Origin of the sequence: Mesorhizobium sp. B3-1-6 (assembly GCF_006439555.1) — a bacterium.
In the GTDB taxonomy this organism is placed as follows: Bacteria; Pseudomonadota; Alphaproteobacteria; order Rhizobiales; family Rhizobiaceae; genus Mesorhizobium.
This window is the reverse complement of sequence record NZ_VFTM01000018.1, coordinates 1-110,778: the sequence shown is the minus strand read 5'-3', so window position 1 is coordinate 110,778 and position 110,778 is coordinate 1. Positions and strand designations below refer to the sequence as shown.

Here is a 110,778-nt window from a genome sequence, read left to right as displayed (position 1 = left end):
CGGCTGAGACTTGGCGTCGACCGGCAATACATCCGCGAAAAGATACCGATCGAACCATGTCGGAAATGCGCGGGCTAGATCGCGCTTTCCAGAAAGCTCGAGCCCCAGCCGTTTCGCTTCGATGAAGCTGACGTCCCCCCGCCACCACGCAACTAGAACTGGTAGCTTTGCGCGCACGAGCAATGGCTCGGGGAACCCGGGGTTCACCAGACAAAAAGATATTTCGGATGCTTTGAGCAGCAGAAAGCGGGGCTTCATGCCGTCGATCTCGAACCGAACGACGATCGGTCGAGCGGGGAGCGCATCGCTCCGCACGCGCCGCTGAATATCGACGAACAGCGGCTCCGCGTCGAGATTTTCCTTCTCGGACTGACGCGGCAGGAAGCGCTGACCCCATGTGCCCAAGGCCATGACGACGGAGCTGATCTCCTTCCCGGACGCCGTGAGCTCATATTCCGGCCCCGAGTTTCCATCGTGGCGCTCGACTGCGCCGATAGCGATCAGTTCCTGGAGCCTCTCCGACAACATGGTTTTGGAGATGCGAGGAATGCCTCGGCGAATGTCGTTGAAGCGTCGGCTCCCGCAGAGCAGTTCCCGCACCACAAGCAGCGTCCAGCGTCCACCCAAGACTTCATGGGCGCGCGCGATCGAGCAAAACTGTCCATAACCGGCCATCGCGGCAGACTACCAGGTATGGCCGAGTTGCACAGGTCCGGAATCCGGACCCCCGCGCCCGCGATGTGGCTAACGAAAGCAGAGTTTGAGCGGGCGTTGGCTCCTCGCGCCTGTTGGATTGTGTCGCAACGAGTATTAAGTCTCGTCGGTGACGACGATGATCGTCGGCGCGCCGCCGGAACTGATCGACGCGGCGTGCTCCAAGGCTTCCTTGCCGTCCTTGGACGCTGCACAGCTTTTCAGTGCGTCGATCGTCGGAAAGCTTACATCGGACATCAAATGGTAGGGCGGTGGCGCAAACGCCGGCCCGACCACGCGCTTGGTGGCGACACCTGTCGCGCCGATGAGTCTCGGGCCGGCGTAGGAAAGATGCTCGTCATGATAGGCGCGGTCAAACGCCACGGCGTCTTTGGGGATAGGATAGAGAATGAGGAGATGAGCCGACACGGTGCGTTCCTCCATAACCATGAGTGAAGTTGCGAGAGCAGTATGGATTGACCGGCGTTGTCTGTGGGGTATGGAATTCTGACCTTGCTCGTTGAACGCCGCCCGGGTGTGGCGTCGCCACGCGAGACCGAGCCGCTCGGTCGTCTCGGAAGCCGCTATCGCGACGAACAGGTGTGATCGCGGCAAACGATGCGGCGACGACGCCTGTCGCCCGCATCCACCGTCGTTCCGCTCCGTCGCTTCGTGCGGGAGAACAGGATGCTACGACGCGTCTTCCGCGTTGCTGCGGCCAGCGTGGGAATGCCTATCGCTTCGGCTTCCTCAGTCTCAGCGTGGCGGCGGTCAATGGTTCGGTTGCACCCTCACTGTCGATCAGGCGTACACGCAGAGGCTTTCCTTGACGATCAATGATTTCGACCGGCGCGTCTCTGCCGGTGACATGTTCTTCGCCCCACTGCTTCAGCGCCAGAAACCTCGGCGAAGCGGTCCGGATTACGCACCCAACGCGCCAGCATTTCGGAGCGATAACGTCCTCGAACGGCCTACATGGGTATCGAGGACATTTTTCGGTGCACGGCTCTCGCTGCTTGCCGCGCGTCATTTCAGGAGAGCAGATCAATGGATATCAATATCCCCGAAACACTGGACGCCTGGAACGCAGCCGGCGCCGATTATCTCCCCGGTCTCCTTGGGATGCGCTTTCGTAAAGTAGAGGCTGATGAAGTTGTCGCGACGCTTGAGGTAAGCCGCGCCCTCGACGCTTGGCATGGTTATCTGCACGCCGGCACCGTGACGTCACTCGCTGACACCTGCTGTGGTTACGGGACTTTGCGCGGCCTTCCGGCCGGCGCCAGTGGTTTCACCACCATGGAGCTCAAGAGCAACCTAATCGGAACGGCACGCGAGGGCATCGTGGTCTGTACGGCGCGTCCGATACATAAAGGACGTACCACGCAAGTGTGGGACGCCGAAGTGCGCCGCGAGGCCGATGGCGTCGCAATCGCTTACTTTCGCAACACGCAATTGGTCCTGTGGCCGAAAGCGTGGTTGGCAGTTGTCGGCTACCGAGCGATTGTATGGCTTACCAAATCCAGCGTTATCCTGCCGAATTGATCGACGTGGTACGTCTGACTGCTGGCGAACGTGTCGTTATCCGGCCTGTCTTGCCGCAGGATCGGGAACTCCTGAACGCGTTCTTCCATAGTCTCTCCGCTGACGCGCGGTGCAGTCGGTTCATGCATCCTGTCAGTGAACTGTCTTCCGAACTGTTGCGGCAATTCACGCAGGTGGACTATGCCAATCATGTCGCGCTCGTTGCCGAAGTCTTCGTCGATGGCCGCGAAGTCGTGATTGGAGAGGCGCGCTATGCGCGGGCGGCCGACGCCTCGTCAGCAGAATTTGCGGTATCGGTGGGCGACTCCTGGCAGGGTAACGGCCTCGCAAAACTGCTCTTGGGCAGACTTGAACGCTTCGCGTCAGAGGCCGGCGTTCGTCAGATAACGGCTCAGACATTTGCTAGTAATAAGAAAATGCTGGCGGTGGCAGCAAAAGCTGGCTTCAAGATTTCTGCGAGTCTCGGCGCGCCGGGCGTAATGCGGCTTGTAAAGAGACTGGCTCCGCTGCAGCAGAGACCGAAATGACGCCCGATACCCCTTTTGCGAATGGTCGGCCCGGAGTCTCCAGGTCGCCCGCTTGGGGCCTGCTGCTTGTGGTCGCGACCGCCGTTGGTTGGGGCCTCGGCTGGCCCATGATGAAGATCGCCATGCACGATTGGCCGCCGCTGTTCGCCCGCCAGCAGGCTATCGGCTTGTTCGCGTTGGCTGGCGTTTCGGGCGCGTGTGTAGCTCCCTTCGTCGGGCGCATTGCAGACGCGGGACATCGTCAGCTGCGCATTGCCCGGGCTGCGCAGCTCGTTGCGCTCACCACAGCCGTCATTCCTTCGTCATATCGTTTTTTGGTCAGCGCATTTGGGCTGTGGGATTGTTGGCTTGCGCGGGCATCGTTCTGGACGCAGCCGTGACCGCAAATATGATCCTCACGCAGCGCGCCATCTTTTCACTCGGGGACGACATTCGGACGAGAGTGAATGCCCTCTACATGGCATTTATCTTTCTTGCCGGCGCCTGCGGCTCCGCCCTCGGTGGTTGGGGTATCGTCACGGGCGGATGGCCGCTCGCGGTCGCTTTCGGGGTTGCTTTGACCGGCGGTAGCCTGCTCTTCGCCTTGCTATCAGGGGTTCCACGCTCAAACCCTAAGGGTACATCGAAGGGATCGTCCTTGCGCAGTGAGGCGGTTCGATCGGCTGCTGACCCATGACGAGCAGTAAGACAACATATCCGCCAATCGGTCTGACACTACGCGCGTGGTTAGGTCGTGTGCGCAAGCGCCTGTTTGCGTTGGATGCTGGCGTAATGATCTTCCCCTTCTTCGGCTTTCGCGACTGGATTTTCGCGATCAATATCGCCGTGGCGGCTCTATCGGCGCTGTTCCTGGCGTTATGGATCGATCTGCCGCGCCCTTATTGGGCCGTCGCTACTGTCTTCATCACGACCCAATCTCTTGCGGGCGCAACCCGCTCGAAGGCCGCCTACCGTGTTTACGGCACCGTGTTGGGCGCGGTGGCCACCGTCATCATGGTTCCCAACCTCATCGATGCGCCGGAACTCCTCAGCGCCGCGATAGCGCTTTGGGTCGCCTTCTGCCTGTATTTTTCCCTCCTCGATCGCACGCCGAAGAGCTACGTCTTGATGCTCGGCGGCTACACGGCGGCGTTTGTCGGCTTTCCGTCGGTTGCCGATCCCGGCTCGATCTTCGACACTGCCGTGGCGCGGGCGGAGGAAATCACTCTCGGCATTCTCTGCGCGAGCCTTGTCTCGTCGGTCGTGCTGCCGCAGTCGGTTGCTCCATTGATCAGGAGTCGCCTCGACCAGTGGTTCCGGGACGCCCGCCAATGGAGTGCGGCGGTCTTCAACAGGAATCGCACCGATAACGGGCAGGCACAGCGCCTCCGTCTGGCTTGCGATGCCATCGCGTTCGATGCGCTGGTGACGCCGTTGCGATACGATATGTCGGGAGCCGAGCGCTCGGCCGAGGCGATGGCCACGCTTCGTCAGCACATGCTGATGTTCCTGCCCATCGTCGCAGCAATAGCCGACCGGATCGCTGCTCTTGAATCGGCGCAGGCGCTCTCGATAGACGTCAGGCGCCGGCTCGCCGATATGGCCGCATGGATTGCGTCGGGCACGACCGAGCCGATCACCGCCCATAACTTGCGTCTCGCCATCGCCGATCTTGACCCGGTGCTTGGACGCAAGCCGCGGTGGTCAGATCTTGTGATGGCAAGCCTGGTCGCCCGCCTGGAAGATTTCATCGACCTGCGTCAGGACGCCCGCGCGCTCCAGCGGCACATTGTCGACGGAACGCCGGTGCGGGAGACGCTGGCGTTCCGCTACACGGCGGATGCACGGACGGTCCGCCACCGCGATCGCGGGCTGGCGCTACTGTCCGCTGTCGCGGCCTTCCTCGCCATCGCCCTCTCAGCCTCGATCTGGATCGCCACCGCATGGCCCGATGGGGCATTCGCACCTACAGAGGCGGCCGTGGCCTGCTCTTTTTTTGCAGTCCAGGATGATCCGGCTCCGCAAATCATCGGCCTGATGAAGGCGGCGATCGTTGGCACGGTCGGTGCCGCGTTATATCTGTTCGTCGTTCTCCCTCTTGCGACGAATGCCGAGATGGTGGCCCTCGCACTTGCCCCCGGCATGATCGCCTGCGGCCTGTTGATGACACAACCACGCACCGCACTGTTCAGCTTGGGCACAGGCGCCATTGGCTTTACGCTGCTCGCGCTTCAAGACCGCTATAGCGGAGATTTCGCGACTTTCACAAATGGTGCCATCGCCGGCATTGTGGGATTGTGGACCGCGGCAATGGTGACCCGCCTCGTCCGATCCGTCGGAGGCGCGTGGAGCGCGCGGCGCTTGCGCCGCATCAACCGCCGAGACTTGACGCAAGCGGCCCTAAAGCAGGGCACTGCGGACGGTCTCGAACTTGCTGCCCTCATGCTTGATCGCATTGGTCTGATTGCACCCCGGCTTGCATCACTTCCGTCCGAGGACGCCGAATGGACCCGGGAACTGCTCACCGAGGTGCGGATCGGGATCGCTGTCGTCGAGTTGCGCCGCGTCCGGACGAACCTGCCACCGAAGGAAGCCGCCGCGCTCGACCGGGTCTTGTCGGCGGTCGCTGCGCATTTTCAGACCGACACAATCCATGTGCCCGCCAAGGTACTCGCACTTATCGACGCTGCCTTGAATGCTGTCGTCGCCCTTGAAGCCGGCTCCCTGAGGCGGACGGGGCTCCTCGGGCTCACCGATCTGCGCCGTGGCCTGTTTCCAAATGCAGCGCCCTACCGGCCAGCCCTCGAAACGGAACTAGCGGCATGAGCAACCAGTTGAACCTCTATGGCGTCTTCGTGCCGGCGTTATTCACCTGGACACTGATAGCGCTTGCCGTCAGCGTTCCGTTGCGCCGGATTATCGCGTGGAGCGGCTTTTATCGATTCGTTTGGCACCGGCCGCTGTTCGACGTTGCGCTCTATGTCGTCCTGGTCGGCGCCATCGTCCTTCTCGCAAAGCAGTTTCCATTATGAAGCGGCTGCTGACTCATTCTCTCCGATTCGCCGTCACCATCATGATGGTGACGCTCGCCATCGTGGTCGGCGTGTCCCTATGGGATTACTATTTGAATGCGCCTTGGACGCGCGACGGGCGGGTCCGTGCGGACGTCGTCGCGATAGCGCCCGATGTCTCCGGGCTCGTGACCGGGGTGTTTATCAAAGACAACCAGAACGTTCGCCGCGGCGATGTTCTCTTCCGCATCGATCCCGAACGTTTCACCCTGGCGCTGCGCCAGGCCGAAGCTGTCGTGGCAGGCAAGGAGGCAGTGGCCGAGCAGACGGGCGCGGACTACCGGCGCTACAGTGAGCTCAGCGATACGGCGGTGGTTTCGGAGCAAATGCTCGAAATGGCGAAAGCAAGCGCGGAGGAAGCAAAAGCGGCCTACGACCAGGCGCTTTCGGATCGAGACGTGGCAAAGCTCAACCTTGCCCGATCGGAGGTGCGCGCTTCGGTTAACGGGCGCGTCACGAACGTGGATCTGCGGCCCGGCGCTTACGCAACCGTGGGCCGAGGCGTAATGGCGCTGATCGACGAGGACACGATACGTGTCGAGGGCTATTTCGAGGAAACCAAGCTGCCGCGCATTCACGTCGGTGACAAAGCCACTATACGTCTGGCGGGCGAAAGCTCCGTGCTGTCGGGCCACGTCGAGAGCATCGCCGGAGGAATCGAGGATCGTGAGAGGACCTCCGGTTCAAACCTTCTCGCAGATGTAAATCCGACGTTCTCGTGGGTCCGTCTTGCGCAACGCGTCCCCGTGCGCGTCGCCCTCGATGGATCAAGTCGTTCGGTGGACCTGGTCTCCGGCCGAACGGCGACAGTCGAGATTGAGTCATCGCAGCAGTCCCCGCGCAAGTGGTTCTGGTAGCAAATGCCGCCGCGCGCGGGGTGCACGACAAGGAGCAGAGAGGATGGACGGACAGGTTATCGACAACCCGGCTCAAAGCCGTTTTGAAATGGCACTCGGCGACGAAATCGCCGTCGCGTACTACAAGATAGAAGACGGGCGCGTTGCCCTCCTTCACACCGAAGTCCCTCAACACCTGTCTGGCCAGGGATTTGGGTCCAAAGTGGCGCAAGGCGTTTTCGAAGCGGTCCGGGGCAGCGGACGGCGAGCGATCGCCAAATGCCCGTTCATGTCATAACGCCGCTGGACGGAATGCCGCTAGGCTTTGTCAGCGGACCAGAGGATCTGCTGATAGGCCCCGACGGCAAGGTGAAGGCCTTCCTCGAGCGGCCGATCGAGGGCGATTGGCCCTACCTGTGGATCGACGCCACTTACCTGAAGGTCCGCCGCGGTGGCCGGATTGTCTCGGTCGCCGTCATCGTCGCAGTTGGCGTCAACGCGGACGGCCGACGCGAGGTCCTGGGCATGGAGATTGGCACGTCGGAGGCCGAGCCGATCTGGACGGAGCTCCTGCGCAAGCTGACACGTCGCGGCCTGCGCGGCGTCAAGCTCGTCGTCTCCGATGCCCACGAAGGCATCAAGGCGGCCGTCACCAAAGTGCTGTGCGCGACATGGCAGAGGTGCCGAGTCCACTTCATGAGGAACGTGCTGGCCCATGCTGGCAAGAGCGGCCGCGCAGGGTCGTCTCAGCCTTCATCGCCACCGCTTTCGCCCAGGAGACGCCCGAGGCCGCGTCCCTACAATGGCGCGCCGTCGCCGACCAGATCCGGCCGAAGGTGCCGAAGCTGGCAACAATCATGGACGACGCTGAGCCCGACGTGCTGGCCTACATGACCTTCCCGAAGGAACATCGCGCCAAGCTCCACTCGACGAATCCGATCGAGCGTCTCAACGGCGAGATCAAGCGGCGCACCGAGGTCGTCGGAATCTTCCCGAACGACGATGCGGTCGTGCGCCTCGTCGGCGCAATCCTGCTCGAACAGAACGATGAATGGGCAGTGCAGCGGGCCAGATACATGACCCTGGAAACGATTAGCCAGATGCGCGATGATCCCCTGGTCAGCCTGCCAGCCGTGGCGCGCTGATCAGCCCGGCCCATACCGGACAGCACGGCGACCAATGCCGCCAGCTACACCGCGCCGCGGGACACGATCGGCCGAAAGTTGGCTATTGGAATGGTAGCGGGAGACCGTTCTTTCTTTCCGCTTTCAACGCTTCCTCCAATTCGCTTTGAGCTGTTCGCTGCGGCGTGAATTTGCGTCTACGACGGAAACGGCACAGTGGCCTGCGGGAATGACTTTGCGATTTCCTCGAAGGTAATTACGGTTCCAAACTTCGTCAGGTGCGGTGCGTACTCCCTTAGCTTCGAGGCAGTGCAAAGCAGGACGGTCGCGGCGTCGCTGTGGGGCACAACAGCCTTCGGCGCGGTTGTTGACCAACACTTAGCCCTAGGTGCGTAGTTGGCGGCCTGATCCCGCTTGCTTGGAAACTTGTCGGCGGGGTGCTTGACCTCGAAATGTAGGCCAAAGCGAGAGCCGGGCGCTTCAAAGATTGCGAGGATGTCAGTCTCTTGCCCGCTGCATCCCTGACATCGACACTTCTCTGTGAAATGCGAACGCCACCAAGTAGCGGACCCGGCACTTCGCTGCGCCTGCATCTCTTTGTGCATCAGTCGCGAGTTGTCTGCCAAGGAAGCGAATTTAGTTTGCTTTAGTACCCACGGGCGAAACGCGCCATCGGTGACCAGCGCATTGGCTAATGGCTCCGCGTAGGTGAATTCAATTGAACCGTAAAGCATCGCCCCTGTCCTTAAGCCCTTGGCTAAGGCGCTCCCATTCACCGTAATCGGGGGAGGCGTATAACCCGCTCAATCGGTTCTCCACACTCCTACTCCACGCTTGCCTTCATCCTCCCAAAGAGCAGTAGTGAATGCCTTTTTGAAGGCGTTTGCCTGCCATGCTGGCTGCCCCGGATACCTTCTTGCGCAAAGCATTGAGGCTCTCCTGGGTGCTCTCCTGTTCCACATCAGGGACAAAGAACATGTCGTTCACTTCAAGGTCGTCGAATGGGTACTTGGCCCTTGATGTTTCCGGGATCGGTACGTTCTTTTGGATTTTAAACATCCCATTCTCTTTTCGACCACCAAATTAGAGATGTCTAACAGACAAGATCGTCATCAAGCAAATCATCTATCAGCCCGTCTGCACCCAATCGGAGCGAGCAGTGGACATCGAGACAGCGCGGGGATGTAGCGAGACACGGGTCATCCCAGAGTAGAGACCTAATCGACAGGTGTTCGCTCGACATGCCTAAACCGGCAAATAGCTTATGCATGTCGGACGGTTGGCTGTCTCAAGCACCTCGAAAAATCGCATGTCTTTGAGCAGATCACGCAAGAGCATTGTCGGAAAAAGACAAGCTTCAGCGGCAAGTGTGTCCTGGCCTGCTGCCGGTTTTTCGGACACGAGGTTAGCTAACATAGCTTGTTCCTCGAACTCCACGGGGCTCAGATAGCCCAGTGTCGAGTGCCGCCGCCGAGGATTGTAGAAGCGCTCGATGTAGTCGAACACATCTGCCCTGGCTGCATCTCTCGTCCTGTAGACCTTGCGGGCTGTGCGTTCGGTTTTCAACGACGAGAAGAAGCTCTCCATCGCAGCATTGTCGCAGACGTTGCCCGACCGGCTCATTGAACAAGTGATGCCGTGGTCGGTCATCAGGCGCTGGAACTGCTCGCTCGTGTATTGGCTTCCCTGGTCGGAATGGTGCAGCAGGCTGTCGGGCTTGCCCCGGCGCCAGATAGCCATGATGAGGGCATCGGTGACGAGCTGGGCTGTCATCTCGGCCTTCATCGCCCAGCCGACGACACGCCTGGAGAACAGGTCGACCACGGCGGCAACGTAGAGCCAACCTTCTGCGGTCCAGATGTAGGTGAAGTCGGCGATCCATTTCTGGTTCGGTGCCGATGCCTCGAAGGCGCGGTCGAGGAGGTTGTCCGACACTGTCGCTCGCTCGCCCGTGTCCTTAGGCAGCCCACGACGCCGCGGCCGGGCACGCAGCCCGTTTTCCCGCATCAGCCGCTCGATACGATGCAGGCCGCAGGAAAGCCCCTCGGCCAGCACGTCGTGCCACACGCGGCGAGACCCATAGGTGCGGTCGCTGCTCTTGAAGCTGCGGTCAATCCTGGAAACGAGGATCTCGTCATTGCGGGAGCGAGCGCTGGGGCTGCGGTTGAGCCAGGCGTGGAAGCCGGAGCGGGACACATCCAGCGCACTGCACAGCCATGCCACCGGCCAGATGTTCCGGTGCCTCGCGATGAAAGCGACCTCATGTCACTTCCCTCGCGAAGTAGGCTGCGGCCTTTTTTAGGATGTCGCGCTCCGCCTTCAGCTTCGCCACTTCCCTGCGCAGCCGGTCAATCTCCTGCTGCTCCGGCTTCATTTGTCCATGACCGGGAAACGCATGCTGCGGATCGGTCGATAGCTCGCGCACCCATTTGCGCAGCACATTCTCGTGGACATCGAGGTCGCGGGCGGCCTGGGCCACCGCAACGCCCCGATCCTTGATCAATCTCACCGCCTCAAGCTTGAACTCGCGGCTGAACTTCCGTCTCTGCATTCCCACTCTCCAGTTCCGTCAAACACCTTATCTCGGTGTCCACGAAACCGGCAGCAGGCCAGAGCTATTCCATCCAACCGGGGAACAGGCGCACACGATCCGATATCGGCGCCTAGTTCAGATCCGGTGGGAGAAGCGGGTAATCTGGCGGGATGAGTAGCGGCCGATGGCCAACTTGCCCCAAGGCGACTACTCAAAAGACAAGGTGCTTGCGCTTCGATCCGCGTTTTTTCGCATAGCGTGTCAGAGCCTCCCCATTCATTGGAATATCTAGGATCGCTTGAAACGTTGCGAGCTGCTCCGGGAAGTTCTGCGCAAGGTATCTAACCGCCCGCGCGTTCTCCATCAGCCGGTCGAGATAGGACCTTGCTGCCATTAGCTCTAGCCCCCAGACGCCGCGAAAGCTGGCGCAGTACAGGAATTCTTCATTCAGCGGGCCAAACTCAGCTTCCATGGCAGCCAGCTGATCGGCAGTGACGCCGGCAAACTTCTTTCTCGGCCTGGACGGATCCGCCAACTGCGACACCGGAGTAAGTGTGCTGAGAAGCTGCGCATAGTGGAAGTTAGCCCGCCTTAGAGCGATCATCAGCTTTGCCGCTTTGAGCTGCCTCTCCGGCACCATCTTGCGCAACGATGCGAAGACCTGGGGCGGCACATACCAATCCTGCAGGAGATCGAGGACTTCGGGAGAAATTCCGTTGATCAATGGCTTTGGTTCAAGAGATGGACACGGGCTTTGCGCGGGTTGCTGGGCGCTGACCCGCTCCGCCAGCGCCTTTGGCACGAATGCGAGGCCTTCGGCCGATAGAAGGCGACGGAACTGTTCCTGCTTCAACGGATCTCGCAACGCTCCAGCTATCGTTTCCAGCCGATGCTGAGGGGTCTTCGCCTCAGCTGTCATCTTGAGCGTTCTTTCGCATTCAGCTTTATAGGTCCTGCACAGCCAGGGGCCGGTGAACAAGCGGCTGGGCTCGTACATCTTCTCCAACAGCGCGGCGTGTCTTGTGCGGCTATTTTGCAAAATGTGGTCGGCGGCTTCCAAGCTTAACGCTATGCGGCGCACCGTCATGTAGCACTCCCTACGAATGCTCGCTCAGCCAGCGCAACAAGCGGACCTAGCGATCGGAAAAGAAACGCATCCAGCTTCATCCCATTGTTAACATGGAAATTTCCTCTGATCTCGGCAATTTCATGCGTTGGGGCGATCAGGTAGTCACGAATGGCCAGATCGCCCGGCTGCATTCGGATGAGAACGAAGATATCCGCCGTGGTCTCGCGCGCGGCCCTTGAAGACCAGCGGGGATAGGCGGAGTGCGAAACGCGGCAACGCGCGATCGCGATCACTACGGTGAACTCGTCATTAATCCGGATGAGCTCCGTTCCAGGGTCACAGGAGACGTGCCCGCCCACGTCTTTGATCGCAGCCAACAGGTCTTCCATTACCCGATTGCGGGTACCTTCGAGGCGCTTGTTGAGGTCGACGAAGTGACACTTCCTTGGCGGCAGGCAACCGATCAGCCTGTATGCATTAAGCAGACCTCCGAAACGCGATCTATAACGCCAGCTTGAAGGGCATTCGGGCGCTGCGTTAATGATCGCATCAGATAGTTTTCCATGGCGTTTGTAGAGATCTCTTAGGGCTGCCAGCATCTCAACATCGCTCATATGAAGGTACAGCGATTTCAGTATTTTCTGCGCCTTGTCGAACAATCTGCGGTTAACGATCGGCGCAAAAGCGTCCTCGGCCCTCACCCATTGGTCCGGGGGATTGTACACCATCTTGCTTTTGAGTTTGGTGCAGCGGCGATTCCAAACGTTATTGCCAATATATTTCTCGTTGGTGAGGACACGTCGCACGCTTTCGCGCTTCCATCGCCGGCCGAAGTCGTTCACCTTCCCTCGGTCATTTAAGTATCTTGCAATTTCAAGTTCAGTTTTGTGTGACCCGACAAAAAGGCGAAAGATCAATCGAACAATAGCTATTTCCTCCGGCGGCCCCGGCACAATAATGACTCGGTCTGTTTGAAGGCTTTTGCTTTCATTGCGAGCTAGGATGACCTTCGGCCGTCCAAACTGGTCAATCATCAGGCGCCTTAGTCCGAGCCCCTGCAGGCCACCAACGTGGAACCCCATCCCGGCCACCCTCATCTGGCCCATAAAGACCCTATGTGACAACATCCGGCTGTACTCTGCTGCCATGCTGCGCTTAATGGCCTTGAGCACGTCCGACCCGACGGTGCCGTCATTCCCAAATTGCTCGGCGCAAAACTCAATCCGAACGCCGGCCATCTGGCATCGATATTCGTAAGAGGCGCTTTCATCGATGTTTTGGAACCGACCCCAGCGGCTCACGTCATAGACTACGACCGTCTCGAAATCGGCGAGCCCGTGTTCAACGTCAAATAGCAGCTTCTTGAGGCCGGGCCGGCTTTCCATATGCAATCCACTTCGGCCGGGATCTTCATATGTGGCAACGATATCGTACCCCATGACCTCGGCATAACTGCGGATTGCATCCCTCTGGTTATCGAGGGAATAAGTCTGGTGGTCGGTGGACATTCGCAGGTATTGCGCGGCGCGAACCATTCGCCGCCCTTGGGGCAGGTTGCCGGCCTCTGCAAACTTGTCCATCGCCTTGCACCGTCGTGCCGGCACGTTAAATTAGCGGTCGACGGCCCTAAGGCAAGGAGACTGGAATGCATCAATACGTCGGGCTGATCCACAAAGAGCTGACCAGCGACCACGGAGTGTCGTTTCCCGACTTTCCGGGCGTCGTCACGGCTGGTGCAAGTCTCGAAGAGGCGCGCGAGTTAGCCGAACAAGCTTTGGCCTTCCACGTTGAAGGTCTGATCGACGACGGCGAGGCTGTTCCTGATCCCACTTCCCTCGCGAAGATCATGGCAGACGCCGACCATCGGCAACTTACAACCATCATGGTTCCGTTGAAGACCCGCTGAAAGGCTACTGCCGGGAGAGCCGCCTTTCCCGTTTGGCAACCATAGCGTTCAACTGCCGGAAAACCGTGATTCACTTCGTGAGCCGGCGCGCCGCCGTTCCGCCGCAATGCGATCGCACTTGGCGCTTCCGCCCCCGTTTTCCAATCCCTGGGGCTTCAGAGGAGTTCTAGTGATGATCATCAAGAAGGCCATTCTGGCGGTGCTGATGACCGCGGCACTTGCCGGCTGCGAGACGCAGACCGAGGGCCAGCAGCGGGCCACCACGGGCGCATTGCTGGGCGGCGCGGGCGGCGCGCTGGTCGGCCAGGCGATCGGTGGCAACACCAAGAGCACTGTCATCGGTGCTGCAAGCGGCGCGCTGCTCGGCGCCGTCGTTGGCAGTGCCACGACACCACAGGAGCCGCGCGGCGGCCAGCTCTGCCGCTACCAGGACCGCTACGGTCGCATCTACACCGCGCCCTGTGACGACCGCTACTACAACGGCAATTATTGATCGAAGTCTGATCGGCGGGAGGCCGGCGCAGTCAGCGCCGGCTCCTTCGCGCTGTCATTCTTTTGTACGGTTTGCGGGATAAGGAGATTTAGCGGCGGGCAGGAGGAGGTCGAGAATGACAAGCCTTGCCGGTGCCCTGAAAAATCGCGGCAAACACGCGGTGAAGCGGCTGCTTCGCTATGACAACCGCAACTGGCTGCGCATCCGCCAGATTGAAGCCTTCACGGTTTTCCTCGAAGCGGCGAACCGCAAGTCGCGCGACGTGATCGAGATTTCGCCGGGCTGGAACCGCTACTGGCGGGCGCTGTGCCCGGACTACCGCTCGGTCGATTTTCCGGAGTTCGACATCTGCCGGGATCGCACCGATGAGCAGTATTCCATCGTCATCGCCGACCAGGTGCTGGAGCATGTACAGCGCCCGCAGGCGGCCGCCGCTAACATCCACGCCATGACCAAGCCCGGGGGCTGGGCGATGGTGGCGACGCCTTTCCTGTTCCGTGTGCATGCCCGCCCGCACGACTACAACCGCTGGACGCCCGCTGGCTTGAGGCAATTGATGGTCGAAGGCGGTTTTCACGAACACGACGTGCAGGCCTTCGGCTGGGGCAACAAGGCCTGCGCCCGTGCCCATATCGGCGGCCCAATCCGCGCCTATGGCATGTGGCGGGACCTGAGCAATGACGAGGAATACCCGCTAATGGTGTGGGCGTTCGCGAAAAGAGCCTCCTAGCGCTCGTTCTTTATCCGTCGAGCCGTGAACAAACCCGTCCGGGGTGATGCGCCGGCATAGCCTCACGCGGCGCTCAAGCTTAGGAGCCCGTGCTGGGCGTCGACACAGGCCGGTTTGTATCCAGGAATTGAGCTAACGCGGCTTCCGAGCAGCCTTCTTCACTGGCCTTGCTGCCGCTTTCCGGCCTAGCCCAATTGACTTCGCCAACTCCGACCGCTGCGCCGCGTAGCTGGGAGCTACCATCGGGTAATCTCGCGCCAAGCCCCATTTCTCGCGGTACTCATCAGGCGTCAGCCCATAATGCACATTGAGATGACGCTTCAGCGACTTGAACTTCTTCCCGTCCTCAAGGCAGACGATGTAGTCGGGGAATACCGATCGCTTCGGGTTGACCGCGGGTTCTTGGGCCGGCTTTTCCGGTTCGGCCGGGTGTCTAATCTTCGATAGTGATGAATTCACGCTCTCGATCAGACTCGGTAACGATGCGACCGTGACTGCATTCTTACTCACATATGCAGATACAATGTCAGCGGTAAGCTCGATCAAATGGTTTGGGCTGTCGTTAATCTCGTCTGACATCAAATAGCTCCTGATGGATATAACTGGAACTCTTTACTGGCTTTGCCCAGAAAGACCAGTGGGAGCGCGGCTCGCGAGCACGATCATGCCCACGCTTGAATGATGCGGTAAACTTGCACCCTAGAGCAGCCGATCGCCTTCGCAATTCCAGCCGGGCCGAGTCCATCAGCGTGCAGCGCCATAACACGGTCTCGATCCAGGCGCGGCTTCCCGCCCTTATAGATGCCATGCACGTTTTGCTTGTTCAATACCGTCTGGTTGGCGTTCCCTAATGAACCGCCGCTCCATCTGAGCTACCATTCCCATTACGTCAGCACGATGTGGCCCATCTCGCCCCGGGTCGAAATATGCGGGTCGAGCACGGTCACGAAAGCTCCCTTCTGCTCGCATTCGTAGATGAGGTTGAGCACGTCACGGGTATCGCGGCCGAGCCGGTCAAGGCGGGTCACCACCTAATTCATCGCCGAGCCGAAGGAACTCCAAAACCGTTGCCAGTTCGGTGCGTCCGCGGCTGGCGCCCGATACCTTCTCCGAACGAATGACATCACACCCCTCGGATTTCAGCTTTGCGAGCTGGGTTTCAAGATCCTGATCAGTCGTGCTGACGTAGCCACTTGCAGAACTTCTGGTAGGCCGAGACGTTCTCCTTTCGAAGTCAGGAACGAGCGGCCAATCTTGGAAGACTTGCGATCGCGGTCGGCCGAGCTGAACTTCCGCGGCTGCTAGGCAAGGGTACCGTTGCGCGGGCACCTGCTGGTAGCTGCTGCAGATACTGACGATCTTTTCGTATTCTTTCCACAAAGCGGCGGGTAGAACTTCTCGTTCTGCAAAAGCTCGCCCGCGCCAGCGCGCGGGGAGGAATCCGATATTCCAGAGATACCCCGTTGCCATTCAGTGGGGTCGGGTTCCATCATTCATTGAGTCCAATCAGCGAACGCATCAGCGTTGCTCTTGCCGAAGCCAGATGCGCTTCGCAGGCTCGCTCAATTCGCTCGGAGTCGCGGCTTTCAAGTGCCTCGATATAGGCGAGGTGCTCAAGGATCGCCGCTTGGTTGCGCTGCTTTTCGTCCCGCTTGTTCCACTGATAGTGGTAGTGGAAGATGAAGGTAATGATGTCATAGAAGTCGTCGATGAAGCGATTGGGCGAAGCTTCGTTTATGAGCCGATGAAATCGATTGTCTAGACCGGAGAAGTCGTGAAAGCGGCTTTCAATCCGCTTCAGCAGTTCGGTATGCGCGCTCTTGAGCGCGGCGAGTTTTCCCCACAGAAGAGAGTTGTCAGGCTGCCTCGAAAACAAATGCGCCGACCGTAATTCGAACATCACCCGGATCTCGAACAGCTCGAGGGCGAAGTCTTCGGTGAAGCCCTTGAATAGCCAGCCGGTGTTCGGCCTTTTTTCGAGCAATCCAAATCGGCTGAAGCGGATTAGGAACTCGCGAATTCCGTTGGTCGCAACACCGAACTGCCGCGCCAGTTCGAGCTCGTTGATGCTGGTTCCGGGTCGCGTGTCGCCGCGCAGCATCCATTCCATGAATTGTTGTTCGACATGCTTGGCGCGTGGCGTTGTTTCAGCGTCCGGATAGTAGTCGTTGTCGTTGACCGCACGGCCCGTCGCCCTGAGGCCATCACGCTCAGTAATGAGATCGCGGTGAACAAGTTCTCGTAGAACCTTTCTGACGGTCGTGCGGCTGACGCACATTCGCCGTCTGAGCTCGTTTTCTGAAGGAAGTTCACCGATCAGTTGTCCATCGCGCAGCATACCGGCGGCACGGTTGAACGCCTTCTTGTAGACGGTATCGGTTCGCATCGGACCTCCCCCAAACAATACCTTGTTCTTTCTAGCATGAACTTTATCCATAAAAAACAACTTGACCAACCAGGCCGGTTGTTTTTTATCGATAAGGAGAGGAACCAAATACGATCTGTGACGACGCGGCTGCACCATGCCTCGGCGGGGAGGGGATCTTTTGCCTGAAACAGGAAACACCACTGTCGGCGAGGCCGTATTGACAGCGCCCAAGAAGCAAGAAGCCGTTCCCGGCCTTGCGCTTGGCCTGATGCTGCTGAGCGCTGGTCCGGTCGTCATCTTGGTGTTGCTGATAATCGTCCTCAGCTTCCTGTCCCCGTATTTCCTGACAGGGCGCAATCTCAGCAACATCCTCGCCCAGACCGCCGTCATCTCGGTGGTTGCGATGGGACAGCATCTGGTCATCCTGACCCGCGGCATTGATCTTTCCGTTGGCTCGAACCTGGCACTAGCCTCCGTCGTGGGTGCGTTGAGCTTCCATGCCGGCGCCCCTGCTTTCGTGGTGATCGCGGTGATGATCGCCTCGGGTGCTGCGATCGGCGCCATCAACGGGCTCTTCTTCGTCTTCGGCCGGCTACCGCATCCATTCATCATCACGCTAGCCACGTTAAGCATCGCCAAGGGGTTGGCGCTCCAACTGGCCGATGGCCGCGCCATCCCTGGGATGCCGGATTCGATAGATGCGCTTGGACGCGAGGCGGTCTGGGGTCTGCCTGGGTCGGTCTTTGTCGTTGCAGGCGTTGCCGCGGTTCTTTTCGTCATGGCCAAGACGATGGTCTGGGGGCGCTGGATTTATGCCGTAGGCGGCCGGCCGGACGCCGCCGTGCGCATGGGCATTCCGGTGTCCTGGGTCCTGGTTTCGGTCTATGTGATCTCAGGGCTATGCGCCGGCATCGGCGCGGTCATCCTTGCCGGCCGCACCGACGCCGGTTCCCCTTTGTTCGGCAATCTGCTTGAATTGGATACGATTGCGGCGGTGATCATCGGCGGCGCCAGCTTTCTCGGGGGCCGTGGCCATCTCGGCCATGCCCTAATCGGCGCCATCATGATCGGCGTTATCCGCAACGCGCTCAACCTGCTCAACGTCAACGTCTTCTTCCAGCTCATCGTCATCGGCGTGGTCATCGTCATAGCGGTCGAGTCCGACGTGCTGCGCAACTACCTCGAAGGGCGTGTGCGTGTCATGCAGGCCGGGGGGCAGTCGTGAGCGCCGTTGCAGCCAACGCAGATCGCGTTGTCACCGCCGACCATCCCGTGCTGGCGGTTCGCGGGGCCACCAAACGTTTCGGATCAGTTCTGGCGCTGGACGATGTCAGCATCGAGGTGCGGCGCGGCGAGATCGTTGGCCTGCTCGGCGACAATGGCGCGGGCAAATCGACGCTGACCAAATGCATCAGCGGCGTACACCAACTCGATGCCGGCGCGATTCTCCTGGACGGTGCGCCGACGCAGGTACGCTCCCCTGCGGATGCACGCTTCGCCGGCATCGAGACCGTTTACCAGGATCTGGCTCTCTTCGACAATCTGACACCCGGACAGAACTTCTTCGCCGGCCGCGAACTGGCAGGCCCGCAATGGCTTCCGCGCGGCCTGCGATTTCTTCAGCAGCGCAGGATGGACGCCGAGACCCGCGTTCTGCTGACAAACCTAAAGGTGACGCTGCCGCGGCTGGACGCCGTCGTCGCTATGATGTCGGGCGGACAAAGGCAGGCAATCGCCGTCGCGCGCTCGACCGTGTTCGCCCGAAAAATCGTAATACTCGATGAACCGACCGCAGCACTTGGCCTGCGTGAATCGCGGCAAGTGCTCAATCTGGTTGCAGCGCTCCGCGACCAGGGCAATGCCGTGATCCTGATCACTCACAACATGGAGCATGTCGTCGAGCTCGCCGATCGCGCCGTGGTGCTTCGCCAGGGCCGCAAGGTCGGCGAACTGGTACCGACCAAGGACAACAAACAGGAACTGGTATCCATGATCGTTGGGGCCTGATCCGCTCGAGATTTTGGGGACCGTTGCGGTCCGCAAATGCCTGAAGCGTTTCCCGCCGGGAGGCGTCTCAATTCAAGGGAGGAATGGAATGCCAATCAACTCAAAACTGTTCGCTGGGCTGGCGATCGCCGTTGCGGTTGCGGTGCCGGCTTCGGCGGCCGACAAGATCAAGGTCGGCCTGATTACGAAATTTCCCGTGCCTTTCTACTCGACGATGGAGGATGCCGCCAAGAAATACGCGGCCGCTCATCCGGAGATCGAACTGGTCACCGGCCAGGGTCAGGCCGCGACCGACATCGAGGGCCAGATTGCGCTGATCGAGTCCATGATCACGCAAGGCGTCAAGGGCCTGGCTGTCACTCCGGTCGATCCGACGGTTGCGCCGGCGCTCGACAAGGCGGTCGCTGCCGGCATCAAGGTGGTTCTCGTCGACAACAGCATTCCCAACTGGAAAGGTCAAACAGCACTGGTCTCGACCAACAACCTCAACGGCGGCAAGATCGCCGGGGAGTACCTCAAGACCGTGCTGAAGAGTGGCGACAAGATCGGTATCCTGCAGGGCGTTCCCGGGGTGCCGGCACTGGACGACCGCGTCACCGGCATGATGCAGGGGTTGGGCGACGTCAAGGTCGACGTTGTCGGCAAGGGTGCAACCAACTGCACGCTCGAACTTGGCACGTCGGTGACCGAAGACATCCTCACCGCCAATCCCGATCTCAAGGCGATCTACTCGGCCTGTGGCCCGCCAATCCCAGGCGCCGTCAAGTCGATCAGCAATGCGGGCATGGCCAATCATAAGATCATACTGGTCGGCTTCGACGCCTGCTGCGGCGAGATCGAAGCGATCAAGTCGGGTGCGGAAGACGCCAGCGTTGCACAATTTCCGGCAAAGATGGGCGAGCTTGGCATCGATACTGTGGTCAAGGCGATCCGTGGAGAGGCGGTCGACGCCGATGTGGACACTGGCGCTGGCCTCGTAACGCCGCAGAACGTCAAGGACTTCGAATAGGCTCCCACACCTTGGCCCGGCGGTCTTCTCAACCGCCGGGTTCTTTTTGGAACACTCCAAGGAAGGTGATCCGCATGAAAGCGCTCGTTTGCCGACGACCCGGCGAACTGATCTTGGAAGATCGCTCCCCACCCAGTCCGCCGGAGGCAGGATGGGCGCTGGTCAGCATCAGCCATGTCGGAATATGTGGCACCGATTATCACATCTTCGAAGGCAAGCATCCCTATCTGGCCTATCCCCGTGTCATGGGGCATGAACTTGCAGGCACGGTGACTGCGATCGGGGAAGGCGCCCCTATCCGCATCGGCGAACGCGTCGTCGTAAATCCCTATTTTGCTTGCGGCAGATGCATAGCCTGCCGTGATAACAAGCCGAATTGCTGCGTATCGATTGAGGTGTTGGGCGTTCATCGCGACGGCGGTATGTGTGAAGAGTTGCTCGTGCCTGCCGACAATCTCTATCCGATCGGAGGATTGTCGCTCGACCATGCGGCAGCGATCGAATTCCTGGCCATCGGTGCCCACGCGGTGCGGCGCTCCCAACTTGCTGCCGGGAAACGTGCTCTGGTCATCGGCGCAGGCCCTATCGGACTCGGCACGGCGCTATTTGCACGTATTGCCGGCCAGATAGTGACGATCATGGACGTCCGCCGGGAAAGGCTCGATTTCGCCGAAGGTCAACTCGGTTTCCCTGTTATCGATGGACTTTCGTTGTCACCCGCCGACCTGGTGCGGGAGCGAACCGATGGCGAGTGTTTTGACCTCGTTTTTGATGCGACCGGCAACAGGGCGTCGATAGAGGCTGCTTTTGCTTATGTGGCGCATGGCGGCGCCTTGGTCATGGTCAGCGTCATCAAGGACGAGATCAGCTTTTCCGACCCCGAGTTCCACAAACGCGAGATGATGTTGATCGGCAGCCGCAACGCGCTTCGTGTCGACTTTGACCACGTCATGGCGGCAATGCACGATGACACCGTTCCTGTGGCCAAGCTTATAACGGACCGCACGACCCTGCGCGATAGCGTCCGCGATATCCCGCATTGGGTCAACCAAAAGTCGGGACTTATCAAGGCCGTGATAGCCGTTTAGCTGTTCACAGACGCTGCCTCCATCACAGATCCTCAAACCATTTGGCCTCGCGTGTCGAAGAAGTCACAGCCTCAAGAAAAACCCGCGCACGCCGTTGTGCGAGGCGAGCCAAGACGGGGCGCCTCTCAAGAGGCAGCCCCTGATTTATTTTCATGGGTGATGGTCAGAGCCGGCCTTGCGCGACTAGCTCGCGGGTGCGCTTCAGCGTCGACAGAAGGGCAGCCTTGTAGCCCTGATCGCTGTCGAACTGCGCCTGTTCGGCCTGCTCCTCCGGGCCATCAGGCTCTTTGCCGCGCAGGCCGAGATAGCAGTAGAAGCGCAGATGGAGCGTGCCGTCGGCTTCCTCGAACAGTTCGTTGATGATCGCGCCCTCGCGCGGCCCGGTGGCTTGGAAGAATGTGACTTTGCTCTCCGGTTCCAGCGTGATGATCTCGCGCAGATCCGCACCCGCGATGGTCGCCTCGCGCACGAAATGCGTCGCGCTTTCTTCCACGACGTCGCAGCGCATGCAGAGGCCGGGCGGCAGGAATTCGCGGGCGTCGCGAGCCTTGAGTTCCAGGCCGGCCCATGCTTGCGCACGGCTCAGCCTGGTCGCGCCTTCGGGATTCACCGGGACAGTGGCGGTTGAATAGATCATGGTCGTATCCTCTTCGTCGGGGTTGATGTCGGGTGGCAGGCTGCCCTTGGCGTCAGGCCGAGGCAGCGATTTCCGCAGCGAAGTCGCGATAGGTGCGCAGCGGACGGCCGAGCAACTTGGTCAGGCGGTCGACATCGCCGGCATCCGGCACCATGCCCTCGCTGATGAAGCGCTCGCCCATCAGGCGCATGTCGAGCGCCAGCCAGCCCGGCATGGACTCCCGCAGGTTCTGTTCGAAGCCTGCAAGGTCTTCGCCGGGGTAGGCGATCGGGCGACCCAGCACATCCGACCAGATCGCCGCGACGTCCGGGCCGGTCAGCGTGTCGGGACCGACGACGTTGATCCGTGTGAGCGGGAGGGCAATTTCGGCCTGCTCGCGGCGAAGCAGCTCGATCGCCGCGACCCCGGCTATGTCGCGCGCGTCGACCATTGCCAAGCCTTTGCTGCCGATCGGCATCGGATAGACGCCGTGGCCGAGGATCACGTCCTTGATCATGAACTCGTTGTTCATGAAGTAGGCGGGGCGAAGGATGGTGGCGTTGAGGCCCATCTGCTCGATCATGCGCTCGACCGCGAGCTTGCCGGCAAAGTGCGGCACGTTCACGTAAAGCTCGCCGTGCATCACCGACAGGTAGACGATCCGTTCGATGCCTGCCTCGCGGGCCAGGTTGAGCGCAACCAGCGCCTGGGTGAATTCATCCGCCACCACGGCGTTGAGCAGGAACAGGGTGGAAATGCCCGAGAAGGCGCTGCGCAGGGAATCGACGTCGAGCAGGTCGCCCTGCACGACGGCGACGTCCGCAGGGAAGCTCGCCTTCGAGGGATCACGGACAAGAGCACGGACGTCGGCGCCACGCTTGACGAGTTGGTCGACGACATGGCTGCCGACATTGCCGGTCGCGCCGGTAACGAGAATGGTCATGGGGTTCACTCCGGGTTGGGTCAAAAGACACCCTGTAAATGAGTGATCCACATTCGAACCGATAGACGCTATATCTGGACATGGCGTCTCAATGGTGGAACAGATGGATCTTCTCGCCCTCGCTGATTTCAACCTGGTTGCGCGGCACGGAGGGTTCGGCAAGGCGGCGCGCGCCGCGGGGCGCCCGAAAGCGACCCTGTCCCGCCGGGTCGCGGAACTGGAGGCCGCCCTCGAGTTGCGTCTGTTCGAGCGCGGGGCGCGCGCGCTGAAGCTCACCGAGGAAGGACGCGCGCTCTTCGAGCGGACGGGAGCGCTGCTGACCGAACTCGACGAAACCGCGACGGCGATAGCTTCGGGCGGACACACGCCACGCGGCAGGCTGCGGATCAGCGCGCCGCTGCTCTTCTCCCAAACCGCCATGGGGAGGCTGGCCTCCGGGTTCGCGCTGAAATATCCTGAAGTCCGGCTCGAGGTCACGACGGAAGACCGGTCCGTCGATATGATCGAGGAGGGATATGACCTGGTGATCCGGGTAAATCCCGAGCCCGATGAAAGCCTTGTCGGACGGATTTTCCTGCGCGATCGGCTGGTCGTGGTCGCGAGCCCGGGCCTCGCCAGACCGCCCGACGATCTCGCCGTTCCGGCCATCGTGCGGGGGGCCGGCGACCGTATTGCAGCCTGGGACGTCGTGGCGCCAGCCGGACGGTCACGCATCGCGATCGAGCCCGTCCTTCGCCTTTCGTCGCTCCTCATGATCCGCGATGCCGTGCGGACGGGAGTCGGCGCAGGACGTCTCCCGATCTCGCTTGTAAGTCACGATCTGGCAGCCGGAACGTTGATGCATTGGGGCGATGTCGACGGCCCAGACATCGCATTATGGACGCTCTATCCGTCCCGGCGCTTGCTGAGCGCCCGCGTGTCTGCGTTCCTCGGCCATTTGAAGGAAGCCTTTCCCAGGGGGACACCTGATGAATTGGCGGCCTACATCGGCGGATGAGACAGGATGATCGAAACGCCGTCTGGCGCTTCCGCCGGCGACCCTGTGTGGTTGGGAGCGGCAGCTTGTTGGTGGCCGGCCTAAAAGCAGACTGGCCGTTCCCGTCCAAAGGCGACATTAGAACATCTGCTCAGCAAAGACCGCTTCCGGCGCATTTGCGACGTACGTTGGACCACAAGGTAGCAGGCTCGGCCCTGAAATCATTGAAGATTTTTCGGACAGGGCGCTACCAAAGGCCAATGTTTTTACTGTGATTTCAATAGCTTATAAGTAGGTTGGTAGCGGGAGAGCGCTACCGCCTTTCCCCACATTCGGAAACCCTGCGATATTTCCTTCAGTGTCGGGCATGATGGACCCGGTCCACTGCGGAAAGAAGCCGGTCGTAGAACCTGCGATCGTCTTTGTCGCCCGCACGCAGCAACGGCGCATCGCGTCTCAGCGCACGACAGGCCAGCTTTCGTGAAGTCCACCGATCGCCTTGACCTCGAGGAATGCCTCGAAACCGAACTCCCCGCATTCGCGACCGTTGCCCGACTGCTTGAAGCCTCCGAACGGCGCGGACACATCCCAGGCTGGATGATTAATCATCACTTGCCCGGCGCGAAGTTTTGAGGACACCTGTTTGGCGATCCCGAGATCCTTCGACTGCAGGTATGCGGCGAGCCCATAGGGCGTGTTGTTGGCGATCCCGATCGCCTCGTCGACGCCGTCATAGGGGATGAGGCTGACGACCGGGCCGAACGTCTCCTCCCGGGCCACCGCCATGTCGGGCGTAACATGGCCGAACACCGTCGGCTTGACGAAGTATCCGCGGTTCAGCGACGACGGCCTGCCGGACCCGCCCGTCACCAGGGTTGCGCCTTCCCGGACTGCGGAATCGATCAGCGAATTGACGCGCTCGAACTGCCGTTCGTTCATCACGGGTCCGAGGGTAGTGGCCTCGTCGGTCACGTCGCCGACAATTACGGACTCTGCGGTTCGCTTCGCAATCCCGATCGCCTCATCGTGGAGGTGGCGGGGAACAAGCATACGGGTTGGCGCGGTGCAGGACTGGCCTGCGTTGCGGTAAGCGCCAAGGACGCCCTTGGTCACGGCCTGCTCCAGATCGACATCCGGCATCAGGATGTTGGCGGAGTTTCCGCCCAGTTCCTGGTGGACGCGCTTGACCGTATCGGCGGCATTCTTCGCCACCTGAACACCGGCGCGAGTGGACCCGGTGAACGAGACCATATCGACATCCGGATGGCTCGACATCGCTTCGCCGACGGTCGGGCCATCGCCATTGATCAGGTTGAAGACGCCCGGCGGCACGCCGGCGTCGTGCAGGACTTCGGCGAACAGCATCGGGCTGATCGGCGCATACTCGCTCGGCTTCAGCACCATCGTGCAGCCGGTCGCCAGCGCCGGCATGACCTCCGTCACGATCTGCAGGACCGGGAAATTCCATGGCGTGATCAGCGCGCAGACACCGACCGGCTCAAATGCCAGGAGCGTCCGGCCGGCCAGCCGGTCGAATTCGTAGTGTTCAAGGATGCGAATGGTGTCGGCGATATGTGCCCTCGAACCGGCGACCTGGGCCTGCCTGGCGAATGTGATCGGCACGCCCATCTCGAGCGTCGTCAGTTGCGCGAATTCCTCGGCGCGGTCATCGAACAGTTCGAGGATGCGCCGAAGCATTGCCAGCCGCTCCTCGCGGGACGAATGACCGTAGCTGCCGAAAGCTTTTCGCGCAGCTAAGACCGCCGCATTCACGTCCTCCGCGTTGCCCATCGCAATGCTTCCGGCCGGTTCTTCTGTCGCCGGGTTGATGACGGCCCTGCGCGGCCTGTCTCCCGGCGGAACGAAGCGGCCGTCGATGTAGAAGTGATCGAGGTGTTTCAAGATGTATGCGCCTCTTTGATCTGCTGTGGGGCCGGCCCAACGATGCTGGCCGGCGCACCGGCATGGCGTGGGACCAGTGCCTTGAAGACGTCCTGCATTTTTATCAACCCAGCCGGCACGCCGTCCCTGGCGACGACGAAGGTCCGGGTGAGATCGCCCTCGGAACGAGCCATCACCGTTTCGAGATTGTCGTCGACATCGACCTGTCCCGACGTGCCGGATTGGACGATGATCCCCGGCACCATGACGGACTCGGCCCTCAGCACACGCGCACGGTTGATGTCGTTGACGAACTTCTCGATATAGGCATCGGCCGGATTGAGGATGATGCTCTGCGGCTCGCCTTGCTGGACGACCACGCCGTCCTTCAGGATCACCAGATAGTCGGCGATCCGAAGCGCCTCATCGAGGTCGTGGGTAATGAAAACGATGGTCTTGGACAATTCGGCCTGAAGCTCGAGCAACAGGCTCTGCATGTCCGTGCGCATCAGCGGATCGAGCGCGGAGAACGCCTCGTCCATGAGCATGACGTCGGAGTTGGACGCCAGCGCCCTGGCAATGCCCACGCGCTGTTGCATGCCGCCGGAAAGCTGATGAGGGTAGCGGTTTTCAAAACCCTTAAGGCCGAGCCGCTGCAGCCATTTCATCGCGTTCTGGCGGGCGTCCGCTTCGGCGTCGCCCCTGACGCGTTGCGCCATCTCGACATTCTGCAGAACGCGCATATGCGGCATCAGGGCGAAGTTCTGGAACACCATCGACATGCGGAACCGGCGCAGCTCGCGCAGCGCAGCGCCGGTGAGGCCCGCTACATTGACGCCGTCGAGAAGGATCTCGCCCGCCGTAGGCTTGATGAGGCCGTTGAGATGGCGGATCAGCGTCGATTTTCCCGAGCCCGAAAGGCCCATGATCACGGTGATGTCGCCGCGGCGTATATCGATATTTATGTCCTTGAGCCCGATGACGTGGTTGTGCTTCTCAAGCAGCTCCGTCTTGCCCATGCCGCCCTGCACCTTGGCCACCATGGAACGCGCAGCTGGACCGAATATCTTGTAGAGGTTGCGGATGGAAATCTTGGGTTGCTCGGTCACCGGCCTTCCTCCCGCGGCTGGAGCGTTCCGTTGACGCGCGCCATCGAGGCTTTGCTCACCCTGTCGAACATGATGGCCAAAAGCACGATGCCGAATCCGGCGACGAGACCGGTGCCGAGTTCGAGATTGTTGATGCCGCGCAGGACCAGCACGCCCAGACCCGGAGCCGACACCAGAGAGGCGATCACCACCATCGAAAGCGCCATCATGATCGTCTGATTGACGCCCGCCATGATGCTGGGAAGCGCCAGCGGCATCTCCACCTTGAACAGCTTCTGCCAGCGGTCCATGCCGAAGGCGTCCGCCGCCTCGCCGACATTGCCGTCGACCATCCGGATGCCGAGATTGGTAAGCCGGATCACCGGAACGATGGCGTAGAGGATGATGGCGATCCCGTAGAGCTTCGACTCCGTGACCGAGAACAGGAAGATCAAGGGAATGAGATATACGAAGGAGGGAAGCGTCTGCAGCATATCGAGGACCGGAAGCGAGAGCTTCTCGAGCCGGTTGCTCTTGGCCATCAATATGCCGATGGGTATGCCGATCAGGATGCAGATGAAGGTGCAGGTAAAGACGATCGCCATCGTCTGCAGCGCATAGTGGAGATGGTCGATGAAACCGAACAGCAGCAAGGTCGCCGCGACCAGGGCAAGAATGGACCACGACCGGGACGCGAAATAGACAAGCAAAAGCAGCGCGATCACCAGCGCCCACCACGGCACGACGTCGACCACCTTGAGCGAGAAATCCAGGAGCCATGACAGCGGCTGCGTCAGCGGATCGAGCACGGTCTTCAACGCGACGCGGATATGCAGGAAGCTGTCCTCGATGCCCGTGGTCAGGTCGCGCGTGCGCGGCACGGCGCGACAGGCGTCATGCAGCGCATCGAGCGAAGGGAACGGGGTGTCGGCCGAAGCCTGCCCGCCCTCATTGGCTTCCTTAGCCTTCTTGAGCAGTTCGGCCATGCTCATCGGGCCGGTGGAGTTCGATGCGTCGCACCACCCCCTGAGCCCGAGCTGATTGAATAATCCGTCGTAAAAAGCCATGGGCGCGTGCCTTCCGTCCGATGCCGAAGCGAGGCGGCGCGATGCCACCTCGAAATCCCGGGAATAGGAAAAACGACAACAGGTCGCAGGCAAGATCGGTCCTGCCTGCGACCCGGAAGGTTTCAATTCACGATGGCGGTGACTTTCGCCTTGGCGTCGTCCGACAGCCAGCTCGGCCAGATATCCTTGTACTTTGTCAGGAAGTGCACGGCGGTTTCGTCGGCGGTCGCCTTGTTGTCTTCCTGCCATGCAAGAAGCTCGTTCATGGTGTCGTTGCTGAAGCTCACCTTGCTCATCAGAGCGACCAGTTCCGGGTTCTTGTCGTAGAACGGCTTTGACATCGTGGTCAGCACCGTTGCCTTCGGCCAGCCGGTCTTGCCCGGGGTCGCGCAATCGGCGGTGGCGTTGCACTTGGCCTTGTCCTTGTCGACCGGGCCCATGTCGACCTGAACCATCTTATACTTGCCGAGTACGCTGGTTGGAGCCCAGTAGTAGCCGAACCAGGGCTCCTTGGCCGCATAGGCGGCGGCGATCGATGTCGCGAGCGTTTCAAGCGAGCCGTGGTTGAAAACCTCGACCCCATGCTTTTCGAGTTCGAAAGCCTTGATCAGATTGTCGTTCGAGACGCGGCAGCCCGTGCCGGGCGGACAGTTGTTGAACCGGCCGCCGACGAGCTTCGGATTCGCCAGGATGCCGTCGAGCGTCTTCAGTTCGGGATGGGCCTGCGCGAGATAGTCGGGAATCCACCAGGCGTCGACGCCGCCATCGGAGAGAACGTCGCCCACCTTGACGATCTTGCCCTCCTTCTCGAGCTTGTAATAGACGTCCGCGACACCGGGCCAGACTTCGGTCAGGATGTCGGGCTGACCGGTTTCGGCGAGCGAGGTGAGCGCCGGAACCGTCGAGGTCGGCACCTTCTTCACCGTGCAGCCATAGCCCTGCTCCATCAGGAAGCTCGAAACGGCGGTCACCACGGCGGCCGAGGCCCAGTTCATTTCGGTGATGGTCACCGTGCCGCACGCGGCGTTGGCGGAGGATGCGCTTGCCAGAAAGCCCGCGCCGATCATGCCGACTGCTGCAAGAAGAGATTTCATGTCATTCCCCTTTGGCGAAGTTATGCCCGACCCATCGCGGCGAGCTTCACTGCCGCTGCCTTTCGGCGGCGCGCGATCAGGTCATTTTTTGGCTTGTTAGGCAGGACGCAGATTACGGCCCAGCGGGCCGTTGGCAAGTTGCATAATTCCTACGCTATGGGTAAGCTAGGCTTTATGCAAAAACTCCGCAGCAAGCTGCCGCCGCCCAATCTTCTTATAACATTCGAAGCCGCCGGGCGTCAGCTTAGCTTTACCAAAGCAGCCTCGGAATTGAACGTTTCGCGCGTCGCGGTCAGCCAGCAGGTCCATGCCCTGGAACGATTTCTCGGCGTGCCGCTTTTCCAGCGCATGCAGCGCTCGGTCCGGCTGACGAGGGCAGGAGAAAGATACCACATCGCCATCTCTGAGGTGCTTGAACGGGCGCTGCGCGCGACAGTGGAAATCAGCAAACGCGCCGACACCAACATCGTCAATGTCGGGACCACCCCGGGTTTCATGACCTATTGGCTGTCGCCGAGGCTCGGCGAGTTCAGGACAATGCATCCCGACATCGAGCTGAGATTCATCGTTTCAGACGGCAATCTCGGATTCGAGGACAATATCGACGTCGCGATCCGCTATGGCTCGCCGCCTTTCGACGACGCCGAAACGACATTCCTGGTTCGCCAAGAGCTAAGTCCGACTTGCGCGAATACCTTCCTTCCAGCGGGCAAGATGATCGAGCCATCCGAGCTCCTTACTTACCCACTCATTCATCTGGAAGGCCCCTATGACGAACATACCCGGTGGACGACCTGGCTTCGTCTCCACGGGCTTGACCTTGCGCGGGCGAAGGCCGGGATCACCGTGAATTCCTACACGAACCTGGTTCAGGCTGCGCTCGACGGCCAGGGATTTGCCTTGATCGGTCCGCCGCTCGTTCAAAGATTCCTCTCGAACGGGACGCTTATCCAGCCCGTCAACGCCAGACCTGTGGTCCGGCATGCTTTCCATCTCTCGCTTCCACGATTGTCGATTCCGTCGACGGCCGTTCAGGCCTTCGCCGATTGGGTCAAAGGGTCCTTCCCGGCGACGAGGCCAAGCACTGAAGGCGAGGTCCCGGCGTAAGCGTCACCGGGAGGATGCAGAGTTCGTCCGCTGGCTTGAGGCTGGGTCGCGTTAGGTCAACCGCCAGCCCGCTTGAACGTGACACCCGGTTGCGCGATTGTCCGGCTACGGAGGAATGCAGGACAATGAAGCGGGAGGACAGGGCGCTCCCTTTCGTGCCGACAGAGATCCATGTCGGCACGGTCGAGGACGATAAGGGAACGCTCGGCATTCTCTCGATTCAGACCACCGAAGGCTTGCTGGAGATTGCGCTGGACGAGCACGCCGCCGACGCCATCCTGAACGCCGTCGGTGCTATCAAAGCGAAGCTGAACCCGACATAAAAGAATGCCCGGGCGGCATCCCGGGCTAGCTGGAGGTCTTGGGAGTTGCGCCGATCACTGCCCCAATCGGCACCCGGCTAACTTGCTTCACCATCGTGACGAGCAGATGAAGGCCATATTTGCTTGTCACCGCGCATCAACGGAACAGGCTGAAACGCTTAGTTTGTCTGCATCTCTTGGGCTTGATTATGCGACCGCGAAACGACGGCCGCCCAGCCTCTCCGCAGCAAGCCGACCGGGCCTGTCTGCGTCCAGTGCTCATGGGCATGCCCGCGCTCCGATTTGCCGATTCCTTGAGAGATCCGGTCGACGATCATGGCGATCAGCACGATGCCGAGGCCGCCGGTGGCCGCCAGAGCCACGTCGAGCCGCCCGATACCGCGCAGCACCATCTGGCCAAGGCCGGTGACCGAGATCATCGAGGCGATCACGCTCATCGATAACGACAGCATGATCGTCTGGTTGATCCCCGTCATGATGGTCGCTCGCGCCAGCGGCAGCTGGATATTCACCAGGCTCTGCCAGCGCGAGGCGCCGAACGCGTTCGATGCCTCGACGAGATCGTCGCGAACCTGCCTTATGCCAAGATTGGTCAGGCGGATCAGCGGCGACACCGCATAGATGATCGTCACCACGACGCCGGCGACATTGCCGATGCCGAACAGCATGACTATGGGCACGAGATAGACGAAGGACGGGATCGTCTGCAGGAAATCGAGCACCGGCCGGACAATGTCCTCCAGAAGATCGTTCTGCGCGATCAGGATGCCGACGGGAATGCCGATGACGCAGCAGACCAGGACCGAGGTGATGATGATCGCAAGCGTCGTCATCGCCTCCGGCCAGGCGCCGATCAATCCGATCAGCACGAAGGCGACGGCGACGAAGATCGCGACCCGGAGACGTGCCACCTGCCAGGCGAACAGGAAGACGAGCGCGATGAAGATCATTGGCGGGCAGGAGCGCAGCCCGTATTCGACGCCGGACAGGACGGCGTCGATCGGGGCTTTCATCGCCTGGAACACGAAGCGGTAGTTCGTGACCAGCCAACGGACAAAATCGGCCACCCAGTCGCCGACCGGCAGGACGGGATTAGCGAACGGGTTCCAGGCCAGGATGTCGTGCATCTGAGCGTCCTTCGGTCGGAGAATGGGGTTCGGGCGTTGGCGCCGGCTCGGCTGCAGTGATGGCGCCGATCAGGGCGTAGCTGTCGATGATGCCGACGATGGCGCCGTTCCGCTCGACGCCGATCGGTTCGCGCACTGCGGCAAGCTTCGCCGCGATCGTGCGCAGGTCGGCATCGTGGAGAACGGTGTGGCTGGGCCGGCGCATCGCGTTGTCCGGCCGCAGCATCACGTCCTCGGCCTTGACGAAGCGGCTGCGCGACATCGGCCGGACGAATTCGGCGACATAGTCGTCGGCGGGGTGCAGGATGATTTCCTCGCGTGTGCCGACCTGTACGATGTGGCCGTCGCGCATGATCGCGATGCGGTCGCCAAGCCGTACCGCTTCGTCGAGATCGTGGGTGACGAAGACTGTCGTCTTGTTCAAGCGGGCGGACAAGTCCAGGAAGTGGTTCTGCAGCTCGCGGCGGATGATCGGGTCGAGCGCGCTGAAGGGCTCGTCCATCAACAGGATCTCCGGATCCGCGGCCAGCGCCCTGGCGAGCCCGACGCGCTGCTGCATGCCGCCGGAGAGCTCGTCGGGGTAGTGCCCCTCCCAGCCGTCGAGCTTCATCATCGCGAGCGCTTCCGACGCGCGGCGGTGCCGTTCGGCTTTCGCCACGCCTCGGATCTCGAGGCCGTAGGCGACGTTGTCCTCGAGCGTGCGGTGCGGCCACAGCGCCATGTGCTGGAACACCATGCCGATGGTCTGCGAGCGCAGGCGGCTGAGCGCGCGGCGGTCCATCGCCCCGACATCGGCGCCGGCGACGCGGATGGTGCCGGCCGTCGGCTCGATGAGGCGGTTGATGTGCCGCAGCAACGTCGACTTGCCGCTGCCGGACAGCCCCATGATGCAAAAGATCTCGCCGCGAGGGATCTGCAGCGATGCGTCGGCGACGCCGACAACGTGGTTCAGCGTTTTGCGCGCATGCGCCTTGTCGAGAGAGCCGCCGCGAATGGCGCCCAGCGCCCCGGCCGGGTCGCGGCCAAAGACCTTCCAGACGTTTCTGCATTCGATATGCCAGTCCATCCTAACCTCTTTTAGGGCGGCGCATGGCCGCGTTGTTCCGGGCGGCGAGACGCGGGCATCACAGGTCGAAGACGACGCGGAAGCCGATATGCCCGGCGGTCGTGTCCGGCGTCACGATGCTGCGCGCGGCGATGCGGTACCGATAGCAGTAGGATTCGTGACAAAGATACGAGCCGCCCTTGGCAATCTTCGCCGGATATCGGCCGGCGACCGCCGCGTCGGCGCACCACTCCCAGACATTGCCCGCCAGGTTGAATAGGCCAAACCCGTTCGGCGCAAACGCGTCGGCGGCGCACGTGCCTTGCCAACCGTCCACCCCGGTGTTCAGCTGCGGAAAAACCCCCTGCCAGATGTTGCAGGGGAGGAAGTTCTCGTCGTCCGGCTCGCGATCGCCCCACGGGAAGCGCGGGTCGGCAAGGCCGCCGCGGGCGGCGTGTTCCCACTCCGCCTCGGCCGGCAGGCGTCCCCCGGCCCAGGCGGCGAAGGCCGCGGCGTCCGCCCAGCCGACATGGACGACGGGATGATTGCCCAAGTCCGACGCGTCGCTTCTCGAACCCAGCGGTCTGTTCCATGCAGCCCCCGCCACGTGTTTCCACCACGGCGCCGCTGACACGGAAGGCAGATCTAAGCCGGCGTTCGGCAGGAAAGCGGCAAAGACGAATGACGAGCCGCGCCGCTCCGCTTCCGTCACGTGGCCGGTCTCGGCGACGAATTGCGCGAACCAATCGTTCGTCACGGCGAAGGGGTCGATCGCATAGCTGGTCAGGGTTGCGGGACGCCGCGGGCTCTCTCCATCCTTGCGGATGATGGGACGGTCGGTGCCGGCCCATGTCTCGGCCGCCGCGATCGGCACCGTGCGGCCGGGACGGCGACGTTCTGTGGCGCGTGCCGGCGTTGCGGCGGCCGTGTGACGGTCAGCCGAAAGCGGGGAGAGGCCGGTGCAGCAGCTCATCGCACGGGATGCGGCATCATTTCACCGCCGCGGCTTCTTTGACCCAGGCGTCGAACTGATCCTTGTGCGCGTCCACCCACTCATGCGAGGGCGGGCTTGACCTTGTAGCCGAGCATCTCGAGCCCGATCGCGATCACATCGTGAGGGAAGATGTTGCCCTGGATGCCTGCCGGGCGGATCGGCTGCACAGGCTTGCCTTCGCCAGGCATCTGCGCATGGGCCGAACCGCTGGCCAGCAAGAAAGGCAGAGCCGCGGCACAAAAAAATTTCCTCATCAAGCGCATCGTCTGCTCCGTCCATTCGAAGGTGGGACTTGCAAAGTAGGCTAACTTCCGCGGACTCCCGTGTGAAGAACGCAAAAACTTCCAGTTATGTTAAGCTCAGCTTAACTTCAGCGCTGCCGCACAGGCGGCGGCGGACCCTTGGCTCCGTCCCCCGCCGACAGGAAGGACAGCGCCCACTCGTTATAGCCGCCGCTGCGATACCACCTGACCTGCTCGCCGGGCGCCTCGTCGTGGTTCCAGCGCGTCGCCTGTCCATTCTGCATCGCTTGACGGATCAGCCGCCGTCGCCGCTGGCTGAGCAGGATGCGCTCTGTCAGCTCGCTCTCGTTCCACTTGGCACGGACCTCGGACTCGAACTCCGCGACGAGACCGGCATATTGCGGCTGCAAGGCAAGGTTTTCGCGCTCGTCAGGGTCGGCCTCGACATCGAAGAGCAGCGCCGGGTCGGTCGAGGAGGAGATGAACTTGTACGCCCCGCGCCGGATCATGAAGATCGGCGCGGCGATAGCCTCGGCCAGATACTCGCAATAGACAGTCCTGGAGGGCGGCTCTTGCTTGGCGAGCAGCGCGGTCAGGTCCATGCCTTCCAGTTCCTCGACCGCGCCATCCCAGTCTCGGCCGGTCGCCAGCCCCATGAAGGTCGGTAGCAGATCGACCAGCGAAACCAGTTCCTCGATACGTGATGGCGCTATCCACGGCGCCTGGATGATCAGTGGAATTCTTGCCGACGGCTCGTAGAAGCTTTTCTTGAACCACATGCCGCGTTCGCCGAGCATCTCGCCATGGTCCGACGTGAAGACGATGGCGGTGTTCTTGTCGAGACCGGTGGCCCGGAGCGCCGCGATCACCTTGCCGATGAGCTGGTCGACATAGCTGATCGAGCCGTAATACGCGCGGATCGCCCGGCGGACCTCGGCCTCGTCGAACTCGTAGTCGAGGATGCCGAAATCGCGCATCAGGCGCAGCGAGTGCGGATCGGCCTCCGTTTCGCCGAGCCTCGGCACCCTGGGCAGCGGGATGTCGGCGTCCTCATAGAGATCCCAGAATTCCTTTTTGCACAGGAAAGGCTCGTGCGGGTGGGTGTAGGAGACCTGCAGGAAAAACGGACGCGCGTCGTTGGACCTGGCGATGTCGTAGAGGTGCTGGACAGCTTTGAAGGTTACTTCCTCGTCATAGTCGATCTGGACGTTGCGCTCGCAAATCCCGGAAGTCAGCAGGGTCCGCGGATCGTTGACGTCGGGGTTGTCCTCGCGGCCCCAGTTCGGCACCCAGGCGTAGTCGGCCGGATAGATGTCGGCGGTCAGCCGGTTTTCGAAGCCGTGGAACTGGTCCGGCCCGATGAAGTGCATTTTTCCTGACAGCGCGGTCTGGTAGCCCGCCGTGCGCAAATAGTGCGCGTAAGTCGGGATGGTCGCGGGCATCTCGGCGGCGTTGTCGTAAGTGCCGGTCGTCGAGCAGAGCTGGCCCGTCGCCATCGAGAAACGCGAAGGCGCACAGAGTGGGAAATTGCAGTAGGCCCGCTCGAACACGACGCCGTCAGCGGCAAGCGCCTCGATGTTGTCCGCCCTGCAGATCGCGTTGCCGTAGGTGCGAAGATAGGCTGCCGCGAGTTGGTCGACTTGCAGGAATAGGATGTTGGGCCTTTGCGACATGCACTGCTCTTTCCGCCTTGGGCGTTGGATCGGCCTTCGCCTGCCATTGTTCTCTGACCTCAGGCTATGGACTGCCCGGAAGGGCTGCAAGTGGCCCATTGCCGACGCTTGCGTTAACCTGCACGATACAGGAATGAACCCCAACGACGCCTATCTCCTGCGCAATCTGGTGACGTTCGAGCTCGCCGCCCGCGTTGGCGGTTTCTCACGCGCGGCGGACGAACTACGGCTCAGCCGCGTCGCGGTAAGCCGGCAGATGGCCGAGCTCGAAGCCCGTCTCGGCCAGACGCTTTTTCACCGCAACCATCGCACCGTCAGCTTGACGGCGGCCGGCCGCGCGCTGTTGGACGAGGTGGCGCCGGCGCTCGGCAGCATCGGCAACGCGCTGAGCCAGACGCGGCGCCTGAAAACCCGGTCGCGGCTGTCGATCACGACGACAGCCGCGTTTGCGACTTATTGGCTTATGCCTCGGATGGTGGGTTTCAACACGCTGCATCCGGACGTCGAGATCAATCTCGTCGTATCGGACAGCTATCTCGATCTCGTCGCCGAGGAGATCGACGTCGCCATCCGCTACACGCCGACGACGCCGGCCGTCGGCGACGCCAGGATGCTGATGCGCGAGACGATCTTTCCTGTCTACAGCCCGCGCTATCCGCGACGGACCGAGATGCGCTCCATCCTCGACCTGACGAAGGAGCGGCTGCTTTTCCTCAAGGGATCCTACCGGCGCGAGGCGAGCTGGCCCTTCTGGTTCCAGCGCCTCGGTATGCCCCTGCAGGAGGAGAACGGCATCGCCTTCAACACCTATCTCAACATGTTCCAGGCGGCGCTCGAGGGACAGGGCGTGGCGCTGGCCGGGCGGCCGCTGGTCGACCGCTTTCTCGCCGACGGCACGTTGCTGCGGATCGAGGGAATCGCTCCCTATGAGCGCGACTGCTACTTCCTGATCAATTGCTCGCCGGAGAAGCCGTTCGCGAACGCCTGGTGCGCCTGGGTCGAGCGCGAGTTCCTGTCCCGTTGAAAACGTCGGAAGCATCGGGAGTACGAACATCGATTTCCACGGTTTCAACATCGGCCGCTCGCCACTTGACGTAAGTTCCACTTAACAACAACGGCAGTTTTTTCGACGTTTACAACGCCCTGTCAAAGTCGGACGTTCCCTCTCAACAAGAGCATGTCCGGTCGGGACTTGCGGTCGCCAGATCGCTGCCGCCACGCGTGCCAAAGGAGGGTTTCCCTTATGAGCAAGAAGCAGATGAAACTTGGTCTCTCCATGCGCTACATGGGCTACCACGTCGGCTCGTGGCGGCATCCGGACGTGCCCGCCGACGGCAGTTCTTTGTTCCAGTCGTTCCTTGATGTCGTGCAGACGGCAGAGCGGGCCAAATTCGACATGGTGTTCCTGGCCGACGGCATCGGCGTGCGGCTGGACGACAAGCCGAAAGGATCGATGGCGCGCTCCCGCCACAATGTCGAACTCGAGCCGCTGACGCTGCTGTCGGCGCTGGCTCCGATGACCCGCAACATCGGCCTGGTGGCCACGGCGTCGACGACCTACAACGAGCCCTACCACATCGCCCGCAAATACGGTTCGCTCGACCAGATCAGCGGCGGCCGCGCCGCCTGGAACGTGGTGACCTCCTGGTCGGATCAGGAAGCCTGGAATTTCTCGATGAGCAAGCAGCTCGAATACGATACGCGCTACGAGCGCGCCCACGAGTTCGTCGAGGTGGTCACCGGTCTCTGGGACAGTTGGGACGAAGACGCGTTCCTTCTCGACAAGGAATCCGGCGTCTTCTACGACGAAGAAAAAATGCATGTCCTCAACCATGTCGGCAAGCATTTCTCCGTGCGAGGGCCGTTGACCGTCCGACGCTCGCCGCAGGGCAGGCCGATCCTGGTACAGGCCGGCGTATCGGAGGCCGGCCAGCAGATCGCGGCTGAATATTGCGACATGGTTTTCATGGCCAAGAACGATCTCAAATCGGCCCAGGACTATTATGCTTCGCTCAAGGACAGGCTGGAACGTTTCGGCCGCAAGAAGACCGATCTGCTGATGATGCTCGGCCTGACACCCATCGTCGGACGCAGCCGCGAGGAGGCGCAGGAGAAATACGAGGAGCTCGAGTCACTGATCGATCCAATCGTCGGCCTTTCGATGCTCTACCGCTCCTTCGGCGACCTTTCGCATCTGCCGTTGGACGGCCCGGTGCCGAAGCCGGACTTCGACAAGGTCGGTCTCAAGAGCAGCGCCCAAATGTACTACGACCTCGCACAGAAGCAGGGCCTGACGATCCGCCAGCTCTACAAGAAAATTGGCATGGCGCAGGAGCACAAGACCGTCGTGGGGACCGCCGTCGACGTCGTCGACGAAATGGAATCCTGGTTCGAACAGGGCGCCGCCGACGGGTTCAACATCACGCCTTCTTTGCTGCCGCACGGCATCGACGACTTCGTCGATCTTGTCCTGCCCGAGTTGCGCAAACGTGGCCGTTTTCGCGATGACTATGAGGGCCGCACCCTGCGCGAGAATCTTGGCCTGCCGCTTCCCGCCAGCCGCTACGAGACGGCGAAGGCTGCCTCGGATAAGCGTCTCGCCAGCTAGGCCCGGTTGAACGAGGATTGGACATGCAAACCAGCGCCGGCCAGGACAGGCTCTCTGTTGACGATACCGCCCGCTCGCCGATCGAAGCAGGCGATCCGGCGACCGACAGCCGCCTCTTCCGCAGATGCCTTGGTTTGTACGGAACGGGCATCGCGATCATCACCACGGAGACAAAGGGCCAGCGGGCCGCCGTCACCGTCAACTCCTTCGCCTCGGTGTCGCTCGACCCTCCGCTAGTGCTTTGGTCGATAAGCCATGGCTCACGCAGCTATCCGCTGTTCAAGAATGGCGGACGCTTCGCCGTGAATATCCTCGCCTCGACACAGATGAATGTGTCCCGGCATTTCTCGAGCAAGATCGAGGACAAGTTCGCGGAAACGGCATGGTCGGCCGGCGAGCACGGTTCGCCTTTGCTCGACGGCTGCCTGGCGCATTTCGAGTGCGAAACCTATTCGCAGGTCGAAGGCGGCGACCACACCATCCTGGTCGGTCTCGTGCGCCGCGCCAGCCGCTTCGAAGGCGAGCCGCTGCTTTTCGCCCAAGGGCAATACTGCGTCGCCTATTCCCATCCGGAGGTTTCGCCTTCGCCCGAGGTCGGTGGCCTGAAGCCGGAGACTTCGTCCGAGGGAACAATCATTCCCCAGATATTCGAAGCGCACCATCTCCTGTCGTCCACCTTCGACGAACACCGCCATGCCGAAGGTCTCGATATCTCGGTGGCCAGGGTGATCGCCTGCGTCTACGACATGCCAGGCCTGAAGACGGACCAGGTGGCGCGGGCCACATATCTCGGCCAGCGCGACACCGAAGACGCCTTGGCCACGCTGGTCGAGCGCGGCATGCTCGTCAACGCCGTGGACGGCCAGTTGATCCTCACCGAAGCCGGGCGGCAGCGGCGTGAGGCGATCCGCAAGCGTTGGCAGGATTTCCAGAAGGATCAGCTTGCCGGCATACCTGAGGGGGACCTTCGCGCCACGCTCAGAACCCTCTCGAAGCTGATTACCCAGAACCGCGCGGCGAAATGATGAATTGGGACTACATCGTCATAGGTGCCGGGTCGGCGGGCTGCGTGCTCGCCAACAGGCTGAGCGCCGACCCGTCGACGAAGGTGCTGTTGCTGGAGGCCGGCGGCAGCGACAAGAGATTGAACATCATCATGCCGGCCCTGGCGTTCAAGGCGATGGCCGACGAGCGCACCAATTGGAAATTCATGACCGAACCGGACCCGACGCGCAACAACCGTCGCGACATGATGCCCCGCGGCAAGGGGCTCGGCGGCTCCAGCTCGATCAACGCGATGTTCTACGTCCGCGGCAACCGGGGCGATTACGACCATTGGGCTCAGCTCGGCAACCGCGGCTGGTCCTATGACGACATCCTACCCTATTTCCAGAAGGTCGAAGGCAACAGGGACGGCGTGACCGACATCTACGGCAAGAGCGGTCCTGTCGTCGTCAGCGCCGTCCGCAAGCCTCCCAAGCTCGCTTACGTCTTCGTCGAGGCCATGAAGGAACTCGGCTATCCGCATAATCCAGCCTACAACGCCGAGCCTACCGACGGCGCCGCCATCATCCATGTCACGCAGCACATGGGAACGCGCTTCAGCGCGGCCAGAGGCTATCTGGATCCAATCAAGGAGCGGCCCAATCTCAGGATCGTGACCGGCGCGATGGTGCGCAGGATTGTCTTTGACGGACGGCGCGCCGCGGGCGTCGAGTTCGATGCCGGTGGAAAGACGCAGATCGAGCGATGCAGCCGCGAAGTCGTCCTCTCGGCAAGCGCGGTGAACTCGCCAAAGCTCCTGATGCTGTCAGGCATCGGTCCGCAGGAGCAGTTGCGCTCGCACGGTATCGAAGTTCTGCACGACAGCCCCGGTGTCGGCCGCAACCTGCAGGAACACGCCAGCACCCAGGTCAAGGCCTACGTCAACATCAAGACCGCGAACCAGGAGTTCAACCTGCTGGGGAAGCTGAAATACGGCGCCCAGTTTCTCCTCGACCGTTCAGGCTACGCCACCTACACCTATACGGGTGTGGGTCTCATCAGGACCCGACCGGAGCTCGAATATCCCGACATCCAGTACCATTTCGGGGCCTTCTCGGCGAACTACACGCATGATGGCATTGAAATGCAGAAGGAAGCCGCGATCAATCTCCAGCCCAACGTCAACAGTTCGCGCAGCCGGGGCTATCTCGAACTGCGATCGGGCGACCCTCATGAGAAGCCCAGGATCCAGCTGAACCTGCTGAGCGATCCGTACGATATCGAGACGTTGATGGCGGGCGGACGGATTGCCCGTGCGGCGCTGAACTCGAAGGCGTTCGCGCCATACGTCATGGGCGAGTTCAAACCGGGCAAGGACGTCCAGACCGACGACGAGTGGGTCGCCTATATGCGCGAGAACGCGAGCGGGAGCTACCATCCCTGCGGCACATGCAAGATGGGCATCGACCCGATGGCGGTCGTGGCGCCGGATCTCAAGGTCATCGGCGTTCAAGGCCTACGCGTCGTCGATTCCTCCATCATCCCGCAGATACCGAGCTGCAATCTCAACGCCATCTCGATGGCAATCGGAGAGAAGGGCGCTGATCTGATCCTGTGGGACCGCAGCCAGCGGGCGGCGGCTTAAAGCGCATCTACGGAGCTGAGCACAGGGGCCGGAACTTGTAATGTTGGCCCCACCTGAAGGGTAGTGTGCTGAGAGTTCTGCAAATTCGCTGAGAGAGGGCGGCCATGGCAGGCTGGTGATGTTCAACGTCACCTGATTCCTGGAAGGAACCGCTGCCATGACCAAGACCGAAGATAAATCCGCCATTGCCGCCGTCAAAGACATTCTGCTTTCGAACCCGGATGGGCTGCACGAAGTGATCCGCGCAGTGATGCAGGAGGTGCTCGAGGCCGAGATGGACGAGGCTCTGGGTGCTTCGAAGAGCGAACGGACACCGGAGCGTCTTGGCTATCGCTCCGGTTATTACGGCCGCACGCTTGTCACCCGTGTCGGCAAGCTTGAGCTGCGGGTTCCTCAGGACCGGCAGGGACGCTTTTCCACCGAGCAGTTCGAGCGCTACCAGCGTTCCGAGCGCGCCTTGGTTGCGACGCTTGCGGAGATGTACGTGCAGGGCGTGTCGACCAGGAAGGTCAAGGCGATCACCGAGGAGCTGTGCGGGCATGCCTTCTCGGCCTCGTCGATCTCGGCCATCAACAAGCGTTTGGACGAGAGCCTGAAGGCCTTCGCCGAGCGCCCGCTTCAAGAGCCCTTTGCCTACCTCATCCTCGACGCCCGCTACGAGAAGGTGCGCGAGACCGGCATCGTCATGAGCCAGGCGGTGCTGATCGCGGTCGGCATCGACTGGGACGGCCGGCGCCAGATCCTGGCGGTGGAGATGGCCAATCGCGAGAGCCGCTCGGCCTGGAAGGACTTCCTCGTCGCGCTGAAGGCGCGCGGCCTCAAGGGCGTCGAGCTGGCTGTCTCCGACGACCATGCCGGCCTGGTCGCGGCGATCGGCGAGGTGATCCCGGAAGCGGCTTGGCAGCGCTGCTACGTGCACTTCCTCAGGAACGCGCTCGATCACCTGCCGAGGAAACATGGCGACGACTGCTTGCAGGAACTGCGCTGGCTCTACGACCGGCGCGATCTTGCCGAGGCCAAGGCCGATCTCGCCACATGGTCGGGCCGCTATCCGCGGCTGACGACGTAGGTGGAGGAGACCATCGAGTATACGCTGACCTTCTTCCGCCTGCCGCGCCAGCACCACAAGCATCTGAAATCCACCAACATGCTTGAACACGTTTATGCTGACCTTCGTTCATCTGAAGGCCTTGGAAGCGTTTCTGGCTACGGTCGTAGACCCTATGGCAAAGCGTGCGACCGACCTCATCATGAACCGCACCGAGTTTTTTAGGACCCAGGTGATTCCCTGGTCCGACTAGCGCAAACTGCGGCCAAGCGTTCAATCTCGCCCAGCGTTCCACTGAAGTCAGGCAGAGCCAGACGTACACAAACGGTACTCAACGCTTTTCGGTAGGAGCACAGCCGATCTTTTCGGTTGCCGAATGGCAGCAATCAGCTGAACTCCCTCCGACAGCGGACGGTCGGGTTGCGGCCGATCCCATCCGCGATCGCTAGATGAATTCAGGCTCTGATGCAGCACATGTCAGGCCGTGGTAACATCAGCACCGGCGAAACAGTCCACACCATCTCTTTCATCGTAGATGAACCCATTGTCTCCGTCTTCCATTTCTCAGTGCGCACCAACGACCCCTCGAACGGGCTGATCTGGCCGAAGGACGGCTGAAGCCTCGACCGCCTATGCCGCAATGGCGCGTCGCGAGTTTCTTCCCCTGGGCGAAGCCCATTCCTCGCGCAACCAAGAAACGCGCGCCTGCCCTATCCTGCGCTTTGCTGCGGTCGCAAGCGATGCGGCAGCGGTCGCCTTCGGCCTCAAGATCGCCGTCGAGGCCGCATGGTGCGGGCTCGGAAACGAGAACGGAGACTGAAAATGGCTACCATCGGCACCTTCAAGAAGACCAATGCGAACGAGTTCACCGGCGAGATCGTCACCCTCAGCGTCCAGGCCAAGAACGTACGCATTGTCCCCGACACCCGGGCCAGTGGCGAGAACGCACCAAGCCACCGTGTGGTGGTCGGCAAGGCCGAGATCGGCGCCGCCTGGTCCAAGCGCTCCAACGAGGGTCGCGATTATCTCGGGCTCAAGCTCGACGATCCGAGCTTCACCGCTCCGATCTACGCCAACCTCTTCGCCGACGAGGAAGGTGAGGGCCACAGCCTCATCTGGTCCCGCCCAAACCGCCGCAGCGGCGAGTGAACTGGAAGACGCCTCGCCCGGCAAGCGCGCCGGGCGAGATTCCTTTAGGTCTGATCAGACCTTCGCGCAAATCGCAGGCCGGCACCGCCGCCGTTTTCCGGAAGGAATTCTATACCCGCTGCCTCAAACGCACGGCGGATCGCAGCAAGATTGTTTCGGTGCGGAATACGAATACTTCTCTCGAAGTCAACTATCGTGGTCCTCGAAACAGCAGCTGCCTCGGCGAGGTCGCCCTGACTCCATTCGAGCATTGCTCTTGCAGCACGACACTGCTGAACAGAAATTGCTTCGCTCTGAAAATCGTTCTTTTTGGTTGACATAGGTCAAAAAAGCCGCTTTTAGTATGCAACCCTACGGAAGTCATTGGTGAGGCCTGGCGGAATAGCTTCGCTTGGCCCCACTGCACGATGTCGTCGATAACTCAGAATCGTCCCTGATTCTGACAATAGCTACGACTTGTCCTTTCGTCACGAGTGAGAAAGGGGCGGAGCGAGTGAGTGGAAATCGGCCAGCTTCGCAAATCTCATCAATCGTGGACAGCCAGCCGGCAGTGGACCCTGTCGTAGCACTATCGCTCGATTGGATTCATGCGCACGTTGCGATGTTGGCCTCGGGCGTGCGGCAGCAGCAGACGGAGGAAGATCTTTTTGAGAGCGGTGCGCCCTTGTCTACGGGCGATGTCATCGTGCGCGGGGAGGGGAATATCGCCAATCCGCGCGATGTCGATGCGCGGACGGCGGAGCAGGATGATGCTGAGAAGGCCGACGCCCTGTTGGCTGAGATCGCGGCGACGCCCGCACGATCGTTGGCGGGGGTGATCGCCAAGCTTGCGGTCGTGGTTCGGGAAGCGAAGGACAACACCGACATCGTCGAATTTCCGCTTCCGCAGATCCGCTCTGCATTGGCCGACCTGCGGCGTCTCACTCATGACGCGATATGCGACAAGCCGGCCGGCTGGCCCGCCGGCGACCAATCAATCGGGTCGCTATTAGAGCAGCCCGCCTCGTCTTTTGCGGCCCGGCGCGCATTCAGCGCGTGGAGCCAAGGTGATGACGAGGCCTATCGCACCTGGACGAACACATTCAAAATACTGCAGCGCGCAAGCCAATAGGCCTCGCTGGGCCCTGGCCTGATCGCTCGTTGCCGGGTTCTCTCCTCGTCCATTCGTCAATGACGGAATCCAAGGATTTCGCTGAACGCCGCGTCCCCCTATCAGATCCTTGAGAAGGGAAGGACGCGGATGAAGCCGGACACATCGCAGTGGCGTGACCCACAGGCATATGCATTCATCAAAGGCGCCGCCGCCGATGAGATTGCCTGGGAATTCCTGCGACGCAATCCGCAATATCAGCAGGACTTCGCAACCTCGCGCTCGGCTAAGGCGATGCGCGCATTCCGCAAGCGCTGGGGTTTGCAGTTTCGCCGCCCGGCCTGACCGGTCCGCGGTCGAGCAGCCCGTCTACTGGGCGCCTGAGATTGACCCTGGGGTTGTGAACCTTGTCGAGGTTCCGCCGGATCTGCAAACGCGGGAGGGCAGCGCCTTCGACGTACCGCTGGCCGGAGGCCGGCGTGACGAGGTCGGCCTTCATATGCGTTCGTCGCCTGGCATGCAACTGGCGCTTCTTGGCGGCACGAAGCCAGGCGAACCGCTCGCCGCCATCATACCGCTGGACGACATGGCGCACGACCGGCTGCAAGCCATCGAGCGGTTCATCCGCTCCATCCACAGGCAGCACCTTCCCGACGCCCGCTTGACCGCGGCCCAGCGCCGGCGCCTCGGCCACATGCTGCGATGCCTCGATGGCCGGGAAGAGCAGGCATCCCATTTTGAAGTCGCGACCGCCTTGTTCGGTCGGCGACTGGTCAGCGCCGCCGACTGGCACGACTCGGCTTTTCGATATCAGACGCATCGTCTCGTGTGCGACGGCTTGAAGATGGTCGAGCGCGGCTATCGCCAATTGCTTCGTGCGCGACGGCGTCATTCCTGACACGGTTTCGACGCCGCCTGGTTCACTTATTACGTTGTCTGCAGGCCGAGGCCTACGATATGGAGTGAACGGGGTTTTTGATGCACTTTCTACGTCACCTGGAATCGGACATTCAGGTTAATCATAGGCGGTGGCCTAGATTCGGTAGAATCTTTCGGCGTTGGAGCAAAGCACAGCGACGCGCTCAGATTCGGACATATCCTGAACGACGGCGCGAATGGTGGAAATGATCTTTGCCGGCGTTGCAAAGAGTAGATCCACTGGCATGTTGGTCCCTACCATCGTGCGCCCAGAGCCGAAGGCGTCCAGCACATGATGCAGCAGCGGCAGCGTTGTCTCGGGCGACCAAGCCGGTGCACCCAGACCGAAACCGCACAGCTTGACGCTGACGTTCGGCGCTTGCGCGAGACGGCTGATCGTCGAACGCCAACCGGCCAGTCCTTCGGCGCTGCGATCGGCCACCATGCCGAAATGTTCCAGCACGATCGTCGTGTCCGGGAACGCTCTAGCAAGCGCCAGCGCCATGTCCATCTGCGGCCAGTAGAGCTGCAGGTCGAAGCTCAACCCGAGCGGCGCCAGGCGGGCAAAACCTCGCCGCCATTGCGGGCTGTCCATTAGATCCGGACTTGGCGCGCTGCGAAGACGCGGATCGTCGTGCCAGTTCAGGATCTGTCGGATGCCGCGCACGCGCGGAAAGCCGGCATGGGCCTCCAGCAGGCGCTCGGCAGCGGGAGCGGCGAGATCGGCATAGGCGACGATCGCATCCGGCATGGCCTCCCGCCTCGCCAGCGTGCTCAGCCAGCGCGTCTCGTCGAGCGGATCCGCCGGATTGCGGCCGTTCTGGACATGCACCGTCTTGACGATGCCGAGTCCTTCCATGTCGCGGTGGTAGTCGGCCGGGAGGTAATCGCGGCGGATCGGCGTCAGCTCGCCTTCCAGCGGCTCCGGGCGGTCGGGATCGAGCCACGGATAAGCGGCATCGGAGAGGCTCTGGAAATGCTGGTGCGTATCTACGATCGCCCAGCTGTCGTCGGCGGGCGTCATCCGCGCTTTCTTGTCCATTGGTCGGCGAAGACAGCCAGAATGACGACCGCGCCCGACGCCACATATTGCCAGAAGGACGGCACGTTCATCAGGGTCAGCCCGTTCTGCAAAGCGCCGAGCGTCAGCGCGCCGATCAGCGATCCGAGCGGATTGCCGACGCCGCCGAACAGACTTGCCCCGCCGATCACGGCCGAGCCGATCGCCTGCAACTCGAAACCGCTGCCGCCGATCGGTTCAGCAGCGCCGATGCGCGCGATCAGCACGAAGCCAGCAAGGCTCGAAAGCACGCCGGAGACCGTATAGACGGTAACCTTCACCCGTTCGATGTTGACGCCCGAGAGCCGCGCTGCCTCCTCATTGCCGCCGATGGCGATGATCTGCTCGCCAAGTGCTGTGTAGCGGACCAAGAGGTAGGCAAGGGCCGCGACCGCCAACGCCAAAAGCACGGGCGTCGGGATGTCGAGCAGCCGGCCGGCGAAGATGGAGCGGAACTCCTTGGCCAGTCCGTAGATCGGCTGGCCGTCCGTGTAGATCAGTGCGGCGCCCCTGAAGATGCTGAGCGTGCCGAGCGTCACGATGAAGTCGGGCAGCTTCAGCTTCGCGATCAGCACGCCGTTGAGGACGCCGCAGACCAGCCCGACCAGCAATCCGGCGCCGATGCCGGCCAGCAGCCCATTCGAAAGCATATCGGCCGCCACCATGCTGGACAGGCCGACGACCGAGCCCACCGACAGGTCGATGCCCTTGGTCATGATGACCAGCGTCATGCCGACCGCGATCACCGCGTTGATCGAGGATTGAAGCATGATGTCGATTAGGTTCGATGGCTGATAGAAAGTGCTGTTGAGCACCGAGAACATCAGGAAAAGCGCCGCGCAGCCGATCGCCACGCTTGCCTTGCGCAGCGTATCGCCGCGCCGGGGCGCCGCCGGGCTTTTCTTCTCGGCCTTGTCCGTGCGGGGAAGGGAAATGAGTTCGGTCACGGATTGTCCTCTCTGGCAGCGAGCGCGATCAGCCGCTCCTCGGTCAGGCCGGCATCGTTGTCGACCATGGCGCGCAACCGGCCGCCGCTAACGATGCCGATGCGGTGGCAGATGAGCAGAAGTTCCGGCAGTTCGGACGACACGACCAGCAGCGCCGCGCCATCAGCGGCGAGTCGGCGCAGCAGCGCATAGATTTCCGCCTTGGCGCCGACATCGATGCCTCTGGTCGGTTCGTCGAACAGGAAGACACGCGCGCCGGTCGCCAGCCAGCGGGCGATCACCACCTTTTGCTGGTTGCCGCCGGAGAGGTTGCGCATCTCGGTGCTGATCGACGGCGGCCGGATATGCAATTCGTCCACGTAGCGCTTGACCGCTCGCCGTCTCTCGGCACCCTTGATCACGCCGAGCGAGGCAAAACGGCCGTGATTGCCAAGGCCGAAATTGCGCTGGACATCCGTCATCGGCACAATGGCATGACCTCTGCGGTCCTCGGGGATCAGCGCGATGCCGGCCCGCATTGCGTCGGCCGGCCTGCCGAGCGTCACGCCCGTACCCGCGACATTGATTTCGCCACCCGACAACGGATCGATGCCGAATGAGGCGCGCAGGACGGCCGAGCGTCCCGAGCCGACAAGGCCTGAGAGGCCGACGATCTCGCCGGCGCCGACCGACAGGCTGACATCCTTGATCCGCGCGGTGGAGACGCCGCGCAACTCCAGCAGCGGAGCGCTGTGGACCGGCGCCGGCTTTTCGGCGCTCATCTCGCGCGACAGCTCGCGGCCGGCGATCAATTCGTTGAGCCTGGCCTCGGAATAGTCGCCGATCGGACCGGAGGCGACGACTTCGCCGTCGCGCAGGATCGTCACCCGATCGGCTATGGCGCGGATCTCGTTCATGCGGTGCGAGATGTAGACGATGGCCTTGCCCACCGCCTTGAGGCGCCGGATGACGGCGAACAGGCTTTCCTGCTCGGCCGGCGTCAGGCTCGATGTCGGCTCGTCGAAGGCGATGATGCGGCCGCCGCGGGCAAGCGTGCGGCTGATCTCGACCAGTTGCCGGTCGGCCATGCCGAGCGCCGATACGGGCGTGTCGGTCCTGAGATGCGGCGCGAGGTCGTCGAGGATCGCGCGCGCCTCGCGGCGGAAGCCGGCGCGCGGAACGAGCCTCAGCCCGCGCGTGCGGCCAAGGAAGATGTTCTGGGCGACGTCGAGCTGCGGCACGAGGCTGAGCTCTTGGCTGACGAGGCCGATGCCCATGGCCAACGCGTCGCGCGGGCCGCCAATGCGCACTGCGCCGATCGGATCGAGCGTGATCCTGCCTTCGTCCGGCTGCACGATGCCGAACATGATCTTCATCAGCGTCGACTTGCCGGCGCCGTTTTCGCCAAGCAGCGCATGGGCCTCGCCGCCGCGCAGGTCGAGATCCACACCTTTCAGAGCCTGGACGCCGGCGAAGCGCTTGGCGATGCCGGTCATCCGAAGTGCGGGAGGACGGCTTACGCCGTCCTCCGCCTGGGAGATTGCATTGCGCACTGAGACGGCCTCAGTTGGTCTTGGGATCGGGAAAATCCTTGACGTTGTCCTTGCTGATAACGGCCTGGGGCGAAAGGACCCACTGCGGAATGGCCTGGCAGCCGAGAAGCCGCAACGCCATCTGGACGCCAAGCTGGCCCTCCTCGAAGGGAAACTCCGCCACGGTTGCGCGCATCTCCCCGGCGCCGACCGACTTCTTGGCTTCCCGGATACCATCGGTGCCGACGACCGCGACTTTTTCGAGGCTGCTGCCGCTGGCGACGGCTTCGACCACGCCGAGCGCCATGCCGTCATTGTTGGCGTAGATGCCGACAAGGTCCGGAGTCTGGCGAAGGATGTTCGAGGTCGCGTTCAACGCGGTCAGCCGGTCCCAGTTGCCCGGCTGGCTCGCGACGAGTTCCAGATTGGGATACTTCTTCAGTTCTTCCTTGAAGCCCTGAATGCGCAGGCGTGCATTCGGCGACCCGGCGGCACCCTCGATCTGGGCGACCTTGCCGCCGTTCGGATAGGTCTGGTGCAGGAAGGCGGCCGCCTTGGCGCCGATGGACACCTGGTCGGTGCCAATATAGGTGCTGGCGCCTTCGGTGCGCGCGTCGTCAATGATGACGGTCGGGATGTTGGCGGCGCGCGCCGCTTCGATCACCGGGGCGAGGTTTGAATCGGACTGCGGCGAAAGCAGCAGCGCGTCTGGCTTCTGCGACAACACTGTCTGGGCAAGGTTGAGCTGCTCGATCATCGAGCTTTCGTCCTTGGCGGCCTGCACATCGACGCTGATTTTGTATTTTGATGCCTCGGCCTTTGCGCCGGCCGCGACATCCTGCCAGAACTCGTTGATCAGCGTCTTGGTGACATAGGCGAAGTGCAGTTCCTTCTTGGGCGCCGGTATCGCGCCGAATTCCTTCCCGACGGCCGTCGATTCGATCTTGTCCATCTTGGCCGTCGGATAGGCTGGGCAGCTGTCGTCGGCGAAAGCGGGGGTCGCGCCAAGAACGGCGAGCGCAGTCGAGGCGGCGAACACGCCGCTTATCCGTAGTTTCATCGAATTTCCTCCCATTAGGTACCGGATCACCTCCGGAAATTCCTCTTCCCTGTAGACCCGAGCGCCACGGCCTTCACCTCTCGCCTGCAAGCGCTCCGACTGTTCACGACTTCACCGTGTTGCAGCAAGTTGGAAATTAGAGCATTTGATCTGTTAGATTCAAATTAGAAGCCCTATCCGATTTTTTAGCCAGGCTTAACGAAAACTGATATGGCTTGGGCGCTTGCTGCGCGGAGGAAAGATGCAGATCCCGGTCAAGGCCATTTGGGTCTTTCATGCGGCGGCCCAGGCCGGCAGCATCTCGCGCGCCGCCGAGGAGTTCGGCGTGACGCCGTCGGCGGTCACCCAGCAGATCCAGGCGCTCGAGGTCCAGCTCGGCGTCAGCCTATTGACCAAAATGGGGCGTCGCGTCGTGCTGACGGAAGCGGGCGAGCGTTATTTCGCCACCATCACCGACGAGATCGAGCGCATATCCGAGGCCACCAGCACCATTCGCGGCTACCGGTCGGTGACGATGCTGACGGTGCGGGCAACACCGACGCTTTCCAACAAATGGCTGCTGCCGCGCCTTGCCTCCTTCCTCGACCAGAATCCGGAACTGGAAATTCGCCTCGACGGCACCAATGAGCCGACAGATTTCAATCGCGAGCTGGTAGACCTCGAGATACGGCATGGCGACGGGCGCTGGCCGGGCCTTTTCGTCGAGGGCATGGCCGAGGAGAGCTTCATCCCGGCCTGCGCCCCTGCGCTGGCGGCGGCGGGCAGCCTTCGCGCCGAGGATTTGACGCGGTTCCGTCTGATCCATTCGGTGAAGTCGCAGGCGCAATGGCCGGCCTGGTTCAAGCTGGCGGGCACGCAGCCGGCGCAAAGATGGCGCCGCATCCTGTTCGACCGCTCCCACATGGCGATCGATGCGGCGCTCGACGGGATGGGCATCGCGCTGGAAAGCAGCATGATGATGGAGCGCGAACTGCACGACGGCCGGCTCGTCTGCCCCGTCCCCGATCCTCCTTCGCTGCGCATCGTAACGCAATGGATCGTGTGCCCGCGTGACCATTTGCGGCACAAGAAGGTGCGGCTGTTCCTCGATTGGCTGCGTGCCGAACGCGACGCGTTGCCAGGCCAGCCGGCATAAAGACAAAGCCACCAAGCAGGGTTGGGCCTTCAATTATTGTCGGTGGTCGCGCGCTCATCGCGCACTTGATAACTTTACGACTTTCTGTATTTGTGTGAAAAACTCGAGGTCCGAAGGTTCGCATGCTGTCCCGTTTCGCCACCCGATTGAACTCGTTCGCCTCCGCGCCGCACCTGCAATGGCCGGACCTCTCCGGCAAGCCCAGCATGATGCAGATGGCCGAGCGCGCCGCCACCGTCCGTGGTCTTACCGATGTGGATCTGAATTTTCCCGACCATGTATCTGGCGAGCCGGCGGAAATCGCCCGGCGCATCGGCGGCCTCGGCCTGTCGATCAACGGCCTTGCCATGCGCTACTACACCAACCCGGCCTTCAAACGCGGCGCCTTCACCAATCCGGACGTGGCGGTAAGGCGCGAGGCTATCGACCTGACCAAGCGCGGCATCGACGCGGCGCGCGCCATGGGCGCCGACCTGATGACGATCTGGCTCGGCCAGGATGGGTTCGACTACAATTTCCAGCTCGACTACGGACACGCCTGGGACTGGGAGGTGGCTGGCATCCGGGAAGTGGCGGAGCACGATCCGGACTGCCGCGTCAGCATCGAATACAAGCCCGACGAGCCGCGCGCGCAGTCGCTGCTGCGTGACGCGGCGACGACGCTGCTGGCAATCGCCGAGGCCGGTTCGCCCAACCTCGGCGTCACCATCGATTTCGCGCATGCGCTCTATGCCGGCGAGCAACCGGCGCTTGCCGCGCATTTGATCAACCGCCGCAGCCGGCTTCTCGGCGTGCATCTCAACGACGGATACGCCAAGCGCGACGACGGGCTGATGGTCGGCGCGGTGCATCTGCGCTCGACCTTGGAACTGCTTCACCAGATCCGTCGCGACGGCTTCGACGGCGCGCTCTACTTCGATACCTTTCCCGATATGAGCGGGCTTGATCCCGTCGCCGAATGCGAAGCCAACATCGCAACCGTGCGGCGATTGCTGGAGATCGCCGACGGGCTGGCCGGGGACAACGGCCTTGCCGACGCGCTGGCCCGTCAGGACGCGGTGGCCAGTCTGCGGATCGTCAACAGGGCCCTGATCGGCGCATGAGGAGGCGATGCGCAGGCCTGGGAAGGTCATGATGCCGGGGGAAAACACATGAGCCTGCCGCTTGGCGATCCGAGAACCATCGGACCGCGCATCCGCATGATGATGCCGCATCTCACGCCGCTGGAGGGGCGGGTGGTCGACATGATCCTCGGCCGGCGCGATTTCGGCGAGCACACGTCGCTCAAGACCGTGGCCGAAGACGCCGGCGTGTCGGAGGCCATGATCGTCAAGATCGCCAAGAAACTCGGCTTCGACGGTTTCAAGGATTTCCGGGCCGGCCTTGCCGGCTACAACCGCCTGCCGACCGCCGAACTGCATGAAGAACTCTCGCCCGACGACACCGATGCCGAGATCGCGCGCAAAGTATTTCGCACCTCCGTCCACGCGCTCGAAGAGACGCTTGCCATTCTCGATCCCGAGGCGCTCGAGCGTGCGGCCGACCTGATCTTCGGTGCGCGCCAGCGCGACCTCTATGGTGTCGGCGGCTCGGCCCAGATCGCTCGCGACGTCGCGCACAAGCTTTTGCGCATCGGCGTGCGCACCAGCGTCTTCGACGATGCGCATATGATGTTGATGTCGGCTTCGCTGCTGGGAGAGGGCGATGTCGCCATCGCCTTCTCCCATTCGGGAACCAGTTCGGCGGTGATCGAGCCCATTGAGCTAGCGCGCCGACGCGGCGCGCGCACCATCGCGCTCACCAACTATGCGACGTCGCCACTCGCCTCGGTCGCCGACGTGGTGCTGTGCTCGACAGCCCAGGGTTCGCCGCTCCTGGGTGAGAATGCTGCCGCACGCATTGCCCAGCTGGTCATATTCGATGCCGTCTTCGCCGCGGTCGCGCGGCGTGACCTGAAGGCGGCTGAGCGCAACCTCGCCGCGACCATGGGCGCGGTCGCTGGCAAGCGGCGCGGAGCATGAGTAGCTCGGCTCGCCCCGTCGTCGTTGTGGTCGGCAGCCTTCACTACGACATTATGGTCGAAGCGCCCGACCGTCCGCGCAGGGGCGAGACGGTGACCGGCTTCGGCTGGCGGCCGAAGTTCGGCGGCAAGGGTGGCAATCAGGCAGTCGCGGCGGCAAAGGCCGGCGCCGACGTGCGCATCGTCGGCGCCGTAGGCGACGATGATTTCGGCCGGTTTCTTCTCGCCAACCTTACCGCAGACGGTGTCGACGCTTCGCGTATCGCCCACACTGCCGGTCGCGGGTCGGGCATGAGCGTCGCCATCAGCGACAGCGGTGGGGATTATGGCGCCGTGATCGTCTCGGGCGCCAACGCTGCCCTCGATCCCGAGAGCCTCGACGACCTCACGCTTTGGCGAGACGCGGGCATTCTCATCCTGCAGAACGAAATGCCGGATGCCGTCAACCTCGCCGCCGCGAAGGCCGCAAAACTGGCAGGCGTGCCGGTATGCCTCAACGCCGCCCCGCACCGATCGCTCACGGACGAGTTCGTCGGGCTCGTCGACATGATGATGGTCAACGCGATCGAGGCCGAACAGTTTTGCGGCTGCCCGGTCGGGGATATCGCCTCGGCGGTCTGCGCGGCCAGGCTGCTCTCAAGCCGTTTTGCCACAGTGGTGGTGACGGCGGGCGGAGAGGGCGTGGTCGGCCTGCAACGCGGCCATGAGCCGGTCGTGGTGCCCGCCATTCCTGTCCGGTTGATCAGCACGCATGGCGCCGGCGATGTCTTTGCCGGAACCTTTGCCGCGGCGTTTGCTGCGGGTAGCGCTTTCGCTATGTGTCTCGATCTCGCGAACCATGCCGCCGCCAGGCACGTCTCGACCTGACGCTATGCCGGCCTGGGTGCTTCAATCTTTAGCGCAGCTAAACGATCCAGCTCACTTTCTAAATTGAGCTAACAGCTCTCCCGCAATACGAATGTAGCGGTTCGGCAAAAAACAGGGCCGGACAATCGGCAGCAAGGCTTGCCGGGGAGGCAATTGCGCCATTGCGAGGAGGTGTCGAGCGCCTTCGCAGTGTGTCCACGGTAAACCGGGACACGAAGGCCTTTATGCGCCTCGCCGAAGGCTGGGTCGTGCCGAATTCGGTGATGTAAAGGATACGGACATGAATCTTTATACCCTGCTTGCCGCGCGAGCGGAGCGTGGGCGCCCGGTTCGGGTGGGCCTGATCGGCGCCGGCAAGTTCGGCTCGATGGTGCTGTCGCAGGCGCAACGGATCGCCGGATACCATATGGTCGCCGTGGCCGACCTGAACGCCTCCAAGGCGCGGGACTCGCTTCAGCGCGTCGGCTGGCTGGCCGCGCGGTATCAGGCGAAGGATGCCGGCGAAGCGGTGAAGAACGGCACGACCTTCGTCACCGACGATGTCGCCGCCCTGCTTGCCTGCGAGGAGATCGAATGCGTGATCGAGGCGACCGGCCATCCGATTGCCGGAACCCGTCATGCGCTCGCGGCGATCGAGGCCGGCAAGCATGTCGTCATGGTCAATGTCGAGGCGGACGTCATGGTCGGACCGATCCTGGCCGAAAAGGCTCGCCAGAAAGGCGTCATCTATTCGATGGCCTATGGCGACCAGCCGGCGCTGATCTGCGAGCTGGTGGATTGGGCGCGGGCGACCGGCTTCGAGGTGACGGCGGCCGGCAAGGGAATGAATTTCGAGCCGCGCTACCGTTATTCCACGCCCGACACGGTCTGGGGCTTCTTCGGCTGGAGCGAGGAAGAGGTAGCCAAGGGCGACTTCAATCCGAAGATGTACAACTCTTTCACTGACGGCACCAAGGCGGCGATCGAGATGGCGGCGGTCGCCAATGGCACGGGTCTCGACTGTCCCGATGACGGGCTTGGCTTCCCGCCCTGCGGCCTGCACGATCTTGCCAAGGTGTTCCGCCCAGCCGCCGATGGCGGGCGCATGGCGCGCTCGGGCCTCGTCGACATCGCCGCCAGCCAAGAGCCGGACGGCCGCGAGGTGTTCAACAACATCCGCTACGGCGTGTTCGTCACCTTCAAGGCGTACAACGAATATTCGCGCGCCTGCTTCAAGCAATACGGCCTGTTGACCGACCCGTCGGGCTGGTACGCCTCGATGTGGCGGCCCTTCCACATTATCGGGCTGGAAACCTCAGTCAGCGTGCTCTCGGCCGTCTTGCGCAACGAACCGACCGGCTCGTCGAAGGAATTCCGCGGCGATGCCGTGGCGACGGCCAAGAAGGACATGCAACCGGGTGAGATGCTGGACGGCGAGGGCGGCTATGCAGTCTGGGCGAACGCCATTCCGGCTTCGATCAGCCTTGAGCACTCGGCACTTCCAATCGGGCTGGCGCACAATGTGCGGCTGAAGCGCGCCGTCAGGAAAGACCAGATCGTCAGCTTCAACGACGTCGAGTTGGTGAACGACCTCGATGTCGTGAAGTTGCGCTGCGAAATGGAAGAACGCTTCCGCCCGACGCCGAGCGTGGCCGCCTGATCGTACCGGAAGGAAAGTCATGACCAAGCGCAGTGCGCCACCCTTCGTAGTGATCCCCGAGTTTCGCGTCAGGCCGCAGGTCAAGACCGCGTTTCTCGACGCCGCCCTGGACGACGCCCGCCGTTCGGTTGCCGATGAGGCTGGATGCCGCCGCTTTGACGTCGTCTGTCCTGAGGATGCCGAAGAGACGGTGTTATTCTACGAGGTATATGACGATCGCGTCGCATTCGAAGAGCACTTGCGAACCCCGCATTTGATGCGTTTCCGGGCGGCCATGAAGGCGCTCAAGGTCGAAGAGACGGTCGTTCGCTTCGCTTCCCTCGAGAATTCCTGAGCCGAGCGTCCGCGCGTTAGGAGCGCCGGAATGACCAGTACAAACAAGATGCGCATCGGCTTCATCGGAACCGGCATCATGGGCGGCCACATGGCCCGCCGGCTGGCGCAGGCCGGCTTTGGCGTGACGGTCTGGAACCGCAGCCCGGACAAAGCCGAAGCGCTCAGGCACTTCGGTGTCGCTGTCGCCGCCGAAGCCGCTGAGGCGGCACGAGACGCCGATGTCGTGATCGCGATGCTGAGCTCGGGGCCGGTCTGCGACGAGGTGCTGTTCGGCACCAATGCCGCGGCCGACGCAATGTCGCCGGGGTCGACGCTCGTGGTGATGAGTTCCATCCCGGTCGAGACCGCGCGCAGGCAAGGAGATCTGGCGGCGAAAAAGGTCATCCGTTACGCCGACGCTCCCGTTTCCGGCGGTGAGAAAGGCGCGGGTGAAGGGACGCTTGCCATCATGGCGGGCGGTGAAGCCGCCACCATAGACGCGCTGAGCCCCATCTTTGCTCCGTTGGGGCGCGTCACGCATATCGGTCCGGTCGGTTCCGGCAGCCTTGCAAAACTCGCAAACCAGCTGATCGTCGCCAGCAATATCTGCGCGGTCGCCGAAGCGCTGCTGCTGGCGGAGCGAGGCGGCGCCGACCCGGCGCGCGTGCGCGAGGCGCTGCTCGGCGGCTTTGCCGACTCGACCGTGTTTCGCCAGCACGGGCTGCGCATGATTGAGGCCGATTTCGCGCCCGGCGGTCCTGCGAAATATCAGATCAAGGACACAGGTACGGCCCTGGCGCTCGCCGCATCGCTCGGACTGACGCTGCCTGTTGCCACCGAGGTCGACCGGATTTTTCGCAGCCTCGTCGATAATGGCGGGGGCGACCTCGACCATAGCGCAGCAATCGTCGAACTGCGGCGGATGAACCCGCGATAGGCCCCAAACCCGCCAATTGGCTATGTCCGTCAGTCAATATCTCTCAAGTAGGCAAGGGCCGGCGGAAAGCGGCCGGCGCTGATGCATTCGTTCGCTTCGCTTGAAGAGGTTTCGGGTCGTGCCGGGGATCGGACGATCCGCCTTATGTGTCGGAATCGGCAAGGTCGAGTGAATCAGCCAAGAAGCGTCACACCTCAACCTAGAACAAAAAAGACGCCGTTTTTTGGCGAGGCTTTTGATCAGAGATCCGCACCGATGCGCAGCTTCCATTGCCAATCCATGGCTCGCATCTCCGAGGAGCAAGCCCACGATCTGATCGGACATTTTTGGCACCGATTGGGAAGTCCTGCTCAACGAAGCCCATTTTATGAAAGAACTTGAAGGCCGCCTTGGGGAGGTGAAAGAATCGTAGGCGCTGCCCCGGCGGGATTGACCGCTGGGGTATTCAGGAACGGACTATCAGTCGGCGCCTCGCAGTTCCTTGATTATTTTGCAGAAATTGTCGTGTCGCTTGGCGATGGTATCATCGCCGCAATCCTTCTTGATTGACATCTGATCCTCTTTGCTCATAGCGAGCCAAGCTTTCTTGAACTCGTTGCCAGGCTGATGGTCTCCATGCCGGCCCCTGGGCTGCAGGGCTTCGACGGCGTGCTGCTCGGCAGTGAGTCAAAGCCGGTGAGTGAGGGCTTGGAAGCCGAACTAGACGAAAGCGGGGTGGAGAAGGGCGACAAGCAAAGAGCCATTCCTGTCCGCAGCATCGCCCTCGCTCTCGCCAGTTCAGCTTCGACCTTCGCGTTTTCCTTTTGTCTCAGTATTGTCGGCGGCGATCAAGCGGCGCAGGTACAACGATCCGACCGCTTTGAAATCGGTAAAACCGGAGCATCGTAGGCCTTAAGTTTGCCCGCGAACCGCCCCTTCCGCCGGCGCACCTTCTCCACCGGTTTGGCTCCTCGCTAGCGCCCAAGCCCGCTCGCCTTCGCCAACTCCGTGCGCTGAGCAGCATAATTCGGCGCGACCATTGGGTAATCGCGCGCAAGGCTCCGCCTCTCGCGGGATTGGTCCGGCGAGATTGTGGATCTCGGCGGGACTGTCGGCTTTGGGCATTCGAAGCAGGCCCGGCGATTTTTCTCTCCTCACTCTCATGCCGACTGGGCAGACGCCTCACTCTTACTCCGCGGCAGCCTGCAGTTGCTTCCGGCGCACCGGCTGGCGGCGGCGGTGGGTGGGTTTGAGCGGGACCGCCGGCTTGTCGGATAGGGCGCCGGTCACGGCGCCGACCATGTCGAAGGCCACGAAGTCGGCGTTGAGCGTGCTGGCGAGCTCGGCCGCGGCCTTGCCATCGCCATTGCCGACCTCCGACCAGAATACGATGCCGACGCGCAGCTGCGGTTCAAGGCGCTTCAGCCGGCGCACCATAAAGCGCGCGTGCTGGGTGGACTGGCGGTTGAGGAAGCCGATGAGGACGGCGTCGGCGGCCTTCAGGTCGAGGCGGCGGATAGCCGAAGGTTCGAGGTCTACGAAGCTCGCCTTCGACACCGAGGCGCCTTGTACTTCCAGCACCTGCGCCAGCATTGCGGCGGCCGCATCGTCGAGCTCGCCGCGCCCGCCGGTGCAGAGAACCGCTATGCCGGAGCCGTCCGGCAGGTCGATATCTTCCTCGTCGTCTTCCTCGGAAGGCTTGCTATCGGCAGCCTTCTTGTCAAACACCTTCTTCTCCGCCGCCTTCTTGTCTGTTGCCTTCACGTCCGCCTCAGCCACCTGCTCTGCCTCTTCCTCCTCAGCCTCCTCCTGGGCGCTGTCGTCGAGATTGGCGACCAGCGTCTTGGCGCTGTCGGCAACCTGCCTGCGCTGCTCGTCATCCATGACGCCGCGCCCCCGGTCCTGCTCGCCAAGCAGAAGCGCGGGGATGGCGACCTGATCATAGAACTGGAACAGATATTTTTCCTCAAGCATCTCCTCGGCATGGTCGGTCGCCTCATCGGGATCGCCGGCCAGCAGCCGCTGGTAGAGTCGAGCATGCGGCTCCAGCACCGGTTCGTTACCGAACAGCACGTCGAGGAACTCGAATTGCGGCACATGCCGCCCGAGCACCACCAGGCAGACTGTGAGCGGCGTCGACAGCACCAGACCAATCGGCCCCCACAGCCAGGTCCAGAAGATCGCGGCCACGACGATTGCCAAAGGCGACAGGCCGGTGTGCGAGCCATAGAGCCACGGCTCGATGACGTTGCCGGTGATGAGCTCCACGACGATGAAAAGCGCGACGGTCCACAAAAGTAGCGACCAGCCGGGCGCCACCGCCAGCGCCAGGAACAGCGGCAGCAGCGCGCCGACGATCGGCCCAATATATGGCACGAAGCGCAGCGCGAGCGCCAGGAGGCCCCAGAGCAGCGCGTTGGGAATGCCAAGCACCCATAGCCCGACGGTGATGGGCACGGCGTAGACGGTGTTCACCACCAACTGCATCAGCAGATATTGGCCGACGCGCTTGCCGGCATCCTGCAGGGCCTGCGTGGTGCGATGGAGATCGCCATAGCCGACGAGGCGGATGAAGCGGTCGCGCAAATCCTCCCGCTCCATCAGCATGAAGATGACGACGATGATCACCAGGCCGGCGGAAGCCAGTGGACTGATCAGCGGCCCAATCAGGTTCTGCAGTACTTCGAGTGGCCTTTCATGCGCGACGACCTCCACCGGAATCGGATTGCGCTTCGGCGCTTGGGCGGCCGAAGGCAGCTGCGGTTCCTGGCGGTCGATCTCTTGGCCGACGCGTTCGATGACGCCACTGAGGCGCGAGACGATGCCCCCGCCGAGGCCGTTTTCCTTCAAAGCGCGTACCTTGGTCAGGATGTTGATCTGGTAGACTGGGATGTTCTGCGCGAGATCGCTGACCTGGGTGGCGACGATGAAGGAGAACAGCGACAGCGCGGCAAAGGCCCCCACCACACAGGTGATGACGGCCGCGATGCGCGGGACGCCCGCGCGCTTCAGCCAGGACACGACCGGCGCGATGGCGAAGGTCAAGAGCAGCGCGACCGCGATCGGCAGAAACACCTCGCGCCCGAAATAAAGCGCGGCGACAGTGGTGAGGACGCTCGCCACTGTCGGCAGCACCGTGCGCGGATGGCCTCTGGAAGCGGCGAGCAGGCTCGCCAGCCTCGGCTCCGACACTCCATTACGACGATTGGCCGCCATCATCGAGCCTCCACACTGCCTGGCAATGATCCGAGGTATTCGCCGCGTGCAACGCGCCGTGGCGCGGTCGGTTGCAGATGCGCTAATAAATAGCTTGGGACATGTTTTTATGCGGAGGAAGCAATTTTTCGGATCAGGGCCCGGCGCGTCGGCCTGCAGACGCTGAGGTGATTTCCGCATCTCCCCAAAGCGGACATCTGACGTCATTAGGTGGAAGGTCTTTAGAGGAACGCCTTGAGCGCTGCTGCGAGACCAGTCGGATTTTCTTCCGCCACGTGATGGCCACTCTTGAGCCCATACCCGCTTACATCCTCGGCCCAGTCATTCCAAATCGCGACAGGATTTCCATAGATCCGCTCAAGATCGTCATCGGTCGACCAGAGGCAGAGCATTGGGCAGCGCACCTTTCGACCCGCTTCTCGATCCTCGCGGTCATGAAGATGGTCGATACGGATGCCTGCCCGGTAATCTTCAACCGTGCCATGGACAACAGCGGGGTCATGGATAAGTGAAACCAGCTCCTCATACGCATCGGCGTCCATGGTGCCTGGAAATAGGGAATCGTACCAAGCCATAGGATCAGCCAAGATAGCTCGTTCGGGTTTATCTGGCTGGGCAAAAAAACCAATGATACCAATCACGGGCAAATTCCCAGTCGGCGCGTTCGAGATGTTCTATAACTGGCAATCCGTCCACGGTGATCAGCTTGGAGACCCTCTCAGGGTGGTCCATCGCCAATCGGAACGCGACTAAGCTTCCGCAATCATGGCCCGCCACGGAGAAGGTGTGGTGTCCCAGTTTCCCCATGGCCTCCAACAGTGCCGAAGCCTTGACGCGTTTTGAAGAGAAAGTGCTGTCGGGATCGTCCGGAGGTATGAATGATCGACCGAAGCCCGGAAGGTCGGGACAAACAATTGTGAATTCTTCCGCAAGTAAGTCAGCAACCTTTGCCCAGGTCGTATGGCAACGCGGATGACCGTGGATGAGGAGAAGCGCAGGACCGTTTCCGCCGTGGCGAACTCTGATCCTTCCGCCTTGCGTCTCGATCATCTCGAGTACAAAATTTTCGAACATGGCATTCCCGGCCCACGAACGGGGAGATCGAGCAACTCCCCAGCCAGGTGAAAGTTCACGACGAACAGAACGTCGAGAACGATCGCAATCGGGGTTTCGGCGTACTCTACAGGCAACGACCGCTCCCGCGGTGCGGGTACTCGCCAACCGCTCGGTAGTCAGACTGTCAACGTGACCTCATTGGCGCGCCGTCCGTCTCCCTTGGACTTGGCTATATCGCTGGGCTTGCGCTTTGTGAGCGCAACGCATTGACATGACACTGTCAGTGGATCGGCACGTCTCGGCGAGCGCTTCAGCCGAGGATCAACTCAAGTAAGGGGTGGTGACCGGACCCTATGCCCGACTAAACGATGCAGGCCCTTGATACAGCGCGTCGCGCCGTTGTTGTGGATACGTCGACGTTAACTCTTCGCTTCATCTCTATCGACAGCCGGTGCCTTCGTTGCCGCTCCTGCGTCATTTCACAGAGCGCACCAACGACCTCTCGAACGGGCTGATCTGGCCGAAGGACGGCTGAAGCCTCGACCGACTATGCCGCAATGGCGCGTCGCGAGTTTCTTCCCCTGGGCGAAGCCCATTCCTCGCGCAACCAAGAAACGCGCGCCTGCCCTATCCTGCGCTTTGCTGCGGTCGCAAGCGATGCGGCAGCGGTCGCCTTCGGCCTCAAGATCGCCGTCGAGGCCGCATGGTGCGGGCTCGGAAACGAGAACGGAGACTGAAAATGGCTACCATCGGCACCTTCAAGAAGACCAATGCGAACGAGTTCACCGGCGAGATCGTCACCCTCAGCGTCCAGGCCAAGGGCGTGCGCATTGTCCCCGACACCCGGGCCAGCGGCGAGAACGCTCCAAGCCACCGTGTGGTGGTCGGCAAGGCCGAGATCGGCGCCGCCTGGTCCAAGCGCTCCAACGAGGGCCGCGACTATCTCGGGCTCAAGCTGGACGACCCGAGCTTCACCGCTCCGATCTACGCGAACCTCTTCGCCGACGAGGAAGGTGAGGGCCACAGCCTCATCTGGTCCCGCCCCAACCGCCGCAACAGCGAGTGAATTGGCAGACGCCTCGCCCGGACCGGGCGAGGCGTCCTTTGTTCGCGCGAAAGACGTCCGCGCCGCCGGTTTATCCGACCGGGTTCCTGTTACAGGATGCGCTGCTTGATGCACGATGGCGCGAAGGTGATTGAGCGGCGGCTATATTGCTGCACGCGTCGGCGGCACTGCCGAAGACCTCTTAGCGGTGCGAAATAGCGCCCCTCAATTGCACACCTGATCACCATCCCCTTGCTCCTCCATCCTGGCCATCGATCGCCGTTCAACCGCAACGGCCGGAAGGAGACACCTCATGAACGCCGACGCCGCGCCACTGCCGCCGCGCTACCTGCGCACTTCGGAAGCGGCGCATTTCCTCAGTCTCTCGGCGCGTACGCTTGAGAAACATCGCACCTACGGCACCGGGCCTGCCTATCGCAAACTTGGCGGCCGCGTCGTCTACGCCGTCGACGACCTCCAGCTCTGGGTTCAGCGCGGCGCGATGACATCGACATCCGATCCGCATGGCTCGGTGCTGCCCGCCAAGCCTCAGGCCGCCCGCCTGATCCCCTATGCCGGGCGCGAAAGGCGCTGAGCCGCTGATTCCCCCCAATGTCGGCACGACCACGCCCACCATTGGAGCGCGAACAGCTCGACCTGTTCCAGGCGCTGCCGGGCGTCGTCGCGCCACGCGATGCGCAGGACCTCATGGCCTATCCGTTCTTCTCCCTCGCCAAATCCAGGCGCGTCGCGCCGATCGACTTTCATGCCGGCGATGTGGCGATCCGTGTCGAAGCGATGCCCGATCACGGCATGGCGACGATCTGGGATGCCGATATCCTGATCTGGGCCGCGAGCCAGATCGTCAGCGCTCGGGATGCCGGATTGCGCACCTCGCGCCTGATGGCCGCGACGCCATACGAAATGCTTACCTTCATCGGCCGCGGCGTCTCCAAGCGAGACTACCTGCGCCTCAAGGCGGCGCTCGATCGCCTGCAGTCGACAAGCGTCGTCACCTCCATCCGCCAACCCGCCGAGGGCCGGCGACATCGCTTCTCGTGGATCAATGAATGGCAGGAGCGCTCCGGCCGAGACGGCCGCCCGCTTGGCGTCGAAATGATCCTGCCCGATTGGTTCTATCGCGCCGTCATGGACGACGCGCTGATCCTGACCATAGATCGCGCCTATTTCGGGCTGACGGGCGGGCTGGAGCGGTGGCTCTACCGGCTGGTGCGCAAGCATGGCGGGAGGCAGCGCGCCGGCTGGCGTTTCGACATCCGCCACCTGCATCGGAAGTCCGGCAGCCTCTCGCCGCTCAAGCGCTTCGTCTTCGAGCTGCGTGACATCGTGCGCCGCCAACCGCTTCCCGGGTACCTTCTGTTCACGGAGGTCGAAGCCAGCGGCCGTGTGTTGTTGGCTTTCGAACCGGCGCCGACGCCTGTTGACAGGATCGTGCCATCAGGAACCCGAACTATCGTGCCATCGGGAACCGTATCCTCGTGCTTTCGGGAACCGCCACCGGCCTTAAGGGATGAGCCGGAAAAGGGAAATCGCGCTCCTAACTTTGAGTCTAACTCCCAATCTAACATTCTTGCGGGCAAGCCGCGGACTGGCGCTGGGGAGCAGAAGCGGCGGTTTGTCGGTCGACGCGATGGAGACGACGCATGACGCGGTCTCCTCAATCGACGGCGCGCGGCGGCCTCACCACGGTCGAACTGATCTGGATCGAGAAGCGGATCGAGCATCGCATCCGCTTCGGACGCCCTGCGCATGAAACGATCCTCGACAAGCGGCGCCGCGTCGTCGGATTTGCGCCGGGCAGTGTCTTTGCGTTCGTCCGCTGGGCGGCGAATGACTTTGGCACCGTCGTTTCGCGCATCGACATCGTGCGCGTCGTCTTGCCCGCTGAACCTTTTCAGACGCTGCCTTACATCCGGCCAGGCGGCGAGATCCTGCTCAAGATCGCAAGCTGGGACAAGGTTGAGCGGGTTCTCCAACTGATCGATGCGATCGAGGCGATCGGCCTCGATCCGGCCGAGGCCGCCCCTGATTACTGGCGGCAGACCCACAACCGTCTGGTTGCCGGCGGAACGCCGCGTGCCTACTCGCTCGAACAGCACCGGGCCTATCTGTTGCGCAAGCGAGCTGCCTCATGAGCCGCGCCGCTTGCATGGCCGCGGTGCTTGCGGCTGTCGCCGCAACGGTCGCTCCGGCTTTGCTCGAGATGCCGCCGCTGCTGCTATGGAACGCATCGGCCAGCGCTCCAATCGGACTCTATGCGGTCAGGAACATGGCCGTTCCTACGGCTGGCGCGCTCGTTGTTATCGAGCCGCCAGAAATCGTCGCCCGGTTCGCCGCCAAGCGTGGCTACCTTCCGCTCGGCTTGCCGATGCTGAAGCACATCGAGGGACTTCCTGGACAGGACGTTTGTCGTGTTGCTGGCGTCATCACGGTCGACGGGATTGGAACGGGCACCGCGCTGGAGCGCGACCGCAAGGGACGCGCGCTGCCTGACTGGGGGGGCTGCCGCACGATCGCCGCCGACCAAATCTTCGTCATGAACCGGAAGGTCCAGGACAGTCTCGACGGCCGCTACTTCGGCCCGTTCCCGGTGAGCTCGATCGTCGGACGCGCAACACCGCTTTGGACCGACGAGAGAGGCGATGGCCACTACACCTGGCTCGCTCCCGCGAACTGAAATTCAGCCCAGCCAACATGAGCAAGGAGATAGTTCATGGCCGAGATCGGCGTCTTCCAGGAAACAGAATCCGGTTACTCCGGACGCATTCGAACACTGCTCGTGGACCTCGAACTGGTGCTTGTCCCGATCAGGACGTCCAGCGGCAATGCGCCGGATTTTCGTATCCACATCGGCGATGGCAGCGGCCCCGAGGTCGGCGCGGCCTGGAAGGAAACCGGGCAGACGGCTGGCGACTATCTGTCTTGCCGATTGGAGGATCCGCTGTTTGGTCGACGCTTCCGCGCCGGTCTCTTCCGATCCGATGACGGGTCCTGGTCGCTGCGCTGGATCCGGCCGAAATGGCGGCCGGAGCGCGCTCGATGAGCGGGCCGTCGGCGCCGAATTGCGCGCACGAACGCCGTCCCGTCAGTTGCTTGCCTAGTCGGAGGCAAGCACGTTGGCTTGTCGCTGGCACCCTGATCCTCTGCCACGCGATCACGGGGGCCGCCGCACAATCCGCGCCGGTCTCCCACAAATCGGCGGACGATCCTTATGCCGCGCATATCGCCGAGGCGTCGCATCGCTTCCGCGTTCCTCAGCTCTGGATACGGGCAGTCATGCACCTCGAGAGCGCCCGCGACCCACGCGCCGTGTCGCGAAAGGGTGCAGTGGGTCTGATGCAGATCATGCCCGAAACCTGGGCCGAGCTGCGCTTTCGTCACCAACTCGGCAGCGATCCCTATGATCCGCACGACAACATCCTTGCCGGCACCGCCTATCTTCGCGAGCTCTATGATCGATACGGTTCACCGGGCTTTCTCGCCGCCTACAATGCGGGGCCGGCGCGCTACGAAGCTTCCTTGAGGGGCCGCCCGCTGCCGGCTGAAACCCGGGCCTATGTTGCAAAGCTCCGCCCTTTCTGGGGCGGCGGTGATGCGCCCGGCGCGCTCACAGCCGGCCATGCCAAGGCGGTCACTTGGAAGGTCGCGCCGCTGTTCATAGTGCGGTCCGGGTCCCTAGCCGGTTCCGGTCTTTCGTCCGGCGAACACGCTTCTGTCGAGGTCTCATCGTCACCGCCGGTGCGCAAACTTTTCGCGGCCAGTTCGCAGCCGCGCCAACTGTTCGCTGGCTCCGACGTACGGACATCGCAGCGATGACGAAGTGTCCGTCAAATCGCCCCGCGGCATCTCTTTGGACGTCGCAGCCTTTGAGGCGCATAGGGCCCGAGGCAACAACCGAGGGATGGCAAGATAAAAGGGCGCACATTGTGCTGCGGTCGGTTGGTTGCATTTGCTGGGTTTTTTGCCGCTTCCCGCACATTGCAGCGGCTCGGGGCAATGTGCTGGGAACATGCAAATCATTGTATTCGCTGCGCAAATGGCAAGGTGAGGAGGGGTGCCGTGTCCGATGAGCACGAGTTCCGCATCCGTCCGGGCCGCATTCGCTCGACGCGAGCCCAATCGTCGCGGCCCTTCGTCGCCCAGGCGCTTGCGGCGGCGCAAAAGGCTGGCGGCAGCGTGTCGCGATCAGGCCGGATCGGGACAGGCAACAGTTCGCGGTTCGGGCGGGGCAGGGCAGCGAGCCTTCAGGCCAATCGCTTCCTCACCGGCCGCTCCCGCCTCGTCACGATCAAGACCCGCGTGGTTCGCCATTCGAAACGTGGCGCGCCGCTGGCGACCCACCTCAACTATCTGCGGCGCGAGGGGGTCACACGCGACGACGCGAAAGCCCGCATGTTCGGACCGGAGGTCGACGATGCGTCGATCCCGGATTTCGTCGATCGCTGCAAGGGCGACCGGCATCATTTCCGGTTCATCGTCTCGCCCGAGGATGCCGCCGAGATGGCCGACCTGAAATCCTTCACCCGTGATCTCATGGGTCGCATGCAGAAGGATCTCGGCACGTCGCTCGACTGGATCGCGGTCGACCATTGGAACACCGACAACCCGCATGTCCACGTCATCCTGCGCGGACGGGCCGACGACGGTCAGGACCTGGTGATCTCGCGCGACTACATCAGCCGCGGCATGCGCGATCGCGCCAGCGAGCTCGTCACGCAGGACCTTGGCCCCCGGTCGGATCTTGAGGTCCGCCGGCATGTCGAGCGCCAGGTCGAGGCCGAGCGGTGGACCGGGCTGGACCGCCAGTTGCTCCGCGACGCACGCGACAACGGCGTCATCGATCTAGCACCGCGTGCCGATCGCCAGCCTGACGAATTCATCGCGCCAAAGATCGGGCGGCTGCGCAGGCTGGAAACGCTGGGCCTCGCCGAGCAACTCGGTCCTGGCCAATGGATGCTCAGCGAGAGAGCCGAGGCGACGCTGTGCCAGATGGGTGAGCGCGCCGATATCATCAAACGCCTGCATCACGCATTCTCAGCCCGCGGCATCGAACGCGCGAGCGCCAGCTATGTGCTGGCCGCAGAGACCATCGGCGAGACGATTAGCGGCCGTCTGATCGAGCGCGGACTGGATGACGAACTGAGCGGCAGTGCCTATGCAATCATCGATGGCGTCGACGGTCGTTGCCATCACGTGCGGCTCGCCGATCTCGAGGCGGCGGGCGACGGTGCGCCGGGTGCGATCGTCGAACTGCGCAAATTCGAGGACGCTCAGGGACGCCCGCGGCTGGCGCTTGCCGTGCGCTCCGACCTCGATGTCGACAGACAGGTGGTTGCTGAGGGGGCAACCTGGCTCGACCGGCAGGCGCTTGCCCGTCCTGCGGCGGCTCTTTCCGACGGCGGCTTCGGCGCCGAGGTGCGCCAGGCGCTCGATCGGCGCGTCGAGCATCTGATCGGACTAGGGCTGGCTGAGCGGCGGCCGGGCGGGACCGTTTTTGCCGGAAACTTGATCGACACGCTGCGCCGAAGGGAGCTCGAGGCGCTGGGCGGCAGGATCGCGACCCAGACCGGCCGCTCGTTCAACCGTGCGGCAACCGGCGAATCCGTGTCCGGCACCTACAGCCAGCGCTTCGCGGTTGCGTCCGGCCGATTCGCGATGATCGATGATGGCCTCGGGTTCCAGCTCGTGCCCTGGACGCCTTCGCTCGAGAAGCATCTTGGCCAGCATGTCAGCGGCAGCACTCGCGGCCACGGCGGTGTCGATTGGAGCTTTGCCCGCAAGCGCGGGCTAGGTCTCTAGCAGCTGAAAGAATGGATGCTGCCATGTCCGCCGCCAAATCCTTTGGGAGCAGATCCCCACGGTTTTCCTGAGCGTGGTGTTGACGACTTCGACGGCGACACAATCGCGGCATGGAGACTTGGCGTTCGGCCGCACCTCGGGCCGCGCTGGTCGATCGCGCCGGCTTGCCCGTCCACTTATGCGCCTGCGCGCGCAGGAGGCGGGCGAACGCTACCAGGCCTTCATCACGGTGCGAGACGGCCTGGCGAAAGGGACGAAGCTGCGCCAAGATTTCGGAAGTTAGCGATGCCGTGGGTCCGAGAAGAGGCAGTCTTAGCTGCGCCGCAGGGGATGTCGATATCGAATGTGCGGTCGGGCAGCCCAGAATTCTTGTCCGGCCGCCCTCTGAGCTTGATCAGCGTGTCTCGGCGAGGATGATCGCGCGCCTGATTATCGCCGATCTGACCGACTCGACGAGCTGCGCGGGAAAGTGACGTGGCAACGAAGAAATCACGGCCTCGGTCCGCCTCTCGGCATTTTCGGAGATGTCTTCGAGGACCTTGCGCATCAGGGACGTCCCCACGCCGGAAACGTCGGCGGTCTGCATGAAATGGCGGGGCACAATTTCATGTATGGAATAATGCCGGCTCTTGCCGGCAGACATCGCCAGCTTGAATTTCTTGCGAGGGATCTGGCCAGCATCAAGGCTGGGCTGCGCGGTTAGCACGTCATAGAGCGGCGTCATCCGAAACCGCCCGCCGGGCCCGAGAAAAATGCTGAAATTCTTGGCGTGGCCGTCGGTCGCGCCAATGAGCCAGAATATTATGCAAGCACGCAAAAACAGCGAGATGTCGTCTTCGGGCCGGTCACTGCCCTTAAGAAGCTCGATAATCGACGGCATGCCGGGACCGCCCTCTGACTGGTACTTGCGTGTCGGCGGGACCGACAGTGCTTGACACATATCCTCCTGTGGTAGGCGCATGAGACGGCCATCCCTGGCCCACAACCGATCGAACCGCTCGACGATCAGCGTACGGCGCTCCCCGAAGTCGGCGATCTCAGTTCTGGCGGCGGGAACGCCGAACGCGTCGATCAGCTTAAGGCACAGATATTCGTTCTCAACGCTGTTGGAGAGATCGATGCCATTCGGCAACCTGCCGATCTGCGGTTTCAGGATGTGGGTGGTCGCCGCCGTGCCGACCGGCTTGTACCAGCGTCCGTTCTTGCGTAGCAGCGCCGTCTTTTCCTGGGCGCCCGCGATCGAGATGCGGAAATCTTCATCCTCGCCGAGGCCAAGTGGGGCGACCGCGAGGTTTGCGATTATCCCGGCGATATCCTTTTTGCTGGCCGGCTTGCCGTCGCTGCTACCAGGACTGCCGGGATCGACGCCATCAGGCAGGAATTGCAATGCGCCGACGCAGTCATGGCCCAGGGCGGCAAGCATGCTGTAGGCGTCGGTGCCATCCGCCCCGACGCGTTCAGCAATACGCTTGCGGATGGCGTCATTGTCGGGAAGCAGGTTGTCGAAGACATTGACTACAGGCGCGCCGATATAGCGGTCCTCCCGCAAGGGAAGCGAAAGCGAGACAGGGAAGGTACCGTGCCAGTCCAGCCATTCGCGGGCATATTGAAAGTCCACGGCGCCGGTGGATTGCCTGCGCAGCACGCCCACCAGCCGACCGTTCACGAAGACATTGAGCGGCGTGTGAGCCGGTCGCCGCGCCATCAGAACAGGTCCGCGATCTCGGTCGCGCTGCTTTTGCTGCGCGGGCGAACGACGAGTTCAAGGTCGAGGGCGGAGAGCGCAGCCATCAACGTACTGAGCTGCACTGCCGGCTCGCCGGCTTCAAGGCGAGACACGGTGGCCTGACGCAGGTGGATCCGGCTGCCAAGCGTCTCTTGCGTGAGGTCGGCTTGCCGGCGGGCGCGACGCAGAATGGCGCCGAGTTGCTTTTCGTTACGAGCGATCTGTTCGGTCATGATAGTCTCCTGAGCATATATACGCGATCGCGTATGACTTGGCAATATACGTGATCGCGTATAAATCTACCGTATACGCAACTGCGTATAGAGATCGGATATACGCAATCGCGTATGATGTTTGATGCTCAGATGCGCAATCCAGGAGGACGGCGCCCTCGCTCGCGCCCCGGGCTCTTGGGCTTCCCGATTCCCTGTCTTCCTTGCCGACAGTACGACGCGACGCGATCGGCGTGAGCCCGCTGTTGAATCTCGCGCCAACCTTGCTGACCTCTCGCCACAAGGAGAAGCGAATGTCGGGAACGAAAGTCCTTTGGGGACAGATTGTCGTGGTCATCTTGATCGTGCTCTTCACGATCTGGGCCTCGACGCAATGGTCCGCCTGGCAGCTGGGCTATCAGGAACGGCTGGGAGCGCCTTGGTTCGTCATTGGCGGCATGCCAGTCTATTATCCGCCCGCCATCTTCTGGTGGTGGTATTTCTACGACGCCTACGCACCAGCCATCTTCGCGCGCGGCGGTCTGATTGCCGCCTCGGGCGGCTTCATCGCGATCGCCGTAGCGATCGGCATGTCGCTATGGCGTGCCCGCGAGGCGAGGGAGGTCGCGACCTATGGCTCCGCGCGCTGGGCCGAAAGAAGCGAGGTGCAGGCGGCAGGCCTGCTTGCCCCCGACGGCGTGGTGCTGGGGCGCTATGGAACTCATTATCTGCGCCACGACGGGCCCGAGCATGTGCTTTGCTTTGCGCCGACGCGTTCGGGAAAGGGTGTCGGGCTTGTTGTGCCGTCGCTGCTGACCTGGCCTGGCTCGGCAATCGTCCATGACATCAAGGGCGAGAACTGGGGTCTGACCGCCGGCTTCCGCGCCCGCCACGGCCGGGTTCTGCTGTTTGATCCGACCAATGCAAGATCGGATGCATACAACCCTTTGCTCGAGGTTCGCCGCGGTGAATGGGAAGTCCGCGATGTGCAAAACATCGCCGACATCCTGGTCGACCCCGAAGGCTCACTCGAAAGGCGCAATCATTGGGAAAAGACGAGCCACGCGCTGCTGGTCGGCGCGATCCTGCATGTGCTCTATGCCGGACCGGACAAGACGCTTGCCGGCGTCGCGGCATTCCTGTCCGATCCGAAGCGGCCGATCGAATCAACCCTGGCCGCGATGATGACGACTCCGCATCTTGGGGAGGGTGGTCCGCACCCGGTCATCGCCAGCGCAGCCCGTGAGTTGTTGAACAAGTCGGACAATGAACGCTCCGGCGTGCTCTCGACCGCCATGTCCTTCCTTGGGCTCTATCGCGATCCGGTGGTGGCGGAGGTGACGCGCGCATGCGGCTGGCGCATCGCCGACCTGGTCGCCGATCCTCGTCCGGCGACGCTCTATCTCGTCGTTCCACCATCCGACATCAGCCGCACCAAGCCGCTGATCCGTCTCATCCTCAACCAGATCGGCCGCCGTCTGACCGAGGATCTGCAGGCGAGGGCGGATCGGCATCGATTGCTTCTGATGCTGGACGAGTTCCCGGCGCTCGGACGGCTCGACTTCTTCGAATCCGCGCTCGCTTTCATGGCCGGCTATGGGTTGAAAAGCTTCCTGATCGCGCAGTCCCTCAACCAGATCGAGAAGGCCTACGGCCCGAACAACTCTATTCTGGACAACTGTCATGTAAGGGTCAGCTTCGCGACCAATGACGAGCGCACCGCCAAGCGCGTCTCGGACGCCCTTGGTACGGCAACCGAGCTGAAGGCGATGAAGAACTATGCCGGTCACCGGCTCTCGCCATGGCTCGGTCATCTCATGGTCTCGCGCTCGGAGACGGCGCGGCCATTGCTGACACCCGGCGAGATCATGCAACTGCCGGCAGGCGACGAGATCGTCATGCTGGCGGGGACGCCGCCGATCCGGGCGAAGAAGGCGCGCTATTTCGAAGACCCGCGGTTGCGGGAGCGCATCATGCCGCCACCGGCTATCACGGGTCGAGCCGTGGCGGAGCCTGACGATTGGACGACGATTCCGTTGCCGCTTCCGCAACCGGGTGCGGCAGCCGCAACTGCCGTGGCGAAAGTCCATGGCGAATCGACCGAGTCCGAATTGCGACGTCAGCCCGAGCTCGATCCACTTCTGCCGGCTGCGGCGGAGCTGCCGCCCGTCAACGAATTCGAGATCGAAGCGCCTGACGAGGCGGATGATCTCGCCGCGAGCAGCAGCCGCATGGCTCGCCTTGTTCGGGGCGTGGCGCGTCAGATCGCGCTCGATCCGGACGACGGCATGGAGCTGTGAAGGTTGTGACGCCAAGAAAGAAAAAGGTCCAGATTTCCGTCTATCTCGATCCTGCCGTGATGGCCTTGCTGGTCGAGTATGCCGCCCGGCGCGATCGCTCGCAGTCGCTCATTGCTGAGGCGGCGATCGCCTCATTCCTCTCTCCGGATGCCGAAGCGCAACGCGAGGCGGCGATCTCCAAACGTCTCGACCGGATCGATCGCCGGATCGCGCGGTTGGAGCGCGACGTCGGCATCTCAGTTGAAACCCATGCGGTATTCGTCCGCTTCTGGCTTGCCACCACTCCGGCCTTGCCTGAGCCGATGGCCCAGGCAGCGCGCGCCAAGGCAAGCGAGCGCTATGAAGCTTTCCTTTCCGCGCTTGGCAGGCGCCTGGCCAAGGGGCCGAGCTTGCGGCAAGAAATCCCCGAAGACATCGCGCCATCCAGCGATCCTGAGCGATAGTGATGTGGCGGCCTGCGGGCGGAGGCGCCGCCCGAGCTCGCGCGGCGCCACCAGGTCCTGTTGATTGACTAGTTCGAGGAGGGCATCGGCCGGGCTTCCCGTTGCTGACCCGGTCAGTTGGCGGCTCCGCATAATTGCGAGGTCGTCAAGCCTGGCGGCACGTTTTCGGTAGGGCCAAATCCGTACTTCGCCATGATGGTGGCAATCGTGCCGTTCGACATCACCTTGGCCAGCCCTTGGTTGTAAAGGTCGCGCAGGTCACCATCATCCTTCCTGAACGCGATCGCGACGTAGCTGATCGACTTCTCGTCGGTCGTGAATGGGTTGGCGCGCTCCAGATCGGGGCTCTTTTTGCCGGCCAGCAGCCCGATTGCCGTCGGGGAAGAAAATACCGCGGCGTCGATACGGCCGGCGCGCAGTGCCGCGATGTTGGTCTCGACATCGGGAAACTGCAGGATCCGATCCTGAGGGACGCCCTCGGCGATGGCGTTCTGGATGACATTGCTGCCGCGGCCGCCGCCCATGATGGTGTCGGATTTCTTGGCAAGATCCGCATAGCTATGGATCGCCTTGGGGTTGCCGGCGAGTACGATCGCCGCGTCGTCCTGCCTCAGATCGGGAGCGCCGAAGGCGACCTGCTGGCATCGCGGCGGCGTTATCGACAAGCCGGACGCCACGGCATCGAAACGCCCGGCCATCAAGCCAGGGATCAACGCACCGAACTCGGTGACCTCGAAGTCGATCTGCTTGACGCCGAGATCGGCGAACGCTGCTCTGAGCAGGTCCGGATGCCAGCCGAGCAACTCGCCGGTTCCTTCCTTCTTGTAGCCCCATGGCGAACGGTTGTGGATACCGATCACAATCCTGCCCTCTCTCAAGATGCGTTCCTTTGTCGTTTCCGCCGTGGCCGGCAGCACGGATCCAACAATCGCGGCATAGGCGATGCAGGCCAGGCCAATGGCGGCCGATCGGGCTCGAAATTTCATCGTGCAGTCCTCCCATGAGATTGAGTTGCGCGCAGGGGTTCGGCCCCAGCCGTTCAACGCTACGTTGAGGGCAGCCAATGCGTCAATATAGATATACAAAATATGTACAAAATATTGCCGCCTCTCAAACAATGGGAGGCGAGGTGACCGGGCCGAATATTTGGAGTCTTCAATTTGCAGGCCCCAACCCCGCAGACGATGCAGATCAGCAGACTCTCGGTCAGGCGCGCTTTTCACCGTTCGGTCTTCCTACTCGAGCCCTCTTTGGCGGCTCACCGCTGGATTGACCGTTGAGCGAATAAGGCTCAGCGCACGATCATTGCTACAAGGTTTCTAAAAGCTTCAGAGGCAGCAGCCGACCGCGCCGGCGGCCGCGATCATATTCAATTTTGCTAAACTCTTTGGAACCGATTGCTCCGGCCCGGTTTGAATCCCGGTTCAGGAGTTCGAGTGCATGCGTAAATCGACCGGTCACCTCGCCTTCATCGAATTTCAGTCACCGACGCTGGTCGAGAACGCTCCTGCCGACACGGACTGGCTGCACGAAATCAAATACGATGGCTACCGGACCGAGCTTATCGTTGAAGGTGGCGGGGCACGTGCTTTCACGCGTCGCGGCTATGACTGGTCGCATCGGTACAAACGGATCGTCCAGACGGCGGCGAACCTGCCGGTCCGATCCGCGATCATTGACGGAGAAGCTGTGGTTCTCGGCAACACCGGCCTGCCGGACTTTCAAGCGCTCGAGCGGGAACTGGGAAATCCGAACTCGCCGAAACTCATGTTCTTTGCGTTCGATCTTTTGTACCTCAACGGCCGCGACCTTCGACAGCAGCCGCTGATTGAGCGCAAAGCTGCTCTGCACAGGCTCCTGCAGGAAACGGCTCCAACACTGACCTATGTCGAACATCTGGGAATTAGCGGCAAGGACGTGTTCGACCATGCCTGCCGCATGGGCTTGGAGGGGGTGGTCTCAAAGCGGGCTGACTCTCCCTATCGCTCCGGTGCCCAAACGAGCTGGCTCAAGGTGAAGTGCGTCAAGAGCGACACGTTCCCGATTGTCGCTTTCGTTGAAAAGCTCGGCGCGCAACCACGCCGCATTGCTTCCCTGTATATCGGCAGATGGCAGGGCGAGCGGCTGCTCTATGCGGGAAAAGCGCAAAGCGGCTATACGCTGGAGGCAGCCCGGCGAATTCGCGAGCGGCTTGATCCGCTAGTCATCAGCAAATCACCTCTCTCGGACCCCATCACAAAGCCCAAGGCAACGTGGGTCCGGCCGGAGGTGCTGGCGGAGGTGCAATTCAGTGGCGTGACAGACCGAGGCATCTTGCGCGAGGCCGTGTTCAAGGGATTGCGCGAGGATCTCCAGGTGATCCCGGCGAAGCCGCCGTCCCCCTCCAAGCGCAGGTTGGAGGGTCAACATGGCGTTCCTCGCGAGAACATTCTCCAGCTGTTACCCGATGCTGTTGCACCTTCCAAGGAAGAGCTGATGGGCTACTGGCGGCGGGTGGCTGACCGAGCGCTGATCCATCTGGGACGAAGACCACTGAAGCTGGTACGTCATGCGCAGGGGGCCACCTTCTATCACAAGGGACCGCTGCCTCCGATACCAGCGTCGGTGCACCAACTGCGGGTGCAAAAACGCGAAGGCGGCGAAGGTGTCCGGGTTTGGGTGGATGATCTCAACGGCCTGCTCGGCTTGCTCGAAATGGATACCGTCGAGCTTCATCCTTGGAATGCGACCATTGACGATATCGAATATGCCGACAGGCTTGTCCTGGACCTCGATCCCGGCGAGGGCGTCCGATGGGATGCGGTGGTCGAAGCCGCGCTGTCGCTACGGGCGATCTTGGAAGCAACTGGCTTGGAGAGCTGGCCGAAGCTCACCGGCGGCAAAGGCATTCACCTGATGGCACCGCTCGCCGCGAAGACGACCCATGACAGGGCGCGGCAACTGGCCAAATCACTTGCGCAGTGCCTCATCGATGCTAAGCCGGACCGTTACCTCTTGTCAGCCGATCCAGCAGCCCGACGTGGTCGCATTTTCCTCGACTATCTTCGCAACGGGCGCGGCAATACTGCAGTCGGTACGTTCTCGCCACGAGCGCGGCCCGGCTTTCCTATTGCCCATCCTGTCACATGGACGCAGATCGAGCGGGGAATCCGGCCGGACGCCTTCACCATCGACCATCCATTCAGGGCTGCTGTTCGAAAGGCAGCGTAGTGAGAAGCCGCTTAACTTGCGGCGCTCAGTTCATCCTTCTGGAAGCGAAGGCGAGCAACCACGCGGCCCAAATCACTTTAAGACCTCCGCCCACTTCGATGCCGACGTGCGCTTGCGAAAGGCCATCAGAACCGGGGTCCAGCCTTGCACTCAGTAAGCGAGCCTGGGGAGCGCCATCAGGTATGCGTGGCCAAAGCACCAATTTCGTCTAGGCGCAACATCCCAGGATTGCGTGCGTTCTTTAAATTGAAGAGTTGCGGCCGATCTGCCGCATCCTCATGTGCTGACCAGTCGGAGGCCGCCACAATGTCCAAGTTCAAAGAGGCCCTTGAGCGGGGAAAGAAAGCTCACCATCGGCAGGACGAGAGAGCGGATGGGAATACCCCAAAGGTGGACTTTGGCGCCCAAGCCAGAGCTTGGCTAACGGAGGTCGTCGTTGCGTCGTTGGAAGCGGCCAAGGCAGACGTGGCGGGAGAGGTGACCATCGATGTAAACCCCATGCCGCGCCGCGAGGCTAGCGCCATTGCGCCGTCTGTTGAATTCCGAATTTACCGGAACGGAGCAGGCGAGAAAAGCCAGGCAAGGGCGTTCAGGGTCAGCGTTTCGATAAGTGGGGAGGCGTCAGTTTCTGCACCCGGCATGGTGGCGGAAGATATAGGAAGTATCGCGGATAAGTCTGACCAAAGATTCCGCCACTTGCTGGCGAAATTGATCGAGGACGCGGCCAGGGACGGCCGATCTTGAGGCGCATCTGCCCTCGATCAGCGCAAGGGCACGCAGACCGGCTGCCGCCGCGATGGGCGTCCCAGAATACTCGCTCGATCATATGGGCAGGACTTCCGAGCGCTTGACCTGGCCCAGGGCGAAACTGCTTTCGATCGAAGCGATATTGTCCAGCCGCGTCAGCTTGTCCTTGATGAACCGCTCATAGGCCTCGAGGTCGCGCACCACGATGCGCATCAGGTAGTCGCGCTGGCCGGTCATCAGATAACAGTCGACCACCTCTGGCCAGCGAAGCACGGCTTGCGAGAACCGGTCGAGATCGTCCTCGCGTTGCCTTTCAAGCTTGATCGATGCGAAAGCGCTGATCGGCAGGCCGAGCTTCTTCTGGTCGACGACCACGGTGTAGCCCTTGATGACGCCGGCGTTCTCCAGGAGCCTGACGCGCCGCGCGCAAGGGGAGGGCGAAAGTCCGACGGCTTCGGCGAGGTCGTTCGAAGTCGCCTTGGCGTTCTTCTGCAGCGCGGCGATGATCTTCAGGTCGATTGCGTCAAACGCCGGATTTGGCATGTTTCCCTCATCGGTGGGCCGTAATTGGCTGGATCAGCTAATATCATCGATCGCTTTGTAGCAAGAATAGCCACATTCGGAAGATCGACGCAGGTATCGTTTAGGCGCGATTTCACAGGAGCCGACGATGACGATCCTTTCCGAGCTTGAGCGCAAGGTCCTCTGGCTGGCCGTCTGGATGATCCATCACGCCAACCATCTTCGCGAGTCGACGGACGGCCTCAAGGTCGGCGGCCACCAGGCGTCTTCGGCGTCCGCCTCGACCTTGATGACGGCGCTCTACTTCAAGATCCTGAGGCCGCAGGACCGCGTCGCCGTCAAGCCGCATGCCAGCCCGGTTTTCCATGCCATCCAGTATTTGTTCGGCAAGCAGACGCTCGAGCAGCTGCAGAATTTTCGTGGCTATCGCGGCGCGCAGTCCTATCCGTCCCGAACCAAGGATATCGACGATGTCGATTTCTCGACCGGGTCGGTTGGACTGGGAGTCGCGCAGAGCCTGTTCTCCTCCCTGGTCCAAGATTATGTCAGCGCAAAAGGGTGGAAGACCGATCAGCCGGAAGGCCGGATGGTCGCTCTGCTCGGCGACGCCGAAATGGATGAAGGCAATATCTTCGAGGCGCTTCTCGAGGGCTGGAAGCACGGCCTGCGCAACACCTGGTGGATCGTCGACTACAACAGGCAGAGCCTGGACGCGGTGGTGCGCGAAGGCCTGTGGCAGCGTTTCGAAACCATCTTTCGCAACTTCGGCTGGGATGTGGTGATCCTCAAACACGGGACATTGCAACAGGCCGCCTTCGAGGAGGAGGGCGGCGAAAAGCTGCGGGCCTGGATCGACGCATGTCCCAATCAGCTCTATTCCGCGCTGACCTTCCAGGGCGGCGCTGCATGGCGCAGGCGCCTGCTGGACGATCTGGGCGATCAGGGACCGGTCAGCCGCCTGATCGAGAAGCGCAGCGACGATGAGCTTGCCGTATTGATGGCAAACCTCGGCGGCCACGATCTTGAGACCATCATCGATGCCTTCGAAGAAGCGCGCGGGCATGATCGCCCGACCTGCTTCATCGCCTATACGATCAAGGGCTTCGGCCTGCCGCTCGCCGGCCACAAAGACAACCACGCCGGATTGATGACACCGGCGCAAGTCGAAGCCCTGCGCCAAGGTATGGGAGTGGGCGAGGGCCGCGAATGGCACATGTTCGAGGGCCTCGCCTACGACGAGGCTGCGATACGATCCTTCCTCGCGTCGTCGCCTTTCGCGCAGGCAGCCCCGCGTCGTCACAATGCCACAGCTATTCCGGTGCCAGCGCGCATCAGCTTCGGCGCTCAGCCGTCCATGTCGACACAACAAGGTTTCGGGCTTTTGATGCACGAGATCGCAAAGTCGGACAGCGATTTTGCAAGCCGTGTCGTCACGACATCCCCCGACGTCACCGTCTCGACCAATCTCGGCGCCTGGGTAAACAAGCGGGGTCTGTTCGCGCGCGGCGATCAGGCGGACATTTTCCGCGAGGAGCGCATCCCCTCCACCTTCAACTGGACGTTTGCGCCGTCCGGACAGCATATCGAGCTGGGCATCTCCGAGATGAACCTTTTCACGATGCTTTCGGCGCTCGGCCTGTCGCACTCGCTTCACGGCGAGCGACTGCTTCCGGTCGGAACCCTCTATGACCCCTTCATCGAGCGGGGCCTCGATGCGCTCAATTATGCCTGTTACCAGGACGCCCGCTTTATCGTGGCCGCGACGCCCTCCGGCGTGACGCTGGCTCCCGAAGGCGGAGCGCATCAGTCGGTCGCCACGCCGCTGATCGGCATGGCGCAGGACGGTCTCGCGATGTTCGAGCCGGCCTATGTCGATGAACTGGCAATCATCCTGCGTTGGGCATTCGAGTATATGCAGCGTACCGGCGAAGCCGAGCCTGACGACCATACCTGGCTGCGTGATCAAACCGGGGGTTCGGTCTACCTGAGGCTCTCGACTCGCTCGATCGAGCAGCCGACACGCCCGATGGAAAGCAAGCTGGCGCGCGACATCGTCGATGGCGCCTACTGGCTGCGCCCGCCCGGCCCGAACGCCGACCTGGTGATAGCTTACTCCGGGGCAGTCGCGCCGGAAGCGGTACAGGCGCTGGGCTTGATGGCCGGCGATCGGCGCGATGTCGGGCTTCTGGCCGTGACCTCGGCTGATCGGCTGAACGCCGGCTGGTCAGCCGCGGCCCGGGCGCGCCAATACGGCCATCCGCGCGCCTCAAGTCATGTCGAGCGCCTTCTGGCCGGCCTTCCTGCTTCCTGCGCCATCGTTACGGTCTTGGACGGGCACCCCGCGACGCTCGCTTGGCTGGGGTCGGTCCATGGCCACCGTACGCGCGCTTTGGGCGTCGAGCATTTCGGCCAGACCGGCACGATCGCGGATCTCTACCGGCATTACGGGATCGACGCGCAAGGTATTATGGCCGCGGCTCAAGCGGTTTCGGTTGGCCGGCCGCTGAGGCACCTCGGCTCCGCCGCCTGACGATCGATCCCACATCGCCTCCGGCTGGCTCGTTCGACAGGAAGTCGTCAATACCGGAATTCCTTGAGGGCGGGTGTCAGCCGTCGGCGCCATCCTCCTCCGCTGCGAGAGAGCGTGGGGGAGAACTGAAAATGGCTGGCGCCGGCGATTTTATGAGCCGTGAAACGCTGCGGTCTTCGATCGGGACGGGAGCGGCGATAGCGCATCACGGCGAACTCATCCAGGGCGTCTTCAAGGATGATGGCGGGCGCCTTCATCGCGGGCTCGTCACGCTGCCGGTCGCCGGTTTGAGGTCCGAGGCCACCTTTGCCAGAACCGACGGCGATGCGGTCATTGTCCACCCTGATCATAAGGTCAAGGCGTCGTCAGCCGCGCGGCTCACGCTCGATTTCTTGAAGGTAACCGGCGGTGGCGTGCTGACACTTCAAAGCTCGATTCCCGTGGGGCACGGCTACGGCTCATCGACCGCGGACGTCGTCGCTTCCATTCGCGCTGTAGCCGCGGCCCACAAGGTCCAGTTGCGCCCCTCGAGCATCGGGCGTCTCGCCGTTGCCGCCGAGCGCGCCAGCGACGCGATCGCATTCAATGAGCATGCGGTCCTGTTCGCGCAACGCGAGGGCACGGTGATCGAGAATTTCGGCGGCTCGCTGCCGCCGCTGCTACTGGTCGGGTTCAAGGCGAGTGGCGGCGTCCCGGTCGACACATTGCAGCTGCCGCCGGCGCGTTACGACAGCGCCGAAATCCAGGAATTCGGCGTGCTTCGGGCGCTGGTGGCGCGGGCGGTCTACCTTCAGGATCCGAATCTTCTTGGACGTGCCGCCTCGGCCAGCGCCTTGATCAGTCAACGGCACTTGCCGAAAGAGGGTTTCGACGAGATCGCCGAAATCGCCAGGCGGGCTGGAGCGTGCGGGGTGCAAGTCGCCCATAGCGGCTCGTTGTTTGGTCTGATTTTCGATCTTTTCGCATTGAATCTGAAGCGACGGGCAGCTTTGGTCGCGCAACAGATAAGGCGCGCCGGCTTCAAGGAAGTCGAGGTCCATCTGGTCAATGCGGAGGGCTGGACATGGTGACCCTCGCAGTTGACTATTTCAGGGATCTTGAGACCCCACGCCTTGCTCGCCTGGCGCCAAATTTGGTGGCGGCGGCTTTTCCATTGATGAAGCTGATGCCGGCCCGCTACATCCTGGATAGGGCAGCGTCGAATGGCGAACTGAAGGCGGGGTCCCACATTGTCGAGACGACGTCCGGCACCTTCGGCATGGCGGTGGCGCTGCTCGCGGCGGCGCGTGACTATCGCCTTACCCTCGTCACCGCTTCAACGCTTATCGATGCCAAATACAAAGCCCGGCTGGAGCGCATCGGCGCCACGGTCATTGCACTTGACGATCCGCGTGGTGACGGCAATCAGCCTGGCCGGCTTGAGCGCCTGCAGGAAATCCTGGCCAAGGAGCCGGACGGCTTCTGGACCCGCCAATACGACAGTCCGGGAAATTGGCTGGCCTATGCGCGGCTGGCTGAACTGTTCATCCGGGCGGTGGGCAGGGTTGACTGCCTGGTCGGCTGCGTCGGCACTGGCGGTTCGCTATGCGGCACCGCGTCCTTTCTGCGAACGGTCTTTCCCCATCTGACGGTGTTTGCCGTCGACACCCATCGCAGCATTCTGTTCGGGCAGCCCGTCGGCAAACGCATGCTGCGGGGCTTGGGCAACAGCGTTCTGCCGAAAAACGTCAGGCATGAGCTTGTCGACGAGATCCATTGGGTTGGCGCCTATCCGGCGTATCTGAGCGCGCACCGTTTGCTGCGCGAGCACGGTATATTCATGGGGCCGACCAGCGGCGCCGCCGCGTTGGTGGCGCAATGGGTTGCAACGACCCTGCCGGACGCGCAAGTAGCGGTCATCATGCCTGACGAAGGCCATCGCCATGCCGAGACTGTCTACAATGACGACTGGCTTTCGACCCTGCCTGGCTGGCCCTGCAAGGACTTGTCCGAGCCGAGGACGCTGACGACAATCGCACCGGCCGCAGAGGCGCAATGGACGCGCTTTCTTTGGCTGCGCCGTAGTCTCGACGATGTGCTGAAAACGCAGACAGCAAGTGAGGTGCCATCGGCTATTGGTGCGGTGGAGAATCTATGAAACGAGATCCAGCCCGCTTTTGTCGAGCCAGCGCCAGGCGTCTTCCGTCGTCTGGAAGATCTGATCGTGTTCGTTCGATCCAGTGGACCGATCGAGGTCCTTGAGACCGCTGGCGGTCACAACGGCCACGACGCGGTCTGTGGCTGCGATGATACCTTGATTCTTCAACGTCGATATGGCGATCAGCGGCGTGACAGACGCCAGTTCGGCAAAGATCCCTTCGTCCTGCGCAAGACGTTCCTGCATCGCGATCAGGCAGTGATTGTCGACGGGGACGGCGTGTCCGCCGGATTCGCGCAGAGCCTTCAGAGCCTGAAAGGTGCTGCGCGGCGTGCCGATCGATACGGCGAGGCTGTCGAAGAGCATTTTGCGTTCACTCAAGGCATCGGCGCCGCTGGCAAGCGCGTCCGCCAATGACCCGTGCACCTCCGCGGCGACGAGACGGGGCAGCTGCGTGATCGTCCCTTGCGCGTACAACTCGCAAAAGCCCGCCCACACGCCCGACAATGCATCGCCATAGCAGACCGGCAGGACGCACCAGTCTGGCGCCGTGCCATCCGATTGCTCGACGATCTCGTAGGCAATCGTCTTGTAGCCCTCGATGCCGAGTGGATGGCTGCCGACGACCGGACCGTGATAGGGCGAGGCGATGAACCAGTCATAGCGGGCAGCCGCCTGTTCCAGCACGGACCATCGGTCCATTTTGTTGACCAAGGGCAGCACCGTCGCGCCATATTTTCGGATCTGCGCCAGCATCGCGCCGGCCGACCCGGCGAAAGTCGTGACAACGCACTTCAGCCCGGCTCTGGAAGCGTAGGCCGCCAACGAAGCGCCGGCGTTGCCGGAGGAGGCGGTCGCGACGATCTTCGCGCCACGTGCGCGCGCCACGCTGACCGCGACCGTCGAAAAGCGGTCCTTATGCGACCACGTCGGGTTTCGGCCTTCGTCCTTGATTGCGAGGTTGGGCACACCGAGGAACGCGCCGATGCGTGGCGCCGCAAGCAACGGTGTCAAACCCTCGCCAAGGCTCACTGCATCCGCGGCTGTGCAAGGCAGACTATGCGCAAAACGCCATAGCGAGCGCGAGGGGGTGGCGCCGTCCAAGGGATGAGGGGGAGGATCCGCATAAACCGGCCGAAGATTTGCGGGTGCGGTTTCCTGACACCGCGCGCACCCTTTGGAGTCGATGGTGATATCGGCGGGGTAGGAGGCATCGCATCGGATGCAGACGAATTCCAGTACCCGGCTTTCTTCCGTTCTGGGTCGGCTAATCTCGCCTGAGGAATGCACGGATATGTTGTGCGCGAGGTCACGAAACGGCCGGCTCGGCATGGCTATTCCTGTGTCAGGAAACGATGAATTCGCTGGTTGTTTCAAACAGCCAACAGCACCGCTGTGCACTATAGTGTGTCGCACCATAGTGCGCGTCGTAGCATCCGTTGGTTGATGAAACTTCGCGGCGTTTTTGGTCTGAACGTGCAGCGGCTTCGGAGAGAAAGAAAACTCTCTCAGGAGCAGTTGTCTTTCGTTTCGGGCCGCACGCGAGCCTATATCAGCAGCGTGGAGGCCGGTCGGCGCAACGCCACCCTGGATACAGTCGAGATCCTGGCGAAGGCCTTGGATGTCGAGCCGCAAGAGTTGATCGCGGCCGTTCCATCGAATCGGCGAGCTGTGCGTGTGACGAAACAAGGGGCTGCGAAGTCGACAGAATGAAGGCTCACGTGTTCTTCGAGATATTGAGCACAATTCCACGTTTCTCGACTTTAAGCCGTCTAATTGACTCCTGCAGTGTACATTCGCTCTAGGTCCCATTGAAGATCGTGGAGACGCGCATAAGTTGTGCCGCGGCGTGCGGCTTGGCTTTTGTCGAGGTCTGCCAATGGAGAGCGAAGGTGTTGCTGACCTTTACGCAGCAATCTCAAGGATCGACGCTGCGCGGTCGACTGATGCAATCATCCAGGAGTTTCGCTCCGTCATGGGGCGGTATGGATTGCGCAATTTTCTGATCACCGGCCTGCCGGTGCCGCACGACGCGGACTGGCAACGCGAGATCCTGGGCGACGGCTGGCCTCCCGAATGGTATCTTCGATATGTCTCGGAGGATCATTTCTTGCATGATCCTTGCGTTGCGCAGTGCCGGCACTCGCCACAGCCCTTTCTGTGGGGCGACCTTCCAGCCGCAAGACTGTTTAAACGCGCAAGATTGGTGATGGACGAGGCGGCGGAGTTCGGGATGAAACAAGGCATCTGCGTCCCGGTACACGTCCCGCTGTCAGGTCCCGGCGTCGTCACCGCCGCGAGTGACCGGATTGAATTACCGCCGAGCGCCATGCCCTTCATCGAGACGCTGTGCGTACATACGTTCCGAAGCCTTTCAGCGTTAGGAACACCTGGCGGGGGAGATCAGCCCACGCCGTTGACGGCGCGCGAGCGCGAACTTCTGGAGTGGAGCGCACAAGGCAAATCCACGGAAGACATCGCCTGCATCCTCGGCGTCACCCGAAACACGGTCGAGAGCCATCAACGCAACATTCGAGGAAAGCTCGACGCCATCAACGTGTCCCACGCCATCGTCAAGGCTCTGCGACGACAGGAAATCCAGATTTAGCAATACCTGAATACCATTATACGGGCACGAAGCGCGTTTTCCTACGACCTCCACTTTTGGAGGCGACATGGTCGGTATTCATCTGGTCACCTGGGAAAACAGGAAGCAGTATAGAAAAGTGCTGGAGCGCTATTTTCGCATCCGGTACGACATTTACGTCAAGCATAGACGATGGCGCGCCGTCGCCCGCCCCATCAACATCGAGATCGACGCCTTCGACAACGAGCATGCGCTTTATGTTCTGGCGCTCGATACCAACGGCAAGATCGTCGGCGGCTCCCGTCTTGTTCCGACGCTGCAGCCGCATCTGATGAGCGAGGTCTTTCCGGTTCTCGCCGGCGGCACGCCTCCGAGAGCGGCTGAAATTTTCGAATGGACGCGGTTTTTTGTCGTCCCATCGCTTCGCACGCACGGAGCGTCGTCGCCGATCGCCGGCTTTGTTCTGTGCGGTCTTCTTGAGACGGCGCAAAGTCTGGGGATTCGACAGATCAGCGTGGTGTGCGAGACATTCTGGCCGAAACGCCTGCGCGCGCTCGGCTGGTCGCTTTTCGAACTCGGCAACGCTCTCAAGCATCCGGATGGAGACATCATCGCGCTGCTGATCGATGTCACGCCTGAGGCCATTGAGCAGACGCGCCGCGCTTACGGCATCAGCGGCGTCATACTTGCGGATAAAATCTAGGCTGATTGCCACCGGCAGCTGAAGGTTCGCACGCCAGGGCATATTGTCATCCCGCCCATTTGCGCGGTAGTCAGCCCTATGATGCACCGAATTCGGTTGATGGACTCATGACGCCGCTGGTCCTGATCTCTTCGAAGGACCCGGATTTCTTTCTGGTTTTCGGGCACATCCTTTCAGTCGCCGGCTTCGAAACCCGCCTGATCACGGCAGACAAGGAGATTGCGCCTGCCATCGTGGCCGAAACGCCGCTTGCCGTTATCCTGGACTGTCATCCGGGCGACCGCGCAATCGCCAAGCAATGCCTGTCGCTGAAGTCGTCCGAAGCGACAAGAGCAACGCCTCTTGCAGGTCTCGTCGCGCCTCGTTCCGGCAAACTGCACCTGGACCTTATCAAGGCTGGCGTCGACGAGATATTTTCGCGGCCGTTTGCGCCCGAGCAGCTTCTGACCTGGCTGCATGGCAAAGCAGGTGTCGCGAAGCTTTCGCGCGAAACCAAGACAGGCGATCTGGTGCAGGGCGATTTCCGGCTGGAGCGACAGACCCACCGGACATTCTTCAAGCAAAAAGAGATCGTTATGCCGCCGATCGAGTTCAAGCTTTTGCGCAGCCTTCTGGCGCAACCTGGCAAGGTCTTCAGCCGGGAGGAACTGGTCGCGACCGCATGGCCTGAACACGCCGCCGCAACCGATATACGGGGTGTTGACGTTCATATTGCCAGGTTGCGCAAAAGGCTTCGGGCATGCGTGGGAAGCGATGTGATCCGGACCGTCCGCTCGGCCGGCTACGCGTTCGCGCCGGACTGGTAACCTGCTCGGCGATTCCGCACCTGCCGATCGCCCTGTTGGCGTTCGTGCACGTCCATTGCCGGCACGCCGGTGCATACGCAATCTGTTCTCAATGGTTCAGGATAGTATCCAGGAACAGCCGCGTGCGCGGGTGAGCGGCTCTAGAGAAAAAGTCGTTGGAAGAGGCATGCTCGACGATGCTGCCTTCGTCCATGAAAATGATCTCATCGGCGACTTCGCGTGCAAAGCCCATTTCATGCGTCACGCAAACCATGGTCACGCCGGTGTTCGCGAGCGCGATCATGACGTCGAGCACTTCCTTGATCATTTCCGGGTCGAGCGCCGAGGTGGGTTCATCGAACAGCATGATGCGGGGATCGAGGCAGAGCGCGCGCGCGATCGCCGCTCGCTGTTGTTGACCGCCCGACAGCTGGGCCGGATAGGCCCGCGCCTTTTCGGGGATGTGCACGGCCGTCAGATGCCGCATGGCGATCTCTTCGGCCTCGTGCGCCGATTTCAAGAGGACCCGGCGCAGCGCCAGCGTGCAGTTGGCAAGCACGGTGAGGTGAGGGAAGAGGTTGAAGCTTTGGAACACCATGCCGGTTAGCCGGCGCGCCGTCGCGGCATCGCGATCGCTTTTTCCCAGACTTCTCCCTTCAAACTCTATCGTCCCCTTTTGGAAACGCTCAAGACCGTTGATGCAGCGAATCAATGTCGACTTGCCGGACCCGGACGGTCCGCAAACGACGACGCGTGCACCCGGCCGTAAGGTCAGATCTATGTTTTTCAAAACGTGCAGTGCACCGAACCACTTGTTGAGGCCGTCGATCCGCACGAGGGGGAGGGATTCATGCCTCGAGGTCGGAAGCGCGCGCCGGTCGAGCATCAGCGACGCCCGCTCGCAAGCAGGAACTTCTCGATGCGCTTCACTCCATAAGAAACCATCAGCGCCAGGGCGAGAAACAGAACGCCGGCGACGGTCAGCGGCTCAGCGTAGCGATAGGTTTCGGAAGCGATATCGAAGGCGCGCCCGAGCATTTCCGGCACCGCCAGGATCGCAAGATAAGGCGTCGCCTTAAGGATCGAAACAAGGTAGTTGCCCAGGGGCGCGGCGATGTTGCGCAGCATTTGGGGTGCGATGACGAAGATGACCGTGTCGCGGCGCGTGAGCGACAAGGCTCTGGCTGCTTCCTGCTGGCCCCTCGGAATAGCGTCGATGCCCGCCTTGAACACCTCGGCCAGATAACCGCTGTAGTATAGGCTGAGCCCCAATATGCCCACTGTCATGGCGCCAAGCCGGATCCCGTAGAAGGGCATGACGAAATACAGGAAATAGAGCCAGGCCAGAACCGGCGTCGAGCGGATGAAGTCGATCAGGAAGCGCACGGCGAGGCCAGGCGCACCCCCGCCGCGGCGGATCATTTCGAAAGTGAAGCCAAGCGCCGAAGCGCCAAGGCAACTCAAGACCGTGGCGAGCAGGGTGGCCCCGATCGCACCGATAATGGTCGGGATGGTCGAGAGCGCGAAGCCGAAGTTAAATCCCACGAGGCGTTCCTCTTTCGGGACTGACCCGCGCCTCGAGCCAGCGGCCGGCGAGCGCGATCGGATAACAGACGACGAAGAAGGCTAGCAGCAGCGCCGAATAGATCGCGACCGGGTCGTACTCGGTCTGCGCGATTTCCTTGGCGCGGAAGGTCATGTCCGTCAACGTGACCAACGAGACAAGGGAAGTCGCCTTGACGAGCTGAATGAGGTTGTTGACGAATGTGGGGCTCATGGCGACCAACGCCTGGGGCAGCTCGATCAGAAGCAGGATCGCCGGGCGTGAGAGGCCAAGCGCCATGCCAGCCTCGCGTTGGCCGGCAGGAAGAGATTGGAGCCCGGCCCGCACCGCTTGGCTGGCGTAGCCGCCGCTATTGAGGCCGAGCACCAATGCACTGACGGTCATTGCCGATAGAGTGACCCCCATGACCGGCAGAACGTAGTAAAAGACGAAGAGCAGGACGACGACCGCCGAACTGCGCCAGAATTCGATTACTGCCGTGACCAGAAAGCGCGTCAAGCCGGTGGTCAGAAACTGCGCGACCCCGAAAATAAGCGCGAAGGGCACTGCGAAGACCAAGCCATAAGCTGTGACCGCTGCCGTTATGCGCAGCCCTTGCAGGATCCCAAGCCAGATGTCGAGCATGCTCATGAAGCTTCGCCGCCCTTTGCCGTCAAGGGACGCGGCGTTGCGACGGTCGTGGCGCCTCGAGCATATTTGGAAAAGCCTGTTTGGCGCCGCGAAACCGAGCCCTCCAATCCGAACCGCATGACAATCCTCCGCGCCGTGAAAGGAACGATCGCCCGTTCGGCCAGGTCATCGATGCCCTTTCATAAACCCGGTGAGAGTCATGTGTCAATAAACATGTACATAGCATTGCGAAAGTTTATAATTCTGCCGATCTTGGAACGCGGCGAAACGCCGCCACAAAGCTTCCTGACCTCGGCGCCGCCGTTCGCCGGTTTTTGCTCGCTGCGCTACGATGGCCGTTGAAAGCTGTTGAATCGGGCTGCTCCAGGCCTCTCTTGCTCATCCCCGACCGGGAATTGCTCGACGAGTTCCCGATCCAACGGGGACAGGATGGCTATCTCGCACAACGATACCGAAGGACGCGCGCGCAGCTCGCGTATGCTGCGCACCGCGCTCGGACCCGCCATCGCCCGCTTCCTGGACGATCCCGCGATCGTCGAGGTCATGCTGAACCCGGATGGCCGGATCTGGGTGGATCGGCTTTCGGAAGGTTTGGCCGATACGGGGGAAATGCTCGCGCCTGCCGCCGGCGAGCGGATTGTGCGCCTCGTCGCCCATCATGTCGGCGCCGAGGTCCATTCCCGTTCCCCGCGCGTCTCGGCCGAGTTGCCGCAAACCGGTGAGCGTTTCGAAGGCCTGCTGCCGCCCGTGGTCGCCGCGCCGGCCTTCGCGATCCGCAAGCCCGCGGTCGCCGTGTTCACGCTCGATGACTATGTCGCGGCGGGCATCATGACTTCTGCCCACGCCGCTATGTTGCGCGCCGCGGTTGCCGGCCGCGCAAACATCCTCGTTGCCGGCGGCACGTCGACGGGCAAGACGACCCTCACCAACGCGCTGCTCGCCGAAGTGGCGAAAGGGATGGACCGGGTCGTCATCATCGAGGACACCCGCGAGCTGCAGTGCGCCGCGCCCAACCTTGTCGCGATGCGCACCAAGGATGGCGTCGCCACGCTTTCCGACCTGGTTCGTTCCTCGCTGCGCCTGCGGCCCGATCGCATTCCCATCGGCGAGGTGCGCGGCGCCGAAGCGCTGGACCTCTTAAAGGCATGGGGCACCGGGCATCCCGGTGGCATCGGCACCCTTCATGCGGGCTCCGGTATTGGCGCTCTGCGCCGACTTGAACAGCTGATCCAGGAGGCCGTCGTCACTGTCCCGCGTGCGCTGATCGCGGACACGATCGGCCTTGTCGCCGTGCTCGCCGGACGCGGCGCCGCGCGACGGCTTATCGAACTGGTCAGGGTCGAGGGTTTGGGCCCCGATGGCGATTATCGCATTGCTGAAGCCACACCGATCAATACAGGAGAAATTTCATGATCCGCCTTTCTTCGCGCTGCCACGCCAGCCTGGCGGCGGCCAGTTCCGCCATTGCCCTCAACCTCATGGTCGCGCCGGGCGCCTTTGCGTCGGGCTCCTCGATGCCGTGGGAACAGCCGCTCGAGAAGATCCTGCAGTCGATCGAAGGACCGGTTTCCAAGATCGTCGCCGTCATCATCATCATCGTCACCGGCCTGACGCTGGCCTTCGGCGACAGTTCGGGTGGCTTCAGGCGGCTGATCCAGATCGTTTTCGGCCTTTCGATCGCCTTCGCGGCGTCAAGCTTTTTCCTTTCGTTCTTCTCGTTCGGCGGCGGAGCGTTGATCTGATGACAACCGCTTTCGAACAGCTCGACACAGTGCCGGGGTGGTCCGTGCCCGTGCACCGGGCGCTGACCGAGCAGATCCTGCTCGGGGGCGCGCCGCGCGCAATCGCGATCCTGAATGGCACGCTGGCGGGCGCTGTCGGTCTTGGGCTGCGGCTCTGGCTGGCCGGTCTTCTGATATGGGCAATCGGACATTTTACGGCGGCATGGGCTGCCAGGCGCGATCCGCTTTTTTTCGAAGTCGGGCGCCGGCACATGCGGCTGCCCGGGCATCTGTCGGTGTGAGGGCGCCGCTATGATGAGCCTTGCCGAATACCGCCGGACTGCTGCTCGCCTTGCCGACTTTCTGCCTTGGGCGGCACTCGTCGCCCCCGGGGTCGTGCTCAACAAGGATGGCAGCTTTCAGCGCACCGCGAGGTTTCGCGGACCCGATCTCGACTCCGCCGTAGCGGCGGAACTTGTCGCGGTGGCATCGCGCATCAACAATGCCTTTCGTCGTCTCGGCTCGGGCTGGAGCATCTTCGTCGAAGCGCAGCGGCACGAAGCGGCTTCTTATCCCGAGAGCCAGTTTCCCAATGCGGGCTCCGGCCTGCTCGATGCTGAGCGCAAAGCCGACTTCGACGAGGAAGGGGTTCACTTCGTATCGAGCTACTTTCTCACATTCCTGTTCCTCCCGCCGCCCGAAGACGCCACGCGCGCCGAGGGCTGGCTTTATGAGGGTCGCGACCAGGCCGGCGCGGATCCGGGCGAAATCGTCCGCGCTTTCGTCGACCGGACCGAGCGCGTGCTGTCCCTGCTCGACGGGTTCATGCCTGAATGCCACTGGCTCGATGACGGCCAAACGCTGACCTACCTGCATTCGACCATCTCGACCAAGCGCCATCCGGTGCGCGTCCCCGAGACCCCAATCTATCTCGATGCGCTGCTGGCCGACGAGCCGCTCGCCGGTGGGCTCGAACCGCGGCTTGGCGACAAGCATCTTCGCGTGCTTACCATTGTCGGCTTCCCGACCGCCACGACACCTGGCCTGCTTGATGACCTCAATAAGTTGGCCTTCCCGTACCGCTGGTCGACCCGCGCGATCCTGCTCGACAAGGTCGACGCTGTCCGCCTTTTGACGAGGATACGGCGGCAATGGTTCGCCAAGCGCAAGAGCATCGCCTCGATCCTGAAGGAGGTGATGACCAACGAGGCATCAGCACTCCTCGACACCGACGCCGCCAACAAGGCGGCCGACGCCGACACGGCGTTGCAGGAGCTCGGCGCCGACATGGCAGGCATGGCCTATGTCACCGCGACCGTCGCCATATGGGATTCCGATTCGCGCGTCGCGGACGAGAAACTACGGCTCGTCGAGAAAATCATCCAGGGCCGCGACTTCACGGCGATCGTCGAGACCGTCAACGCCGTCGACGCCTGGCTCGGCTCGTTACCCGGGCATGCTTATGCCAACGTCCGTCAGCCGCCTATCTCGACGCTCAATCTCGCCCACATGATCCCCCCTCTCTGCCGTGTGGGCGGGGCCGGAACGGGACGAGCATCTGGTCAGTCCTCCCTTGCTTTACGGCAAGACCGAAGGCTCGACCCCGTTCCGGTTGGTTCTTCATGTCGGCGACGTCGGTCACACGCTGGTCGTCGGCCCGACCGGCGCCGGCAAGTCGGTGCTGCTGGCGTTGATGGCGCTGCAATTCTGCCGCTACCGCAACGCTCAGGTCTTCGCCTTCGACTTCGGCGGCTCGATCCGCGCGGCGACGCTCGCCATGGGCGGCGACTGGCACGATCTCGGGGGTCATCTCACCGAAGGCATGGACGCTTCCGTTTCGCTGCAGCCGCTCGCCCGCGTTCATGACACGTACGAGCGCGCCTGGGCGGCTGACTGGATCGTCGCGATCCTGACGCGCGAGGATATCCAGATCACGCCGGACGCAAAGGAGCATATCTGGGCGGCGCTGACCTCGCTCGCCTCGGCTCCGGTCGAGGAGCGCACCATCACCGGGCTCAGCGTGCTTCTGCAAGCCAATGACCTGAAACAGGCGCTTCGTCCCTACTGTGTTGGTGGCCCGAACGGCCGGCTGCTCGACGCAGAGGCCGAACACCTTGGCCAGGCATCCGTGCAGGCGTTCGAAATCGAAGGTCTGGTGGGCACGCAGGCCGCGCCGGCCGTCCTGTCCTATCTGTTTCATCGCATCGGCGACCGGCTCGACGGTCGTCCGACACTGCTCATCATCGATGAGGGCTGGCTTGCCCTCGATGATGACGCGTTCGCCGGGCAGTTGCGCGAGTGGCTGAAGACGCTCCGCAAGAAGAATGCCAGCGTCGTCTTCGCCACCCAGTCACTCTCCGACATCGACAATTCGGCTATCGCGCCGGCGATCATCGAAAGCTGTCCAACCAGGCTGCTGTTGCCCAATGAACGCGCGATTGAGCCGCAAATTACCGCCATTTATCGCCGCTTCGGCCTGAACGACCGCCAGATCGAGATTCTGGCCCGGGCCACACCCAAGCGCGATTATTACTGCCAGTCCCGTCGCGGCAATCGTCTCTTCGAGCTCGGCCTGTCCGAGGTCGGGCTCGCGCTTTGCGCCGCGTCCTCGAAGAGCGATCAGGCCCTGATCGGCAGCATCATCGCCGAGCATGGCCGCGACGGCTTCCTGTCGGCGTGGCTGCGTGCCCGCGACGTCGGGTGGGCCGCCGACCTCATTCCCAACCTCTCCGTTCCCGAACCTGAAAAGGATTCCAAACCATGACTGTTCGTCAAAGCCGCCGGCGCGTCCTTCTTCTGATCGCGGCGACGCTCGCCGCGCCGATCGCGATCTCGCCGATGATGACTTTGCCAGCGCATGCCTTGATCGTGTTTGATCCATCGAACTACTCCCAGAATGTCCTAACGGCTGCGCGCTCGCTGCAGCAGATCACGAACCAGATCACCTCGCTTCAGAACCAGGCCCAGATGCTGATCAACCAGGCGCGCAACCTGGCGAGCCTGCCTTTGTCCTCGCTGCAGCAACTGCAACAGTCGGTGCAGCGCACGCAACAGCTTCTCGGCGAAGCACAGAACATCGCCTTCGACGTCCAGCAGGTCGACAAGGCATTTCAGCAGCAATACAGCAGCGTCTCGCTCTCTGCTTCCGACCAGCAACTCGTCACGGACGCGCGCTCGCGCTGGCAAAACACAGTGGGAGCTCTCCAGGACGCAATGCGCGTCCAGGCGGGCGTCGTCGGAAACATCGACACCGGCCGCGCGCAGATGTCGGCGCTGGTCGGCGCTAGCCAGTCGGCGACCGGTGCGCTGCAGGCGACGCAAGCCAGCAATCAGTTGCTTGCGCTTCAGGGCCAGCAGCTTGCGGACTTGACCGCCCTGGTAGCCGCCAATGGTCGCGCCCAGGCGCTGACCGAGGCCGAGCGTGCTGCCGCGGTCGATCAGGGGCGTGAGCAACGCCGCCGCTTCCTGGCACCTGGCTCCGGCTACCAGGCCGGCTCGGTCCAGATGTTCAACCGCTGAGGTCGATCGCCATGGACGGCAAAACCCTCGCTCGCGTCGTGGCCGTCGTCTTGGTCGCCGTCGCCATGACGGCGACGGCGCTCGAGATGAGCCGGAAGGAACACAAACCGGTGGGGGAGGGTCAGCACACATCGGCGGCCTCGGTCCCGAATTCGCATCGCGATGGCCTGCGCCGCTGCCAGGCGCTCGGCGAGGCTGCCCTGCGTGATGATGGATGTGCGCGGCTGTGGGCCGAACAGCGTGATCGCTTCCTCGGTCTGGAAAAGCCGTCGGGGAATTCGATCGTCGAGCCGGCCACTTCGCGGTCGCCGGATGCTGGCCAGCACGAGGCCCGGTAGACATGGGCAATACCGGCGTCATCGACCAATTCCTGGCCACCTTCACCCGTTATATCGACAGCGGCTTCGGCCTGCTCGGCGGCGAGGTCGCCTTCGTCGCCACCACGCTAATCGTTATTGACGTAACGCTTGCCGCGCTCTTCTGGAGCTGGGGCGCCGACGACGACATCCTCGCGCGGCTCGTCAAGAAGACGCTCTTTGTCGGTGTCTTCGCCTACCTGATTTCGAATTGGAACAGCCTCGCCCAAATCATCTTCGAGAGTTTCTCCGGTCTTGGTCTCAAGGCGAGTGGAACCGGCTTCTCGGCACAGGATCTGCTGCACCCAGGCAAGGTGGCGCAAACCGGCCTCGACGCCGGACGACCATTGCTTGAGGCGATCTCCGGTCTGATGGGCTACGTCTCCTTCTTTGAAAACTTCATCCAGATCGCTTGCCTGCTCTTTGCCTGGGCGCTCGTCCTGCTCGCCTTCTTCATCCTGGCGGTGCAGCTCTTTGTGACGCTGATCGAGTTCAAGCTGGCGACGCTGGCCGGCTTCGTGCTGATCCCCTTCGGGCTCTTCGGCAAGACGGCCTTCATGGCCGAACGCGTGCTCGGCAACGTCATCTCGTCCGGCATAAAGGTTCTGGTGCTTGCCGTGGTCATCGGCATCGGATCCACGCTCTTCGGCGAATTCACCCAAGGCTTCGGCGGCGAGAACCCCACCATCGACCAGGCCATGGCGATCGTGCTGGCAGCGCTGTCGCTGCTTGGTCTCGGCATCTTCGGTCCCGGCATCGCCAACGGCCTCGTCGCGGGTGGACCGCAGCTTGGCGCCGGTGCGGCCGTCGGGACTGGCCTGGCCGCGGGTGGCATCGCCGTTGCAGGCTACGGAGCAGCCAGCCTCGCGACGCGAGGCGGAACAGCCGCATTCGCGGGGGCGGCCTCAACCGTGCGTGGCGGGACCTCACTCGCTGGCGGCGGTTCGGCCGCCTATATGCTTGGCGCCGCCGGCCAGTCTGGCGTGACAAGCATCGCCTCCGGCTTGGGCGGCATTGCGCGCGCTGGCGCTTCAGCGGCAATCTCTCCACTCAAGCGCGCCGCTGCAAACACCGATCAAGCTCTTAAGTCGAACTTTGCCTCTGGCGTCGGTTCGGCCGCTGAAATCACCGGCGGCTCGTCGACCATGGGAACGATTGGCGGCGCCGCTGCGCCAACCGCGTCCGGCGTGGGCAAGCCATCCAGCACTCAAGGACAGCCCGAATGGGCCAGACGCTTGCATCGCTCCCAGCGCCTCGCCCACGGCGCCCAGACCGCCGCCCACGCGGTGCGCGCCGGTGACAGCCATGGCGGCGGAGCCTCGATTTCTCTTTCTGAAGGCGAATGAACCATGAGCACCTTTAGGCGCCCCGCCGTCCACTACGGCAAGAGCCCTCGACCGGAAACTCCCTATCAAAAGGCTGAGCAGATCTGGGATGAACGCATCGGCTCCACACGCGTGCAGGCTCGCAACTGGCGCGCCATGGCGTTCGGGTCGCTCATCCTGTCGGCGGGGCTAGCCACCTCACTGGTCTGGCAGTCGGGCCGCGGCACGGTCGTGCCCTGGGTCGTGCAGGTCGATAAGCTCGGCCAGGCTCAAGCGATCGAGCCGGCAACCGCCGACTATAAGCCGACCGATCCGCAGATCGCGTGGCATCTCGCCCGCTTTATCGAGCAGGTACGCTCCATCCCCGCTGACCCGATCATCCTGCGCCAGGACTGGCTGCGCGCCTATGATTGGACCACCGACCTGGGTGCTGCGGCGCTCAACGACTATGCGCGCGCTGCGGATCCTTTCTCCAAGGTCGGCAAGCAGCAGGTCGCGGTGGACATTTCTTCGGTCATCAGAGCCTCGCCGGGCTCCTTTCGTGTCGCCTGGATCGAGCACCACTACGAAAACGGTCAGCTTTCAGGCACCGAGCGCTGGACCGCGATCCTGACGATCGTGACTCAGATGCCAAGCGACGCCGAACGGCTTCGCGCCAATCCGCTCGGTATTTACGTCAACGCCATCAACTGGTCGCGGGAGATGAGCCAATGAGCCCGACATCGCGTCTTGTTGCCGGCACGACTTTCCCAAGATATCTGCTGTCGGCCATGCTGGTGTCGGGGACGACGCTGCTTGCGGGTTGCGCCACGCCTGCGAAAAAGCCGCCGACGATCAGCTACGATACCTATGTTCCACCCTTGCCGCCGGCTCCGGCCGCCGCGACCGACCAAAGGCCGAAGCCTCTTCGCGTGCCACCAGGCTGGGCACCCGCGCGGGGCGGCGCCGTCGGGCAAACGCCGACCGCCCGAATCGAAAACGCAAACGCCGCGGCGCGCGTGGAACCGCGCCGTGAGGGCTATTACAACGCGATTCAGATCTACCCGTGGAGCGAGGGAGCGCTCTACCAGGTCTACGCCTCACCTGGCCAGATAACGGACATCGCGCTCGAGCCGGGCGAGAGCCTGACCGGAAACGGTCCGATCGCCGCCGGTGATACCGCACGCTGGATCATCGGCGACACCGAAAGCGGGTCCGGCATTGCCCGACGCGTCCACGTCCTGGTGAAACCCTCGCGGGCGGACATCACTACGAACCTTATCATCGCCACGGACCGGCGCAGCTATATGCTTGAGCTACGCTCAGGCGCGAAGCCCTACATGCCTGCCGTTGCGTGGTCCTATCCGGCTCTGAAAGCGGACCTCCCGCAGACGATCGCCACAACGCCGGTCATACCGGACGTTACAGTGCGCAACTATCGCTACGGCCTCACCGGGGACAGCCCGCCCTGGAAGCCGGTGAGCGCCTACGATGATGGGCGCAGGGTCTATATCGAGTTTCCGCGCGGCATCGTGCAAGGCGAGATGCCGCCGATTTTCGTCATCGGTCCGGACGGCGAGGCTGAAATCACCAACAGCCGTGTCTATCGAAACGTCCTGATCGTCGACCGCCTTTTTGGTGCGGCCGAACTGCGTCTTGGCGCTAGCAAGCGGCAGCAGACGGTAAGGATCGTGCGCATTGATGGAGGAACAGACCATGGATTGTGGCGGAGGCCAAGCGTCAGCGCCGCGTCGAAGGTGCCGAACGCAATGCACAGGGGAGCGCTGCAGCCATGAATGAGGACGATAAGGACGTCGGACCCATGCGGCTTCGCGCCGACCCGCCGCGTGTGACGCGTCTGTCGCGCAAGATGCTCGCAGGCATCGGCTTCGTCGCCTCGCTCGGTGTCGGCGGCGCGCTGATTTACGCTCTGCAGGACGCCGACACATTCAAGCAGGGCGAGGAGCTCTACCCTACCTCCAATCGGCCGCCCGCGGACGGACTGGCAAGCCTGCCGCGCGACTATGTCGGCCCGATCCTTGGGCCGCCGCTGCCTGGCGATCTCGGCAGGCCGATCCTCGATGCCCAGAAGAAGGGGCAGGCCGTCGTGCCCCCCTCAATCGCGAGCCCTGCGGTTGACGAAGCCGAGCAGCGCCGACGAGCCGAAGAGGAAGCGGCCAGAACCTCGCGCGTCTTCTTCCAGACAGCGCAAGGAGATCCCAAGACCGCCGAAGCGTCCGTCCCTCCTGTTAGCGATCTTGCCAGTCAGTATGCTCAGCCAAATGCGCAGGATCGCCAGCTTTCCTTCCTGTCTGCCGCCGCTGACCGGCGTACAGTGGCCCCGGATCACATCACGCCTCCCGCGTCACCCTATGTGCTTCAAGCCGGTGCCGTGATCCCGGCCGCGCTCATTACGGGTATCCGGTCGGACCTTCCCGGGCAGATCAGCGCTCAGGTGACCGAAAATGTCTATGACAGCCCCACCGGCCGCTCGCTGCTTGTCCCGCAAGGCACTCGTATTGTTGGGCAGTACGATAGCGGAATTGGTTCCGGGCAGCGCCGCGTGCTGCTTGTCTGGAACAGGCTGATCTTTCCCGACGGACGCTCCATGGTGCTGGAGCGGCAGCCTGGCGCGGACGCACAGGGCTATGCCGGCCTAGAGGACGACGTCGATTATCACTGGGGCGAGTTGTTCAAGGCCGCGGCGTTGTCGACCATTCTGAGCGTTGGCGCGCAGGCCGGTTCTTCTGATCAAGACAGCGATATTGTGCGGGCTCTGCGAAGCGGCGCTTCCGATAGCGTCAGCCAGGTAGGCCAGCAGGTCGTTCAGCGGCAACTCGCTATCGCCCCGACGCTCACGATCCGGCCGGGGTTTCCCGTTCGCGTCCTCGTCACCCGCGACCTTGCCCTTGAACCATACGGAGGTTGACATGGCCAAGTTGAAACTCGCAACGATCGCCGACGACAAGCCAGTGAAGATTACGGTGGAACTGCCGGCTCCCCTGCATCGCGATTTGGTGAAATACGCAGAGATCCTTGGGCGCGAGACCGGGCGGCCGTCTGCCGATCCATCGCGCTTGATCGCGCCGATGCTTGAACGGTTCATCGCAACGGACCGCGGTTTTGCGAAAGCAAAGAAGGAGGAGGCTTAGACCGAGCTTTCCTGTGGCCAACGACCGGCGAGCGTCTTGAGCCGAGCCGTCGATAGGATGCTCGCCTGTCGATGGCTTACGCCCAATGAGGCTTGAACGGCCAAAACTTGTACTCACCAACAGGTCGAATGATTGATCTTCCAATGCACCCGGCACCGCTGATCTGCACGAGCAGAAGCCAATGCTGAAGCGCCGCCCGGCATAACCTGTGAGGGCGCTGGCCACCCTACCGCGGAGTAGCGCTCGTCATCGCGAATGGTGAGGCGCCCAAGGCATTCGCGACCAGCTACCGTCGAGTCGCCGGGATGTTTATAGCATACACATCCGGCCTCCGACTTTTGCCCTAGGTATTCGGCGCGCGCCGGGATAGCATATGTGTTGGTTGGGGTGTGCGATGACAGAAGTCTCGATACGCCGAGCGGACTTCATGATGGTCCTCGCTTATGCGTCGGACCTCGCGACAGGCCATTCCCGCGACTTCGCGCTGAAATCTTGCGTGCTTGCAATGCGGATCGCGGACCTTGCGGGTGTTTCCGAGCAGGACCGGCGCAATGCCTACCACCAGTCGATGCTGCGCTATGTCGGCTGCAATGCGGATACGGACCTTCTGGCGGCCACCTTCGGTGACGAAATCGCACTGCGCCAGGATCTTGTCGCTCTCGACATGGGCAACCGTGCAGAATTGGGCAGGGTCTTCGTGCAGGCCTTCAAGCGGTTCTACTACTATCTCGAGCCTGACGCGCAGGCCAGGGCGATCGAGGCTGCGATGGCGCAGGCGCTGGCCGTGGCCCGCCCGGTGCTGACTGCGCATTGCGAGGTCGCCCAGCGTATCGGCGAGCGGCTTGGCCTGTCCGAGGACATCCGGCGCAACCTTGGCCAGATCTACGAACGCTGGGACGGCAAGGGCCTGCCGCGCGGCTTAAGCCGCGAGGATGTTCTGCCGGCCGTCCGCCTGATCACATTGGCGCAGGATGTGATTGCGCTCAGCGATGCTGTCGGTATCGACGCGATGGCCGAAACCGTTGCCAGTCGCGGCGATGGCCCATACGAAGCGGGTCTAGCCCGGCTCGTCTCGGCCAACGCGACCGCGCTGATGAAGGATATCGGTGCGACAGTCGATCGCGAGACGATTTTGGCGCTGGAGCCCGATCCGCCGGTGACGCTGGATGAGGCGGCTTGTGACGAGGCGTTCCTCGCTATTGCCGACATGATCGACATGCGCATGCCGTTCACGCAAGGCCATTCGCGGATGGTGTCGGAGCTGGCCGCGGGTGCGGGCCAGCGGATCGGGTTGCCCACTGCCGATGTCCGCGCCCTGCGCTGGTCGGGCTGCATCCATGACATCGGCGAACTGGTGGTGCCGGTGGCGACCTGGATGCGCAACGGCCCGCTGTCGGTGCGAGAGCGCGACGCGGCGCAGCTGCACGCCTATTACGGTGAGCGGGCGCTGGCTTCCTTCGGCCACGACGGCGACGCGATGGGCGCGCTCGTGCTGCGCCATCACGAGCGCCTGGACGGTTCGGGATATCACCGCAAGGTCAGCGGCTCCGACCTGTCTCCGGCGGCCAGGATCCTGGCCGCCGCCGAGGCGTTCCAGACGTCGCGGGAGGAACGTCCGCACCGCAAGGCGCTGTCCAGCGAGGCGGCGGCGACGCAGTTGCGTGCGGCTGTTCGTGACGGCTGTATCTGCCCCGAGGCTGCCGAGGCCGTGTTGTCCTTCGCCGGACAGCAGTCGCGCCGGGCTTTGCCGCAGGCGCTAGCCGGCATGACGCGGCGCGAAATCGAGGTGCTGCGCCTGATCGCCGCCGGCCTTACGGCGAAGGAGACGGCTCGCAAGCTCGATATCTCGCCCAAGACCGCCGACCACCACATCCAGAGCGTCTACTCCAAGATCGGCGTGACCACCCGCGCCGGTGCCGCGCTCTATGCGGTCGAGCACAGCCTTGTCCGACCGGGCGAAATGCCGGCATAGGGAATCCACCCCATGTGCGCCCGCTCCGGCGCGCGCATCGTGATCCTGTCGATGGACCAATGGTGGCCGCGACCGACAGGAGGAAATCAGATGCTTCTCGCAACGACCAAGGTGGCGGACGTCGACCGCTTCATCCGGATCTTTTCGACCAAGGGCGCCGACAAGCGCCGGCTGCATGGCTCGAACGGCGCAACCGTGTTCCGCGACCCAAGCGAACCTGACCGCGTCTGGGCGATCTTCGACTGGGACGCCGAGGGTTGGAAGAATTTCGTGTCGGATCCGGAGGTGCCTGCGATCCTGCAGGAAGCCGGCCATGTGGGCAAGCCGCAGGCGGCATTGCTGCTCGGTCACTACGAGGCCTGACGTCCACGCTGCGCGCCGCCTGCTGGCTGGCGGCGGCGCGCCCGGCAAACACCTCGGAAGCCGAATTCCCCAAAACTCGCAACACCCAGAATCGGAGAAATGACATGAATCCGAAACCCATCAAGATCGGCCTTATCGCCGAACTCACCGGCCCGTTGTCTTTCATGGGCGTCGCCAATGCGAACCTCACCACCATGCTCGTCGACGACATCAACGCCAAGGGCGGCCTCCTCGGCCGGCCGGTGGAGCTCGTCATTGAGGATGGCGAGACGAACGACGGCGCCGCCAAGGCAAGGACCGCAAAGCTGATCGACGTCGACAAGATCGATGTGGTCGTCGGCGGCATATACAGCTCGACCCGCTTGGCCATCAAAAGTGAGGCGGTCACCCGGGGCAGGACGCTTTACATCTATACCGAGCAGTATGAGGGACAGGAGAACGATCCCTTGATCTTCTGCACGGGCCCGGTGCCCGCGCAGCAGGTCGAGCCGCTGATCCCATGGCTCATGGAGTCCACGGGAGCCAGGAAATTCTACCTGCCATCGGCCGATTACATCTGGCCTCATTTGCTGAACAAGGCCGCGAGCCAGGTGGTGCGCGCCAATGGCGGCGAGATCGTCGGCGAGGAGTATTTTCCGCTGGACACTGTCGATTTCCGGCGGACGGTGCAGCAGATCATGGCGAGCGGCGCCGACGTGGTTTTCAACACCATCGTCCCGCCGGGGCTGACACCGTTCCTCGAAGAACTGCACAAGGCCGGCTTCGGCAAACGCGGCGGCCGGATCGTCTGTACCTACTTCGATGAGAACTTCTTCAACCTGGTGCCGCCCGACCAGATCGAGGGCCTCTACAGCTGCCTCGACTATTACCAGGAACTCGACGAACCGTTCGGCCGCGCACTGTTGCGGCGCTACAGCGCGCGGTTCCCCGGCAGCGCTACCTTGACTGCGGGCAGCGGGTGCACTGGTCACTACCGGGCGATCAAGATGTGGGAGGCCGCCGTTCATGAGGCCGCCACCGTCGAGCGCGACGCGGTTATCCGGGCGCTCGATCACGCTCGGATCAGTGAGGGACCTGGGGGCCCGGCGGAGATGGTTCCCGGCCAGCATCATGTGCGGATGAACATGTACATCGCACAGGCACAGAGCGGTCGATTCAGGGTCGTGAAGAACCTGGGTCCGATCGATCCCAACCAGCGAATGCTTACCGAAGAATTCCAACTGAGCAACGTGAGGTGAGCTGCGCGGATCCCGATCACTGCTTTTCCAATAGGCGAGGGCGGCTAGATGGTGCCCTCGCCGTCCACCTTCTCGTAACGGCCAGCGACGACGTTGCGCCAAGATGGGGATCGCCAGCAGAGTGGTACCTTTCTGGATGAACCGGACCGTCTGTGCCCAAGCTGCATAGCGCCGGTGTTAGCCGGTGCAGGCCCTGTTCCTTTGCAAGATGTGAATTTTCTGTTTTAGCTATTGCCAATCTCGATCCGGCGCACTCTCGTCAAATCGTCACAATCAGCGGATGTCAGGGTCAGTGGTTACGTCTCCTCGCAACCAATTTTATCATAAATCAATAACCGTCCGCCTAATGCCGCTATCCTCTCCACCAGCCCGCCAGCCTGGGAGTCCCCCTCCTTGGAAAGGCTGCGGACTTAGAGGGCCAGCCGGGTAGACTGGCCCCTCATCTCTTTTTCACACAGATTTTGGTTGATTTCCCGCGAGCCTTGCCACAACGATTGAGCATTCGGGGTACAGTGGAGTTGGGCTGGTGGACGTTAAATCGCTCATAGGCCGGCGAGCACCGCTAAAGAGCTTGTCCATGCAGCGCTCCTAAGCGCGCCTCTGGACGAAACGGTTTCCATTAAAGCAACTATCGCGGCAGCCCGTGAACTTGGCCTCGAACTCACCTCGAAGGATTGCGAACTCACCGAACTCATCATATTCGAGGCGGTTTTGCTCGGCCGGTTCGTCGCCTTCGATTTGCATGAGTGATGCGCACCCACGGCGTCCTTTGGTTCTCGCCGCCGGTCTCGGTTAAGACCGGCAGCATGGCGTCTGCTAAGAGGTCAACAAAGTCCAGGCAGCCGTCGAGAACCTACTTGAGTGGCCCAATCGAGGCCGTCGCCACTGGTCGACGCTTTAAGATTGGATTGCGGGGTTCTCTTCCTCGCGGGGCGGCAAGACGGTGGCGCTCGCCGGCGCCCCCCGAGGCGCGATTTTGCGTGACGGCTGGTGGACTACGCGGTCCGATCCGTGGATGCGGTCCGTGAGATCGTTTTCGCTACCAGCGTGTTCGGCACCAGTATGTCATTGCGACGTGCGAAGGCGACCAGGGTTGCCCGCACGATCTCCGGATCGACCTCACCGGCAATGCCGGCTTTGCAGGCGTTGAGCGCGACCGCATGAGCCCCGTTACGGCCGGGGGCGGGCCAGTCCTGAAGCAGGGAACATGCTTCCATCGCGTTCTCGATTGTCACCGGGAAACCCATTCCGACCAGGATTGTGACAGGTTGTTCAAAGCGCGTGTTTGTCATGACTTGAGCCTCTATCGATAGCGTTGCGACTGCGGCGTGCCGAGCAACAGGCCTGTCCGCAAGGACAACTCGACGCCCTGCCGGATTCTGCCAAGACGCGAGATCCGAGCATCAGGTTCGGCTCTCCGCAGACACTCCCGATGCCGCGACACGTGCGCCGACAGGATCAGCGTCGACGTCACCGTGCGCCGGTTCCAGCCCGCAGATTCGGCCATGTCCAGCAAGCCCGTCAGCAGCGGCTTGAGCGCCGTTCGGCATTCCTCTTCGTAGGCAAGGAATTCGCTCGGCGAGCATGCCGGGGCCGGAACGGTTCCCTCGCCGGTCATCACATTCATGATATTCTCCCCAATCGATCTGGCGATGCTCGCTCCCCACGTGGGGAGCGAGTCTGCCGGCGCTCAGAAATCCATTCCGCCGCCGCCCGGCATCGCCGGGACCGGTGCTTCCTTCTTAGGCTTTTCGGCCACCATGGCTTCCGTGGTGACGAGCAGGCCCGCGACCGAGGCGGCGTCCTGCAGTGCGGTGCGCACGACCTTCGCCGGGTCGATAACGCCCTGCGTATAGAGATCGCCGAACTCGTTGGTCTGGGCATTCCAGCCCCAGCCGAACTCCGCCTTCTCGCGCAGCTTGCCGACGATGATCGACCCCTCGGCTCCCGCGTTCTCGGCGATCTGGCGCACCGGGGTTTCGATCGCGCGGCGAACGATTTCGACCCCGGTCTTCTGGTCGGCATTGTCGACAGCCACGTTATCGAGCGCCTTTGCAGCCCTGAGCAGTGCGACGCCGCCGCCGGGCAGCACGCCTTCCTCGACAGCCGCGCGGGTCGCATGAAGCGCGTCGTCGACACGGTCCTTGCGTTCCTTGACCTCGACCTCGGTCGAGCCGCCGACGCGGATCACCGCGACGCCGCCGGCGAGCTTAGCCAACCGCTCCTGCAGCTTCTCGCGGTCGTAGTCCGAGGTGGTCTCCTCGATCTGCGCCTTGATCTGGGCGATGCGGCCCTGGATCTCTTCCTTGCGGCCGACGCCGTCGACGATCGTGGTGTTTTCCTTCTCGATCGCTACCTTCTTGGCGCGGCCCAGCATCTGGATCGTAACATTCTCCAGCTTGATGCCGAGGTCTTCCGAAATCGCGGTGCCGCCGGTGAGGATGGCGATGTCCTCGAGCATGGCCTTGCGACGGTCGCCGAAGCCCGGAGCCTTGACGGCCGCGACCTTCAGACCGCCGCGCAGCTTGTTGACGACCAGCGTGGCCAGCGCTTCGCCCTCGACGTCCTCGGCGATGATCAGCAGCGGCTTGCCTGACTGCACCACCGCTTCAAGCACCGGGAGCATGGCCTGCAGGTTGGAGAGCTTCTTCTCATGAATGAGCACGTAGGGCTCCTCGAGCTCGACGCGCATCTTGTCCTGGTTGGTGATGAAGTAGGGGCTGAGATAGCCGCGGTCGAACTGCATGCCTTCGACGACTTCGAGCTCGGTCTCGGCGGTCTTGGCTTCCTCGACCGTGATGACGCCTTCATTGCCGACCTTCTCCATGGCCTCAGCCAGGAAGCGGCCGATCTCGGCATCGCCATTGGCCGATATGGTGCCGACCTGCGCGATTTCGTCGTTCTTCGTCACCTTACGGGCGTTGGCCTTCAGCTCCGCGACCACTGCGTCGACGGCCTTGTCGATGCCGCGCTTCAGGTCCATGGGATTCATGCCCGAGGCCACGGCTTTGGCCCCCTCCTTGACGATCGCTTGCGCAAGAACCGTTGCCGTGGTCGTACCGTCGCCGGCGATGTCGTTGGTCTTCGATGCCACTTCGCGCACCATCTGCGCGCCCATATTCTCGAACTTGTCCTCGAGCTCGATCTCCTTGGCGACGGTGACGCCGTCCTTGGTGATGCGCGGCGCGCCGAACGATTTATCGATGACGACGTTGCGGCCCTTTGGTCCCAGCGTCACTTTCACGGCGTTGGCGAGGATGTCGACGCCCCGCAACATCTTCTCGCGGGCTTCGGTATGGAATTTCACCTCTTTGGCGGCCATTGGATAACTCCTCTTTAGGCAGTTTTCATTGACTGGTTGACTGTTTGAAAAAGCCCTCAGGCGGCCTTCTTCATTGTGGCAGTCTGCTCGATCACGCCCATCACGTCGCTCTCCTTCATGATGAGCAGGTCCTCACCGTTCAGCTTGATCTCGGTGCCGGACCATTTTCCAAACAGGATCCGGTCGCCGACCTTCACGTCGAGTTCGACCAGCTTGCCGCCGTCGTCACGAACGCCAGAGCCGACGGCGATGACTTCGCCTTCGCTCGGCTTTTCTTTGGCGGTATCGGGGATGATGATGCCACCCGCCGTTTTTTCGTCGGCTTCGATGCGGCGGACCAGGATACGGTCATGCAATGGACGGAACGCCATGTCGTTCTCCTTCAAGGACAAACAGGTTTTGAGGTTCCCCCGCACCGGACCGGCAATATCGGCCGGTGCGGGGCGACGCGACCCTCTCGGGCATCGCGCGCGCATATCGAGCTAGTTTTGGGATTTTCGGGTTTCAAGGGGCCGATGCAAAAAAATTAGCACTCGGCATATGAGAGTGCCAACGGACTGTTATCGTGCAGCTATTTCGTTCGAACGGGAGACTTTGCAGCTTGAATTTTCGCGACTCGCAGACAAAATTATCGCTGCTGCTGCCCATGGGACGGCAGCCTGGAACACGAACGCTATTCGAGGAGTTTTTGCAGACGGAGGACATCGATGAACCACCAGACGTTTTCGCCGATAATTTCCTCTCTTGCCCCCGAAACATCCGACTATTCGCTCGATCGCCTGCTGGCGCCGGCCAGGCATTTCAAGCATCCTGACGAGGTCTTGAAGGACGAGACGCTCGATCGTCAGGAAAAGCGGGCGATTCTGTCGTCCTGGGCTTCGGATGCCTGCGCTGTGGAATCCATGCCAGCGCTGCGTCAGCCGCCGGGTACCGAGCGGCCGGTAACCTTGGACCAGATCATGGATGCCTTGTGCAAACTCGATGTCGAGGCTGCGACGCCATATCCGGCAACCGATCATCGGCACATGTTTGACCGACTGGACGCATGAAATCGTAAGGAGAAGCATATGGTCAACGCGGTCAGCAGGGAGTTCCGACTGCAGATGGTTGGCTACGGACTGACCACCGCCGAGATCCATTACCATCTTCCCGATCACCCGAGCCTGCTGCAGCTCTACGTCTGGCAAGAATATGACTTGGCGCCGGAGTTTCCGGAGCTGCAAGAATTCCTGGGCTATTGGGAGCGTGAACTGGTGGGCGCGCTGCATTCCGTGCGAGTCGCCCACCATCGCCTCATCCAACCTTCGGAATTGCGCGCCGTCGACGGGATCATTGCCATCCACTGAGCGTGGCGTCAGATCGCAAGCCTCCGGTCGTCCTCATCGGACGGCATTTGCGGAGCGCGGAATGGCCATCTGCCGGTATCAGGCCGGCCCGTTTCGCCGCTTTCTTGAAAGCGTTATAAGCCTCACGGCCGCTGCGCCAGCCATCCAGCGCGTCGCGGCAGGCCCGCTCTGCGGCGCGCCAGCTGCGTCCCTGCGCCCATTCAGGCCATTGCTGATCCAGGCATTCCAATGCCTCGAAGCTGCTGGCGACCTTGCGCGAAGTGGCGGGAAATTCGAGCTTGACCGGTTCGGGAAACCGAACGTCGTTCATCACTTCCTCCGTTTGTTGTTCCAGTCTTTTGCGAGCAAGCAATCGGGCGGCGCCATCGGCGAACGCCCCTTGTCGAGATGGTTGGCCGCCCATGCCGTGTCAAGGTTGCCGCATGGCCGGCGTCAAAACCGTTGAACCTCCCCATCGGCAGCCAGCAGCCCGATCGGCCCGGCGATGCCTTCGGGCGCCATGATGATTGCCGCTCTGCCTCTTGACGCGGTGGAATTGAATTCCCAGATCGATTTTGCTGGCGCCTGAAAGGGCCAGCGAAGGTCAAGGAGCGCCGCATCCTTGGCGCTCCTCGTATCTATATTGCTCAATGGAGGATGTAGCTATGAGAACGACATTCGACTTTACCCCTCTGTTCAGGTCGAGCATCGGCTTCGACCGCATGCTGAACGCGCTCGAGGCTGCGAGCAGAGGCGAGCCGATCGACAACTGGCCGCCCTATGACATCGCCAAGACCGATGAGGACGACTACCGCATCACCATGGCGGTCGCCGGATTCAGCCAAGACGAACTGACCGTCACGCAGGAGCAGAACATGCTCATGGTGTCTGGCCAGAAGGTCGGCGAGGACAACAGCCATTACCTGCATCGCGGCATTGCCGGCCGAGCCTTCCAACGCCGTTTTGAACTGGCCGATCACGTCAAGGTTGTCGGCGCCGGTCTCGTCAATGGTTTGCTGACGATCGATCTCAAGCGCGAGATTCCCGAAGAGATGAAGCCGCGCAGGATCGAAATCGCATCCGACAAGACGATGCCGAAGGTCGCGGCGAACCGGAAGATCGAAGCTGAGAGGCAGGTCGCCTGAGAGCTCGCTGATGGTCTGGCGCGCGCGGCATCGGGCCTCGCCCGGTGCCGTCGCGAAACGATTGGTCAAATCCAATCAACAGAAAGGAGAACAACAATGAGTGTACGTGATCTGATCCCTTGGAGACGGGAAAATAGCCGGCTTCCGAGCTTGTTTCGCGATGACGAGCGCGACCCCTTTCTCTCGTTGCATCGCGAGGTGAACCGCCTGTTCGACGACGCTTTCCGCGGCTTCGGCCCTGCGCTACCGGCCTTCGGTACGCTATCTTCATTCGGCAGCGGCTGGCCGAGCGTCGAGATTTCCGACGGCGAGAAGGAGATCAAGGTGACGGCCGAGGTTCCCGGTCTGGAGGAAAGGGACATTGAAGTGCTGCTCGATGACAGCGTGCTGACGCTGAAGGGCGAGAAGCGCTCCGAAACGGAGGACAGGGACCGGCAGTTCTCGGAGCGCTACTACGGCCGCTTCGAGCGGCGCATCCCCCTCGGTTACGAAGTCGAGGAGGGCGAGGTCGACGCCCGCTTCAAAAACGGTGTGTTGACGGTGAGGCTGCCGAAGACCGCGAAAGCGCAATCACAGGCAAAGCGCATCGAAATCAAGAGCTGACATGTGGCGCGGAAGGTCGCCGACAGGCCGGGCCTCCCGCGCCACACCTGCTCTACCAGGAAGAGAAATGCCTCTCAGCGACGAGCCGCATTCCGGCAAAGCCCGAACGAAACACGCGGGCGCCGTCGAGAACGATCGAGGCTGCCGCTAAAGAGGAACGCATGCTGCTCGATTGAGCGCGGCCTAATGGCGCGGCTCAGATATCGGTATGATGCCAGCGGCCAAGCTCTCCTCTTCGAGAGTATCTGTGACATCACCGACGCTGGCCCCCGCGTTGGGGTGAGTCCTCGCCAGTTCTTCTGCCTTGGATTTCACATCAAAGGAAGCTCGCTGCCGCTTTTTTGCTGCTGCTACCGCATCCGCAATCTCGACTGCCAGGGTGAGTGCCGGTATTAGACTTCTCCCGGATGCCCAGCCTCTACTCCCAAACATTGCAGACGTTCGGCCAACCCGACAGCTGTGCCGGCGACAGCGTCACCGAGCCGCCAGGCTCGGCCACATGAACTGTCCGTGGTTCATGCGCTTGGTGAACAGACAAAGACCGGTGACATCCCAGAACAGGATCTTCAGCAGCCAGGCATTCTTGCCGCGGAACACGAACAGATGCCTCGAGAACGGCTCCTTCTTCAGATGTTCCTGGATCAGCGTCGCGAGCCCATCGAGCCTTTGCGCATGTCGGTGTGACCCAAAGCCAGATGCACTTTCACGCCGGCCGGGACGACGATCATAACGCCTTCTCCGTGGCCGCCAGCTGCCGCTTCACCGCGGCCGCAGTGCTGCCAGTCGGCGCAAACACGCGCCGCCCATCATAAAGACCCCGCGCCAAGGCGCTAGGTGCCAAGGGCGGAAAGAAGCGCGCCGAGAACATGACGCCAGAGCGGCGCCGAGATCGTTAAGAAGGCAGCAGCGAAACACCGGGAAAATAGCAAGCACGTTCACTTTTGTGGTCGATGGAAGACCTTTGCGAGAAAATGGACGCCGTTGCGCCGAAGCCGGGCACGCGGTCCATGTAAGAAGCGCGCTGCGGACAACTCCTAACAACCGCAGGTCGATTAGATGACGCTACGGAAGAACGATTGCAGGACATCCAGGGAACGAAAAGCCCGCCGCTACCAAGTCGAGCGGCGGGCTTCCTGCGATTTCGTAAGCGGCTACACCCCTGAAAGGAGCGACCGCTTCCCCGGTTAATGCGGCGACCGCGCAACGGTCCCGACAATTTTAACCAACGTCAAAATTTCAAACTGAGACACTACCGATACGAGCGCGCGTTGCAAAGCGGCAGCTGGCCGAGAGGCTGGCAAAAGAGACCGGGATCACCGAGCAGCGGGCCGCTGAGCTAATACATCTGATTGGGACGGACTGGACCGCTTTGCTCCGCGAAGCGCAATTCCTGAAAAATCGGCATTGACAGTCCCCAGGCACTTGCGGATCTGGAACCGCCCGCTTGTCTCGATGTTATGCAACAGAAGGGACGTTGCAGCTTCCAAGGAGATGAGAACAATGAGGCAGATACTTTTAGCATCAGCGATAATGGCCATGTCCACGGGGCTGGGCTTGGCCCAGACCAACAGCACTACCACGAGTGGATCTTCTTCAAACACGACGACAATGCCCAGCGCTCAAGGCACCGACTCCACCACCACTAGCGGCACCAATTCCAATTCGGCAAAGGATTGTGCACCTGGCCAACAGACCGGCAGCGCAAAACAAGCGGCTCCGGGCCAGCAAGATACCAGCGCGAAATCAGCAGCCCCGGGCCAGATGAAAACAACCACCGAAGGGTGTTAGTCAACTCAAGCGAGCGGCGGCTTTTTCGTTTGATTTGTCTGCAACCAAGAAAAGCCGGTCGCTTACGCTTATTAGCTGCGACGGGCTTTGCAGATCACCCGGATTGGACGGCCCGCTTATTTATCCTGATGCGCGACTGTCACTGTCCTTTCGCTACAGCATCTGGCGCACCGCCCGCGCTGTCGGGTGAAATCCGAAGTGGTCCCCAACGCCTCGGTGGTCTGGGCGGCATGCGCATGAGAGCTGAGACGCAGGGCTTCGGCAATGCACCCATCGCAAATGGCTCCCGGATACCTGCACCGTGACGAAGTCGTTTATCATCTGAGCAACGATCACGGCGGGCCGCCCCTCCCTTGCATTGCGCTAAGCATAAAGGCCGAGATTGACTGTCACTTTGCCCTCATCGACGCGGGTGACATCGCCTATCAGCTCGATTGGCTGGCCGTGCTTCACCTTCGACGTCCTGTCCATTACCGAATGGGGAAAGTCGTAGCTGGGGTCGACACGCTGATCCGGTCTTCGGTCACATACGCCCGCGCAGCGTCGCTGTGATGGCGACTTCGTCGCCGATGTTGAAAGAGCCCTTCGCCATTCTGGGATTCTGGGGCGGCCGGCGTCTTAGTCAAGCAGTTGCTAATATATGTAACGCATATTGACAGTGGATAAGCTGACTGCGGCCGAAAAACGTGAGTTGCGAAAACCGCAAGCAATTGCGTCGACGCGGCGGCCCAATGCCCTCTATTTGCGTAGCTCCTGAGCCAAGGCGTTAAGCGCCTTGGTCATGACGGCGACGGCTTCAAGGTTGATTGCAATTTCGACATCCTCGCCGATCGTCTGCAGCGTTAAGACCCCGACCTTGGTTATGCCGTCGTCCATCATTGCGATAGAGACACCAGTTGGCATGTGAGGCGGCTTGCGCAGCGGTTTATGCAGCATCTCGGGCTCCTTTCGTCGCAATTGAGAGACAGTGAACGAAAAGAGAACAAAATGTCAAGGGATCCCTTGACCACACAGGATTGCGTTCCTCATTTCACTCCTATGCCTGAGCAACCCGAGAAGTGGCCGAGAGGTGCTCCCTGGACCTTGTCGCATGCCCACGACGCAGGGCAGGTGGCGGGGATCCGCTGCGCCCGCTGCAACATCACGCGCTACTACAAGCCGATCGAGTTGCGAGAGGTCATCGGCAACGTCACGATCGACGAGGTGAGGGGCAAAGCCCGCCGGCGGCCGAGAGTGGATGAGCGCGCAGCTATTTCACGCGACCGGCGAGCAGGCCCACACGATCCGCTTTCGGCGGCTTGTCGAAATCCGGTGGGAGAAGCGGGTGATCTGGCGCGATGAGTAAAGGACAGCAGGAGCGGCCCGGCAGGCTGGCAGCTGCCAGCAAACGCCGGGCCTGGCCGATGGGTCTCGGGGGCGAGACACGGCACCGGCTAACGACAACCAGCGCGCTAATTCCCGCGCCGTCTGGCTCTTGATCCTGGCACGGTTTCACACGGATTTTCGGCCAATCTGGCGAGCCGCCGATCTCTCAGCCACAGGGATTTCTTGCTTTCCCGTCTCTCATGGCGAGCATCAAAAGCGGCCGATTGGCCTTGCATCGATGCGATGGCATAGTCGGCTCTGTTGGTTCGATAGTCTTCCTTTTGGATGGTCATTGGTATTCCTCCCGCG

Annotated in this window: 112 protein-coding genes and 7 pseudogenes (1 of these 119 only partly in view); 74 read left to right on the top strand and 45 right to left on the bottom strand. The window is 62.1% G+C overall.

Annotated elements, in window-relative coordinates; genetic code table 11:
* Positions 1–675 carry the 5' portion of a helix-turn-helix domain-containing protein gene (locus FJ414_RS17620; RefSeq protein ID WP_140645632.1) on the bottom strand. Its footprint begins 21 nt before the window's first position, so 675 of the gene's 696 nt are visible here — the first part of the coding sequence; the start codon lies at positions 673–675; its stop codon lies beyond the left edge, outside the window.
* A 135-nt stretch (positions 676–810) separates the two neighbouring features.
* Positions 811–1,122 carry an EthD family reductase gene (locus tag FJ414_RS17615; RefSeq protein ID WP_140645631.1) on the bottom strand — a complete coding sequence of 104 codons (312 nt, stop codon included), beginning with the start codon at positions 1,120–1,122 and terminating at the stop codon, positions 811–813.
* Positions 1,123–1,740: 618 nt separating this feature from the next.
* On the opposite strand from FJ414_RS17615, the gene FJ414_RS17610 reads away from it, so the two are divergent.
* From FJ414_RS17610 to FJ414_RS17575, 8 genes and pseudogenes are all read left to right on the top strand, one after another.
* Positions 1,741–2,235 (top strand): PaaI family thioesterase, encoded by a 495-nt coding sequence (locus FJ414_RS17610; RefSeq protein WP_140645630.1) that lies wholly within the window; start codon positions 1,741–1,743, stop codon positions 2,233–2,235.
* On the top strand, positions 2,199–2,762 hold the full coding sequence (locus FJ414_RS17605) for a GNAT family protein (protein ID WP_140645629.1): 564 nt from the start codon (positions 2,199–2,201) through the stop codon (positions 2,760–2,762). The genes FJ414_RS17610 and FJ414_RS17605 overlap by 37 nt, the downstream gene beginning before the upstream one ends.
* Before the next feature lie 107 nt (positions 2,763–2,869).
* On the top strand, positions 2,870–3,142 hold the full coding sequence (locus FJ414_RS17600; RefSeq protein WP_140645628.1) for a hypothetical protein: 273 nt from the start codon (positions 2,870–2,872) through the stop codon (positions 3,140–3,142).
* Positions 3,143–3,533: 391 nt separating this feature from the next.
* Complete coding sequence (locus tag FJ414_RS17595) at positions 3,534–5,567, top strand: FUSC family protein (RefSeq protein WP_140645659.1); 2,034 nt, start codon at positions 3,534–3,536, stop codon at positions 5,565–5,567.
* Positions 5,564–5,773, top strand: coding sequence for a DUF1656 domain-containing protein (locus FJ414_RS17590; RefSeq protein ID WP_140645627.1), 210 nt, complete (start codon positions 5,564–5,566; stop codon positions 5,771–5,773). The genes FJ414_RS17595 and FJ414_RS17590 overlap by 4 nt, the downstream gene beginning before the upstream one ends.
* A complete protein-coding gene (locus FJ414_RS17585; protein WP_140645626.1) occupies positions 5,770–6,669 on the top strand; it encodes an HlyD family secretion protein in 900 nt (299 codons plus the stop codon). The genes FJ414_RS17590 and FJ414_RS17585 overlap by 4 nt, the downstream gene beginning before the upstream one ends.
* A gap of 43 nt (positions 6,670–6,712) precedes the next feature.
* Positions 6,713–6,946: a GNAT family N-acetyltransferase gene (locus FJ414_RS17580; protein ID WP_140645625.1), complete on the top strand. Its 234-nt coding sequence runs from the start codon at positions 6,713–6,715 to the stop codon at positions 6,944–6,946.
* A 68-nt stretch (positions 6,947–7,014) separates the two neighbouring features.
* Positions 7,015–7,793 (top strand): annotated as a pseudogene (locus tag FJ414_RS17575) (IS256 family transposase); the annotation flags it as partial.
* A gap of 176 nt (positions 7,794–7,969) precedes the next feature.
* Here the strand turns inward: FJ414_RS17575 and FJ414_RS17570 are convergent.
* From FJ414_RS17570 to FJ414_RS17550, 5 genes and pseudogenes are all read right to left on the bottom strand, one after another.
* Positions 7,970–8,506 carry a hypothetical protein gene (locus tag FJ414_RS17570; protein WP_140645624.1) on the bottom strand — a complete coding sequence of 179 codons (537 nt, stop codon included), beginning with the start codon at positions 8,504–8,506 and terminating at the stop codon, positions 7,970–7,972.
* 106 nt (positions 8,507–8,612) lie between these two features.
* Positions 8,613–8,831 carry a hypothetical protein gene (locus tag FJ414_RS17565; protein ID WP_140645623.1) on the bottom strand — a complete coding sequence of 73 codons (219 nt, stop codon included), beginning with the start codon at positions 8,829–8,831 and terminating at the stop codon, positions 8,613–8,615.
* 348 nt (positions 8,832–9,179) lie between these two features.
* Positions 9,180–10,323, bottom strand: a pseudogene (locus FJ414_RS17560) (IS3 family transposase); the annotation flags it as partial.
* A 193-nt stretch (positions 10,324–10,516) separates the two neighbouring features.
* Positions 10,517–11,392, bottom strand: coding sequence for a plasmid partitioning protein RepB C-terminal domain-containing protein (locus FJ414_RS17555; protein ID WP_140645622.1), 876 nt, complete (start codon positions 11,390–11,392; stop codon positions 10,517–10,519).
* Positions 11,389–12,954, bottom strand: a complete 1,566-nt coding sequence (locus tag FJ414_RS17550; RefSeq protein ID WP_140645621.1) for a recombinase family protein — start codon at positions 12,952–12,954, stop codon at positions 11,389–11,391. Before FJ414_RS17550 ends, FJ414_RS17555 begins: the two co-directional genes overlap by 4 nt.
* A gap of 65 nt (positions 12,955–13,019) precedes the next feature.
* On the opposite strand from FJ414_RS17550, the pseudogene FJ414_RS17545 reads away from it, so the two are divergent.
* The 3 genes and pseudogenes from FJ414_RS17545 to FJ414_RS17535 form a co-directional block, all read left to right on the top strand.
* Positions 13,020–13,274: pseudogene (locus tag FJ414_RS17545) on the top strand (type II toxin-antitoxin system HicB family antitoxin); the annotation flags it as partial.
* 178 nt (positions 13,275–13,452) lie between these two features.
* Positions 13,453–13,773, top strand: a complete 321-nt coding sequence (locus tag FJ414_RS17540) for a YMGG-like glycine zipper-containing protein (protein WP_140645619.1) — start codon at positions 13,453–13,455, stop codon at positions 13,771–13,773.
* Between the two features lie 115 nt (positions 13,774–13,888).
* Entirely contained in the window at positions 13,889–14,503 is a 615-nt protein-coding gene (locus FJ414_RS17535; protein WP_140645618.1) for a methyltransferase domain-containing protein, read from the top strand.
* A 132-nt stretch (positions 14,504–14,635) separates the two neighbouring features.
* Here the strand turns inward: FJ414_RS17535 and FJ414_RS17530 are convergent, their stop codons facing one another.
* From FJ414_RS17530 to FJ414_RS17520, 3 genes and pseudogenes are all read right to left on the bottom strand, one after another.
* Positions 14,636–15,082, bottom strand: a complete 447-nt coding sequence (locus FJ414_RS17530) for a MucR family transcriptional regulator (protein ID WP_140645617.1) — start codon at positions 15,080–15,082, stop codon at positions 14,636–14,638.
* A gap of 83 nt (positions 15,083–15,165) precedes the next feature.
* A pseudogene (locus tag FJ414_RS31845) lies at positions 15,166–15,646 on the bottom strand (recombinase family protein).
* A gap of 346 nt (positions 15,647–15,992) precedes the next feature.
* Positions 15,993–16,889, bottom strand: a complete 897-nt coding sequence (locus tag FJ414_RS17520) for a GntR family transcriptional regulator (RefSeq protein WP_140645616.1) — start codon at positions 16,887–16,889, stop codon at positions 15,993–15,995.
* A gap of 160 nt (positions 16,890–17,049) precedes the next feature.
* Here FJ414_RS17520 and FJ414_RS17515 point away from each other — a divergent pair, with 160 nt between their 5' ends.
* The 4 genes from FJ414_RS17515 (at position 17,050) to FJ414_RS17500 (ending at position 20,975) form a co-directional block, all read left to right on the top strand.
* Entirely contained in the window at positions 17,050–18,096 is a 1,047-nt protein-coding gene (locus FJ414_RS17515) for an ABC transporter permease (protein ID WP_246672433.1), read from the top strand.
* A 47-nt stretch (positions 18,097–18,143) separates the two neighbouring features.
* Positions 18,144–18,878 carry an ATP-binding cassette domain-containing protein gene (locus tag FJ414_RS17510; protein ID WP_246672432.1) on the top strand — a complete coding sequence of 245 codons (735 nt, stop codon included), beginning with the start codon at positions 18,144–18,146 and terminating at the stop codon, positions 18,876–18,878.
* A gap of 88 nt (positions 18,879–18,966) precedes the next feature.
* On the top strand, positions 18,967–19,887 hold the full coding sequence (locus FJ414_RS17505) for a sugar ABC transporter substrate-binding protein (RefSeq protein WP_140645614.1): 921 nt from the start codon (positions 18,967–18,969) through the stop codon (positions 19,885–19,887).
* A gap of 74 nt (positions 19,888–19,961) precedes the next feature.
* Entirely contained in the window at positions 19,962–20,975 is a 1,014-nt protein-coding gene (locus tag FJ414_RS17500; protein ID WP_140645613.1) for a zinc-binding alcohol dehydrogenase family protein, read from the top strand.
* Positions 20,976–21,138: 163 nt separating this feature from the next.
* On the opposite strand, the gene FJ414_RS17495 is transcribed toward FJ414_RS17500, so the two are convergent.
* Positions 21,139–21,612, bottom strand: coding sequence for an SRPBCC family protein (locus FJ414_RS17495; protein WP_140645612.1), 474 nt, complete (start codon positions 21,610–21,612; stop codon positions 21,139–21,141).
* 52 nt (positions 21,613–21,664) lie between these two features.
* A complete protein-coding gene (locus FJ414_RS17490; protein WP_140645611.1) occupies positions 21,665–22,534 on the bottom strand; it encodes an NmrA/HSCARG family protein in 870 nt (289 codons plus the stop codon).
* A 103-nt stretch (positions 22,535–22,637) separates the two neighbouring features.
* Between FJ414_RS17490 and FJ414_RS17485 the strand changes: the two genes are divergently transcribed.
* The gene (locus FJ414_RS17485; RefSeq protein WP_140645610.1) at positions 22,638–23,531 is read left to right on the top strand and encodes a LysR family transcriptional regulator; all 894 of its coding nucleotides are present in this window, start codon (positions 22,638–22,640) and stop codon (positions 23,529–23,531) included.
* A gap of 435 nt (positions 23,532–23,966) precedes the next feature.
* Here FJ414_RS17485 and FJ414_RS17480 read toward each other — a convergent pair whose 3' ends face one another.
* From FJ414_RS17480 to FJ414_RS17465, 4 genes are all read right to left on the bottom strand, one after another.
* Positions 23,967–25,415, bottom strand: coding sequence for an aldehyde dehydrogenase family protein (locus FJ414_RS17480; RefSeq protein ID WP_210239675.1), 1,449 nt, complete (start codon positions 25,413–25,415; stop codon positions 23,967–23,969).
* Positions 25,409–26,500, bottom strand: coding sequence for an ATP-binding cassette domain-containing protein (locus FJ414_RS17475; protein ID WP_140645608.1), 1,092 nt, complete (start codon positions 26,498–26,500; stop codon positions 25,409–25,411). Before FJ414_RS17475 ends, FJ414_RS17480 begins: the two co-directional genes overlap by 7 nt.
* The gene (locus tag FJ414_RS17470) at positions 26,497–27,546 is read right to left on the bottom strand and encodes an ABC transporter permease subunit (RefSeq protein ID WP_140645607.1); all 1,050 of its coding nucleotides are present in this window, start codon (positions 27,544–27,546) and stop codon (positions 26,497–26,499) included. The genes FJ414_RS17475 and FJ414_RS17470 overlap by 4 nt, the downstream gene beginning before the upstream one ends.
* A gap of 122 nt (positions 27,547–27,668) precedes the next feature.
* Positions 27,669–28,640, bottom strand: a complete 972-nt coding sequence (locus FJ414_RS17465) for an ABC transporter substrate-binding protein (protein ID WP_140645606.1) — start codon at positions 28,638–28,640, stop codon at positions 27,669–27,671.
* Positions 28,641–28,814: 174 nt separating this feature from the next.
* Between FJ414_RS17465 and FJ414_RS17460 the strand changes: the two genes are divergently transcribed.
* On the top strand, positions 28,815–29,747 hold the full coding sequence (locus tag FJ414_RS17460) for a LysR substrate-binding domain-containing protein (protein WP_246672431.1): 933 nt from the start codon (positions 28,815–28,817) through the stop codon (positions 29,745–29,747).
* 125 nt (positions 29,748–29,872) lie between these two features.
* Positions 29,873–30,070 (top strand): hypothetical protein, encoded by a 198-nt coding sequence (locus FJ414_RS17455; RefSeq protein WP_140645604.1) that lies wholly within the window; start codon positions 29,873–29,875, stop codon positions 30,068–30,070.
* 158 nt (positions 30,071–30,228) lie between these two features.
* On the opposite strand, the gene FJ414_RS17450 is transcribed toward FJ414_RS17455, so the two are convergent.
* From FJ414_RS17450 to betC, 5 genes are all read right to left on the bottom strand, one after another.
* The gene (locus tag FJ414_RS17450; protein WP_140645603.1) at positions 30,229–31,197 is read right to left on the bottom strand and encodes an ABC transporter permease subunit; all 969 of its coding nucleotides are present in this window, start codon (positions 31,195–31,197) and stop codon (positions 30,229–30,231) included.
* The gene (locus FJ414_RS17445) at positions 31,163–32,263 is read right to left on the bottom strand and encodes a betaine/proline/choline family ABC transporter ATP-binding protein (protein WP_140645602.1); all 1,101 of its coding nucleotides are present in this window, start codon (positions 32,261–32,263) and stop codon (positions 31,163–31,165) included. The genes FJ414_RS17450 and FJ414_RS17445 overlap by 35 nt, the downstream gene beginning before the upstream one ends.
* A 58-nt stretch (positions 32,264–32,321) precedes the next feature.
* Positions 32,322–33,116, bottom strand: a complete 795-nt coding sequence (locus FJ414_RS17440) for an SUMF1/EgtB/PvdO family nonheme iron enzyme (protein WP_246672430.1) — start codon at positions 33,114–33,116, stop codon at positions 32,322–32,324.
* A 179-nt stretch (positions 33,117–33,295) separates the two neighbouring features.
* Entirely contained in the window at positions 33,296–33,499 is a 204-nt protein-coding gene (locus FJ414_RS17435) for a hypothetical protein (protein ID WP_140645600.1), read from the bottom strand.
* A 107-nt stretch (positions 33,500–33,606) separates the two neighbouring features.
* Entirely contained in the window at positions 33,607–35,151 is a 1,545-nt protein-coding gene (betC, locus tag FJ414_RS17430; RefSeq protein WP_140645599.1) for a choline-sulfatase, read from the bottom strand.
* A 133-nt stretch (positions 35,152–35,284) separates the two neighbouring features.
* Here betC and FJ414_RS17425 point away from each other — a divergent pair, with 133 nt between their 5' ends.
* The 7 genes and pseudogenes from FJ414_RS17425 to FJ414_RS17400 all read left to right on the top strand — a co-directional run bounded on the left by FJ414_RS17425 (position 35,285) and on the right by FJ414_RS17400 (position 42,585).
* On the top strand, positions 35,285–36,175 hold the full coding sequence (locus FJ414_RS17425) for a LysR substrate-binding domain-containing protein (RefSeq protein ID WP_181181645.1): 891 nt from the start codon (positions 35,285–35,287) through the stop codon (positions 36,173–36,175).
* Positions 36,176–36,394: 219 nt separating this feature from the next.
* On the top strand, positions 36,395–37,759 hold the full coding sequence (locus FJ414_RS17420) for an LLM class flavin-dependent oxidoreductase (RefSeq protein WP_140645597.1): 1,365 nt from the start codon (positions 36,395–36,397) through the stop codon (positions 37,757–37,759).
* 23 nt (positions 37,760–37,782) lie between these two features.
* Positions 37,783–38,784, top strand: coding sequence for a flavin reductase (locus FJ414_RS17415; RefSeq protein ID WP_140645596.1), 1,002 nt, complete (start codon positions 37,783–37,785; stop codon positions 38,782–38,784).
* Positions 38,784–40,388 (top strand): GMC family oxidoreductase N-terminal domain-containing protein, encoded by a 1,605-nt coding sequence (locus tag FJ414_RS17410; RefSeq protein ID WP_140645595.1) that lies wholly within the window; start codon positions 38,784–38,786, stop codon positions 40,386–40,388. Before FJ414_RS17415 ends, FJ414_RS17410 begins: the two co-directional genes overlap by 1 nt.
* Positions 40,389–40,545: 157 nt before the next feature.
* A pseudogene (locus FJ414_RS17405) lies at positions 40,546–41,565 on the top strand (IS256 family transposase); the annotation flags it as partial.
* A gap of 511 nt (positions 41,566–42,076) precedes the next feature.
* Positions 42,077–42,256, top strand: coding sequence for a hypothetical protein (locus tag FJ414_RS31510; protein ID WP_181181641.1), 180 nt, complete (start codon positions 42,077–42,079; stop codon positions 42,254–42,256).
* Between the two features lie 2 nt (positions 42,257–42,258).
* Positions 42,259–42,585: a DUF736 domain-containing protein gene (locus FJ414_RS17400; RefSeq protein WP_181181644.1), complete on the top strand. Its 327-nt coding sequence runs from the start codon at positions 42,259–42,261 to the stop codon at positions 42,583–42,585.
* Between the two features lie 44 nt (positions 42,586–42,629).
* Here the strand turns inward: FJ414_RS17400 and FJ414_RS17395 are convergent, their stop codons facing one another.
* Positions 42,630–42,836: a helix-turn-helix transcriptional regulator gene (locus tag FJ414_RS17395; RefSeq protein WP_095769110.1), complete on the bottom strand. Its 207-nt coding sequence runs from the start codon at positions 42,834–42,836 to the stop codon at positions 42,630–42,632.
* 281 nt (positions 42,837–43,117) lie between these two features.
* On the opposite strand from FJ414_RS17395, the gene FJ414_RS17390 reads away from it, so the two are divergent.
* The 3 genes from FJ414_RS17390 to FJ414_RS17380 all read left to right on the top strand — a co-directional run bounded on the left by FJ414_RS17390 (position 43,118) and on the right by FJ414_RS17380 (position 44,573).
* On the top strand, positions 43,118–43,696 hold the full coding sequence (locus FJ414_RS17390; protein ID WP_246672429.1) for a hypothetical protein: 579 nt from the start codon (positions 43,118–43,120) through the stop codon (positions 43,694–43,696).
* A gap of 129 nt (positions 43,697–43,825) precedes the next feature.
* Positions 43,826–44,020 carry a DUF6499 domain-containing protein gene (locus tag FJ414_RS17385; protein WP_140645594.1) on the top strand — a complete coding sequence of 65 codons (195 nt, stop codon included), beginning with the start codon at positions 43,826–43,828 and terminating at the stop codon, positions 44,018–44,020.
* Positions 44,021–44,075: 55 nt separating this feature from the next.
* Positions 44,076–44,573 (top strand): DUF2285 domain-containing protein, encoded by a 498-nt coding sequence (locus tag FJ414_RS17380; protein WP_140645593.1) that lies wholly within the window; start codon positions 44,076–44,078, stop codon positions 44,571–44,573.
* Between the two features lie 135 nt (positions 44,574–44,708).
* Here FJ414_RS17380 and FJ414_RS17375 read toward each other — a convergent pair whose 3' ends face one another.
* The 4 genes from FJ414_RS17375 to FJ414_RS17360 all read right to left on the bottom strand — a co-directional run bounded on the left by FJ414_RS17375 (position 44,709) and on the right by FJ414_RS17360 (position 49,171).
* Positions 44,709–45,617, bottom strand: coding sequence for an amidohydrolase family protein (locus FJ414_RS17375; RefSeq protein ID WP_181181643.1), 909 nt, complete (start codon positions 45,615–45,617; stop codon positions 44,709–44,711).
* Positions 45,614–46,600 carry an ABC transporter permease gene (locus tag FJ414_RS17370; protein WP_210239672.1) on the bottom strand — a complete coding sequence of 329 codons (987 nt, stop codon included), beginning with the start codon at positions 46,598–46,600 and terminating at the stop codon, positions 45,614–45,616. The genes FJ414_RS17375 and FJ414_RS17370 overlap by 4 nt, the downstream gene beginning before the upstream one ends.
* Positions 46,597–48,075, bottom strand: a complete 1,479-nt coding sequence (locus tag FJ414_RS17365; protein ID WP_140645591.1) for a sugar ABC transporter ATP-binding protein — start codon at positions 48,073–48,075, stop codon at positions 46,597–46,599. The genes FJ414_RS17370 and FJ414_RS17365 overlap by 4 nt, the downstream gene beginning before the upstream one ends.
* 67 nt (positions 48,076–48,142) lie before the next feature.
* Positions 48,143–49,171 (bottom strand): substrate-binding domain-containing protein, encoded by a 1,029-nt coding sequence (locus tag FJ414_RS17360; RefSeq protein ID WP_181181642.1) that lies wholly within the window; start codon positions 49,169–49,171, stop codon positions 48,143–48,145.
* Positions 49,172–49,412: 241 nt separating this feature from the next.
* Between FJ414_RS17360 and FJ414_RS17355 the strand changes: the two genes are divergently transcribed.
* The 8 genes from FJ414_RS17355 (at position 49,413) to FJ414_RS17320 (ending at position 56,972) form a co-directional block, all read left to right on the top strand.
* The gene (locus FJ414_RS17355) at positions 49,413–50,306 is read left to right on the top strand and encodes a LysR substrate-binding domain-containing protein (protein WP_140645589.1); all 894 of its coding nucleotides are present in this window, start codon (positions 49,413–49,415) and stop codon (positions 50,304–50,306) included.
* A 122-nt stretch (positions 50,307–50,428) separates the two neighbouring features.
* A complete protein-coding gene (locus FJ414_RS17350) occupies positions 50,429–51,409 on the top strand; it encodes a sugar phosphate isomerase/epimerase family protein (protein ID WP_140645588.1) in 981 nt (326 codons plus the stop codon).
* Positions 51,410–51,457: 48 nt separating this feature from the next.
* Positions 51,458–52,327: a MurR/RpiR family transcriptional regulator gene (locus tag FJ414_RS17345; RefSeq protein ID WP_140645587.1), complete on the top strand. Its 870-nt coding sequence runs from the start codon at positions 51,458–51,460 to the stop codon at positions 52,325–52,327.
* Positions 52,324–53,193, top strand: coding sequence for a PfkB family carbohydrate kinase (locus tag FJ414_RS17340; protein ID WP_140645586.1), 870 nt, complete (start codon positions 52,324–52,326; stop codon positions 53,191–53,193). Before FJ414_RS17345 ends, FJ414_RS17340 begins: the two co-directional genes overlap by 4 nt.
* Positions 53,194–53,473: 280 nt before the next feature.
* Entirely contained in the window at positions 53,474–54,832 is a 1,359-nt protein-coding gene (locus FJ414_RS17335; RefSeq protein ID WP_140645585.1) for a Gfo/Idh/MocA family oxidoreductase, read from the top strand.
* Between the two features lie 19 nt (positions 54,833–54,851).
* Positions 54,852–55,166 (top strand): putative quinol monooxygenase, encoded by a 315-nt coding sequence (locus FJ414_RS17330; protein ID WP_140645584.1) that lies wholly within the window; start codon positions 54,852–54,854, stop codon positions 55,164–55,166.
* A gap of 30 nt (positions 55,167–55,196) precedes the next feature.
* Positions 55,197–56,084 (top strand): NAD(P)-dependent oxidoreductase, encoded by an 888-nt coding sequence (locus tag FJ414_RS17325; protein ID WP_140645583.1) that lies wholly within the window; start codon positions 55,197–55,199, stop codon positions 56,082–56,084.
* Positions 56,085–56,690: 606 nt separating this feature from the next.
* Positions 56,691–56,972: a hypothetical protein gene (locus FJ414_RS17320; RefSeq protein WP_140645582.1), complete on the top strand. Its 282-nt coding sequence runs from the start codon at positions 56,691–56,693 to the stop codon at positions 56,970–56,972.
* A 65-nt stretch (positions 56,973–57,037) separates the two neighbouring features.
* Here the strand turns inward: FJ414_RS17320 and FJ414_RS32005 are convergent, their stop codons facing one another.
* The 3 genes and pseudogenes from FJ414_RS32005 to FJ414_RS17305 all read right to left on the bottom strand — a co-directional run bounded on the left by FJ414_RS32005 (position 57,038) and on the right by FJ414_RS17305 (position 60,353).
* Entirely contained in the window at positions 57,038–57,154 is a 117-nt protein-coding gene (locus tag FJ414_RS32005; RefSeq protein WP_140645654.1) for a MucR family transcriptional regulator, read from the bottom strand.
* A gap of 97 nt (positions 57,155–57,251) precedes the next feature.
* Positions 57,252–59,279, bottom strand: a complete 2,028-nt coding sequence (locus FJ414_RS17310; protein ID WP_140645581.1) for an AI-2E family transporter — start codon at positions 59,277–59,279, stop codon at positions 57,252–57,254.
* A 221-nt stretch (positions 59,280–59,500) separates the two neighbouring features.
* Positions 59,501–60,353 (bottom strand): annotated as a pseudogene (locus FJ414_RS17305) (alpha/beta hydrolase).
* 539 nt (positions 60,354–60,892) lie between these two features.
* Between FJ414_RS17305 and FJ414_RS31505 the strand changes: the two are divergent.
* From FJ414_RS31505 to FJ414_RS17265, 9 genes are all read left to right on the top strand, one after another.
* Positions 60,893–61,072 (top strand): hypothetical protein, encoded by a 180-nt coding sequence (locus FJ414_RS31505; protein ID WP_181181641.1) that lies wholly within the window; start codon positions 60,893–60,895, stop codon positions 61,070–61,072.
* A gap of 2 nt (positions 61,073–61,074) precedes the next feature.
* A complete protein-coding gene (locus tag FJ414_RS17300) occupies positions 61,075–61,401 on the top strand; it encodes a DUF736 domain-containing protein (protein ID WP_176477128.1) in 327 nt (108 codons plus the stop codon).
* 292 nt (positions 61,402–61,693) lie between these two features.
* Positions 61,694–61,975 (top strand): helix-turn-helix domain-containing protein, encoded by a 282-nt coding sequence (locus FJ414_RS17295; RefSeq protein ID WP_041002472.1) that lies wholly within the window; start codon positions 61,694–61,696, stop codon positions 61,973–61,975.
* Positions 61,976–61,992: 17 nt separating this feature from the next.
* Positions 61,993–63,048, top strand: coding sequence for a replication initiator protein A (locus FJ414_RS17290; protein ID WP_140645580.1), 1,056 nt, complete (start codon positions 61,993–61,995; stop codon positions 63,046–63,048).
* Entirely contained in the window at positions 63,045–63,536 is a 492-nt protein-coding gene (locus FJ414_RS17285; RefSeq protein ID WP_140645579.1) for a DUF2840 domain-containing protein, read from the top strand. The genes FJ414_RS17290 and FJ414_RS17285 overlap by 4 nt, the downstream gene beginning before the upstream one ends.
* Complete coding sequence (locus FJ414_RS17280; RefSeq protein WP_140645578.1) at positions 63,533–64,078, top strand: S26 family signal peptidase; 546 nt, start codon at positions 63,533–63,535, stop codon at positions 64,076–64,078. The genes FJ414_RS17285 and FJ414_RS17280 overlap by 4 nt, the downstream gene beginning before the upstream one ends.
* Positions 64,079–64,114: 36 nt before the next feature.
* Positions 64,115–64,444: a DUF736 family protein gene (locus FJ414_RS17275; protein ID WP_140645577.1), complete on the top strand. Its 330-nt coding sequence runs from the start codon at positions 64,115–64,117 to the stop codon at positions 64,442–64,444.
* Positions 64,441–65,217, top strand: coding sequence for a lytic transglycosylase domain-containing protein (locus FJ414_RS17270; protein WP_140645576.1), 777 nt, complete (start codon positions 64,441–64,443; stop codon positions 65,215–65,217). Before FJ414_RS17275 ends, FJ414_RS17270 begins: the two co-directional genes overlap by 4 nt.
* A 243-nt stretch (positions 65,218–65,460) precedes the next feature.
* Positions 65,461–67,200 carry a VirD2 family relaxase/mobilization nuclease gene (locus FJ414_RS17265; protein WP_140645575.1) on the top strand — a complete coding sequence of 580 codons (1,740 nt, stop codon included), beginning with the start codon at positions 65,461–65,463 and terminating at the stop codon, positions 67,198–67,200.
* A 394-nt stretch (positions 67,201–67,594) separates the two neighbouring features.
* On the opposite strand, the gene FJ414_RS17260 is transcribed toward FJ414_RS17265, so the two are convergent.
* Positions 67,595–68,905 carry a type II toxin-antitoxin system HipA family toxin gene (locus FJ414_RS17260; protein WP_140645574.1) on the bottom strand — a complete coding sequence of 437 codons (1,311 nt, stop codon included), beginning with the start codon at positions 68,903–68,905 and terminating at the stop codon, positions 67,595–67,597.
* Positions 68,905–69,159: a helix-turn-helix transcriptional regulator gene (locus FJ414_RS17255; protein ID WP_140645573.1), complete on the bottom strand. Its 255-nt coding sequence runs from the start codon at positions 69,157–69,159 to the stop codon at positions 68,905–68,907. The genes FJ414_RS17260 and FJ414_RS17255 overlap by 1 nt, the downstream gene beginning before the upstream one ends.
* Positions 69,160–69,452: 293 nt before the next feature.
* Here FJ414_RS17255 and FJ414_RS17250 point away from each other — a divergent pair, with 293 nt between their 5' ends.
* Both FJ414_RS17250 and FJ414_RS17245 read left to right on the top strand, forming a co-directional pair.
* On the top strand, positions 69,453–71,438 hold the full coding sequence (locus tag FJ414_RS17250) for a conjugal transfer protein TraG (protein WP_140645572.1): 1,986 nt from the start codon (positions 69,453–69,455) through the stop codon (positions 71,436–71,438).
* A gap of 5 nt (positions 71,439–71,443) precedes the next feature.
* A complete protein-coding gene (locus tag FJ414_RS17245) occupies positions 71,444–71,881 on the top strand; it encodes a CopG family transcriptional regulator (protein ID WP_140645571.1) in 438 nt (145 codons plus the stop codon).
* Between the two features lie 113 nt (positions 71,882–71,994).
* On the opposite strand, the gene ehuB is transcribed toward FJ414_RS17245, so the two are convergent.
* Positions 71,995–73,104 (bottom strand): ectoine/hydroxyectoine ABC transporter substrate-binding protein EhuB, encoded by a 1,110-nt coding sequence (gene ehuB, locus FJ414_RS17240; RefSeq protein WP_246672428.1) that lies wholly within the window; start codon positions 73,102–73,104, stop codon positions 71,995–71,997.
* Positions 73,105–73,321: 217 nt separating this feature from the next.
* Between ehuB and ligD the strand changes: the two genes are divergently transcribed.
* Both ligD and FJ414_RS17230 read left to right on the top strand, forming a co-directional pair.
* Positions 73,322–75,091 (top strand): DNA ligase D, encoded by a 1,770-nt coding sequence (gene ligD, locus FJ414_RS17235; protein WP_140645570.1) that lies wholly within the window; start codon positions 73,322–73,324, stop codon positions 75,089–75,091.
* A 306-nt stretch (positions 75,092–75,397) separates the two neighbouring features.
* Positions 75,398–75,835: a hypothetical protein gene (locus FJ414_RS17230; protein WP_140645569.1), complete on the top strand. Its 438-nt coding sequence runs from the start codon at positions 75,398–75,400 to the stop codon at positions 75,833–75,835.
* Between the two features lie 78 nt (positions 75,836–75,913).
* On the opposite strand, the gene FJ414_RS17225 is transcribed toward FJ414_RS17230, so the two are convergent.
* Positions 75,914–76,381 (bottom strand): Lrp/AsnC family transcriptional regulator, encoded by a 468-nt coding sequence (locus FJ414_RS17225; protein ID WP_140645568.1) that lies wholly within the window; start codon positions 76,379–76,381, stop codon positions 75,914–75,916.
* Positions 76,382–76,508: 127 nt separating this feature from the next.
* Between FJ414_RS17225 and FJ414_RS17220 the strand changes: the two genes are divergently transcribed.
* The 3 genes from FJ414_RS17220 to FJ414_RS17210 all read left to right on the top strand — a co-directional run bounded on the left by FJ414_RS17220 (position 76,509) and on the right by FJ414_RS17210 (position 81,027).
* Positions 76,509–78,890: a transketolase gene (locus FJ414_RS17220; RefSeq protein ID WP_140645567.1), complete on the top strand. Its 2,382-nt coding sequence runs from the start codon at positions 76,509–76,511 to the stop codon at positions 78,888–78,890.
* A 131-nt stretch (positions 78,891–79,021) separates the two neighbouring features.
* Positions 79,022–79,960, top strand: coding sequence for a kinase (locus FJ414_RS17215; RefSeq protein ID WP_140645566.1), 939 nt, complete (start codon positions 79,022–79,024; stop codon positions 79,958–79,960).
* Positions 79,954–81,027 (top strand): PLP-dependent cysteine synthase family protein, encoded by a 1,074-nt coding sequence (locus FJ414_RS17210; protein ID WP_140645565.1) that lies wholly within the window; start codon positions 79,954–79,956, stop codon positions 81,025–81,027. The genes FJ414_RS17215 and FJ414_RS17210 overlap by 7 nt, the downstream gene beginning before the upstream one ends.
* On the opposite strand, the gene FJ414_RS17205 is transcribed toward FJ414_RS17210, so the two are convergent.
* Positions 81,022–82,059 (bottom strand): threonine synthase, encoded by a 1,038-nt coding sequence (locus tag FJ414_RS17205; RefSeq protein ID WP_348640005.1) that lies wholly within the window; start codon positions 82,057–82,059, stop codon positions 81,022–81,024. The genes FJ414_RS17210 and FJ414_RS17205 overlap by 6 nt on opposite strands.
* 414 nt (positions 82,060–82,473) lie before the next feature.
* On the opposite strand from FJ414_RS17205, the gene FJ414_RS17200 reads away from it, so the two are divergent.
* The 4 genes from FJ414_RS17200 (at position 82,474) to FJ414_RS17185 (ending at position 85,123) form a co-directional block, all read left to right on the top strand.
* Positions 82,474–82,740: a helix-turn-helix transcriptional regulator gene (locus FJ414_RS17200; protein ID WP_140645564.1), complete on the top strand. Its 267-nt coding sequence runs from the start codon at positions 82,474–82,476 to the stop codon at positions 82,738–82,740.
* A 166-nt stretch (positions 82,741–82,906) separates the two neighbouring features.
* On the top strand, positions 82,907–83,635 hold the full coding sequence (locus FJ414_RS17195; protein ID WP_140645563.1) for a LuxR family transcriptional regulator: 729 nt from the start codon (positions 82,907–82,909) through the stop codon (positions 83,633–83,635).
* Positions 83,636–83,753: 118 nt separating this feature from the next.
* Entirely contained in the window at positions 83,754–84,317 is a 564-nt protein-coding gene (locus FJ414_RS17190; RefSeq protein WP_246672426.1) for an acyl-homoserine-lactone synthase, read from the top strand.
* Between the two features lie 107 nt (positions 84,318–84,424).
* The gene (locus tag FJ414_RS17185; protein WP_140645561.1) at positions 84,425–85,123 is read left to right on the top strand and encodes a response regulator transcription factor; all 699 of its coding nucleotides are present in this window, start codon (positions 84,425–84,427) and stop codon (positions 85,121–85,123) included.
* An 88-nt stretch (positions 85,124–85,211) separates the two neighbouring features.
* On the opposite strand, the gene FJ414_RS17180 is transcribed toward FJ414_RS17185, so the two are convergent.
* Genes FJ414_RS17180 through FJ414_RS17170 form a run of 3 tightly spaced genes read right to left on the bottom strand, consistent with a single transcriptional unit; the run spans position 85,212 to position 87,296 of the window.
* On the bottom strand, positions 85,212–85,988 hold the full coding sequence (locus FJ414_RS17180; RefSeq protein ID WP_140645560.1) for an amino acid ABC transporter ATP-binding protein: 777 nt from the start codon (positions 85,986–85,988) through the stop codon (positions 85,212–85,214).
* Positions 85,988–86,647, bottom strand: a complete 660-nt coding sequence (locus FJ414_RS17175; protein ID WP_140645559.1) for an ABC transporter permease subunit — start codon at positions 86,645–86,647, stop codon at positions 85,988–85,990. The genes FJ414_RS17180 and FJ414_RS17175 overlap by 1 nt, the downstream gene beginning before the upstream one ends.
* Positions 86,637–87,296, bottom strand: coding sequence for an amino acid ABC transporter permease (locus FJ414_RS17170; RefSeq protein WP_140645558.1), 660 nt, complete (start codon positions 87,294–87,296; stop codon positions 86,637–86,639). The genes FJ414_RS17175 and FJ414_RS17170 overlap by 11 nt, the downstream gene beginning before the upstream one ends.
* Before the next feature lie 429 nt (positions 87,297–87,725).
* Between FJ414_RS17170 and trbB the strand changes: the two genes are divergently transcribed.
* The 14 genes and pseudogenes from trbB to FJ414_RS17100 all read left to right on the top strand — a co-directional run bounded on the left by trbB (position 87,726) and on the right by FJ414_RS17100 (position 100,921).
* Entirely contained in the window at positions 87,726–88,709 is a 984-nt protein-coding gene (trbB, locus tag FJ414_RS17165; RefSeq protein ID WP_140645557.1) for a P-type conjugative transfer ATPase TrbB, read from the top strand.
* Complete coding sequence (locus FJ414_RS17160; RefSeq protein WP_140645556.1) at positions 88,706–89,038, top strand: TrbC/VirB2 family protein; 333 nt, start codon at positions 88,706–88,708, stop codon at positions 89,036–89,038. The genes trbB and FJ414_RS17160 overlap by 4 nt, the downstream gene beginning before the upstream one ends.
* Positions 89,038–89,319 carry a VirB3 family type IV secretion system protein gene (locus tag FJ414_RS17155; RefSeq protein ID WP_140645555.1) on the top strand — a complete coding sequence of 94 codons (282 nt, stop codon included), beginning with the start codon at positions 89,038–89,040 and terminating at the stop codon, positions 89,317–89,319. Before FJ414_RS17160 ends, FJ414_RS17155 begins: the two co-directional genes overlap by 1 nt.
* A 10-nt stretch (positions 89,320–89,329) precedes the next feature.
* Positions 89,330–91,781: pseudogene (trbE, locus tag FJ414_RS17150) on the top strand (conjugal transfer protein TrbE).
* Positions 91,778–92,536 carry a P-type conjugative transfer protein TrbJ gene (trbJ, locus tag FJ414_RS17145; RefSeq protein ID WP_140645554.1) on the top strand — a complete coding sequence of 253 codons (759 nt, stop codon included), beginning with the start codon at positions 91,778–91,780 and terminating at the stop codon, positions 92,534–92,536. The pseudogene trbE and the gene trbJ overlap by 4 nt, the downstream one beginning before the upstream one ends.
* A gap of 11 nt (positions 92,537–92,547) precedes the next feature.
* Complete coding sequence (gene trbK-alt / locus FJ414_RS17140; protein ID WP_140645553.1) at positions 92,548–92,874, top strand: putative entry exclusion protein TrbK-alt; 327 nt, start codon at positions 92,548–92,550, stop codon at positions 92,872–92,874.
* Between the two features lie 2 nt (positions 92,875–92,876).
* Positions 92,877–94,238, top strand: a complete 1,362-nt coding sequence (gene trbL, locus FJ414_RS17135; RefSeq protein WP_140645552.1) for a P-type conjugative transfer protein TrbL — start codon at positions 92,877–92,879, stop codon at positions 94,236–94,238.
* Positions 94,239–94,241: 3 nt separating this feature from the next.
* On the top strand, positions 94,242–94,931 hold the full coding sequence (gene trbF, locus FJ414_RS17130) for a conjugal transfer protein TrbF (protein ID WP_140645551.1): 690 nt from the start codon (positions 94,242–94,244) through the stop codon (positions 94,929–94,931).
* Positions 94,928–95,992 (top strand): P-type conjugative transfer protein TrbG, encoded by a 1,065-nt coding sequence (trbG, locus tag FJ414_RS17125; protein WP_140645550.1) that lies wholly within the window; start codon positions 94,928–94,930, stop codon positions 95,990–95,992. The genes trbF and trbG overlap by 4 nt, the downstream gene beginning before the upstream one ends.
* Entirely contained in the window at positions 95,989–97,125 is a 1,137-nt protein-coding gene (locus FJ414_RS17120; RefSeq protein ID WP_140645549.1) for a TrbI/VirB10 family protein, read from the top strand. Before trbG ends, FJ414_RS17120 begins: the two co-directional genes overlap by 4 nt.
* Before the next feature lies 1 nt (position 97,126).
* The gene (locus tag FJ414_RS17115) at positions 97,127–97,348 is read left to right on the top strand and encodes a DUF2274 domain-containing protein (protein WP_140645548.1); all 222 of its coding nucleotides are present in this window, start codon (positions 97,127–97,129) and stop codon (positions 97,346–97,348) included.
* Between the two features lie 427 nt (positions 97,349–97,775).
* Entirely contained in the window at positions 97,776–99,320 is a 1,545-nt protein-coding gene (locus FJ414_RS17110) for an HD domain-containing phosphohydrolase (protein ID WP_246672425.1), read from the top strand.
* 90 nt (positions 99,321–99,410) lie between these two features.
* The gene (locus tag FJ414_RS17105) at positions 99,411–99,683 is read left to right on the top strand and encodes a hypothetical protein (protein WP_091581466.1); all 273 of its coding nucleotides are present in this window, start codon (positions 99,411–99,413) and stop codon (positions 99,681–99,683) included.
* 104 nt (positions 99,684–99,787) lie between these two features.
* Positions 99,788–100,921 (top strand): substrate-binding protein, encoded by a 1,134-nt coding sequence (locus FJ414_RS17100; RefSeq protein WP_140645546.1) that lies wholly within the window; start codon positions 99,788–99,790, stop codon positions 100,919–100,921.
* A gap of 995 nt (positions 100,922–101,916) precedes the next feature.
* Here FJ414_RS17100 and FJ414_RS17090 read toward each other — a convergent pair.
* The 4 genes from FJ414_RS17090 to FJ414_RS17075 all read right to left on the bottom strand — a co-directional run bounded on the left by FJ414_RS17090 (position 101,917) and on the right by FJ414_RS17075 (position 104,614).
* Positions 101,917–102,213, bottom strand: a complete 297-nt coding sequence (locus tag FJ414_RS17090) for a DUF982 domain-containing protein (protein WP_140645545.1) — start codon at positions 102,211–102,213, stop codon at positions 101,917–101,919.
* A gap of 11 nt (positions 102,214–102,224) precedes the next feature.
* Complete coding sequence (locus FJ414_RS17085) at positions 102,225–102,548, bottom strand: hypothetical protein (RefSeq protein ID WP_140645544.1); 324 nt, start codon at positions 102,546–102,548, stop codon at positions 102,225–102,227.
* A 63-nt stretch (positions 102,549–102,611) separates the two neighbouring features.
* Entirely contained in the window at positions 102,612–104,243 is a 1,632-nt protein-coding gene (groL, locus tag FJ414_RS17080) for a chaperonin GroEL (protein WP_140645543.1), read from the bottom strand.
* A gap of 56 nt (positions 104,244–104,299) precedes the next feature.
* Positions 104,300–104,614 (bottom strand): co-chaperone GroES, encoded by a 315-nt coding sequence (locus tag FJ414_RS17075; protein WP_140645542.1) that lies wholly within the window; start codon positions 104,612–104,614, stop codon positions 104,300–104,302.
* Positions 104,615–104,950: 336 nt separating this feature from the next.
* Between FJ414_RS17075 and FJ414_RS17070 the strand changes: the two genes are divergently transcribed.
* Both FJ414_RS17070 and FJ414_RS17065 read left to right on the top strand, forming a co-directional pair.
* Positions 104,951–105,292 (top strand): hypothetical protein, encoded by a 342-nt coding sequence (locus tag FJ414_RS17070; RefSeq protein WP_140645541.1) that lies wholly within the window; start codon positions 104,951–104,953, stop codon positions 105,290–105,292.
* Between the two features lie 18 nt (positions 105,293–105,310).
* Complete coding sequence (locus FJ414_RS17065) at positions 105,311–105,589, top strand: usg protein (protein WP_140645540.1); 279 nt, start codon at positions 105,311–105,313, stop codon at positions 105,587–105,589.
* On the opposite strand, the gene FJ414_RS17060 is transcribed toward FJ414_RS17065, so the two are convergent.
* On the bottom strand, positions 105,573–105,899 hold the full coding sequence (locus FJ414_RS17060; protein WP_140645539.1) for a DUF982 domain-containing protein: 327 nt from the start codon (positions 105,897–105,899) through the stop codon (positions 105,573–105,575). The genes FJ414_RS17065 and FJ414_RS17060 overlap by 17 nt on opposite strands.
* 334 nt (positions 105,900–106,233) lie before the next feature.
* Between FJ414_RS17060 and FJ414_RS17055 the strand changes: the two genes are divergently transcribed.
* Both FJ414_RS17055 and FJ414_RS17050 read left to right on the top strand, forming a co-directional pair.
* The gene (locus tag FJ414_RS17055) at positions 106,234–106,713 is read left to right on the top strand and encodes an Hsp20 family protein (protein WP_140645538.1); all 480 of its coding nucleotides are present in this window, start codon (positions 106,234–106,236) and stop codon (positions 106,711–106,713) included.
* A gap of 96 nt (positions 106,714–106,809) precedes the next feature.
* Positions 106,810–107,316 (top strand): Hsp20/alpha crystallin family protein, encoded by a 507-nt coding sequence (locus tag FJ414_RS17050; RefSeq protein ID WP_140645537.1) that lies wholly within the window; start codon positions 106,810–106,812, stop codon positions 107,314–107,316.
* A 474-nt stretch (positions 107,317–107,790) separates the two neighbouring features.
* On the opposite strand, the gene tnpB is transcribed toward FJ414_RS17050, so the two are convergent.
* The 3 genes from tnpB to FJ414_RS31665 form a co-directional block, all read right to left on the bottom strand.
* Entirely contained in the window at positions 107,791–107,919 is a 129-nt protein-coding gene (gene tnpB, locus FJ414_RS31835; protein ID WP_226892230.1) for an IS66 family insertion sequence element accessory protein TnpB, read from the bottom strand.
* Between the two features lie 1,923 nt (positions 107,920–109,842).
* A complete protein-coding gene (locus tag FJ414_RS17030) occupies positions 109,843–110,040 on the bottom strand; it encodes a hypothetical protein (protein ID WP_140645536.1) in 198 nt (65 codons plus the stop codon).
* A 515-nt stretch (positions 110,041–110,555) separates the two neighbouring features.
* On the bottom strand, positions 110,556–110,778 hold a 223-nt coding region (locus FJ414_RS31665), incomplete at its 5' end, for a hypothetical protein (RefSeq protein WP_246672424.1).

What these genes read in the sequence shown, in the direction of transcription:
- FJ414_RS17280 (WP_140645578.1), top strand. Translation starts at nt 63,533, where the DNA reads ATGAGCCGCGCCGCTTGCATGGCCGCGGTGCTTGCGGCTGTCGCCGCA.
- FJ414_RS17345 (WP_140645587.1), top strand. Translation starts at nt 51,458, where the DNA reads ATGAGCCTGCCGCTTGGCGATCCGAGAACCATCGGACCGCGCATCCGC.
- FJ414_RS17465 (WP_140645606.1), bottom strand. Translation starts at nt 28,640, where the DNA reads ATGAAATCTCTTCTTGCAGCAGTCGGCATGATCGGCGCGGGCTTTCTG.
- FJ414_RS17445 (WP_140645602.1), bottom strand. Translation starts at nt 32,263, where the DNA reads ATGGACTGGCATATCGAATGCAGAAACGTCTGGAAGGTCTTTGGCCGC.
- FJ414_RS17555 (WP_140645622.1), bottom strand. Translation starts at nt 11,392, where the DNA reads ATGACGGTGCGCCGCATAGCGTTAAGCTTGGAAGCCGCCGACCACATT.
- FJ414_RS17570 (WP_140645624.1), bottom strand. Translation starts at nt 8,506, where the DNA reads ATGCTTTACGGTTCAATTGAATTCACCTACGCGGAGCCATTAGCCAAT.
- FJ414_RS17275 (WP_140645577.1), top strand. Translation starts at nt 64,115, where the DNA reads ATGGCCGAGATCGGCGTCTTCCAGGAAACAGAATCCGGTTACTCCGGA.
- FJ414_RS17420 (WP_140645597.1), top strand. Translation starts at nt 36,395, where the DNA reads ATGAGCAAGAAGCAGATGAAACTTGGTCTCTCCATGCGCTACATGGGC.
- FJ414_RS17155 (WP_140645555.1), top strand. Translation starts at nt 89,038, where the DNA reads ATGACAACCGCTTTCGAACAGCTCGACACAGTGCCGGGGTGGTCCGTG.
- FJ414_RS17230 (WP_140645569.1), top strand. Translation starts at nt 75,398, where the DNA reads ATGTCCAAGTTCAAAGAGGCCCTTGAGCGGGGAAAGAAAGCTCACCAT.
- FJ414_RS17260 (WP_140645574.1), bottom strand. Translation starts at nt 68,905, where the DNA reads ATGGCGCGGCGACCGGCTCACACGCCGCTCAATGTCTTCGTGAACGGT.
- FJ414_RS17250 (WP_140645572.1), top strand. Translation starts at nt 69,453, where the DNA reads ATGTCGGGAACGAAAGTCCTTTGGGGACAGATTGTCGTGGTCATCTTG.
- FJ414_RS17170 (WP_140645558.1), bottom strand. Translation starts at nt 87,296, where the DNA reads ATGAGCATGCTCGACATCTGGCTTGGGATCCTGCAAGGGCTGCGCATA.
- FJ414_RS17500 (WP_140645613.1), top strand. Translation starts at nt 19,962, where the DNA reads ATGAAAGCGCTCGTTTGCCGACGACCCGGCGAACTGATCTTGGAAGAT.
- FJ414_RS17340 (WP_140645586.1), top strand. Translation starts at nt 52,324, where the DNA reads ATGAGTAGCTCGGCTCGCCCCGTCGTCGTTGTGGTCGGCAGCCTTCAC.
- trbG (WP_140645550.1), top strand. Translation starts at nt 94,928, where the DNA reads ATGAGCCCGACATCGCGTCTTGTTGCCGGCACGACTTTCCCAAGATAT.
- FJ414_RS17505 (WP_140645614.1), top strand. Translation starts at nt 18,967, where the DNA reads ATGCCAATCAACTCAAAACTGTTCGCTGGGCTGGCGATCGCCGTTGCG.
- FJ414_RS17605 (WP_140645629.1), top strand. Translation starts at nt 2,199, where the DNA reads ATGGCTTACCAAATCCAGCGTTATCCTGCCGAATTGATCGACGTGGTA.
- FJ414_RS17565 (WP_140645623.1), bottom strand. Translation starts at nt 8,831, where the DNA reads ATGTTTAAAATCCAAAAGAACGTACCGATCCCGGAAACATCAAGGGCC.
- FJ414_RS17580 (WP_140645625.1), top strand. Translation starts at nt 6,713, where the DNA reads ATGGACGGACAGGTTATCGACAACCCGGCTCAAAGCCGTTTTGAAATG.
- trbB (WP_140645557.1), top strand. Translation starts at nt 87,726, where the DNA reads ATGGCTATCTCGCACAACGATACCGAAGGACGCGCGCGCAGCTCGCGT.
- FJ414_RS17120 (WP_140645549.1), top strand. Translation starts at nt 95,989, where the DNA reads ATGAATGAGGACGATAAGGACGTCGGACCCATGCGGCTTCGCGCCGAC.
- FJ414_RS17325 (WP_140645583.1), top strand. Translation starts at nt 55,197, where the DNA reads ATGACCAGTACAAACAAGATGCGCATCGGCTTCATCGGAACCGGCATC.
- FJ414_RS17105 (WP_091581466.1), top strand. Translation starts at nt 99,411, where the DNA reads ATGCTTCTCGCAACGACCAAGGTGGCGGACGTCGACCGCTTCATCCGG.
- FJ414_RS17470 (WP_140645607.1), bottom strand. Translation starts at nt 27,546, where the DNA reads ATGGCTTTTTACGACGGATTATTCAATCAGCTCGGGCTCAGGGGGTGG.
- FJ414_RS17450 (WP_140645603.1), bottom strand. Translation starts at nt 31,197, where the DNA reads ATGCACGACATCCTGGCCTGGAACCCGTTCGCTAATCCCGTCCTGCCG.
- FJ414_RS17030 (WP_140645536.1), bottom strand. Translation starts at nt 110,040, where the DNA reads ATGCTGCATAAACCGCTGCGCAAGCCGCCTCACATGCCAACTGGTGTC.
- FJ414_RS17255 (WP_140645573.1), bottom strand. Translation starts at nt 69,159, where the DNA reads ATGACCGAACAGATCGCTCGTAACGAAAAGCAACTCGGCGCCATTCTG.
- FJ414_RS17075 (WP_140645542.1), bottom strand. Translation starts at nt 104,614, where the DNA reads ATGGCGTTCCGTCCATTGCATGACCGTATCCTGGTCCGCCGCATCGAA.
- FJ414_RS17535 (WP_140645618.1), top strand. Translation starts at nt 13,889, where the DNA reads ATGACAAGCCTTGCCGGTGCCCTGAAAAATCGCGGCAAACACGCGGTG.
- FJ414_RS17485 (WP_140645610.1), top strand. Translation starts at nt 22,638, where the DNA reads ATGGATCTTCTCGCCCTCGCTGATTTCAACCTGGTTGCGCGGCACGGA.
- FJ414_RS17085 (WP_140645544.1), bottom strand. Translation starts at nt 102,548, where the DNA reads ATGAATGTGATGACCGGCGAGGGAACCGTTCCGGCCCCGGCATGCTCG.
- FJ414_RS17400 (WP_181181644.1), top strand. Translation starts at nt 42,259, where the DNA reads ATGGCTACCATCGGCACCTTCAAGAAGACCAATGCGAACGAGTTCACC.
- ligD (WP_140645570.1), top strand. Translation starts at nt 73,322, where the DNA reads ATGCGTAAATCGACCGGTCACCTCGCCTTCATCGAATTTCAGTCACCG.
- FJ414_RS17455 (WP_140645604.1), top strand. Translation starts at nt 29,873, where the DNA reads ATGAAGCGGGAGGACAGGGCGCTCCCTTTCGTGCCGACAGAGATCCAT.
- FJ414_RS17090 (WP_140645545.1), bottom strand. Translation starts at nt 102,213, where the DNA reads ATGACAAACACGCGCTTTGAACAACCTGTCACAATCCTGGTCGGAATG.
- FJ414_RS17185 (WP_140645561.1), top strand. Translation starts at nt 84,425, where the DNA reads ATGACGCCGCTGGTCCTGATCTCTTCGAAGGACCCGGATTTCTTTCTG.
- FJ414_RS17520 (WP_140645616.1), bottom strand. Translation starts at nt 16,889, where the DNA reads ATGCGAACCGATACCGTCTACAAGAAGGCGTTCAACCGTGCCGCCGGT.
- FJ414_RS17225 (WP_140645568.1), bottom strand. Translation starts at nt 76,381, where the DNA reads ATGCCAAATCCGGCGTTTGACGCAATCGACCTGAAGATCATCGCCGCG.
- FJ414_RS17215 (WP_140645566.1), top strand. Translation starts at nt 79,022, where the DNA reads ATGGCTGGCGCCGGCGATTTTATGAGCCGTGAAACGCTGCGGTCTTCG.
- FJ414_RS17550 (WP_140645621.1), bottom strand. Translation starts at nt 12,954, where the DNA reads ATGGACAAGTTTGCAGAGGCCGGCAACCTGCCCCAAGGGCGGCGAATG.
- FJ414_RS17300 (WP_176477128.1), top strand. Translation starts at nt 61,075, where the DNA reads ATGGCTACCATCGGCACCTTCAAGAAGACCAATGCGAACGAGTTCACC.
- FJ414_RS17290 (WP_140645580.1), top strand. Translation starts at nt 61,993, where the DNA reads ATGTCGGCACGACCACGCCCACCATTGGAGCGCGAACAGCTCGACCTG.
- FJ414_RS17115 (WP_140645548.1), top strand. Translation starts at nt 97,127, where the DNA reads ATGGCCAAGTTGAAACTCGCAACGATCGCCGACGACAAGCCAGTGAAG.
- FJ414_RS17100 (WP_140645546.1), top strand. Translation starts at nt 99,788, where the DNA reads ATGAATCCGAAACCCATCAAGATCGGCCTTATCGCCGAACTCACCGGC.
- FJ414_RS17320 (WP_140645582.1), top strand. Translation starts at nt 56,691, where the DNA reads ATGGTCTCCATGCCGGCCCCTGGGCTGCAGGGCTTCGACGGCGTGCTG.
- FJ414_RS17330 (WP_140645584.1), top strand. Translation starts at nt 54,852, where the DNA reads ATGACCAAGCGCAGTGCGCCACCCTTCGTAGTGATCCCCGAGTTTCGC.
- groL (WP_140645543.1), bottom strand. Translation starts at nt 104,243, where the DNA reads ATGGCCGCCAAAGAGGTGAAATTCCATACCGAAGCCCGCGAGAAGATG.
- FJ414_RS17590 (WP_140645627.1), top strand. Translation starts at nt 5,564, where the DNA reads ATGAGCAACCAGTTGAACCTCTATGGCGTCTTCGTGCCGGCGTTATTC.
- FJ414_RS17410 (WP_140645595.1), top strand. Translation starts at nt 38,784, where the DNA reads ATGAATTGGGACTACATCGTCATAGGTGCCGGGTCGGCGGGCTGCGTG.
- FJ414_RS17530 (WP_140645617.1), bottom strand. Translation starts at nt 15,082, where the DNA reads ATGTCAGACGAGATTAACGACAGCCCAAACCATTTGATCGAGCTTACC.
- FJ414_RS17335 (WP_140645585.1), top strand. Translation starts at nt 53,474, where the DNA reads ATGAATCTTTATACCCTGCTTGCCGCGCGAGCGGAGCGTGGGCGCCCG.
- FJ414_RS17070 (WP_140645541.1), top strand. Translation starts at nt 104,951, where the DNA reads ATGAACCACCAGACGTTTTCGCCGATAATTTCCTCTCTTGCCCCCGAA.
- FJ414_RS17055 (WP_140645538.1), top strand. Translation starts at nt 106,234, where the DNA reads ATGAGAACGACATTCGACTTTACCCCTCTGTTCAGGTCGAGCATCGGC.
- FJ414_RS17460 (WP_246672431.1), top strand. Translation starts at nt 28,815, where the DNA reads ATGCAAAAACTCCGCAGCAAGCTGCCGCCGCCCAATCTTCTTATAACA.
- FJ414_RS17435 (WP_140645600.1), bottom strand. Translation starts at nt 33,499, where the DNA reads ATGCGCTTGATGAGGAAATTTTTTTGTGCCGCGGCTCTGCCTTTCTTG.
- FJ414_RS17585 (WP_140645626.1), top strand. Translation starts at nt 5,770, where the DNA reads ATGAAGCGGCTGCTGACTCATTCTCTCCGATTCGCCGTCACCATCATG.
- FJ414_RS17270 (WP_140645576.1), top strand. Translation starts at nt 64,441, where the DNA reads ATGAGCGGGCCGTCGGCGCCGAATTGCGCGCACGAACGCCGTCCCGTC.
- FJ414_RS17495 (WP_140645612.1), bottom strand. Translation starts at nt 21,612, where the DNA reads ATGATCTATTCAACCGCCACTGTCCCGGTGAATCCCGAAGGCGCGACC.
- FJ414_RS17200 (WP_140645564.1), top strand. Translation starts at nt 82,474, where the DNA reads ATGAAACTTCGCGGCGTTTTTGGTCTGAACGTGCAGCGGCTTCGGAGA.
- FJ414_RS17360 (WP_181181642.1), bottom strand. Translation starts at nt 49,171, where the DNA reads ATGAAACTACGGATAAGCGGCGTGTTCGCCGCCTCGACTGCGCTCGCC.
- FJ414_RS17060 (WP_140645539.1), bottom strand. Translation starts at nt 105,899, where the DNA reads ATGAACGACGTTCGGTTTCCCGAACCGGTCAAGCTCGAATTTCCCGCC.
- FJ414_RS17415 (WP_140645596.1), top strand. Translation starts at nt 37,783, where the DNA reads ATGCAAACCAGCGCCGGCCAGGACAGGCTCTCTGTTGACGATACCGCC.
- FJ414_RS17365 (WP_140645591.1), bottom strand. Translation starts at nt 48,075, where the DNA reads ATGACCGGCATCGCCAAGCGCTTCGCCGGCGTCCAGGCTCTGAAAGGT.
- FJ414_RS17110 (WP_246672425.1), top strand. Translation starts at nt 97,776, where the DNA reads ATGATGGTCCTCGCTTATGCGTCGGACCTCGCGACAGGCCATTCCCGC.
- trbK-alt (WP_140645553.1), top strand. Translation starts at nt 92,548, where the DNA reads ATGGACGGCAAAACCCTCGCTCGCGTCGTGGCCGTCGTCTTGGTCGCC.
- FJ414_RS17375 (WP_181181643.1), bottom strand. Translation starts at nt 45,617, where the DNA reads ATGACGCCCGCCGACGACAGCTGGGCGATCGTAGATACGCACCAGCAT.
- FJ414_RS17610 (WP_140645630.1), top strand. Translation starts at nt 1,741, where the DNA reads ATGGATATCAATATCCCCGAAACACTGGACGCCTGGAACGCAGCCGGC.
- FJ414_RS17050 (WP_140645537.1), top strand. Translation starts at nt 106,810, where the DNA reads ATGAGTGTACGTGATCTGATCCCTTGGAGACGGGAAAATAGCCGGCTT.
- FJ414_RS17395 (WP_095769110.1), bottom strand. Translation starts at nt 42,836, where the DNA reads ATGCTCGAATGGAGTCAGGGCGACCTCGCCGAGGCAGCTGCTGTTTCG.
- FJ414_RS17065 (WP_140645540.1), top strand. Translation starts at nt 105,311, where the DNA reads ATGGTCAACGCGGTCAGCAGGGAGTTCCGACTGCAGATGGTTGGCTAC.
- FJ414_RS17310 (WP_140645581.1), bottom strand. Translation starts at nt 59,279, where the DNA reads ATGGCGGCCAATCGTCGTAATGGAGTGTCGGAGCCGAGGCTGGCGAGC.
- FJ414_RS17595 (WP_140645659.1), top strand. Translation starts at nt 3,534, where the DNA reads ATGATCTTCCCCTTCTTCGGCTTTCGCGACTGGATTTTCGCGATCAAT.
- trbF (WP_140645551.1), top strand. Translation starts at nt 94,242, where the DNA reads ATGAGCACCTTTAGGCGCCCCGCCGTCCACTACGGCAAGAGCCCTCGA.
- FJ414_RS17220 (WP_140645567.1), top strand. Translation starts at nt 76,509, where the DNA reads ATGACGATCCTTTCCGAGCTTGAGCGCAAGGTCCTCTGGCTGGCCGTC.
- FJ414_RS17600 (WP_140645628.1), top strand. Translation starts at nt 2,870, where the DNA reads ATGATGAAGATCGCCATGCACGATTGGCCGCCGCTGTTCGCCCGCCAG.
- betC (WP_140645599.1), bottom strand. Translation starts at nt 35,151, where the DNA reads ATGTCGCAAAGGCCCAACATCCTATTCCTGCAAGTCGACCAACTCGCG.
- FJ414_RS17350 (WP_140645588.1), top strand. Translation starts at nt 50,429, where the DNA reads ATGCTGTCCCGTTTCGCCACCCGATTGAACTCGTTCGCCTCCGCGCCG.
- FJ414_RS17295 (WP_041002472.1), top strand. Translation starts at nt 61,694, where the DNA reads ATGAACGCCGACGCCGCGCCACTGCCGCCGCGCTACCTGCGCACTTCG.
- FJ414_RS17425 (WP_181181645.1), top strand. Translation starts at nt 35,285, where the DNA reads ATGAACCCCAACGACGCCTATCTCCTGCGCAATCTGGTGACGTTCGAG.
- FJ414_RS17540 (WP_140645619.1), top strand. Translation starts at nt 13,453, where the DNA reads ATGATCATCAAGAAGGCCATTCTGGCGGTGCTGATGACCGCGGCACTT.
- FJ414_RS17195 (WP_140645563.1), top strand. Translation starts at nt 82,907, where the DNA reads ATGGAGAGCGAAGGTGTTGCTGACCTTTACGCAGCAATCTCAAGGATC.
- FJ414_RS17285 (WP_140645579.1), top strand. Translation starts at nt 63,045, where the DNA reads ATGACGCGGTCTCCTCAATCGACGGCGCGCGGCGGCCTCACCACGGTC.
- FJ414_RS17210 (WP_140645565.1), top strand. Translation starts at nt 79,954, where the DNA reads ATGGTGACCCTCGCAGTTGACTATTTCAGGGATCTTGAGACCCCACGC.
- FJ414_RS31510 (WP_181181641.1), top strand. Translation starts at nt 42,077, where the DNA reads ATGGCGCGTCGCGAGTTTCTTCCCCTGGGCGAAGCCCATTCCTCGCGC.
- FJ414_RS17355 (WP_140645589.1), top strand. Translation starts at nt 49,413, where the DNA reads ATGCAGATCCCGGTCAAGGCCATTTGGGTCTTTCATGCGGCGGCCCAG.
- FJ414_RS31505 (WP_181181641.1), top strand. Translation starts at nt 60,893, where the DNA reads ATGGCGCGTCGCGAGTTTCTTCCCCTGGGCGAAGCCCATTCCTCGCGC.
- FJ414_RS17490 (WP_140645611.1), bottom strand. Translation starts at nt 22,534, where the DNA reads ATGACCATTCTCGTTACCGGCGCGACCGGCAATGTCGGCAGCCATGTC.
- FJ414_RS17180 (WP_140645560.1), bottom strand. Translation starts at nt 85,988, where the DNA reads ATGCTCGACCGGCGCGCGCTTCCGACCTCGAGGCATGAATCCCTCCCC.
- FJ414_RS17385 (WP_140645594.1), top strand. Translation starts at nt 43,826, where the DNA reads ATGAAGCCGGACACATCGCAGTGGCGTGACCCACAGGCATATGCATTC.
- trbL (WP_140645552.1), top strand. Translation starts at nt 92,877, where the DNA reads ATGGGCAATACCGGCGTCATCGACCAATTCCTGGCCACCTTCACCCGT.
- trbJ (WP_140645554.1), top strand. Translation starts at nt 91,778, where the DNA reads ATGACTGTTCGTCAAAGCCGCCGGCGCGTCCTTCTTCTGATCGCGGCG.
- FJ414_RS17160 (WP_140645556.1), top strand. Translation starts at nt 88,706, where the DNA reads ATGATCCGCCTTTCTTCGCGCTGCCACGCCAGCCTGGCGGCGGCCAGT.